The sequence below is a fragment of the Orlajensenia leifsoniae genome (genome assembly GCF_004570845.1).
In the GTDB taxonomy this organism is placed as follows: domain Bacteria; phylum Actinomycetota; class Actinomycetes; order Actinomycetales; family Microbacteriaceae; genus Orlajensenia; species Orlajensenia leifsoniae.
Genome location: NZ_SPQZ01000010.1, coordinates 1 through 90335, shown reverse-complemented (window position 1 = coordinate 90335; position 90335 = coordinate 1). Strand labels below are relative to the sequence as shown.

Annotated in this window: 89 protein-coding genes, 1 tRNA gene, 1 pseudogene and 1 riboswitch; of the genes and pseudogenes, 30 read left to right on the top strand and 61 right to left on the bottom strand. The window is 69.0% G+C overall.

Annotated features, from left to right (window positions below):
• Positions 1-24: 24 nt before the first annotated feature.
• The 5 genes from typA to E4M00_RS17605 form a co-directional block, all read right to left on the bottom strand.
• Positions 25-1935, bottom strand: coding sequence for a translational GTPase TypA (gene typA / locus E4M00_RS17625; protein WP_056167069.1), 1911 nt, complete (start codon positions 1933-1935; stop codon positions 25-27).
• Positions 1936-2146: 211 nt separating this feature from the next.
• Positions 2147-3904 carry a dipeptide ABC transporter ATP-binding protein gene (locus E4M00_RS17620; protein WP_135121780.1) on the bottom strand — a complete coding sequence of 586 codons (1758 nt, stop codon included), beginning with the start codon at positions 3902-3904 and terminating at the stop codon, positions 2147-2149.
• A complete protein-coding gene (locus E4M00_RS17615) occupies positions 3901-4848 on the bottom strand; it encodes an ABC transporter permease (protein WP_135121779.1) in 948 nt (315 codons plus the stop codon). Before E4M00_RS17615 ends, E4M00_RS17620 begins: the two co-directional genes overlap by 4 nt.
• Positions 4838-5767 (bottom strand): ABC transporter permease, encoded by a 930-nt coding sequence (locus E4M00_RS17610; RefSeq protein ID WP_056167061.1) that lies wholly within the window; start codon positions 5765-5767, stop codon positions 4838-4840. Before E4M00_RS17610 ends, E4M00_RS17615 begins: the two co-directional genes overlap by 11 nt.
• A gap of 184 nt (positions 5768-5951) precedes the next feature.
• A complete protein-coding gene (locus E4M00_RS17605) occupies positions 5952-7580 on the bottom strand; it encodes a peptide ABC transporter substrate-binding protein (protein ID WP_135121778.1) in 1629 nt (542 codons plus the stop codon).
• Between the two features lie 251 nt (positions 7581-7831).
• Here E4M00_RS17605 and E4M00_RS17600 point away from each other — a divergent pair, with 251 nt between their 5' ends.
• Positions 7832-8641 carry a CPBP family intramembrane glutamic endopeptidase gene (locus E4M00_RS17600; protein WP_135121786.1) on the top strand — a complete coding sequence of 270 codons (810 nt, stop codon included), beginning with the start codon at positions 7832-7834 and terminating at the stop codon, positions 8639-8641.
• On the opposite strand, the gene E4M00_RS17595 is transcribed toward E4M00_RS17600, so the two are convergent.
• From E4M00_RS17595 to gcvT, 4 genes are all read right to left on the bottom strand, one after another.
• Entirely contained in the window at positions 8562-8978 is a 417-nt protein-coding gene (locus E4M00_RS17595; RefSeq protein WP_135121777.1) for a hypothetical protein, read from the bottom strand. The genes E4M00_RS17600 and E4M00_RS17595 overlap by 80 nt on opposite strands.
• A 119-nt stretch (positions 8979-9097) precedes the next feature.
• Complete coding sequence (gcvP, locus tag E4M00_RS17590) at positions 9098-12004, bottom strand: aminomethyl-transferring glycine dehydrogenase (RefSeq protein ID WP_135121776.1); 2907 nt, start codon at positions 12002-12004, stop codon at positions 9098-9100.
• A 49-nt stretch (positions 12005-12053) separates the two neighbouring features.
• The gene (gene gcvH, locus E4M00_RS17585) at positions 12054-12425 is read right to left on the bottom strand and encodes a glycine cleavage system protein GcvH (RefSeq protein ID WP_056167056.1); all 372 of its coding nucleotides are present in this window, start codon (positions 12423-12425) and stop codon (positions 12054-12056) included.
• A gap of 40 nt (positions 12426-12465) precedes the next feature.
• A complete protein-coding gene (gene gcvT, locus E4M00_RS17580) occupies positions 12466-13566 on the bottom strand; it encodes a glycine cleavage system aminomethyltransferase GcvT (RefSeq protein ID WP_135121775.1) in 1101 nt (366 codons plus the stop codon).
• Positions 13567-13739: 173 nt separating this feature from the next.
• A riboswitch (glycine riboswitch) is annotated at positions 13740-13827 on the bottom strand.
• Positions 13828-13972: 145 nt separating this feature from the next.
• Between gcvT and E4M00_RS17575 the strand changes: the two genes are divergently transcribed.
• Genes E4M00_RS17575 through E4M00_RS17555 form a run of 5 tightly spaced genes read left to right on the top strand, consistent with a single transcriptional unit; the run spans position 13973 to position 19797 of the window.
• Complete coding sequence (locus E4M00_RS17575) at positions 13973-14782, top strand: NUDIX hydrolase (protein WP_135121774.1); 810 nt, start codon at positions 13973-13975, stop codon at positions 14780-14782.
• Positions 14779-16176 (top strand): quinolinate synthase NadA, encoded by a 1398-nt coding sequence (nadA, locus tag E4M00_RS17570; RefSeq protein ID WP_135121773.1) that lies wholly within the window; start codon positions 14779-14781, stop codon positions 16174-16176. The genes E4M00_RS17575 and nadA overlap by 4 nt, the downstream gene beginning before the upstream one ends.
• Positions 16177-16178: 2 nt before the next feature.
• A complete protein-coding gene (gene nadB / locus E4M00_RS17565; protein ID WP_135121772.1) occupies positions 16179-17756 on the top strand; it encodes an L-aspartate oxidase in 1578 nt (525 codons plus the stop codon).
• Positions 17750-18658, top strand: coding sequence for a carboxylating nicotinate-nucleotide diphosphorylase (nadC, locus tag E4M00_RS17560; RefSeq protein WP_135121771.1), 909 nt, complete (start codon positions 17750-17752; stop codon positions 18656-18658). Before nadB ends, nadC begins: the two co-directional genes overlap by 7 nt.
• On the top strand, positions 18655-19797 hold the full coding sequence (locus E4M00_RS17555) for a cysteine desulfurase family protein (RefSeq protein ID WP_135121770.1): 1143 nt from the start codon (positions 18655-18657) through the stop codon (positions 19795-19797). The genes nadC and E4M00_RS17555 overlap by 4 nt, the downstream gene beginning before the upstream one ends.
• Positions 19798-19800: 3 nt before the next feature.
• Here the strand turns inward: E4M00_RS17555 and corA are convergent, their stop codons facing one another.
• Positions 19801-20817, bottom strand: coding sequence for a magnesium/cobalt transporter CorA (corA, locus tag E4M00_RS17550; protein ID WP_135121769.1), 1017 nt, complete (start codon positions 20815-20817; stop codon positions 19801-19803).
• Positions 20818-21040: 223 nt separating this feature from the next.
• On the opposite strand from corA, the gene E4M00_RS17545 reads away from it, so the two are divergent.
• On the top strand, positions 21041-22582 hold the full coding sequence (locus E4M00_RS17545; protein ID WP_275668236.1) for a DHA2 family efflux MFS transporter permease subunit: 1542 nt from the start codon (positions 21041-21043) through the stop codon (positions 22580-22582).
• Positions 22583-22648: 66 nt separating this feature from the next.
• Positions 22649-22780 (top strand): hypothetical protein, encoded by a 132-nt coding sequence (locus E4M00_RS18210; protein WP_268765601.1) that lies wholly within the window; start codon positions 22649-22651, stop codon positions 22778-22780.
• Here E4M00_RS18210 and E4M00_RS17540 read toward each other — a convergent pair.
• From E4M00_RS17540 to E4M00_RS17525, 4 genes are all read right to left on the bottom strand, one after another.
• A complete protein-coding gene (locus E4M00_RS17540; RefSeq protein WP_135121767.1) occupies positions 22725-23324 on the bottom strand; it encodes an RBBP9/YdeN family alpha/beta hydrolase in 600 nt (199 codons plus the stop codon). The genes E4M00_RS18210 and E4M00_RS17540 overlap by 56 nt on opposite strands.
• Before the next feature lie 115 nt (positions 23325-23439).
• Positions 23440-23835, bottom strand: coding sequence for a ribonuclease E inhibitor RraB (locus E4M00_RS17535; protein ID WP_135121766.1), 396 nt, complete (start codon positions 23833-23835; stop codon positions 23440-23442).
• A 140-nt stretch (positions 23836-23975) separates the two neighbouring features.
• Positions 23976-25640 (bottom strand): VWA domain-containing protein, encoded by a 1665-nt coding sequence (locus E4M00_RS17530; protein WP_135121765.1) that lies wholly within the window; start codon positions 25638-25640, stop codon positions 23976-23978.
• A gap of 116 nt (positions 25641-25756) precedes the next feature.
• The gene (locus tag E4M00_RS17525) at positions 25757-26437 is read right to left on the bottom strand and encodes a TetR/AcrR family transcriptional regulator (protein ID WP_135121764.1); all 681 of its coding nucleotides are present in this window, start codon (positions 26435-26437) and stop codon (positions 25757-25759) included.
• A 98-nt stretch (positions 26438-26535) separates the two neighbouring features.
• On the opposite strand from E4M00_RS17525, the gene E4M00_RS17520 reads away from it, so the two are divergent.
• Complete coding sequence (locus E4M00_RS17520; protein ID WP_135121763.1) at positions 26536-27471, top strand: SDR family oxidoreductase; 936 nt, start codon at positions 26536-26538, stop codon at positions 27469-27471.
• A gap of 55 nt (positions 27472-27526) precedes the next feature.
• Here the strand turns inward: E4M00_RS17520 and E4M00_RS17515 are convergent, their stop codons facing one another.
• The 3 genes and pseudogenes from E4M00_RS17515 to E4M00_RS18125 all read right to left on the bottom strand — a co-directional run.
• Positions 27527-27985, bottom strand: a complete 459-nt coding sequence (locus tag E4M00_RS17515) for a DUF4279 domain-containing protein (protein ID WP_167756955.1) — start codon at positions 27983-27985, stop codon at positions 27527-27529.
• A gap of 1 nt (position 27986) precedes the next feature.
• Entirely contained in the window at positions 27987-28358 is a 372-nt protein-coding gene (locus E4M00_RS18130; protein ID WP_240037273.1) for a hypothetical protein, read from the bottom strand.
• A gap of 107 nt (positions 28359-28465) precedes the next feature.
• A pseudogene (locus tag E4M00_RS18125) lies at positions 28466-28687 on the bottom strand (LON peptidase substrate-binding domain-containing protein); the annotation flags it as partial.
• 227 nt (positions 28688-28914) lie between these two features.
• Here E4M00_RS18125 and E4M00_RS17505 point away from each other — a divergent pair.
• The 3 genes from E4M00_RS17505 (at position 28915) to E4M00_RS17495 (ending at position 30443) form a co-directional block, all read left to right on the top strand.
• On the top strand, positions 28915-29247 hold the full coding sequence (locus tag E4M00_RS17505; RefSeq protein WP_167756954.1) for a VOC family protein: 333 nt from the start codon (positions 28915-28917) through the stop codon (positions 29245-29247).
• A gap of 43 nt (positions 29248-29290) precedes the next feature.
• On the top strand, positions 29291-29791 hold the full coding sequence (locus E4M00_RS17500; protein ID WP_135121760.1) for a tetratricopeptide repeat protein: 501 nt from the start codon (positions 29291-29293) through the stop codon (positions 29789-29791).
• 76 nt (positions 29792-29867) lie between these two features.
• On the top strand, positions 29868-30443 hold the full coding sequence (locus E4M00_RS17495) for a carboxymuconolactone decarboxylase family protein (RefSeq protein WP_135121759.1): 576 nt from the start codon (positions 29868-29870) through the stop codon (positions 30441-30443).
• A 48-nt stretch (positions 30444-30491) separates the two neighbouring features.
• Here E4M00_RS17495 and E4M00_RS17490 read toward each other — a convergent pair whose 3' ends face one another.
• The 9 genes from E4M00_RS17490 to E4M00_RS17450 all read right to left on the bottom strand — a co-directional run bounded on the left by E4M00_RS17490 (position 30492) and on the right by E4M00_RS17450 (position 38321).
• Positions 30492-31352, bottom strand: a complete 861-nt coding sequence (locus tag E4M00_RS17490) for an Fpg/Nei family DNA glycosylase (protein WP_135121758.1) — start codon at positions 31350-31352, stop codon at positions 30492-30494.
• Positions 31353-31472: 120 nt separating this feature from the next.
• Positions 31473-31952, bottom strand: coding sequence for a nucleoside deaminase (locus tag E4M00_RS17485; protein ID WP_135121757.1), 480 nt, complete (start codon positions 31950-31952; stop codon positions 31473-31475).
• 6 nt (positions 31953-31958) lie between these two features.
• On the bottom strand, positions 31959-32168 hold the full coding sequence (locus tag E4M00_RS17480) for a dodecin (protein WP_056167001.1): 210 nt from the start codon (positions 32166-32168) through the stop codon (positions 31959-31961).
• Positions 32165-32464: a hypothetical protein gene (locus E4M00_RS17475; protein ID WP_135121756.1), complete on the bottom strand. Its 300-nt coding sequence runs from the start codon at positions 32462-32464 to the stop codon at positions 32165-32167. Before E4M00_RS17475 ends, E4M00_RS17480 begins: the two co-directional genes overlap by 4 nt.
• 7 nt (positions 32465-32471) lie before the next feature.
• On the bottom strand, positions 32472-34259 hold the full coding sequence (locus E4M00_RS17470; RefSeq protein ID WP_135121755.1) for a cell wall-binding repeat-containing protein: 1788 nt from the start codon (positions 34257-34259) through the stop codon (positions 32472-32474).
• 237 nt (positions 34260-34496) lie between these two features.
• Entirely contained in the window at positions 34497-35390 is an 894-nt protein-coding gene (locus E4M00_RS17465) for a DNA-formamidopyrimidine glycosylase family protein (RefSeq protein WP_135121754.1), read from the bottom strand.
• 150 nt (positions 35391-35540) lie between these two features.
• Entirely contained in the window at positions 35541-36968 is a 1428-nt protein-coding gene (locus tag E4M00_RS17460) for a hypothetical protein (RefSeq protein ID WP_135121753.1), read from the bottom strand.
• 71 nt (positions 36969-37039) lie between these two features.
• Complete coding sequence (locus E4M00_RS17455) at positions 37040-37624, bottom strand: RNA polymerase sigma factor (RefSeq protein WP_240037268.1); 585 nt, start codon at positions 37622-37624, stop codon at positions 37040-37042.
• Between the two features lie 232 nt (positions 37625-37856).
• The gene (locus tag E4M00_RS17450) at positions 37857-38321 is read right to left on the bottom strand and encodes a DUF8821 family protein (protein WP_135121752.1); all 465 of its coding nucleotides are present in this window, start codon (positions 38319-38321) and stop codon (positions 37857-37859) included.
• Between the two features lie 117 nt (positions 38322-38438).
• Here E4M00_RS17450 and E4M00_RS17445 point away from each other — a divergent pair, with 117 nt between their 5' ends.
• Positions 38439-38660, top strand: a complete 222-nt coding sequence (locus tag E4M00_RS17445; protein ID WP_135121751.1) for a hypothetical protein — start codon at positions 38439-38441, stop codon at positions 38658-38660.
• Positions 38661-38700: 40 nt separating this feature from the next.
• Here the strand turns inward: E4M00_RS17445 and ychF are convergent, their stop codons facing one another.
• The 3 genes from ychF to E4M00_RS17430 form a co-directional block, all read right to left on the bottom strand.
• The gene (ychF, locus tag E4M00_RS17440; protein WP_135121750.1) at positions 38701-39774 is read right to left on the bottom strand and encodes a redox-regulated ATPase YchF; all 1074 of its coding nucleotides are present in this window, start codon (positions 39772-39774) and stop codon (positions 38701-38703) included.
• Positions 39775-39839: 65 nt separating this feature from the next.
• On the bottom strand, positions 39840-40166 hold the full coding sequence (locus E4M00_RS17435; RefSeq protein ID WP_135121749.1) for a nuclear transport factor 2 family protein: 327 nt from the start codon (positions 40164-40166) through the stop codon (positions 39840-39842).
• On the bottom strand, positions 40163-40924 hold the full coding sequence (locus E4M00_RS17430) for an HAD family hydrolase (RefSeq protein ID WP_135121748.1): 762 nt from the start codon (positions 40922-40924) through the stop codon (positions 40163-40165). Before E4M00_RS17430 ends, E4M00_RS17435 begins: the two co-directional genes overlap by 4 nt.
• 218 nt (positions 40925-41142) lie before the next feature.
• On the opposite strand from E4M00_RS17430, the gene E4M00_RS17425 reads away from it, so the two are divergent.
• Positions 41143-41760: a 3'-5' exonuclease gene (locus E4M00_RS17425; RefSeq protein ID WP_135121747.1), complete on the top strand. Its 618-nt coding sequence runs from the start codon at positions 41143-41145 to the stop codon at positions 41758-41760.
• Positions 41761-41954: 194 nt separating this feature from the next.
• On the top strand, positions 41955-43358 hold the full coding sequence (locus E4M00_RS17420) for a DNA recombination protein RmuC (protein WP_135121746.1): 1404 nt from the start codon (positions 41955-41957) through the stop codon (positions 43356-43358).
• A 78-nt stretch (positions 43359-43436) separates the two neighbouring features.
• On the opposite strand, the gene E4M00_RS17415 is transcribed toward E4M00_RS17420, so the two are convergent.
• The 4 genes from E4M00_RS17415 to E4M00_RS17400 all read right to left on the bottom strand — a co-directional run bounded on the left by E4M00_RS17415 (position 43437) and on the right by E4M00_RS17400 (position 47583).
• Positions 43437-43937 carry a Clp protease N-terminal domain-containing protein gene (locus tag E4M00_RS17415; RefSeq protein WP_167756953.1) on the bottom strand — a complete coding sequence of 167 codons (501 nt, stop codon included), beginning with the start codon at positions 43935-43937 and terminating at the stop codon, positions 43437-43439.
• Positions 43915-45315, bottom strand: coding sequence for an MFS transporter (locus E4M00_RS17410; protein ID WP_135121744.1), 1401 nt, complete (start codon positions 45313-45315; stop codon positions 43915-43917). The genes E4M00_RS17415 and E4M00_RS17410 overlap by 23 nt, the downstream gene beginning before the upstream one ends.
• A gap of 107 nt (positions 45316-45422) precedes the next feature.
• On the bottom strand, positions 45423-46409 hold the full coding sequence (glpX, locus tag E4M00_RS17405) for a class II fructose-bisphosphatase (RefSeq protein WP_055901320.1): 987 nt from the start codon (positions 46407-46409) through the stop codon (positions 45423-45425).
• Between the two features lie 214 nt (positions 46410-46623).
• Complete coding sequence (locus tag E4M00_RS17400) at positions 46624-47583, bottom strand: fructose-bisphosphatase class II (RefSeq protein WP_167756952.1); 960 nt, start codon at positions 47581-47583, stop codon at positions 46624-46626.
• A gap of 182 nt (positions 47584-47765) precedes the next feature.
• Between E4M00_RS17400 and fbaA the strand changes: the two genes are divergently transcribed.
• Both fbaA and E4M00_RS17390 read left to right on the top strand, forming a co-directional pair.
• Positions 47766-48791 (top strand): class II fructose-bisphosphate aldolase, encoded by a 1026-nt coding sequence (gene fbaA, locus E4M00_RS17395; protein ID WP_135121742.1) that lies wholly within the window; start codon positions 47766-47768, stop codon positions 48789-48791.
• Between the two features lie 7 nt (positions 48792-48798).
• Complete coding sequence (locus E4M00_RS17390) at positions 48799-49554, top strand: DUF6264 family protein (RefSeq protein ID WP_135121741.1); 756 nt, start codon at positions 48799-48801, stop codon at positions 49552-49554.
• A 70-nt stretch (positions 49555-49624) separates the two neighbouring features.
• Here E4M00_RS17390 and E4M00_RS17385 read toward each other — a convergent pair whose 3' ends face one another.
• A complete protein-coding gene (locus tag E4M00_RS17385; protein WP_135121784.1) occupies positions 49625-50659 on the bottom strand; it encodes a 4-hydroxy-3-methylbut-2-enyl diphosphate reductase in 1035 nt (344 codons plus the stop codon).
• Between the two features lie 88 nt (positions 50660-50747).
• On the opposite strand from E4M00_RS17385, the gene xseA reads away from it, so the two are divergent.
• From xseA to E4M00_RS17360, 5 genes are read left to right on the top strand one after another with little or no spacing between them, the layout of a single operon-like run.
• Entirely contained in the window at positions 50748-52052 is a 1305-nt protein-coding gene (gene xseA / locus E4M00_RS17380) for an exodeoxyribonuclease VII large subunit (RefSeq protein ID WP_135121740.1), read from the top strand.
• A gap of 1 nt (position 52053) precedes the next feature.
• The gene (locus tag E4M00_RS17375; protein WP_135121739.1) at positions 52054-52317 is read left to right on the top strand and encodes an exodeoxyribonuclease VII small subunit; all 264 of its coding nucleotides are present in this window, start codon (positions 52054-52056) and stop codon (positions 52315-52317) included.
• Complete coding sequence (locus E4M00_RS17370) at positions 52317-52958, top strand: DUF4245 domain-containing protein (protein ID WP_135121738.1); 642 nt, start codon at positions 52317-52319, stop codon at positions 52956-52958. Before E4M00_RS17375 ends, E4M00_RS17370 begins: the two co-directional genes overlap by 1 nt.
• Positions 52959-52964: 6 nt before the next feature.
• Entirely contained in the window at positions 52965-53621 is a 657-nt protein-coding gene (locus E4M00_RS17365) for a carbonic anhydrase (RefSeq protein ID WP_135121737.1), read from the top strand.
• A gap of 25 nt (positions 53622-53646) precedes the next feature.
• Positions 53647-55071, top strand: a complete 1425-nt coding sequence (locus E4M00_RS17360; RefSeq protein ID WP_135121736.1) for a class II fumarate hydratase — start codon at positions 53647-53649, stop codon at positions 55069-55071.
• A gap of 10 nt (positions 55072-55081) precedes the next feature.
• Here E4M00_RS17360 and E4M00_RS17355 read toward each other — a convergent pair whose 3' ends face one another.
• The 4 genes from E4M00_RS17355 to E4M00_RS17340 all read right to left on the bottom strand — a co-directional run bounded on the left by E4M00_RS17355 (position 55082) and on the right by E4M00_RS17340 (position 59714).
• Positions 55082-56056 (bottom strand): hypothetical protein, encoded by a 975-nt coding sequence (locus E4M00_RS17355; protein ID WP_135121735.1) that lies wholly within the window; start codon positions 56054-56056, stop codon positions 55082-55084.
• A gap of 157 nt (positions 56057-56213) precedes the next feature.
• Complete coding sequence (phoH2, locus tag E4M00_RS17350) at positions 56214-57614, bottom strand: RNA 5'-3' helicase PhoH2 (protein WP_135121734.1); 1401 nt, start codon at positions 57612-57614, stop codon at positions 56214-56216.
• A gap of 138 nt (positions 57615-57752) precedes the next feature.
• A complete protein-coding gene (locus tag E4M00_RS17345) occupies positions 57753-58874 on the bottom strand; it encodes an aminotransferase class V-fold PLP-dependent enzyme (RefSeq protein WP_135121733.1) in 1122 nt (373 codons plus the stop codon).
• 54 nt (positions 58875-58928) lie between these two features.
• Positions 58929-59714, bottom strand: a complete 786-nt coding sequence (locus E4M00_RS17340; RefSeq protein WP_135121732.1) for an isoprenyl transferase — start codon at positions 59712-59714, stop codon at positions 58929-58931.
• Between the two features lie 190 nt (positions 59715-59904).
• Here E4M00_RS17340 and trhA point away from each other — a divergent pair, with 190 nt between their 5' ends.
• Complete coding sequence (gene trhA, locus E4M00_RS17335) at positions 59905-60600, top strand: PAQR family membrane homeostasis protein TrhA (protein WP_135121783.1); 696 nt, start codon at positions 59905-59907, stop codon at positions 60598-60600.
• A gap of 3 nt (positions 60601-60603) precedes the next feature.
• On the opposite strand, the gene E4M00_RS17330 is transcribed toward trhA, so the two are convergent.
• On the bottom strand, positions 60604-60969 hold the full coding sequence (locus E4M00_RS17330) for a hypothetical protein (RefSeq protein ID WP_193555610.1): 366 nt from the start codon (positions 60967-60969) through the stop codon (positions 60604-60606).
• Between the two features lie 87 nt (positions 60970-61056).
• On the opposite strand from E4M00_RS17330, the gene E4M00_RS17325 reads away from it, so the two are divergent.
• Both E4M00_RS17325 and greA read left to right on the top strand, forming a co-directional pair.
• Entirely contained in the window at positions 61057-61452 is a 396-nt protein-coding gene (locus E4M00_RS17325) for a DUF4307 domain-containing protein (RefSeq protein WP_135121731.1), read from the top strand.
• A gap of 86 nt (positions 61453-61538) precedes the next feature.
• Positions 61539-62030 (top strand): transcription elongation factor GreA, encoded by a 492-nt coding sequence (gene greA / locus E4M00_RS17320; protein WP_135121730.1) that lies wholly within the window; start codon positions 61539-61541, stop codon positions 62028-62030.
• Positions 62031-62174: 144 nt separating this feature from the next.
• Here the strand turns inward: greA and ilvA are convergent, their stop codons facing one another.
• Together ilvA and E4M00_RS17310 are read right to left on the bottom strand one after the other, a co-directional pair.
• The gene (gene ilvA, locus E4M00_RS17315; protein ID WP_135121729.1) at positions 62175-63446 is read right to left on the bottom strand and encodes a threonine ammonia-lyase; all 1272 of its coding nucleotides are present in this window, start codon (positions 63444-63446) and stop codon (positions 62175-62177) included.
• Entirely contained in the window at positions 63439-64674 is a 1236-nt protein-coding gene (locus E4M00_RS17310) for an AI-2E family transporter (protein ID WP_135121728.1), read from the bottom strand. Before E4M00_RS17310 ends, ilvA begins: the two co-directional genes overlap by 8 nt.
• A gap of 100 nt (positions 64675-64774) precedes the next feature.
• On the opposite strand from E4M00_RS17310, the gene E4M00_RS17305 reads away from it, so the two are divergent.
• The gene (locus E4M00_RS17305) at positions 64775-65980 is read left to right on the top strand and encodes a winged helix-turn-helix domain-containing protein (RefSeq protein ID WP_135121727.1); all 1206 of its coding nucleotides are present in this window, start codon (positions 64775-64777) and stop codon (positions 65978-65980) included.
• 46 nt (positions 65981-66026) lie between these two features.
• Here the strand turns inward: E4M00_RS17305 and E4M00_RS17300 are convergent, their stop codons facing one another.
• Positions 66027-66899: a M48 family metalloprotease gene (locus tag E4M00_RS17300; RefSeq protein ID WP_135121726.1), complete on the bottom strand. Its 873-nt coding sequence runs from the start codon at positions 66897-66899 to the stop codon at positions 66027-66029.
• Positions 66900-66921: 22 nt separating this feature from the next.
• Positions 66922-67488: a LemA family protein gene (locus E4M00_RS17295; RefSeq protein ID WP_135121725.1), complete on the bottom strand. Its 567-nt coding sequence runs from the start codon at positions 67486-67488 to the stop codon at positions 66922-66924.
• Between the two features lie 125 nt (positions 67489-67613).
• On the opposite strand from E4M00_RS17295, the gene E4M00_RS17290 reads away from it, so the two are divergent.
• Genes E4M00_RS17290 through E4M00_RS17280 form a run of 3 tightly spaced genes read left to right on the top strand, consistent with a single transcriptional unit; the run spans position 67614 to position 69825 of the window.
• Positions 67614-68267 (top strand): TetR/AcrR family transcriptional regulator, encoded by a 654-nt coding sequence (locus E4M00_RS17290; protein WP_135121724.1) that lies wholly within the window; start codon positions 67614-67616, stop codon positions 68265-68267.
• A gap of 11 nt (positions 68268-68278) precedes the next feature.
• On the top strand, positions 68279-69094 hold the full coding sequence (locus E4M00_RS17285; protein ID WP_135121782.1) for an ABC transporter ATP-binding protein: 816 nt from the start codon (positions 68279-68281) through the stop codon (positions 69092-69094).
• Complete coding sequence (locus tag E4M00_RS17280) at positions 69091-69825, top strand: ABC transporter permease (RefSeq protein ID WP_135121723.1); 735 nt, start codon at positions 69091-69093, stop codon at positions 69823-69825. The genes E4M00_RS17285 and E4M00_RS17280 overlap by 4 nt, the downstream gene beginning before the upstream one ends.
• Positions 69826-69834: 9 nt before the next feature.
• On the opposite strand, the gene E4M00_RS17275 is transcribed toward E4M00_RS17280, so the two are convergent.
• The 15 genes from E4M00_RS17275 to E4M00_RS17205 all read right to left on the bottom strand — a co-directional run bounded on the left by E4M00_RS17275 (position 69835) and on the right by E4M00_RS17205 (position 84001).
• Positions 69835-70596, bottom strand: coding sequence for a hypothetical protein (locus E4M00_RS17275; RefSeq protein WP_135121722.1), 762 nt, complete (start codon positions 70594-70596; stop codon positions 69835-69837).
• 216 nt (positions 70597-70812) lie between these two features.
• Positions 70813-72177 (bottom strand): D-arabinono-1,4-lactone oxidase, encoded by a 1365-nt coding sequence (locus E4M00_RS17270; RefSeq protein WP_135121721.1) that lies wholly within the window; start codon positions 72175-72177, stop codon positions 70813-70815.
• Positions 72174-73451: an amino acid deaminase/aldolase gene (locus E4M00_RS17265; protein ID WP_135121720.1), complete on the bottom strand. Its 1278-nt coding sequence runs from the start codon at positions 73449-73451 to the stop codon at positions 72174-72176. Before E4M00_RS17265 ends, E4M00_RS17270 begins: the two co-directional genes overlap by 4 nt.
• Positions 73451-74713 carry an MFS transporter gene (locus E4M00_RS17260; protein WP_135121719.1) on the bottom strand — a complete coding sequence of 421 codons (1263 nt, stop codon included), beginning with the start codon at positions 74711-74713 and terminating at the stop codon, positions 73451-73453. The genes E4M00_RS17265 and E4M00_RS17260 overlap by 1 nt, the downstream gene beginning before the upstream one ends.
• Positions 74710-75306 (bottom strand): TetR/AcrR family transcriptional regulator, encoded by a 597-nt coding sequence (locus E4M00_RS17255; RefSeq protein ID WP_135121718.1) that lies wholly within the window; start codon positions 75304-75306, stop codon positions 74710-74712. The genes E4M00_RS17260 and E4M00_RS17255 overlap by 4 nt, the downstream gene beginning before the upstream one ends.
• A 144-nt stretch (positions 75307-75450) precedes the next feature.
• The gene (locus E4M00_RS17250) at positions 75451-75846 is read right to left on the bottom strand and encodes a type II toxin-antitoxin system VapC family toxin (RefSeq protein WP_135121717.1); all 396 of its coding nucleotides are present in this window, start codon (positions 75844-75846) and stop codon (positions 75451-75453) included.
• A gap of 59 nt (positions 75847-75905) precedes the next feature.
• Positions 75906-75979: transfer RNA gene (locus tag E4M00_RS17245), tRNA-Leu, on the bottom strand.
• Positions 75980-76068: 89 nt separating this feature from the next.
• Positions 76069-77562 carry an NAD(P)/FAD-dependent oxidoreductase gene (locus E4M00_RS17240; RefSeq protein ID WP_135121716.1) on the bottom strand — a complete coding sequence of 498 codons (1494 nt, stop codon included), beginning with the start codon at positions 77560-77562 and terminating at the stop codon, positions 76069-76071.
• 40 nt (positions 77563-77602) lie between these two features.
• Entirely contained in the window at positions 77603-78877 is a 1275-nt protein-coding gene (locus E4M00_RS17235; RefSeq protein ID WP_240037266.1) for a S8 family peptidase, read from the bottom strand.
• Positions 78874-79407 carry a DUF501 domain-containing protein gene (locus tag E4M00_RS17230; protein ID WP_135121715.1) on the bottom strand — a complete coding sequence of 178 codons (534 nt, stop codon included), beginning with the start codon at positions 79405-79407 and terminating at the stop codon, positions 78874-78876. Before E4M00_RS17230 ends, E4M00_RS17235 begins: the two co-directional genes overlap by 4 nt.
• Entirely contained in the window at positions 79404-79907 is a 504-nt protein-coding gene (locus tag E4M00_RS17225) for an FtsB family cell division protein (RefSeq protein WP_135121714.1), read from the bottom strand. Before E4M00_RS17225 ends, E4M00_RS17230 begins: the two co-directional genes overlap by 4 nt.
• 23 nt (positions 79908-79930) lie before the next feature.
• Positions 79931-81211: a phosphopyruvate hydratase gene (gene eno, locus E4M00_RS17220; protein WP_135121713.1), complete on the bottom strand. Its 1281-nt coding sequence runs from the start codon at positions 81209-81211 to the stop codon at positions 79931-79933.
• A gap of 123 nt (positions 81212-81334) precedes the next feature.
• Positions 81335-82597 (bottom strand): histidine--tRNA ligase, encoded by a 1263-nt coding sequence (hisS, locus tag E4M00_RS17215; RefSeq protein ID WP_135121712.1) that lies wholly within the window; start codon positions 82595-82597, stop codon positions 81335-81337.
• A 117-nt stretch (positions 82598-82714) separates the two neighbouring features.
• Positions 82715-83248 carry a ferritin gene (locus tag E4M00_RS17210; protein ID WP_135121711.1) on the bottom strand — a complete coding sequence of 178 codons (534 nt, stop codon included), beginning with the start codon at positions 83246-83248 and terminating at the stop codon, positions 82715-82717.
• Between the two features lie 78 nt (positions 83249-83326).
• The gene (locus E4M00_RS17205; protein WP_135121710.1) at positions 83327-84001 is read right to left on the bottom strand and encodes a nucleoside triphosphate pyrophosphohydrolase; all 675 of its coding nucleotides are present in this window, start codon (positions 83999-84001) and stop codon (positions 83327-83329) included.
• 135 nt (positions 84002-84136) lie between these two features.
• On the opposite strand from E4M00_RS17205, the gene E4M00_RS17200 reads away from it, so the two are divergent.
• Positions 84137-85399 (top strand): Na+/H+ antiporter NhaA, encoded by a 1263-nt coding sequence (locus E4M00_RS17200; RefSeq protein WP_135121709.1) that lies wholly within the window; start codon positions 84137-84139, stop codon positions 85397-85399.
• Here E4M00_RS17200 and mfd read toward each other — a convergent pair.
• The 3 genes from mfd to E4M00_RS17185 form a co-directional block, all read right to left on the bottom strand.
• The gene (mfd, locus tag E4M00_RS17195; protein ID WP_135121708.1) at positions 85323-88973 is read right to left on the bottom strand and encodes a transcription-repair coupling factor; all 3651 of its coding nucleotides are present in this window, start codon (positions 88971-88973) and stop codon (positions 85323-85325) included. The genes E4M00_RS17200 and mfd overlap by 77 nt on opposite strands.
• 288 nt (positions 88974-89261) lie before the next feature.
• Positions 89262-89846, bottom strand: a complete 585-nt coding sequence (gene pth, locus E4M00_RS17190) for an aminoacyl-tRNA hydrolase (protein WP_135121707.1) — start codon at positions 89844-89846, stop codon at positions 89262-89264.
• Positions 89847-89887: 41 nt separating this feature from the next.
• A partial coding sequence (locus tag E4M00_RS17185; protein WP_135121706.1) for a 50S ribosomal protein L25 occupies positions 89888-90335 on the bottom strand: 448 nt, incomplete at its 5' end.

Sequence of the window (90335 nt, the reverse complement as noted above, 5' to 3'; positions counted from 1 at the left end):
CGGCACCCGAGGTGACGCGAACGACTAGTTCTGGTTCTGCTTCTTCAGACGCGAGGTCGAGCGGGCGCGCGACTGGGCGTCGAGCTCCACCTTGCGGATGCGCACGTTGGCCGGGGTGACCTCGACGCACTCGTCCTCGCGGGCGAACTCGAGGCACTCCTCGAGCGAGAGCTGACGCGACGGAGTCATCGACTCGAAGGTGTCGGAGGTGGACTGACGCATGTTGGTCAGCTTCTTCTCCTTGGTGATGTTCACGTCCATGTCGTCGGAGCGCGAGTTCTCGCCGATGACCATGCCCTCGTAGACCTCTTCGGTGGGGTTCACGAAGAAGCTCATGCGCTCCTGGAGCGCGATGATGGCGAACGGGGTGACGACACCGGAACGGTCGGCGACGATCGAGCCGTTGTTGCGGGTGACGATCTCACCGGCCCACTCCTCGTAACCGTGCGAGATGGCGTTGGCGATGCCGGTGCCGCGCGTGGTCGTGAGGAACTCGGTGCGGAAGCCGATGAGGCCGCGCGAGGGAACGATGAACTCCATGCGAACCCAGCCGGTGCCGTGGTTGGCCATGTTGTCCATGCGGCCCTTGCGCGATGCCATGAGCTGCGTGATCGCGCCGAGGTACTCCTCGGGAGCATCGATGGTCAGGTGCTCGTACGGCTCGTGGAGCTTGCCGTCGACGCGCTTGGTGACCACCTGCGGCTTGCCGACGGTGAGCTCGAAGCCCTCACGACGCATCTGCTCGACGAGGATGGCGAGAGCGAGCTCTCCACGACCCTGGACCTCCCAGGCGTCGGGGCGTCCGATGTCGACGATCTTGAGCGAGACGTTTCCGACGAGTTCGCGGTCGAGGCGGTCCTTGACCATGCGGGCCGTGAGCTTGTGGCCCTTGACCTTGCCGACGAGCGGCGAGGTGTTGGTTCCGATGGTCATCGAGATGGCGGGCTCGTCGACGTGGATCTGCGGGAGGGGACGCACGTCGTCGGGGTCGGCGAGGGTCTCACCGATGGTGATGTCCTCGAAGCCGGCGACGGCGACGATGTCACCGGGGCCCGCGCTCTCGGCGGGGTAACGGTCGAGCGCGCGAGTCTTCAGCAGCTCGGTGATGCGCACGTTCTTGACCTGGCCGTCGTGACGCACCCAGGCGACGGTCTCGCCCTTCTTGAGCGTGCCGTTGAAGACGCGGAGCAGGGCGAGGCGGCCGAGGAACGGCGAGGCGTCGAGGTTGGTGACCCAGGCCTGAAGGGGCGCCTCGTCGTCGTACTTCGGAGCGGGGATGTGCTCGAGGATCGCGCCGAACAGCGGCTCGAGGTCGTCGTTGTCGGGCAGGGTGCCGTTCTCGGGCTTGGTGAGGCTCGCGGCGCCGTTACGGCCGGACGCGTACACGACGGGGACGTCGAGGATGGCGTCGAGGTCGAGGTCGGGAACGTCGTCGGCCATGTCGGAGGCGAGGCCGAGCAGGAGGTCCTGGCTCTCGGCGACGACCTCGTCGATGCGCGCGTCGGGGCGGTCGGTCTTGTTGACCAGCAGGATGACGGGGAGCTTGGCCTCGAGGGCCTTGCGCAGCACGAAGCGCGTCTGGGGCAACGGACCCTCCGACGCGTCGACGAGCAGCACGACGCCGTCGACCATGGACAGGCCGCGCTCGACCTCGCCACCGAAGTCGGCGTGGCCGGGGGTGTCGATCACGTTGATGGTGATGGGACCCTCGGTGGCGTGAACGCCGTTGTACGTGATCGCCGTGTTCTTGGCGAGGATCGTGATGCCCTTCTCACGCTCGAGCTCGTTGGAGTCCATCGCACGCTCTTCGACGTGGGCGTGGTCGGAGAAGGAGTGGGTCTGACCGAGCATGGCATCGACGAGAGTCGTCTTGCCGTGGTCGACGTGGGCCACGATGGCCACATTCCGGATGTCTGAGCGCAGGGCGATTGCCATAAGTCTTGTCCTTGGGTTTCTTCGGTTCGCGCTCTTTCACAACATCGGGCTGAAGCTCGGTGTCGGGCGCGCAGGCGTCGCGGATGCGGCGCTCAGTGGGGTCTGCGGGTCGGCGCGCTGAAGTGCGCACAGCCCAATCCCTCGAGTTTAGCCTGTAATGCTGAACGGCGGGTCCATGCGGACCCGCCGTTCACCAACCAGACGCCTGAACCTAGGAGGCGAGCTCGATGCTCGCTCCGGGGATCGCCGCCAGGAGATCCTGCGTGTACTGCTGCTGAGGGTTGTCGAACACCTCGTCGGTGCTCGAGTACTCGACGATCTTGCCCTTCTGCATGACCGCCACGTGGTCGGCGATCACACGCACGACGGCGAGGTCGTGCGTGATGAAGAGATAGGTCAGGTCGAGCTCGGCCTGCAGGTCGGCGAGCAGTCTCAGGATCTGAGCCTGCACCAGCACGTCGAGCGCCGACACGGCCTCGTCGAGGATGACGATCTCGGGCTTGAGCGCGAGGGCGCGCGCGATGGCGATGCGCTGACGCTGTCCGCCCGACAGCTCGTTCGGGTAGCGGCTGACGAGCATCTTCGGCAGCGACACCTGGTCGAGCAGCTCGAACACCCGCGCCTGGCGCGACTTGCGCGTTCCGACCCCGTGCACCGACATCGGCTCGCTGATCGTGTTGCCGATGTTGCGCAGCGGGTTCAACGAACCGTACGGGTCCTGGAACACCGGCTGCATGCGGCTGCGCAGGTTGAACAGCTCCTTGCCACCGAGTGCGTTGAGGTCCTGGCCGCCGACGATGATCTTGCCGCTGGTCGCGTCCTCGAGCTTCAGCAGCATCTTCGCGACGGTCGACTTGCCTGAACCGGACTCGCCGACGAGCGCCATCGTGGTGCCCTTGGCGATCTGGAACGAGACGTTGTCGACGGCCTTGAACTCTCCCGATCCGCGGATCTTGTAGACCTTGGTCAGGTCCTCGACCACGATCGCCGGCGGAAGGTCGGCCGCGTGCTCGCGGGCCTCGGCACGCGCCTCGGCCGTCGCGATGAGGTCGACGACCTCGGCTTCGGCTGGCGCGTGGATGTCGAGCTCGGCGAGAGGCGTGTCGCTCGCCTGGATGCGGCGCGAGGCGAGGCTCGGGGCTGCGGCGACCAGTCGCTGGGTGTACGGGTGCTGCGGATCCTTCAGGATCTTCACCGAGGGACCGGACTCGACGACCTTGCCCTTGTACATGACCACCAGCTGCTCGGCGCGCTCGGCGGCGAGGCCGAGGTCGTGCGTGATGAACAGGAGGGTGGTGCCGAGGTCTCGCGTCAGGGTCTCGAGGTGGTCGAGGATGACACGCTGCACCGTGACGTCGAGCGCCGAGGTCGGCTCGTCGGCGATGAGCAGCTGCGGGTTCGCGGCCAGGCCCATGCCGATGAGCACGCGCTGGCGCATACCGCCCGAGAACTGGTGCGGGTACTGCTTCAGACGGCGGTCGGCGTCGCCGAGGCCGGCCTGCTTCAGCACCTCGATGGCGCGTGCACGCACGTCCTTCTTCCCGCTGGCGATGCCGTTGGAGCGGATGGCCTCCTCCACCTGGAAGCCGATGCTCCAGACGGGGTTGAGGTTGGACATCGGGTCCTGCGGCACGAAGCCGATGCGGCGACCGCGGATGTCCTCCATCTCCTTGGGCGTGGCCGTGGAGAGTTCCTGACCGTCGAGCTTGATCGAGCCGCCGGTGATCTTGCCCGTGCCGGGCAGCAGGTTGATGATGGCGTGCGCCGTCGTCGACTTGCCCGAGCCGGACTCCCCCACGATCGCGAGCGACTGCCCGCGGTACAGGGTGATGTTCACACCGTCGACGGCCTTCACGAGGCCGTTCTGGGTGTTGAAGCCCACCTCGAGATCCTTGATCTCGAGGATGGGTCGTTCGTCGTTCTGTGAGTTCACGGTGTTCCCGTCGGTCTCTCTCGTCACTGAGCTCATCGTGCAGCCCTCGCCTTCGGGTCGAGCGCGTCACGCACGACCTCGCCGAGCATGATGAAGCTCAGCACGGTGAGCGAGAGGGCGATCGACGGGTAGATCAGCGTCTGCGGAGCGACCCGGAGGTCGTTCTGCGCCTGGCTGATGTCGTTGCCCCACGACATGGTCGTGCTCGGAAGTCCGACACCGAGGAACGACAGCGTCGCCTCGGCGACGATGGCGGCGGCGAGCGAGATCGTCGTGACGACGATGACCGGCGCGATCGAGTTCGGCAGGACGTGACGCAGCAGGATGCGGAAGCGCGAGACTCCGATGGCCGTCGCGGCCATGACGTAGTCGGCGTTCTTCACCCTGAAGATCTCGGCTCGCAGGACGCGGGCCGTTGACGGCCACGCGAAGATACCGATCGCGAGGGAGATGATCCACACGCTGCGGTACGCCGAGAAGACGCTCATGATGACCACGGCGGCGAGGATGTAGGGGATCGAGAAGAAGATGTCTCCGACGCGGGACAGCACGCCATCGACCCAGCCGCCGTAGAACCCGGCGAACGCCCCGAAGACGATGCCGAGCACGAAGACCAGCACGGTGACGATGATTCCCACCGACAACGAGGTGCCGGTGCCGTAGATGATGCGGGAGTAGATGTCGCAGCCCTGCTTGGTGTAGCCGAGCACGCTGTCGCCGCCGGGGCCGTCGAGGCTCTTGGAGAGCTCGCAGAACGTCGGGTCGACGGAGGTGAACAGCGACGGGAAGAGCGCAACGGTCACGATCACGAAGATCATCACCGAGGAGATCCAGAACATCGGACGCTTGCGAACATCGTGCCAGGCGTCGATCCAGAGGTTCGAGGGCTTGCCCTCGGTCTTGACCTGGTCGATCGCGACGAGCGGCGTCTCCTCGAGAGGCGCGACGAAGTGATTCTGTTGGGAGTTTCTACTTGGCATAACGGATCCTCGGGTCGAGAACGGCGTACAGCAGATCCACCAGCAGGTTCACCACGAGGTAGATCAGCACCATGACCGTGACGAACGCGACGACTGTGGGGCGCTCTCCTCGGATGATGGCCTGGTACAGGGTGCGCCCGACTCCGGGCACGTTGAAGATTCCCTCGGTCACCGTCGCGCCGACCATGAGCGTGCCGAAGTCGACGGCCAGGTAGGTGACGACGGGAATGAGGGAGTTGCGCAGGATGTGCACGGGGACGATGCGACGGCGGCTGAGGCCCTTGCTCGCCGCAGTGCGAACGAAGTCCTGTCCGCTGGTCTCGATGACTGACGACCGTGTCAGTCGTTGGATCTGCGCGAAGCTGATCGTCGCGAGCACGAGGGCCGGCAGGATCAGGTCCTGCAGGGGCGCACCGGGGCCCACGGTCGCCCGGAACCAACCGAGGTTGATCGCGAAGACGAGCTGGGCGACGAACGCGATGACGAAGACCGGAACCGAGATCAGGATGAGGCTGACGGCGAGAGCGCTCGAGTCGAAGAACTTGCCCTTGCGCAGACCCGCGATGAGGCCGACGCCGATGCCGGCGATCATCTCGAAGAAGATCGCGAGGGCTGCGAGACGCAACGTCACCGGGAAGGTCTTCGCGAGGATCTCGGTGACGGGCTGACCGGAGAACGAGATTCCGAAGTCGCCGACGAAGATTCCCTTGAGGAACAAGAGGTACTGCACGATGAACGGCTGGTCGAAGTGGTAGCGCTCACGCAGCTGCTCGATGACCGCCGGGTTCGGGGTCTTGTCTCCGAACAGGGCGACGATCGGGTCGCCCGGCATGGCGAAGACCATGAAGTAGATGAGGAACGTCGTGCCGAGGAGGACAGGCACAGCCTGGAGCACTCGACGGAGGATGTAGCCGGCCATGGATCAGGCCCCGCAATCCGGGGTTTTTGGCAGGAGAGAACCAATCTGTCTTTCAAGCTCGATCATCTCAGAGTAGCGCTGTGACGCCATTCGGAGGTCGAGCGTGGGAGTGGGGCGGCAGCTGATAGCTACCGCCCCACGAGTGCTTCAGGAATACTAACCCCTCAGCGGTGTGCCACGAGAATTACTCTGCGGCGGTCTTCGTCACCTCGTTGTACAGAGGCACCGAGTTCCAGCCGAACTCGACGTTCTCGACGGTCTCGCTCCATGCGCCGTTGACGGTCGCGTACCAGAGCGGGATTGCCGGGAGATCCTTGAAGAGGATGACCTGAGCGTCCTGGAAGTTCTTGTTCGCAGCGTCGAGGTCGGTCTCAGCGAGGCCGTCCGAGAGGAGCTGGTCGAACTCAGGGTTGCTGTAGTCGCCGTCGTTCGAGCCTGCACCCGTGCCGTAGAGCGGTCCGAGGAAGTTGTACAGAGCCGGGTAGTCGGCCTGCCATCCGGTACGGAACGCCGTCTGGATCGAGCGGTCGGTGATCTTCGTGCGAGCCTCGGCGAACGTCGGGTACGGGTCGCCGGAGGCGTCGATACCGAGAACGTTCTTGATGCTGTTCGACACTGCGTCGACCCAGCCCTGGTGGCCGCCGTCGGCGTTGTAGGCGATCTTGAAGGTGCCGTCCCACGGAGCGATGGCGTCAGCCTCGGCCCAGAGCTTCTTGGCCTCGTCGGGGTTGTAGTCCAACACCTCGGAGCCTTCAAGGTCCTCGGAGTAGCCGTCGATGACCGGCGACGTGAAGTCGTGGGCCGGCGTACGGGTGCCCGAGAAGATCACGTCGGTGATCTCGTCGCGGTTGATGGCCATCGAGATGGCCTGACGACGGAGGTTGCCCTCTTCGCCCGAGAAGTGCGGCAGTCGTGCCGGGATGGTGAACGACTGGAAGACAGCAGCAGCCTGGTTGACGCTGCGGTCGCCGAACTCGTCCTCGTAGGTGCCGAGCGCGCCCGAGGGGATCGCGGTCAGGACGTCGAGGTTGCCACCCTGGAGGTCGGCGTAAGCCGCTTCCTGCGTGGCGTAGAAGATGATGTCGAGTCCGCCGTTGGCAGGCTTGCGGCCACCGGTGTAGTCATCGTTCTTGACGAGCGAGATCTTCTCGTTGTGCTCCCACGCGCCCTCTTCAGCGAGCTTGTAGGGGCCGTTTCCGATCGGGTTCTCACCGAATGCGGCGATGTCTTCCCATGCTGCCTCGGGCAGCGGGTAGAACGCCGAGTAGCCGAGGCGCAGCGGGAAGTCGGACTCCGGCTGGTTCAGCTCGACCGTGAAGGTGAGGTCGTCGACGACCTTCAGGCCCTCGAGCTCGGGAACGTTGACGTCGTAGCTGAAGCCCTTGATCGACTCGAAGAAGTAGCTCGAGAGCTGAGCGTTGTCGAGAGCGGCACCGTAGTTCCATGCCTTCACGAAGGACTCGGCCGTGACGGGCTCACCGTTGGTGAACTTCTGGTCGGCCTTGACCTTGATCGTGTAGGTGGTCGCGTCGTCGGACTCGATGGACTCGGCCATGTCGTTCACCGGGGCGCCCTTGGCGTCGTAGTAGACGAGGCCCGCGAAGATCTCATCGAGGATCTTTCCGCCGCCGACCTCGTTGGTGTTGGTCGGGATCAGCGGGTTCTGGGGTTCAGTGCCGTCCGTGGTGATGATCGCGGTCGCGTCGCCCTTGGGCGCCTCGTCTCCGCCGCCGCCGGTGCTGCAGCCGGACAGGATGAGTGCTCCCGCCGCGGCAAGAGCGATGGCTGCAACGCCAAATCTCTTGGTTCTCAATGTTCCTCCTGGTGAAAAGGGCTTCGCCGCCTCGTTATTCGAGCGCGCACGATGGCCTGAGTACCTACAAAATATGGAGCGGGGAGGCAGAAACCAAACTGTGCCGGGAAACGTTACAGATCAGAAACCTGGCCGACCGTGAATCTGCAGCAGGTGACGGTTCCTCGCAAGATCATTGCGCCCCACGCGCGTTTGCCGAACGGTGTCGGTGGTTTCGCGCTCGAGAATGACAGGATGGCCACATGAGCGACATGCAGGACGCCTATTCAGGCCGATCAGAGGCCGGAAATGGTGATCGGGGTACAGCGTCTCGCAGCACCCGTCGTCGCCTCTGGATCGAGATCGCGATAGTTCTGGGGCTCTCGCTGGGAGCCAGCGCGGTGTACTCCATCGTGGCGATCATCGCTCGGGTGACAGCCGAGACCGCTCTCGGCGATCAGTCGACCGCACTCAATCCGTCGCAGTCGCCTCGCGAGTGGCTCGACTTCACGTACCAGTTCCTCGGCATCTTCTTCGACCTGCTGCCCGTGGCGCTCGTGTTCTACCTGCTGTGGCAGCCGGGCATCAACCCGTTCCGTCGCATCGGCTTCGACCTGACGCGTCCGGGTCGCGATGCCCTCGGCGGTCTCGGCCTGGCGGCGGCCATCGGCATCCCGGGGCTCGCGCTCTACGCGGGCGGTCGCCTGATCGGCATCACCGTCGACGTGCAGGCGTCACCGCTCGACGCGGCGTGGTGGACGATCCCGATCCTCGTCTTCGCGGCGCTGCGCTCGGCCCTGTCCGAGGAGATCATCATGGTGGGCTACCTGTTCACGCGCCTGCGCGAGATCGGCTGGGGCAAGTGGCAGATCATCCTGGCGAGCGCAGTGCTGCGGGGCAGCTATCACCTCTACCAGGGCTTCGGCCCGTTCATCGGAAATGCCGCGATGGGCGTGGTCTTCGGCTGGTGCTACTGGCGCTGGGGGCGCACGATGCCTCTCGTCATCGCTCACACGATTCTGGATGTGGTGTCCTTCGTCGGGTATCCACTGGCCGTCGTGTGGTGGCCTGGACTGTTCTGACCCTGCCCGTTGCGACATGCTCCTCGGCCGCGACGTGCAGCGGCAGCACGGGCAGCGGAGGTGCCACCGGTCGTTCGGCCTCGTCGTCGTGTGCCAGGGCTGCTCGCCGCGACGGCGTGCACACCACCATGACCTCCGGCATCCACGCGGCCAGACCGTAAGCGTGGTCGCTCACGGCCTGCGCCTGCAGCAGGGCGGATGCCCGCCCCGGGTCGGTTCGCTGCAGCGCCGCAGCCCGCGACTCGAGGCTCATCCGGTTGCCGATCACGGACAACACGCCGATGAGGCCGACGAAACCGAACGAGGCCGTCGTCCAGAGCAGATCGAAGACGTTCATGGCATCCTCCCGACGTAGACGTCGCTAGATTCGCAACGGTACGCCGGGAGGGGCCGGAAGGCCAGAGCTCTTTCTGCGCTTCGGTCGCGGCCTTCGGCCGGACCTCGACGAGCGAGGGACTACTCCGCGAACGCCTCGATCGGGGGGCAGGCGCACACGAGGTTGCGGTCGCCGTAGGCCTGGTCGATGCGGCGCACCGGAGCCCAGTACTTCGTGCGGATGAGCGAGTGCACGGGGTAGACGGCCTGCTCGCGGGTGTACGGGTGCGTCCACTCCCCCTCGATCACCGATCGGGCCGTGTGCGGGGCGTTGCGCAGCGGGTTGTCGTCGGCCGGCCAGTCGCCTCGAGCGACGGCATCCGCCTCGCTCTTGATCGCGATCATGGCCTCGATGAAGCGCTCGATCTCGGCGAGGTCCTCGCTCTCGGTCGGCTCCACCATGAGCGTGCCCGCGACGGGGAACGACATGGTGGGCGCGTGGAAGCCGTAGTCGACGAGGCGCTTGGCCACGTCGTCGACGCTCACGCCCGTGGCCGCCGTGAGCGGGCGCAGGTCGAGGATGCACTCGTGGGCGACGAGGCCGTTGTCGCCCGTGTAGAGCACCGGGTAGTGCTCGCGCAGGCGGGCGGCGATGTAGTTGGCGCTCAGCACGGCGGCTCCGGTGGCCTGCTTGAGGCCCTCGGCTCCCATCATGCGCACGTAGGCCCAGGAGATGGGCAGGATGCTCGGGCTGCCGTAGGGAGCCGCGGAGATGGGTCCGCCGTCGTGGTTGTAGATTCCGTGGTCGCGGCGCTGGGCCATCGGGTGGCCGGGCAGGAACGGCGCGAGGTGCGCCTTCGCTGCAACCGGGCCCACTCCGGGCCCGCCGCCGCCGTGCGGGATGCAGAAGGTCTTGTGCAGGTTCAGGTGCGAGACGTCGCCGCCGAAGTCGCCGAAGCGTGCGAAGCCGAGCAGCGCGTTGAGGTTGGCGCCGTCGACGTAGACCTGTCCGCCGGCGTCGTGAACGGCCTGCGTGATGGCCGTGACCTCGTGCTCGTAGACGCCGTGCGTCGACGGGTAGGTGATCATGAGCGCGGCGAGGGTGTCGGCGTTGGCCGCGATCTTGGCGCGCAGGTCGTCGAGGTCGACGTTGCCGAGCTCGTCGCAGGCGACGACGACGACCTTCATGCCGGCCAGCACCGCCGACGCCGCATTGGTGCCGTGAGCGCTCGACGGGATGAGGCAGACCGTGCGCTGCTCGTCACCGTTCGCACGGTGGTAGCCGCGGATGGCGAGTAGGCCGGCGAGCTCGCCCTGGCTGCCCGCGTTGGGCTGCAACGACACCGAGTCGTAGCCCGTGACCTCGGCCAGCCAGTTCTCGAGCTGCTCGATGAGGGCGAGCGACCCGACGACGTCGGCTTCGGGGGCGAACGGATGCAGCGAGCCGAACTCCGGCCAGGTGACGGCCTCCATCTCGGTGGCCGCATTGAGCTTCATGGTGCAGGAGCCGAGCGGGATCATGCCGCGGTCGAGGGCGTAGTCGCGATCGGCCAGCTGCTTGAGGTAGCGCATCATCGCCGTCTCGGAGTGATGCGTGTTGAACACGGGGTGCTCGAGGTACCCGCCGTCACGGGCGAGGTCGGCCGGAACTGCGGCCTTCACGGCGTCGACGGAGTAGTCGAGGGAGATCTCGAGCCGCTCGGGCAGGCCGAAGGCGTGCGCGATGGCTGCGAGGTCGTCCGTAGTCGTGGTCTCGTCGACGGACACTCCGACCGTGGCGTCGCCGGCGAGGTGCACGTTGTAGCCGAGTTCGCGGGCGCGCTCGACCACGGTCGAGGCCAGGCCGGGCACGTTCACGCGGATCGTGTCGAAGAAGTCGTCGCTCGCCAGCGTGAGGCCGTACTCGGTGAGGGTGGCAGCGAGGGCGCGAGCCGACAGGGCCGTCTTCGTCGCGATGTAACGGATGCCGCGAGGGCCGTGATAGACCGCGTACATCGACGCCATGACCGCCAGGAGCACCTGCGCCGTGCAGATGTTCGACGTGGCCTTCTCGCGGCGGATGTGCTGCTCGCGTGCCTGCAGGCTGAGCCTGTAGGCGGGGTGCCCATCGGCATCCTGCGACACTCCGACCAGGCGGCCGGGAAGCTGGCGCTCGAGGCCTGCGCGCACGGCCATGTACCCGGCGTGCGGTCCGCCGAAGCCCATGGGAACTCCGAAGCGCTGGCTGGTGCCGACGGCGACGTCGGCGCCGAGCTCGCCCGGGCTGGTCACCAGCGCGAGCGCCAGCAGGTCGGCGGCGACGACGGTGAGGCCACCCTGCGCCTTCGACGCCGCGAGGATCGCGGCGGGGTTCCAGAGGTTGCCCGAGGCTCCCGGGTACTGCACGAAGACGCCGAAGTGCTCTCCGAGCTCGGCGAAACCGGCCTCGTCGAGGCGCGCCAGCGGAGCACGGACGAGCTCGATGCCCACGGCCTCGGCGCGTGAGGCGAGAAGGGCATCCGTCTGCGGGAAGGCGTCTTCGTCGACGATGAAGCGCGGACTCTTCGACTTCGATCCCCGGCGGGCCAGAAGCATGCCCTCGACCACGGCGGTGCCCTCGTCGAGCATGGACGCGTTGGCGGTGTCGAGGCCGGTGAGGTCGGTGACCATGGTCTGGAAGTTGATGAGCGCCTCGAGGCGGCCCTGCGAGATCTCGGGCTGGTAGGGCGTGTACGCCGTGTACCAGCTCGGGTTCTCGAGCACGTTGCGCTTGATGACCGCCGGCGTGATGGTGCCGTAGTAGCCGAGGCCGATGAGCGAGGTGCGCACGGTGTTCTGGTCGGCCAGGGACCGCAGCTCGGCCAGGGCCTCCCGCTCGGTCGCCGCCTCGGGGATGACCGAGGTCAGGTGCTCGCCGATCGCGATCGACGCCGGAACCGCGGCCGACATCAGCGATTCGAGGGAGTCGTAGCCGAGCTCGGTGAGCATCTCGGCCTGGGCGTCGAGGCCGACGCCGATGTGGCGACGCCCGAAGGCGTCCATGTCGAAGGCCGAGGAGGCTGAAGTCATTGCGCGCGTGATCCGATCAGGTTCGAGGATGCGGGATGAGGAGGCTCGGCTACTCGCCGACGATCGCCGAGTACTCGTCGTACGAGAGCAGCGCGGGGAGCTCGGTGAAGGTCACCTTGATGAGCCATCCGTCGCCGAAGGGGTCGGAGTTCACCAGCTCGGGGGTGTCGACGACAGCGTCGTTGATCTCGGCGACCGTTCCGTCGATGGGGGCGAACAGCTCGCCGACCGACTTGGTCGACTCGATCTCGCCGACGACGACACCGCCCTCGACCTCGGTGCCGACCGCGGGCAGGTCGACGAACACGACGTCGCCGAGCTTGTCTGCGGCGTAGGCGGTGATGCCGACGGTGGCGGTGTCGCCATCGACGAGCACCCACTCGTGCTCGGCGGTGTACTGGAGCGTGGTCTTGTCAGCCATGATGGCGTCCTCTCAGGGGTTGGAGCTCTGGGGGTGGGAGTTACTTCTGGCGCTTGTAGAACGGAAGGGCGACGACGGATGCCGGGATCCGCGTACCGCGCACGTCGATGAACACCGCGCTGCCGACCTCGGACACCGCAGCGTCGACGTAGGCCATCGCGATCGGGTGGCCGAGCGTCGGAGAGAGGGCGCCGCTCGTGATGACGCCGACGGGAGCGGCATCCGACTCGGTCGATGCGTAGACCTCGTAGTCCGCGCGCCCGGCACGCCTGCCCTCGGCGACCAGGCCGACGAGAACGCGGGCGTCGGCGTCGGGACCGGCCTCGATGGCGGCGCGGCCGACGAAGTCGCCGTCCTTGGAGAGCGCGACGACCCGGCCGAGACCGGCCTGCACCGGGAAGGTGTCGAGTCCGAGTTCGTGGCCGTAGAGCGGCATGCCCGCCTCGAGGCGCAGGGTGTCGCGGCTGGCGAGGCCGGCAGGCACGAGGCCGTGGTCGGCGCCGGCCTGCGTGAGGGCGACCCAGAGTCGGGCGGCGGCATCGCTCTTGATGTAGAGCTCGAAGCCGTCTTCGCCCGTGTAGCCGGTGCGGCCGACGAAGAGCGGCACGCCCTCGAAGTAGCCGTCGCTCGACCAGTAGTACTTGAGGTCGGACAGCGGAGTGCCGAGCTCGGTGATGGCCGTCGTGGCCTCGAGGATGGCACGGGCGTTCGGCCCCTGAACGGCGATGAGGGCGATGTCATCGCTCTGGTCCTCGACGCGCACGTCGAAGTCGGCGGCGCGCTCGGTGAGGGCGGCGACGGCTGCGGCGCGGTTGCCGGCGTTGGCGACCACGAGGAACTTCTCCTCGCCCAGGCGGTAGACCACGAGGTCGTCGATGATCCCGCCAGACTCGGCCAGCAGCAGGCTGTACTTCGCCTGGCCGAGCGCGATGACGCTCAGCTTGCCGGCGAGGGCGTAGTCGAGGTAGGCGGCGGCATCCGTGCCCTCGACCAGGATCTCGGCCATGTGGGAGATGTCGAAGATGCCGGCGGTCGTGCGCACGGCGTGGTGCTCGGCGAGATCACTGGAGTAGCGAACCGGCATCTGCCAGCCACCGAAGTCGGTGAAGCCGGCGCCGGCCGTGACGTGCAGGTCGTGCATGGGGCTGAGACGATCGGACACGAGTTCTCCAGAGTGTGCGCAGAAGGCGCGACCGTAGTCGCTGGGAACTCCCCCTCTGTCATTGGCCTGAGAGTTTCACCCGGCGCACGAGGCGCACGGACTTTCACCGTCGGCGGGATGCCGGTGACCCGGCATCCGCTTTTCAGAGCGGCCTCGTTCTTGCGGTGTAGTGACCTGAGAGATTGGCGGGGAGGCTTGCTCCGTCGGTGCCGGTTGATCCGGCTCTCCCGCAAGGCGTCGATGGCCCGATATGCGATTGTGCGGACAGTCTACCGGGTCGGTGGGCGTGCTCGGTTTGGAGTTCGGGTCGAGATGACTGTAAGGTGGTCCCAATGAGTTACGGTCACTCTGACCTTTACTCGATCCGAGTGGACGGATGCCGGAGATGACCGGAACGGATACGACCCCCGAGCGGGCCCCCGGCGGCGCGAGCGACGCCGCCCTGGCCGTCTCGACGGTCATCTTCGCCCTGCGTCCGCACGAGACGACGGGCCGCATGACGCTGTGGATCCCGTTGGTGCGCCGCACCCGCGATCCGCAGAAGGACCTCTGGGCACTGCCCGGCGGCTGGCTCCCGGTCGACGAGGAGCTCGTGAGCGCCGCGGCCCGCACTCTCGGCGAGACGACGGGGCTCGCCCCGACATACCTCGAGCAGCTGTACACCTTCGGCGAGCTGGAGCGCTCGCCCGGCCGTCGCGTCGTCTCGGTGGTCTACTGGGCGATGGTGCAGTCGGCCGAGGCCGAGCGCGCCGCCGAGAACGAGAACGTGCGCTGGTTCGTGGCCGACGAACTGCCGCTGCTCGCCTTCGATCACAACCGCATCATCGATTACGCGCTCTGGCGCCTGCGCACCAAGGTGGAGTACGCCGCCATCGCGCACGCCTTCCTCGGTGCGACCTTCACGCTCGCCGAGTTGCGCGAGGTGCACGAGGCGGTGCTGCAGCGGCACATCGACCCCGCGAACTTCCGACGCACCGTCGAGGCCTCGGGAACCGTCGTGGCGACGGGCGAGGTCGTGGCCGGCACCCGGCATCGCCCTCCGCGGCTCTACCGCTACGACGCGTCCATCGACCTCGCCGACCGCGGACCGCTCGGTCCCGAGTCGGTGCCCGGCACGGCTGCATCCGGTGCTGCCGCCGCTGTGTCCGCCCCTTCTTCCCCTCCGTCCGTTCCACACACAGGAGAACAGCGATGACAATCTCGCGCATCGAGCTCGGCGGAGCATCCGTCGATGCATCCGTCGACCGCACCATCCAGCTGGTCCAGGCGGGTCAGGCCGAGGGCAGCACCTGCTCCCCCGACCTCGCTGCCGGCCCGTGGGAGTTCGACGCCGGCCCCCTGGGCTACGGCCCCGGATCGTCGATGGGCGACGTGATCCCCGTCGGCTCGCCGCGGCAGGGCGAGCTGCCCGCCGCGTACCGCACGGCATCCGCCGACGAACTCGACGCCCGCATCCGCGCCGCGAAGGAGACCCTCGGCGAGCGCGTCGTGATCCTGGGGCACTTCTACCAGCGCGACGAGGTCATCGCCTACGCCAACTTCGTGGGCGACTCGTTCCAGCTCGCGAACGCCGCCAAGGCCAAGCCCGACGCCGAGGCCATCATCTTCTGCGGCGTGCACTTCATGGCCGAGACCGCCGATCTGCTGTCGCGTCCGGAGCAGGCGGTCATCCTGCCGAACCTCGCCGCCGGATGCTCGATGGCCGACATGGCCGACATCGACTCGGTGCAGGAGTGCTGGGAGCAGCTCGAGGCCCTCTACGGCACGGAGCCGGATGCCGACGGCCGCGTTCCCGTCATCCCCGTGACGTACATGAACTCGTCGGCAGCCCTCAAGGGCTTCTGCGGGGAGCACGGCGGCATCGTCTGCACCTCCTCGAACGCCGAGACCGTGCTGGCGTGGGCGTTCGAGCGCGGCCAGCGGGTGCTGTTCTTCCCCGACCAGCACCTCGGCCGCAACACCGCGAAGGCCATGGGGGTCCCGCTCGAGCAGATGCCGATGTGGAACCCGCGCAAGGCCCTCGGCGGATCGAGCGCGGCGGACCTGCTCGATGCCCGGGTCATCCTGTGGCACGGATTCTGCAGCGTGCACCGTCGCTTCACCGTCGACCAGATCGCCCAGGCCCGCGTCGAGCACCCCGGCGTGCGGGTGATCGTGCACCCCGAGTGCCCGATGGCCGTGGTCGACGCAGCCGACGAGTACGGATCGACCGACTACATCACCAAGGCCATCGCGGCGGCTCCGGCCGGCTCGACCTTCGCCATCGGCACCGAGATCAACCTGGTGCAGCGCCTCGCGGCCGAGTACCCGCAGCACACCATCTTCTGCCTCGATCCGGTGATCTGCCCGTGCTCGACGATGTACCGCATCCACCCCGGCTACCTCGCCTGGGTGCTCGAGGCCCTCGTCGGCTCGGCCGAGCGCCCGGCCGAGGTGCTCAACCGCATCACCGTGAGCGACGACGTCGCGGCGCCTGCCCGCGTCGCCCTCGAACGGATGCTGGCGGCCAGGCCCCCGGCATCCGGCGGCGGATCCGCATCCGTCACCGCCCCTGCTCCCGTCCCTGTCGCCTCGTTCGTCGGAGCCTGACCATGCACGTTCTGGTGATCGGCAGCGGCCTCGCCGGCCTGTTCGCGGCCGTGCGCGCCACGGATGCCGGTCACAGCGTCACCCTCGTGACGAAGAGGGCGCTCGCCGAGAGCAACACCGCCTACGCCCAGGGCGGCATCGCGGCAGCACTGTTCCCCGACGACTCGGCCGACGCCCACCTGCTCGACACCCTGAGCGCTGGCGACGGTCTCTGCGACGTCGATGCCGCTCGCGTGCTCGTCGACGAGGGGCCGGCCCGGGTGCGCGACCTCATCCGCTTCGGCGTCGCCTTCGACGGCGATGGGTCGGGATCCGGCCTGGCTCGCGGCCTCGAGGCGGCCCACCGGCGGGCCCGAGTGCTGCACGCGGGCGGCGACGCCACGGGCTTCGCGATCGAGCACGCGCTGATCGCGACGGTGCGCCACCGTACGGCCGTCGTGCACGAGCACACGATGCTCGTGGAGCTGCTGACGGATGCCGACGGCGTCGTGGGCGCGATCGTGCAGGGGCCCTCCCGGACGCGCTCGGAGCTCCGCGCCGACGCCGTCATCCTCGCGACCGGCGGCGCCGGCCAGCTGTACCGTCACACGACCAACCCTGCGGTCGCGACCGGCGACGGAGCAGCGGCGGCCTGGCGAGCCGGAGCGCGCATGGCCGACCTGGAGTTCCTGCAGTTCCATCCGACGGCGCTGGCCGTGCCCGGCACGCCGCTGGTCTCGGAGGCCGTGCGCGGCGAGGGCGCCGTGCTGCTCAACGCCCACGGCGAGCGCTTCATGCTCGACGTGCATCCGCTCGCCGAACTCGCTCCCCGCGACGTCGTGGCCCGGGCGATCGCCGTCGAGATGGCGGCCCAGGGCGGTGAGCCCGTCCTGCTCGACGCCACGGCGCTCGGACGCGATGCGCTCGAGACGAGATTCCCGACCATCACCGCCGCCTGCCGGTCGGCCGGCTACGACTGGGCCGTGCAACCCGTTCCCGTCTCCCCTGCCGCGCACTACTTGATGGGCGGCGTCGCGACCGACACCTGGGGACGAACCTCGCTCGCCGGCCTCTACGCGATCGGCGAGGTGGCCTGCACGGGAGTCCACGGCGCCAACAGGTTGGCGTCGAACTCGCTGCTCGAGGCGGCGGTCTTCGCCGATCGGGCGGTGCGCGACCTGGGAGCTGTCCCGCTCGTCGCCGGCGATGCTGGAAAGCGAGGAACTTCGGGTTCCGACGCCCCCATATCCGCCGCCCTCGACGGCGTGTCGGACCGAGACTCCTCGCTTTCCAGCACGGACAGCGCACTCCGCGGCACGATCCAGGCGATCCTGTGGGAGCACGCCGGCGTGCTGCGATCCGGTGACGGCCTGCGGCACGCCCGCGAGGCCCTCGCCGCGGTGCCCAGGCCCGACACCGACGCCGCGTGCGACGCATCGGTCCTCGAGGACGCCAACCTGCTCGACCTCGCCCGCCTCATAGTCGGAGCAGCCCTCGCCCGCGAGGAATCGCGCGGCGCCCACTTCCGCTCCGACTTCCCCGTCGCGAATCCGCAGCTCGCCGTTCGCACACCCCTCCGAGAGGACTCCCTCGCATGCTGACCCCCGCCGCCATCGACCGCATCGTGTCCGCGGCGCTCGAAGAGGACGCCCCTTGGGGCGACATCACCTCGGCGACCCTCATCCCCGAGGGCGCCACCGCCACCGCCCAGCTCGTGGCGCGCGAGCCCGGCGTCTTCAGCGGAGCACACGTCTTCGCGGCTGCGTTCCGCCTCACCGATCCGCGCGTCGTCGTGACGCTGAAGACCTCCGACGGCGACGTGTTCGAGACCGGCACCGTGCTGGCGGAGGTGACCGGGCCCGCCCGCGGCATCCTGCAGGCCGAGCGCATCGGTCTCAACTTCGTGCAGCGCATGGCCGGCATCGCCACGCTCACGGCCCGCTACGTCGCGGAGACCGAGGGCACCAGCGCGCGCATCGTCGACACCCGTAAGACCACCCCGGGCCTGCGCGTGCTCGAGCGCCAGGCCGTGCGCGACGGCGGCGGGCACAACCACCGGCACTCGCTCTCCGACGCCGTGATGGCCAAGGACAACCATCTCGCCGTGCTCACCGCCGGTGGCCTGTCGGTGACGGATGCGCTGCTCTCCGTTCGCGCCCGGTTGTCGCACACGACGCACCTCGAGGTGGAGGTCGATCGCATCGACCAGATCGAGCCGGTGCTCGCGGCCGGGATCGACACGATCATGCTCGACAACTTCAGCCCCGACCAGCTGCGCGAGGGGGTCGCACTCGTGGCCGGCCGCGCCATCGTCGAGGCCAGCGGGGGTGTCACCCTCGACACCGTCGCGGCCATCGCCGCCACCGGCGTCGACGTCATCTCGGTCGGCGCCCTCACGCACTCGGTGCGCTCGCTCGACCTCGGGCTCGATGTCGTGATCGAGGCATCCGTCGCGGAATCGGCCCCGGCCACGACTGCCGCCACCACTCCGGCCACACCGTGATCTATCTCGACAACGCCGCGACGACTCCCGTGCGCCGGGAGGCGATCGAGGCGATGTGGCCCTACCTCACCGGGAGCTTCGGCAACCCGTCGAGCGTGCACGGCGTGGGCGAGAGCGCCGCACGCGGGCTGCGCGAGGCCCGCGCCGAGGTGGCCCGCATCGTCGGCGCACGTGCAGGTGACGTCGTCTTCACCTCGGGCGGGACCGAGGCCGACAACCTGGCGATCAAGGGCATCGCCCTGGCAACGCCCCGCGGTCGGCACATCATCACGACGCCGCTCGAGCACGAGGCCGTGCTCGAGTCCGTGGCATTCCTCGAGCGCGTGCACGGCTTCGAGGTGACCCTGCTGCCCGTCGACTCCGCAGGCATCGTCTCGGTCGACGACCTCGCCCGGGCCATCCGCGACGACACGACGCTGGTCAGCATCCAGTACGCGAACAACGAGATCGGCACCGTTCAGCCGCTTCCCGAGCTGGCCGCCATCGCTGGCGCCCGGGGAGTCCCCATCCACTCCGACGCCGTCCAGGCCGCCGGATGGCTCCCCCTGGGCATCGACGACCTCGGCGTCGACGCCCTCTCCCTCGCGGGCCACAAGGTCGGCGCCCCCAAGGGCATCGGGGCTCTCGTGGTGCGCGGGCGCATCCCGCTCGAGCCCGTGCTGCACGGCGGCGGACAGGAGCGCGAACGCCGCAGCGGAACCGAGAACGTCGCCGGAGCGGTGGCGTTCGCGACGGCCCTGCGTCTCGCCGAGTCCGAGCGAGCGGATGCCGCGGCCCGGGTGAGCGCACTCCGAGACGACTTCATCGCGGCCGTGCTCGCATCGGTTCCCACGGCTCGGCTCACCGGCGACGCGACGCACCGCCTCCCGGGCACGGCATCGTTCGTGTTCCCGGGCACGAGCGGCGAGGCCGTCCTCCTGGAGCTCGAACAGCGCGACGTCGTGTGCTCGAGCGGATCGGCGTGCGCCGCCGGCAGCGACGAGGCCTCGCACGTCCTGCTGGCGCTCGGACTCGACGCCGAGGTCGCCCAGACCGCCGTGCGCTTCACCCTGGCGAGCACGACGACGCCCGACGAGCTCGCGACGGCGGCCACGTCGACAGCGCAGGCCGTCGACGCCGTCAGCGGCATCCGGAACTGAGCCTCAGAGCCACCCGCGCTTCTTGAACACCTTGTAGAGGCCGAACCCCATCGCCACCATGAGCGCCAGGGCGAACGGGTAACCCCACCTCCAGTGCAGTTCGGGCATGTAGTCGAAGTTCATGCCGTACACGGTTCCGACCAGCGTCGGGGCGAACAGGATCGCCGCCCAGCTCGAGATCTTCTTGACCTCCTCGCTCTGCGCGATGTTGGTCTCCGAGAGGTTGCGCATCTCGTCGTTCTGGCGCTGTCCCACGAGGGTGAGCTGCACGGTGAGGGCGCTCTGCAGCAGCTGCCGGTAGCTGTCGCCCCGGTCGATGATGCGCAGCACGTGGTCGTTCACGTCGCGCAGGTGGCGCTGCAGCTCGAGGTCGACTCCGTACTTCTCAGACCCCGCCTGGAGGCCGGCGAGCATGCCGACGAGGGGCTGCGTCGCGCGTTGGAACTTGATGACCTCGCCCGAGAGGTCGTAGATGCGGCGTGACACGGCGCTGTCGCCGTCGAAGATCTGGTCCTCGATCTCGTCGATGTCGTTCTCGAGCCCGGCCATGACCGGTGTGTACTCGTCGACCACCTCGTCGAGGATGGCGTACAGCACGGCCTCCGGGCCCTGCGCCAGCAGCTCGGGCGCCGCCTCGAGACGGTGCCGGACGGCGGCCAGGTTCGGTGCTTCAGCATGCCGGATGCTGACCACGAAGTCGGGTCCGATGAAGATGTGCACCTCGCCGAACTCCACCTCCTCCACATCGTCGAGATAGCGTGCGGGCCTCAGCACCACGAACAGGGTGTCGCCGTAGCGTTCGAGCTTCGCCCGCTGATGGCCGTTCCTGGCGTCCTCGACGGCCAGGTGGTGCAGCCCGAACTCCTCCGCGACGGCGTTCAGCTCGGTCTCGCTCGGTCGGTACAGGCCGATCCAGGCGAATCCGCCGAGCTCGGCCTTCGCCTCGAGGGTGAGGTCGAGGGTCTCGGGCGTCGCCACCCGCTTCCCGTCGACGTAGACGGCGTTGTCGATGACGGCCATGGGTTCCTTCGGTGCAGCGGACGGACGGCCTCAGAGTACGCCGCAGTGTCTGCGGCTCGCGGTACCCTCGCGGAACACTCACGGTCGACATCCGGAATTCTTGCGGGTTCCGGGAATGTCGTCGGTCTCGTTCCGGTTCGCACTCAGTACACGCGACAGCGGTTCGGGGCCGACGCCGCCCTCGTTCTCCCAGCCCACGCCTCCCATCCTTAAGGGGATCCCTGTGACCGACAAGACCACCTCCGACGCCGTCGCGCCGAGTGATCTGGCCTCCGGCCCCACCGACCGCACGTCGGCGGATCAGGCCCAGACGGATGCCGCCCGCGCATCTCGTGCCGGCCGCGAACGCAGCGTGCTCTGGGTGCTGCTCGTCGCCACCTTCGTCGTCATCCTGAACGAGACGATCATGAGCGTCGCGATCAAGACGCTGCAGGTCGACCTCGGCATCGACGCCCGCGCAGCCCAGTGGCTGTCGACGTCGTTCATGCTGACGATGGCGATCATCATCCCCGTCACCGGATTCCTGCTGCAGCGCTTCACGACGCGCTCGATGTTCATCACCGCGATGACGCTGTTCTCCCTCGGCACCCTCCTCGCCGCCCTCGCACCGGGATTCGAGGTGCTCCTCGCGGCCCGCATCATCCAGGCCTCCGGAACCGCCATCATGATGCCGCTGCTGATGACGACGATCATGACCGTCGTGCCCAGTTCGGAACGCGGCAAGACGATGGGCAACGTCTCCATCGTCATCTCGGTGGCTCCGGCCATCGGCCCGATCATCTCGGGCGTCGTGCTCTCCCTGCTGAGCTGGCGCTGGATGTTCTGGATCGTGCTGCCCATCGCACTCGCGATGCTGATTCTCGGCTACCGTCGCCTGCAGAACGTCGGCGAGACGCGCAAGGCGCCCATCGACTCCCTCTCCGTCGTGCTCTCGGCCTTCGGCTTCGGCGGCCTCGTCTACGGCCTGAGCCGCATCGGAGAGACTCCGGCCGCGGGTGAGGACGCCGCCATGGCCGCGATGCCCATGTGGATCTCGCTCGGTGTCGGGGCCGTCTCGCTGGCCGCGTTCATCATCCGCCAGCTTCTCCTGCAGCGACGCGACCGCGCCCTGCTCGACCTGCGCGTGTTCCGCTCATCGACCTTCACCTTCTCGGTGATCATGATGGCCGTCAGCATGATGGCGCTGTTCGGCACCATCATCGTGCTGCCCATCTACATGCAGCAGGTTCTGGGCCTCCCCACCTGGCAGATCGGCCTCATCCTGCTGCCCGGTGGTCTCGTCATGGGCCTGCTCGCGCCGCTCGTCGGCCGCCTCTACGACAGGGTCGGCCCGCGGGTGCTGCTCGTTCCCGGAGCCATCGTCGTCAGCGGAGTTCTCTGGGCCCTCACGACGGTGTCGGAGGACACCTCGCCGCTCTTCATGCTCGCCGCGCACGTCACGCTGAGCGTCGGGCTGGCCTTCCTGTTCACTCCGCTGTTCACCGCCGGCCTCGGGTCGGTGCAGCCGCACCTGTACTCGCACGGCAGTGCTGTGATCGGCACGGTGCAGCAGGTCGCCGGCGCCACGGGAACAGCCCTGTTCATCACCCTGATGGCCACGCAGACGGCAACCCTCACGGCGGCGGGCGATGCGCCGAACACCGCAGCGGCCGGCGGAGTTCAGGCGGCATTCCTGGCCGGCGCGATCATCTCGATGCTCGGCATCGTGGCGGCGCTCTTCATCCGCAAGCCCGTCGACGCCCCCGAGGGCGTCATCGCGCACTGACCGGTCGCCTCGAGCGAGACTGTCGGCACAGGTCGATCACCCCCGATGTCTGGCTAGGCTCAGGACATGAGCGACAACACAGCTGCAGACCGCGAGGAACTCGACCGCGAAGAGGACGAGGTCTCCCCCGAGCCCGAGATCCTCAAGGAATGGCTGCCGGACGCGGAGCCGTCGGACGGCCCGGCACCGGCTCCCTGAGAACCTGATCGGCGAAGGCATCCACCAGCGCGCGCCCGTCGGGCCAGGCGCCCAGACCGCTGTCGCTGTTGATGTGCCCGAGGGCGCCCGCGATGACGAGCTGGGCGTTCCAGCGTGTGGCCAGCTCCGCTGCGGCATCCGCGGAGCAGTAGGGGTCATCGCTGCTCGCGATCAGCAGCAGGGGAACGGATGCGGCCCGCCTGGCGATGCCGATGAAGCTGGGGCAGCGCTCCGGGAACACGTCGATCGCCTCATCGGGCGGCGCGACCAGCACGGCTCCGGCGATCCCGGCGGCACGTCCTCGGCCGAGCCACTCCACTGCGGCGATGCAGCCGAGGCTGTGGGCGACGATGAGCACCTCGTCTTCGCCGGACTCCCGCGCTCGCTCGACGGCGTTCTCGAGAGCGGCGATCCAGTCCTCGATCTCGGGATGCGTCCACGACGACGGGGCGATACTCCCGATACCGGCGTCGTCGTTCGCCCAGAGGGTCTGCCAATGCTGCGCGCCCGATCCGTCGATGCCCGGGACCATCACGATGCTCATGGTGATCAACTCTGCCAGCGCCGACGCGGTGAGGCTGCAGGACAAGAGTCATCCTTCGTCGAGAAGCCGCCACGATCCGTCGTGGCGGCTTCAGGACGTCAGGCCATGCGGCCCGTCAGGACCAGTGGATCTCCTCGGGCGAGTCGGGGATGTGCACGAGAGGGCGGCGCGCTGTGACGACGGGAGCACCCCATCCGTCGTAGTCGCCGGAGTGGGCGTCGACGACGGCGGTGACAGCGCGCACGAAGTACCGCGCGCTCTCCTCGTCGACGGCGTCCAGGCGCACGGCGCACATCACGTGGGAACTGTTCGTCGACATCGTCGAGCAGCGGAAGGAGAGCCGCTCCAGCTCGGCGACGGCGGCTTGAGCGTCGGCATCCGTGGGGAAAGAGGCGAAATGTTCGACCTCGCGAAGCCGGGACAGGTCGTCGCCGAGTATCCGGCGATTGTCGATCTGCGTGCGATCGACTGCGAACTGAGAGGCGAGACGTCGGGTGTACTCGTCGGTCATTCGTTGATCCCTTCTGTGACCATTTATGGTCACAGTACCGACTCCCCCGTTCGGGGCGCATCCCTTCTCAACAGCTCCCAGTGCTCTCGAAGGAAACTCCCTGATCCAACCGGAGAATCATTCTTCGAGAAAAGACGGCCTCAGCAGTCGGGGCGACAGGACCGCTGGGAGAGGGCGTCGACCAGCACGTCTCCGAGGTCCTCGGGCTTCGTGGCCGAATAGGCGGCTCCGCCGGTGACCTTGGCGATCCTGGACATGGCATCGAGGTCGGTGTCGGGGCCGAAGCCGATCATGATCACGGGCACGGGCTTGTCCGGATCGGCCTGCTTCTCGAGCTGCGCGAGCAGCTCGTCGAGGGAAATGCCGTTCTCGTCCTCGTTCTTGCCATCGGTGATCACCAGCAGCGAGTTCACCTTCGAGGCGTCGTAACCGTCGCGCACGTTCTTCACGCCGGCGAGGGTGGTGTCGTACAGGCCGGTCGCGCCTCCCAGGCGATCGGGCAGCGAGGCGACGATGCCGGCGATCTGCTGGCTGTGCGCGGCGTCCCCGAGCGGGGCGATGGGAGCGAGGTCCTCCCAGTCCTTGTCGCCGTCGCGCTGGGTCGAGAACACCCACACGCCGAGTTCCACCTCGCCCGAGAACTTCTGCAGTGCGCCGGATGCCGCCTGCTGGAAGATGTCGATGCGCCGGAGCCCGCTCTCGGACGGCTCTTCCATCGAGCCCGAGACGTCGATCGCGGCGAGCATCCGCGACCGCAGGTTGAGCACACCCCACGTACGCAGGATGCTGAGCTGCGACGCGCCGTCGGCTCCGGCCATCAGCACCACGGGCTGCGCGACGACACCCGGTGCGTCGAGCACGCCGGTACCGTCGCCCTCCCGGAATCCGGCCGCCACGATCGCGTCGGACGAGGCATGGACCGCCTCCTCGAAGTCGGCGATGAGCGCGTCGAGCTCGGCGTCGCCCGTCGACTCCCCTCCGACGCGCACGAACGGGAAGTCGACCCCCGCCGTGCCGTCGGCCGGGTAGAGGGCGAGGAATTGGTCGCTGTCCGGTGCGGAATTCGTCGACGCCACGGCCTGCTCTGTCGTCACGACGACGGTCGGAACCGACGCGGACTCCGCCGAGACGAGCGCGGCGTCCAGCGAGCGCGGAATCGTCTTGCCGAGAGCGATCATCGCCCCGGCGAACGGGCGGATGTCGTCCCCGGGCGCGTGTGCACCGAGTGCCCCGAGTGCGGCGAGGCTCGCCCCACTGCCCTCGGGGTCTGGCAGCAATGCCGACAGCGAGCCGTCGAGGATCGATGACCAGCCCACGGGATCCTCGGCGAACGCGGCCGATTGCGCAGCAGGGGCCGCGAAGACGACGGGCGTGGTCGCGACGGCATCACCGAACTGCGCCGTGGGCGCCGGCCGCCCCAGAGAGGCCGCCGTCGCGTCCGTGCGCGTTCGCCACGCTGCGGAGTCCGGAACCCAGACGTCGGCGTGCACGTCGTTTCCCGCGGCGAGGACTGATGCCGTGTCGGCGGAGTCCTGGGCCTTCACGGTGGTCTCAGTGCAGGAGTGGGACGCGTCGAAGTCGGTCGCGATGCTCGCCATGACCGGGGCGATGGCCGGATCGGCGACGACGGCCAGCGGGCTGACGGAGTCGCAGGATGCGGTCGGTGTCCCTGTGGGCAGGAGATCGTCGAGCGAGCCGCTGGCCCACGCGATGCCGCCACCGGCGACGAGGCAGACGGCGACGAGGGCGGCGACGGAGCCCCAGATCAGGCCCGGACGGCGTCGCGCGATTGTGTGACGTCCCACGATGACTCCATTGTCGATACGAGGCCGTCACCAGCCAGGATTCGTCTAGTTGTGGTCACCCCCATGAGGGGGCCGACGTCAGTGTATCCGACGGGCGCCGGAGCGCAAGAGGTCGTTCAGTCGAGCGTGGGGGTCCGTTCACGCAGACCCGCGATGAGGGTCGCCACGAGCTCCCGGATGCCGACACGCAGGTCGATGCGCATGGCTGCGAGTGCCGGATCGCCGGCGTAGGCCTCGGCCATGGCCGGCGAAGGCTGCGATGCCGCCCAGAGGCCGCCGATGACGATGACTGTTCCGCCTGAGAACGCCAGCGCGGCCGCATCGCCCTTCTCCCCCAGCAGCGGTCGGGCGAACCCGGCCAGGTCGTGCGCCGTCTCGAGCGACGATCGCTTGTACGCCGCGGCTGCCGGAACGGAGACGTTCCGTTCGAGCACGACGGCGGCGCTGGCGCACAGGTCGCAGAACACGGGTCGGGCGACGGCCGCGGCGGCGATCATGGACGCGAGGCCGTCCACCGTGGCCGCCGCCCGAGGGTCGGCATCCGTCAGCGCACGCAGGTCCCTCAGCCAGGCCCGGAACTCGCGGTCGTACAGCTCGAGCAGCACGGCCTCGCGCGAGTCGAAGTAGCGCAGCACGTTCGACTTCGCGAGGCCGACGCGGTGCGCGAGCGCTGTGAGACTCAGCTCGGAGACGCGCGACTCGGAGAGGATGCCGGCCGCGGCGTCGAGGATGGCCTGACGGCGTTCGGCGCGCTGCTCGTCGCTGCGGGCCCGGTGGAACGGTGCTGCGAACGTCATCCTGAGTCTTTCCTCACCATCCCGATATAACAGAACCACGGTCTGTTATCTTGGCCCCATAAGAGACCACCGGTCTATTATTCCGCGAAGGAGTCTCCATGTACACCGTGCCCGATCAGTCCGGACGCCTCATCGTCGTCACCGGCGCGAACAGCGGAACCGGCAAGGAGGCCACGAGGCGCCTGGCCTCGGCCGGCGCCCACGTCGTCATGGCCGTGCGCACCATCGAGAAGGGCGAGGCGGCGCGAGCCGAGATCCTCGACCAGTCCCCCGGATCCAGTCTCGAGGTCCGCCACATCGACCTGTCCGAACTGGCGACGGTGCATGCCTTCGCCGACTCGCTCCTCGCCGACGGCCGACCCGTCGACACCCTCGTCAACAACGCCGGCGTGATGGCCCCACCGAAGCGGATGGAGACCCGCGACGGCTTCGAGCTGCAGTTCGGATCGAACTTCCTCGGCCCGTTCGCATTGACGAACCTGCTGCTGCCGCTCGTGCTCGAGTCGGAGCATCCGCGGGTCACCACCATGACGAGTGGCGTGGCCAACGCTGGGAGGATCCACTTCGACGATCTGCAGTACGTCGACCGCCGCTACGTGCCGATGCTCGCCTACGCGCAGTCGAAGCTGGCGAACATGCTCGCCGCCCAGCACCTCGCGCGCGTCTCGGACGAGCGCGGCTGGAACCTGATCAGCACCTTCGCCCATCCGGGCTTCACCCGCACCAATCTGCAGAGCGCCGGCGCCAACCTCGGGAGAGAGACGCCCCGCCGTTCCCTCCTCGCCGGTGACCGCACCATCGTGCCGTCGCAGGGTGTCGAGCAGGGCACCGAACCGCTGCTGTTCGCTGCGACCTATCCCCACGCGCCGCAAGGCGCCTACTACGGCCCCAACCGCCTCGGCCTGGTGGGACCGACCAAGCGCATCGACCTGCCGCGCTCGGCGAGGGGCGTCGACCTGGCGGCCTCGCTCTGGACCGTCGCCGAGTCGCTCACGGGCACGCGGCTGCCGGATGCCGCCCCTCGGGCGGCCTGACGCGGGCCGAGCGCCAGCGGGTCTCCTGACCGCCCGCAGGCCGGCGCCGGCGGCGCTAGAGCACGGCGTCGATCCCGTCGGCCTCCAGGTACGCGGTGCCGTAGAGGTCGCAGCCGATGATCGCGAGGCCGCGGATGAGCTCGGCGTCGAAGACGAACGGCGCCTGCGTGCTCGATGAGATCGCCGACCACCAGAGACGCAGCTCGTAGTCCGCGCGCAGCGTCTCCAGCTGTTCCCGCTTCTCGCGGAAGACGTCGACGAGGAGACGGATGCTGGTGGAGCCGGCGGCATCCGCCACTCCGGCCCCGGTGGTATCACCCCGCACCGTGTGCTCCCAGAGCGAGTGGGTGTACTGCGTCGGCGAGTGGCTGCCCGCCCGCCGCGAACGCGAGCGTCGGCGCGCATCGCCGATCTCATGGATCGACGTGGGCTCGACCCCGAGCGCAGCGGTCACCGCCGCCGCGCTCAGATGGTCGGAGTAGATCGCGAGCGTCGCGATGTCGTCTGTCGGCATGTCATCCCCCCAGTCCGTAGCGGCCCTCGCCACCCCGGTCGTCATCCTCATCGTCGTCGTCATCGGGCTCGCCGAGCGGATCGTCGTCTCCGTCGTCTCCGTCGTCGATGTCGCCGGCCGCTCCGGCATCCGTCACCGGATCGAGCCAGGCCGGTGCGACGATCTCCCCCGCCGCCGCGGTGAGCTCGGAGACAGAGGCCAGCAGGGAGCCGAAGCTCGTCGATCGCAGCAGGGCGACCTGGTCGAGTTCGCCGAGCGGGGCAATGCCCGCCAGCTGCCACGATGCCTCGGCCGGATCATCGGAGAGCGCCACATCGGCAGACCAGGACCCCTCGACGAACTCGCTCGCCCGGGCGAGGGATCGGCGCACCACCCGTTCCGCGTTCTCGAGGCGCCGCGGTCGTCCTCCGACCAGATCAACTCCGGCAGCACGCGCACCTCGGCCACGGGGTGCGGATCCTCCGGCAGCCAGTCGACCACCTCGATGCGGCGCCCGCCCTGGGCGACCAGCGCGAGGGTGCCGTCCGCCGTGCCCATCTCGGTGACCGTCGCCACAGTGCCCACCGAGAACCTGTGCTCTCCTCCGCCGACCTCTTGGCCGCGTTCGATGAGCACGACACCGAACTCCGCCGTGTCGCTCTCCAGCAGACGCGAGAGCATCACGAGGTAGCGCGGCTCGAAGACGCGCAGGAGCAGAGGCATGTGCGGGAACAGCACGGAACCCAGGGGGAACATCGCCAGCTCGGCCATGAGGCCAGCGAACCACGTCGCGGCACCGAAGGCCATGGATCACCGGCAGGTACACAGGATCGGGTCCGCCTGCGGATGCCGGGCTGGACGGTGCTGACCCACACCGGCCTACCCGATGGCGCTCGACCCGAGTAGGGTCTGGGGCGACGCAGACCCTCATCCCGACGACCGGAGGCGCCGTGAAGCTCCGATTCCTGCACAACCCCGTCACCGATCTGGCCGAGGCCGATGCCTTCTACCGCGACGTTCTCGGCTGGGAGGAGGCTTGGCGCGAGGGCGACGACACCGTCGCGTTCCAGATCCCCGACAGTGACATCCAAGTCATGCTCTCGGTCGACCCCGACCCAGCAGGCCCCATGTACGAGGTCGACGACCTCGAGAGGTACCTCGCCGAGACGCCGGAGCTGACGGTGACGACTCCCCCGCGACCGATCCCCGACGGCGCCGTCGCGGGCCTCGTCGATCCGGCCGGGAATGCGTGGTTCGTGTTCGACCAGCACCCCGAGGAGTAGCGGCTGCACCTGCGCCATGCCGGCGGCTCGCTAGCGTTGGGGCATGACGATCGACGAGTGGGAACAGCAGGTCGCGGACTTCTGGGAGGCGTTCGACTCCGCCCCGCCCGAGAGCGACGCGCAGGCGCATCCGTTCGTCGCACGCCTCGACGCCCTCGCCGACGACTGCCCGGCCGACGACGGTCGCGCCGAGTTCGAGCGCGGCTGCATCCGTGACTCCACAGGCCGCACCGGCGAGGCCGTCGGTCACTACGAGGCCGGGCTGGCTGCCGGTCTCGACGACGTGCGCCGAGCCCGCACCCTGGTGCAGATGGCGAGTTCCCGGCGGGTTCTCGGCGAACCGGATGCCGCCCTCGCGATCATCGCGAACGCCGACCCGCACGCCCTCGGCGGCGCTCCCAGCGCCGTGCGGGCGTTGATCCTCCACGACCTGGGCTCCCACGATGAGGCGCTGCGCGTCGCCATCGAAGCGCTCGTGCCGCACTTGCCGCGCTACAGGCGCTCGATGGCGAACTACGCGAGGCTGCTCACCGAGCCGGAGTGACCGGGGACCGCCGGGCTCTTCCGCCGAGCGGTCCTCGGTGCGACGATGGACGGCATCCGTTCGAGGAGGCACGAGCATGTCGATCATCCGCACAGTTCCCGATGACGAGGCCACGGGGCGTCTCGCCGAGCTCTACGCCGACGACATCGCCGACCAGGGCTTCGTGGCCGCTCACACCCGGGTGATGGGGCTGCATCCCGAGGCCTACGACGCGTGGGAGGCGCTCATCACCGCCATCGGTCGGCCGATGGGCAAGCGCCGGTACGAGCTGGTGACGCTCGCGGCGGCTCGCGGGTCGCACTCCCGACACTGCCGGCTGGCCCACGGACGCCGCACCCTCACCCTCGCGCTGTTCGACGTGGACCAGCTGATCCGGATCGCGCGCGACTACGGCGACGCCGACCTCACCGAGGCCGAGGTGGCCATGATGGCCTTCGCCGAGCAGGTGAGCGTCGACGCGTCGGTGATGACGGATGCCGACAGCCAGCGCCTGCGCGACGTCGGGTTCAGCGACCGCGAGATCCTCGACATCACCCTGGCCGCTGCGGCACGCAACTACTACAGCCGTGCCGTGCAGGCTCTCGCGGTCGACGTGGACGAGACGCCCGGCATCAGCGAGGAGTTGAAGGTTGCGCTGGTCGCCGGGATCTGACCGGTCGATTGTGCGCCCGGTTGCCTAGCTGCCGAGCTGCCGAGCTGCCTACTTGAGCAGCCGCGACAGGATGCGGTCGGCGAGCACCTTGCCTCCGGTCTGGCACGTCGGGCAGTACTGCAGGCTCGAGTCGTGGAAGTTGACGTCGCGCACGGTGTCGCCGCACACCGGGCACGGCTGACCCGAGCGCGCGTGCACCCGCAGGTTGGCGCGCTTGGCGTCTTTGAGCTCGGCGGGCGGCTTGCCTGAGGCGATGGCAGCGGCATCCGTCAGCGTCGTGCGCATGGCGTCATAGAGGTGCGCGACGGTCTCGGGCGGCATCGTCGCCGCGATGGCGAAGGGCGAGAGCTTCGCGACGTGCAGGATCTCGTCGGAGTAGGCGTTTCCGATGCCGGCGATGATCGACTGGTCTCGCAGCAGCCCCTTGATCTGGGTGCGTCGCCCTCTGAGCACCTCGGCGAACTCGGCCTCGGTGAAGTCGTCGGCGAGGGCGTCGGGGCCGAGGCGGGCGATGCCCGGGACCTCGTGCGGGTCGCGCACGACGTAGACGGCGAGGGACTTCTTGCTGCCGGCCTCGGTGAGGTCGAAGCCGGAGCCGTCGTCGAGTCGCACTCGCAGGGCTATGGGCGAGCGCCCGGGCTTGATCGCGGTCGCGGGCACGGCGTCGAACCAGCGCAGCCAGCCGGCGCGGGCCAGGTGGAAGACGAGGTGAGCGGCATCGGTCTCGATGTCGATGAACTTGCCGTGGCGCGTGACGCCGGTGATCGTCGCCCCGTCGAGGGCGTCGATGGGCGGGTCGAACGTCTTCAGCGCCGAGAAGGAGGTGATGGTCGCCCGGCTGATGGCGTGGCCGACCGTGCGCTCCGCCAGGAAGGCGACGAGCGCGTGGACCTCGGGCATCTCGGGCACGCATTCAGTCTGCCGTGACGGTGCGACATCCGGGAGGGGGTTGCGCTCACCAGAGATCAGCCGGGATCAGCTGACGTCAGCTGACGTCAGCCGACGTCAGCCGACAGCCGGCAGCCGGCGTCAACCGAGCGCCGCCCGCCGCAGGAGCTCCCTCACCTCGGAGGCGAACGGCTCGACCGGGCCGTCGACCGGGAGACCCGGCGCGACGGTCGTGATGGGCAGCACCGCCACGGCGCTCGGCGCGAGACCCCACTCGGAGCGCCATCCGCTGATCTGGCCGGCGGATGCCGCATACACGATGCGACCGAGCCCGACCCAGGCATGCGCCGCCGAGCACATCGGGCAGTGCTCGCCCGAGGTGTAGACGACGGCCAGCGCCCGCTCGTCGGGGGCGAGGTTGTTCGCGGCCCATCGAGCGATCTCGAACTCCGGATGCAGGGTCTCGTCGCCACCCGAGGTGCGGTTCCGATCCTCGAACAGGGTCCTGCCGGAGGCATCCGTCAGCACCGAGCCGAAGGGCTCGTCACCGGCGTCGATCGCCTCGCGTGCCAGCTCGACCGCGCGGGCCAGCACCCGGCGGTCGGCATCCGTCACCGGCACGGCCGGTCAGTCCTCGAGCCTGAAGCCGACCTTGAGGGTGACCTGGAAGTGCGCGACGGCACCGTCTGCGACCTCGCCCCGCGTCGAGACGACCTCGAACCAGTCGATGTTGCGCAGGGTCTGGGCGGCACGGGCGATGCCATTGCGGATGGCGGTGTCGGTGCTCTCCGGGGAGGTTCCGACGATCTCGGTGACGCGATAGGTGTGGTTGCTCATGATGCTCCCGTCGGCCCGCGACCGCGGCGGTGCGGGGTGATTCCGAGGCTACTCCGGCGCAGGTGCGTCGCGCCGGAACATGTCACCGCGGCGTCACGGAACCCGTCAGCCGAGGTCGCGACGGATGCCGAGGGCGGCGTCGACGGCCTCGCTGATGTCGTCGTAGCGGCATCCGCCCGGCAGTCGTAGTCGACCACGGCGAGACCGGAGTCCCCCATGGTCGGCACGACGGCGACGCCGACGTTCGCCGTCGACGCGCAGCGTGGACAGGCGAGCGTGAGGCGGCGTTCCGTCATGACGACCTCAGCCGATCTTGATGCCCTGGAGCGCCATGAACGGAACGGCGTCGATCTGGGTGCCGTTCTTGTACACCTCGAAGTGCAGGTGGCAGCCCGTGGCTGCTCCCGTCGCACCCGACCAGGCGATCTGCTGGCCGGCGACCACGTACTGCCCCACACGGACAAGGGTTCCGCCCGTGACGATATGCGCATAGCCGGTGTCGATACCGTCGCCGTGGGCGATCTTCACGAAGTTGCCGTAGGTGCCGAGCGGCTCCGCGTAGCTGACCCGACCACCGGACGCCGCGTAGATCGGCGCCCAGCAACCGGTGCCGATGTCGGTGCCGCGGTGGACGGACTGCGAGCATCCGCCCGGCGTGCAGATGGGCTCGCGGGGACCGAACGATCCGGTGATCCGACCGGAGGCGGGCTTCGCCCACACCTGAGCGCAGGCCGTGTTCTGCAACACGGCGTTGCCGACGACGGCTTCTCCGCCGAGGATCACGCGAGAGACCGGCTGCAACTCGTTGATGGCGATGGCTGCCGGCTGCGGGATGCACTCGGCGCGCGTGATGTACAACGGGGACCGGAGGCCGCCGGCGAGGGCCGCTCCGGGGAGAGCGTCGGCGAAGTCGGCGCCCGTGGCGATGAAGGCGTTCGCCAGGGGCTGTGCCGGGCTCGTCCGGAAGACGGCATCGTTGATGGCCGCGGCCGTGAGGTACCTGTCCTGTCCCTGGTGTCGCTTGATCGCGTACCCGCGAGAGCTCACCTGGCTCTCAATCGAGTCGCTTACGGCAGCGCTGCCGCCTGCGATGCGCACGGTCTTCACTCCGAGACGCTCGAGGAGGGTGTAGGTGCTCTGACCCATCCCGGGCAGGACGCCGTCGATGAGGAAGACGGGTGCGCCGAGCTTTCCCGCAGCGGCGGACGCGGCCAAGGCATCGGGGAAGTCGCGTCCAGTGGCGATGAACGCCTCCCGCGATGACCTGAACGCACCGCCGACGAGCAGTTCACTGGTCTCGTAACGGCTGGCACCGCCGAGGCGTTCGATGCTGGGCGTCAGGGTGCTCAGCGTCGTGTAGACGTCGGCGCTGACGGCGGCCTCTCCACCCGCCACGACGATGCGAGCAGGGGCGAGACGTACGATCTCGGCCCGCACGACCTCGGGCAGGACAGCGGTCTGGGTGAGGAGGAGTGGTCCACCCTGCGCCGCAGCCGTAGCGGCCGCGGACAGGGCGTCGGGGAACGTCGCTCCGGTCGCGATGTAGACCACGGGCACGTTCGGGGAGAAGCGCCGCGAGATGGAGACGGCGGTCTCGTAGCGGTCGGCTCCCGAGAGACGCTGAGCTCCGGGCGCGAACGGCTTGATGACGGTCTGCACCTTCGGCGCTGCCCGGCCGAGGAGTCCGTTGGTCTTCTCGTCGGAGAGGACGGGAGCTGTCGGCTCGGGCGTCGGCTCGGCGGACGGCTCCGTCGTCGGCTCGGCGGACGGAGCCGGGGCGGGCTCGACTGTCGGCTCGGTCGTGGGCTCGGTCGTGGGCTCGGGCTCGGCGGTCGGCTCGGTGCTCGGCTCGGCGGACGGATCAGCCGACGGCTCGGGCGGCGGCGGCGGGCTCGTCGAGGCGTCGGGCGCCGGATCCGCAGCGGGCGCCTCGGTCGGCGGCGCCGTCGCATCGCCGGTGGACTCGGTCGTGGTGGCGGCATCCGTCGTCGCCGCACTCTGCGACGAGCCGGGCGCGAGCTCCGCACCGACTGCCGGACCGACCGCACCGAACCCGATGATGACCGCCGCCGCGATTGCGACGGCGTTCATCCGCATGAGTGAACGCATGATGATGAAACCTCCCCAAGCGGCCGGCGACGTAGGGGAACACCGGGCGCTCCTCGCAGTGTACGACCCGCACTTCGCCACCGCGAAGCCCCTTTTCGAGCCGATCTGCCACGCGCGGGCGTGTCGCGACGTCGTCGCGCCGCCCATTCCGGCCCGTCACAGTGGTTTTCATCTGTAACACGGGCATCGGATCGCGATGCTTCGGGCGACGGATGCCGGTCACTTCAGCGGCAGCAGTTCGCCCCAGGTCTGGCAGTTCGGACAGTACTGCGCCGTCGTGCTGGCGAAGCTGAAGTCATGGATGGTGCCGCCGCACACCGGGCAGGTCTCCTCCGCTCGCCCGTGCACGCTCATGGCCGCGACCTTGGTCTCTTTCAGCTTCGCGATCGGCACGCCCCGGCGGTCGGAGATCGCGCCGGTGATGGTCGCGACGGTCGCGTCGAAGAGGCGGTCGAGTGCGTCGGCGTCGAGGCTGGCCGCGTGCACGACGGGAGACACCTTCGCGGCGTGCAGGATCTCGTCGGAGTAGGCGTTGCCGATGCCGGCCAACGACTCCTGCTCCTGCAGCACCGCCTTCACCTGCTTGCGGCGGCCGACCACGGCGCCGTCGAAGTCCTCGCGAGTGAACGTCGGATCGGCCGGATCGGGTCCGAGCTTCGCCACGGCCGGCACCTCGGCCGGGTCGTCGACGACCCAGAGACCGAGCGAGACCCAGTCACCGGCGTCGGTGAACTCGAGCACCGGCGTGTCGTCGAAGGCGAGAGTCACCAGGGCGGGAGGCGGCGCGGGTGCGTCCGTCGGCACGGCTGCCGCTCCCGGCGCGGATCCGCTCGGTGGCGCTGCAGCGTCGTCGATGGCGGCATCCGCCCCACCCCAACGGGCCCAGCCGTGTCTGCCGAGCGACACGACGAGATGGTGCGCCCCGAAGGCCAGATCGAGGAGCTTGCCGTGGCGGGTCACCGCGGTGACACGTTCGCCGACGAGCGACTCCGGCGCACGGGAACGGGTCTTCGTGGTGCGGAACTCGAGCACGTCGACCCCGGTCAACGCGTGGCCGGTCAACCGCGCGCCGAGTTCTTCGGCGAGCGCCTGCACCTCCGGTGACTCGGGCATGACGCCAGCCTCCCATATGCCGCCGACATGCGGCCAGCGGGATGCCGGACAGCGGGCGCATCCGCCTGAGGGATGCCGGACAGCGGGCGCATCCATCTGCGGGATGCCGAACGGGCGGCATCCGCCTACCGGATGCCACCCTCCGGCGCCCTACTCCGTGGCGAAGTCGAGCATCGAGTCGGCGACGGCGATGACCGACCAGGTGCCGCCCTCGGCATCCGTGAGCTCGTAGGCGGGCACGACGACCACGCTTCCGTCGGGCTGCCACTGGCTCGCGAGCCCGAGCCTGGCACTCACGATGTCGACCTGGTTCACCGGCCACGACAGCGCGGCTCCGGCCGTGGGTGTCGCCGGCGGCTCAGTGGGCGGCACCCACTCGGCCGGGGCGTCGCCTGCGGCGGCGTCGGCGGTCGTGCGCAACGCGATCGGGAGGTTCGTCATCTGGGCGCCGAAGCGCGGGTCGGAGAGCCGCTCGAACGCCTCCTGCTCACTGACGACCTCGTAGTCGCCCAGGGGAACGATCGGCGCCAGCCCACCGTAGGAGTTGACGATGCCCTCGGTCGCCAGCTCCAGGGTCCACGGCTGGTCGACGCGCTGACCATCGATGACGGGCCAGGCCTGGGCGGTACGGGTGAGAGCGCCCTCCCAGGTCTCCGAGCTGTACTGGTACGCCTCCGGGTCTCGCCCGGTCGCCGCGATCACGGAGCGCATGGATTCGATGGCGGCTTCCTCCCCCGGGACGGTGCCGTCGCCCGACGGAACGCAGGCCCCGGTCTCGTCTGTGTCCTTGCAGTTCCAGGGGTTGATGACCGGGTTCGAGTACGAGAACGAGAGCGTGCCGTCGAGCGACACCGTGAGTTGCGGGGCGGTCCCGTCCTGACTGCCGACGAACCAGATGCCGTCCTTCAGCTCCGGCACGCCCTCGAGACCGAACGCTGCGGCCAGAGCCGACACGGTCTCGACATTCGACGCCGCGCGAGCATCGAAGGTGTAGCCCGGCGCCGATCCACCCGAGGTCGACAGGCCCGACGACGTGAAGTCGTTGCGCCCGAACCCCGACGGATACATCATGTCGGCGGCCGAGCCGGCGGCCATCTTGCGACTGTCGGCTCCAGCCCCCGCAGACGGGACGCTCGGCGCCGCGCCGGAATCTGCAGCGGCACCCTCCGGCACTCCCTGCGACATCCCCTGCAGGGAGATGGGGGGTGCAGCGCCGTCCGCGAGAGTCGACGTTCCCCCAGTCGAGGCACCGACGGCGTACCCGGCGGCACCGAAGATCGCGATCGATGCGGCGACCGCCGCGATCGGAATCCACCGCGGGCGACGCCGCCTCCGCTCGGTGCCGAGGTCGGTCACGGGCGCCGGCTCCCCCGCCGGAACGTCCGTGGCCGCCTCGAAGTCGGGTGCGATCCCAGTCGACGCCGCGATGACCTCGTCCGCGAATCCCGGGCGAGGTTCTACCTCTGCAGCGGGATCGGCGGCGCGCAGTCGCGCCTCGGGGTCGAGTCCGCTGTCTCCGCCGGTTCCGTTGTCCCGGTCGAGATCCTTGTCCCGGTCGAGCCCGTTGTCATCGCTCATGTCGCTTCAGCCTTTCGTGCGTGCGCCTACTGATACCTATGTGCAGAGGGCGCCGAACCTTGCACGGACGTCTAGAACGACATCCGCTCGCCCCACGCCTCACGCAGGCGCTTGCGGGCACGGGAGAGAGCGGCATCCGCCCCCGACCGCGAGATGCCGAGAACCGCGGCGAGCTCCTCGCCGTCGAGGCCCTCCCAGGCGTGCAGCAACAGGATGTGGCGATCGCGCTCCCCCACCGTCGCCAGCGCTCCCCGCAGCTCGGCGTCGAACAGGGCACTCAGCTCCGGGTCCTCGCTCACGCGAACTGTGCCGGTCTCGGGCACCTCGTCGACCGGGAGGTCGATCGTCTTGCGGCGGTGATTGGCGAGGGTGAATCCGGCGGTGCGGTACAGCCACGGCAGCACGGCGTCGACGGGCACGTCGCCGCGGCGGCGCCAGGCCGTGGCGAACACCTCGGCGGCGAGGTCCTCGGCGTCCTGTCGTGGCCCGCGGCGGGCGAAGTAGCGCACGAGGGCGGTGGAGTGCTCGCGCACGACCTCGGTGAACCACGCGACGTCGTGGCTCGCCGCAGCGCCCTCACGGGGCGGGTCGGCGCTCTCGGGCATTCCCACTCCCTCGGTCACGTCGGCGTCTGCTGCGGTGCTGGCGATCCTCACACCCTGAATATGTCGCGTCTGCCGCGAGTCTTGCACGGGCGCGCGACGAACTTCGGGAGCTGCGATCGACGAAGACGTTGAACGCCGGTCGTCCGTCCTGATCTCCGACGGCGGCCGGCGCAATTCAGGCTCGATCGCCTTCAGCAGGGCGAGTCGTGTGCAGACACGCCTACCGAACGCAATCGAGCCTGAATTGTGCGCAGATCGAGCCTGAATTGTGCGCAGGTCGAGTTCAGTACTCGCCCTTGATCACGAAGAAGGAGCCGCGGATGGTGCCGGCCAGTTTCGACTTCTGGCGGGCGAACTTGAATCGCTCGGCCAGCTCCTCCGGGATCTCCATCCCATCCGACAGCTTGAACCCGACGGCGCGCTTCCCGCCCTCCTCCAAGCCGTACATGACGTTGATCGAGAGGCCGGACTCGTAGAAGACGTAGGTCATCCGAGTGCCGTCGACCTCGAAATCGGTGACCTCCAGCGGACGGGAGGCGATGACGATATCGCGCTCCTCCTTCAGGATGCGTGTCACGCGCTCGAGTGCGGCCGGGTTCTCCTCGGCGGTCTCGACGGTGAACGTGTGGTCGAACTTGTTCTTGTAGTACCGCGCCTCGTTGGCACGGAGGCCGGCGAGGGCATCCGTGACCGGAGAGGACTCGAGGCCCTCCGTGGAGACGTTCACGAAGTCGACGGCGTACGGCATGGGTCCTCCTGGTGTGCGAATGACCCCACGGTACTGCGATGGTCGGGTGCGGGCTTCTCCGATCCTGCTCGGTGACTTTCGGATGCCGACCCTCAGGTGCCCCTCGGTCGGAATACCATGGCGACAGAGCCCATCACCGGGCGCGCCTCAGCATCGGGGCGCACCGTACGAGAGTGGGAGGGCACCATGGCGTCGACGAAGGCTCTCCGCTGCAGGTTCGGCCTGCACAAGTGGGTCCTGCGGCACCAGGAGGAGACGGGTCTGGCGTACCACGAATGCGCTCTCTGCGGCGTGGAACGCAGCGACGACGGCCCTCCGGCGACCTTCCACTTCTCCTGACGGATGCCGTGCATCGCCGACACCGCCGATGCAGTGCCTGCTACACGTTGAAGCGGAACTCCACCACGTCGCCGTCCTGCATGACGTAGTCCTTGCCCTCGATGCGGGCCTTGCCGTGCGAACGGGCCTCCGCGATGGAACCCGTCGCCACGAGGTCGTCGAAGGAGATGACCTCGGCCTTGATGAAGCCGCGCTCGAAGTCCGTGTGGATGACGCCCGCAGCCTGGGGCGCCTTCGCACCGGTCGGGATCGTCCAGGCGCGGGTCTCCTTGGGACCAGCCGTGAGGTAGGTCTGCAGGCCGAGCGTGGCGAATCCGATGCGGGCGAGCTGGTCGAGGCCCGACTCGTCCTGACCCGTCGACGCGAGGAGCTCTGCAGCGTCGGCCGGGTCGAGGTCGATCAACTCCGACTCGATCTTCGCGTCGAGGAGGACGGCCTGGGCAGGAGCGACGAGGGCCTCGAGCTCGGCGCGCTTGGCGGCATCCGTCAGCACGGCCTCGTCGACGTTGAAGACGTAGATGAAGGGCTTGGCTGTGAGCAGGCCGAGCTCCTTGATGGGAGTGATGTCGACCTTCGAGGCCGAGAGCGGCGTGCCCTTCTGCAGCTCGGCGAGTGCCTCCTGCGCTGCAGCGAGAACGTCGGAGCCGATCTTCTTGGTCTTCAGCTCCTTCTCGAACCGCGGGATGGCCTTCTCGAGGGTCTCCATGTCGGCGAGGATGAGCTCGGTGTTGATGGTCTCCATGTCGGACTTGGGGTCGACCTTGCCCTCGACGTGCACCACGTCGTCATCGGTGAAGCCACGCACGACCTGGGCGATGGCGTCGGCCTCGCGGATGTTCGCGAGGAACTTGTTGCCGAGGCCCTCACCCTCCGATGCACCGCGCACGATGCCGGCGATGTCGACGAAGGAGACCGGGGCGGGCAGGATGCGCTCGCTGCTGAAGATGCCGGCGAGGGTCTCGAGGCGCGGATCGGGCAGGTTCACGACCCCGACGTTCGGCTCGATCGTGGCGAACGGGTAGTTCGCCGCGAGCACCTGATTCTTGGTCAGTGCGTTGAAGAGGGTTGACTTGCCGACGTTGGGCAGGCCGACGATGCCGATTGTAAGAGCCACGGGGGTCAATCGTACCGGTCGCGGGTGCACGCGGGTTCCGGGAGCGGATGCGCCCGCCAGGGCCGCTACGCCGTGATGACCATCCGCTCGATGGCGGAGCCGTCATCGGTGAGGTCGAACGTGAACGTCGATGGGCCGGTGAAGCCGTTGCCGCCGACGTCGGCCATCACCACCACCGTGCGTCCCTCGATGCGGAAGCTCGTGACCTCGAAGGTCTGCTCGACGCCGATGGACTCGCCCTGGGTCCACTGGCGAACGCCGTCGTGGCCTGCGAAGGTGCGCCCCCAGTCGTCGATCACACCGTCGGCCGCGAAGGCTTCGACGAAACGATCGACGTCGCCGGCGTTCGTCGCTTCGAAGAACGCATCGACCGGGCCGGGCAGCGCGTTCACGAGCGTGCTCCGCTGCGGGCAGGCAGCTGCAGGGCGGGCAGCAGTTCGCGCAACGAGGTGATCTCGAGGTCGGGAACGGCATCCGTCGCACCCGCCGTCTCGTCGAGCCGGTTGAGCCAGATGCCCCGGATGCCGGCGGCCTGAGCCCCGGCCACGTCTTTGTCGAGCAGGTCGCCCACGTGCCAGGCGGTGGCTGGGTCTGCGTCGAGCTCGGCCAGCGCGTGGTCGAAGATGGCGCGGTCGGGCTTGGCCGCTCCGACTTCGCCCGAGACGAAGACGGCGTCGAAGCTGTTCTCGATGCCGAGGGCCTCGAGCTTCGCGCGCTGCGCCCCGGTGGGTCCGTTGGTCACGACGGCGAGCGTGATGCCGGCCGCGCGCGCCTCGGCGAGGGTGTCGACGACGTCGTCGAACAGGGTGTGCCCGCCGCGCTCGGCCCGGTGATAGGCATCCGTCGTCGCCTGCAACAGCTCGGCGTCGTGCAGCCCGAACTGCTCGAAGGTGCGCCGCCAGGCCTCGAGTCCGAGCTCGTCGTTGTCGAGATCGCCGCGATACCAGTCGAGCTCGATCTCGGGCCAGTACGTGTCCCAGACGGAATCGTTGACCTTCTCGATCTCGAGTGCGTCGAGCCGGGGGTGCGCCGCGGACAGCCCCTCGCAGGTGGACCTGATGGCCTCGCGCAGCCGACTCCAGTCGAGCATCGTTCCGTCGAGGTCGAGGAACAGGGTCTCGATGAGGCGATCACCGTGGTCTGGATGCACTGCAGCTCCTGTCTCTCCCCTTCTTCCGGCGGGGCCGGGAGACCGGGTGCGATCACCCTACGACCGCCCGCTGACATCAGTCTGAACGACGGGTGACGGATGCCGCAGCCGGCCATTCCCTCGGCGGCATCCGTCTGCGGCATCAGTCTCGGGCAGGCTCCTGCCGACAGGCCGCCGCCGGTGCTGGCCGTGTCGGCGGAGCGTGTAACGATGGCAGGGTGCCAGTGAACTTCACCGCGATCGACTTCGAGACCGCCAACGGATCGAACGTCTCGGCGTGCTCCGTCGGCATGACCAAGGTGCGCGACGGCAAGGTCGTCGAACGCGTGGGCTGGTTCATCCGCCCGCCGTTCCCCCACGACGAGTTCAACGAGTGGAACATCCGCATCCACGGCATCCAGCCCGAGCAGTGCGCCGACGCGTTCGAGTGGGGCGACCAGCTCCCCGACCTGCTCGCCTTCGCCGAGGGCGACGTGCTCGTGGCGCACAACGCCGGCTTCGACATGGGCGTCATCAAGGCCGCGTCCACGTTCGTTGGTTCCGCTGTGCCCGACTTCCGCTACCTCTGCAGCCTGCAGGTGGCACGCAAGACCTACTCGCTCGACTCGTACCGCCTGCCTGTGGCCGCGATGGCCGCGGGCTTCGAGGGCTTCACGCACCACGACGCCCTGGCCGACGCCGAGGCGTGCGCGCACATCATGATCGACGCGGCCGCACGCCACGGAGTCGACGACATGGACGCCCTCGCGAAGGTGGTCGGCGTCAGGTTCGGCGCCATCGGCCCCGTCGCCACGGCCGCGAAGGCAGCGACGCACGGCCCGATGGCGCTGGCGTAGCTCGACGCTCGTTTCAGCCGCACGCGACGTGCGCGCGCCTGGAAACAGGCCCGATCGCACGACCCGCTCCGGAACAGGCCGATTCGACCTGTTTTCACCGCTTCGGCCTGTTCTCGCAGGCTTCGCGGCAGCGGATGCCGCGGCTCGCGGGCCGGCGAACGCAGAGTGTCGGCGGGGCAGGCGACACTGGAGCCATGGACATCCTCGGACTGATCATCGGCCTCGTCGTCGGCATCGCGCTCGGCGCCCTCGCGACGGCGTTCCTGCTGCAGCGCCGCGCTGCGGCGGCCCGTGAGGCTGCCGCGCAGTCCGGCGTGATCGTCGAGGACCCCGCCGTCGTCGAGATGCGTCACCAGGCGCAGCTGGCCGAGGTGCGCGCGGCCGAGTTGGCCGTGCAGGCCGAGATCCGTTCCTCCGAGCACGCCGTGCAGTCAGAGTTGCGCGCCCAGCTCGCCGCCATGGACGCGACGGTGATGGGTCTGCGCGAGCAGATCGGCGCAGCGCAGTCGCAGTACCGCGAGGTCGTCGAGCAGCACCGCACAGAGCAGCAGGCCCGCGAAGACCGCGAGAAGGCCGAGAGCAAGGTCCTCCAGGCCCTCGCCCCGGTCAAGCAGACGTTGTCCGAGATGCAGCTCAAGGTCACCGAGCTCGAGACCCAGCGCAGCCTGCAGCACGGCGAGCTGTCGCAGCAGCTGCGCCAGGCGAGCGAGTCCGAGGAGCGCCTCCGCTCCACCGCCGAGACCCTCGCATCCGCGCTGCGGTCCAACAGCACGCGCGGCGTCTGGGGCGAGACCCAACTGCGCAGCGTCGTCGAGGCGGCCGGCCTCATCGAGCGGGTCGACTTCGACACCCAGGCGAGCATCTCGACGGATGCCGGCGCCGGCCGGCCCGACATGGTCATCCACCTGCCCGGCGGCAAGAACATCGCCGTCGACGCCAAGGTGCCGTTCAACGCTTACCTCGAGGCCAGCCAGATCCCCGCGACAGCGACCGGCGCCGAGGGAGCGCAGCGCGAGGCCAAGCTCAAAGACCACGTCAAGGCCGTGCGCGACCACATCACCACACTCGGCAGCAAGACCTACTGGAACGGCCTCGAGTCCTCGCCCGAACTGGTGATCGCGTTCATCCCCAGTGAATCGCTGGTCTCGAGCGCCCTCGAAGCAGACCCGTCGATCATGGAGTTCGCCTTCAGCAAGCGCGTCGCGCTGGCCTCCCCGGTCACGCTCTGGTCCGTGCTCAAGACCGTCGCGTTCAGCTGGCAGCAGGACGTGCTGACGAACGAGGCGAAGACCCTCTTCGACCTCAGCCGCGAGCTGTACTCCAGGCTCTCGACCACGGCCACCCAGATCGAGAAGCTGGGCCGCACCATCGAGCGCACGGTCAAGGACTACAACACCTTCGTCGGTTCGCTCGAGAGCCGCGTGCTTCCGACGGCCCGCAAGCTCGGTGCGCTCGACGAGACGAAGGTCTTCGCACCTCTCACCCCCATCGAGGAAAGCCCCCGCGAACTGACGGCGTTCGAGCTCGTCGGCGAACTCGAGGCAGCCCGCGTCACCGAGCAGCTCGCCGAGATCGACGAGGAGATCCGCTCGATCTGACGGGCAGCACGAGGCCGGCGTCCTGCGCTCCGGCGCCGGCCTCGACTCCGGCCTCGACCCCAGCTCCAGCGTCGGCGGTCAGCGCCCGGCGGCCCAGTCGCGGAAGTCGAACAGCCGCTGCCGATCGACGCTCAGTTCGTCGAGCACAGCACGAGCGGTGCCGTCCTCCAGCTCCGCTACAGCCACGAGCACGTCGGCTGACTGGAGGCCGCGCGGTCGGTGCATCCGAGACAGCACGCGCGCTCGACGCAGTACCTCGGAGCCGTCTTCCGCGAGCGGCGGACTTCCCGCGAGGAGTACGTCGGGATCAGCGGCATCGTTCGAGGCAGAGGTCGCAGCCGGAGCCGCGCCCGTCAACACGGCTCGATCCAGAACGCGCGCCAACGCTGCACGCACCGCCCGGTCGTCGATCCCGTCGGCGGCGACCGCGGCCCTGGCAGACGGATCCGCCGTGGTGAGGCACCCGATCAGCAGGTGTTCCGGCCCGATGCGAGGGGAACCCGTGCTGAGCGCGGCGCCCTCGGCTGCGCTGAGGATCTCAGCGACCAGGTGTGCGTCAGCCGCCAGCCCGCCGTTCACGTCCGGCCTCCTCATCGGAGGGTGCGTCGAATCCGGCCGCAGCACCGGCACCCGTCACGGCTTCATCTCCGCCGTCGGCGTCCGGGGGCAGGTCGTCCAACGGATGCGCCAACTCGTCGGGCCCGAGCCGCGCGATGAGCAGCGTGGCCAACGCCAGACCGACCGGCACGAGGCCTGCGAACAGGAAGGCCGGGGCGATGCCGATGGCCTCGCCGATGGGTCCGGCGATCGCCATCGAGATGGGCATGAAGGCGAGCGAGACGAAGAAGTCGAGGCTGGAGACACGGCCGAGCATCGACGGCGGAACCCGCCGCTGCAGCAGGGTGCCCCAGACCACGCTGGCGCCGGAGAACAGGAAGCCCGTGATGAGCAGGGCGATCACCATGACCCAGAGCTGGCTGGTGTAGCCGATGACGGCGAGTGGGGCGCACCCGACTCCCCAGCCGAGGATCATCAGTGTGAGGTAGCGGCGCGGAAGCTTCAGGGAGGCGACGGTCAGCGAACCGATGGCACCGCCGACGCCGAAGGCCGCGAGAGCCAGTGCGAACGCACCCGCGCCCCCGCCGGTCTGGTCTTTCACGGCGAACGGCAGCAGCACCTCGATCGGTCCCATGATCACCAGGATCAGCAGAATGGAGAACATGAGGGTGGCGAACAGCCAGCGCGTCTTCACCATGTAGCTGAAGCCGGACCGCAGGTCGAGGAAGGTCTCGACGAGAAGGTGCCTGCGTTCGCCGCCTCCTTCACCGTCGAGGTCGCGCCGCACGGCAGTCGTGCGCATGAGGTACAACGAGATGGCCGCGCCGACCTGCAGCACGGCGATCACGAGGAAGGCCAGGCCCGGGGCGAAGATGGCGATGAGCCCACTGGCCACGGCGGGCCCTGCTGCATTCATCACGGCCGGCCGCAGCACGCCCTCGATGCCGTTGGCAGCGAGCAGCTGGTCGGCCGGGATGATCGCGGGCAGCCAGGCGGAGTAGGCCGGGTAGAAGAACCCGTCGGCCACTCCCAGCACGAAGGCGATGACGGCGAGATGCCAGACCTCGATGGTGCCGGTGAGAGCGAGGACGGCGGCTGTCGCGAAGGCCAGTCCGCGCAGGCTCTCGCACGCGAGCAGGATGCGACGCTGCGGGATGCGGTCGGCTGCGACCCCGCCGAACAGGACGGCCAGCACCAGGCCCACGCTCGCGCCGACGGCGACGAGCGACAGGTCGACGGGGCTGCCGCCGAGCTGCACCACCTGCCAGACCGAGGCCACGAGCCAGCACCCGCCGCTGAACAGCGAGAAGGTGAGCGCGACGATGAGCAGTCTGTACTGGCCATCGGCGAAGGGCTTCAGCGCGCGCGGAAGACGCGTCGCGGCATCCGTCGTCGCCATGTCGGTTCCCCCGTCGAGCGTGGTGTGCGCTGAGTGCGAGCGCTACGCCTCCACGCTACACAGAGCCACCGACCTGCGGCAGTGATGAACGGACACCGATGCGCCCGCTAGTGCCACTTCGAGGCGAGGTGGTCGGCCACGATACGGCGGATCGTGCCGGAGTGCGACCGCAGCACGATCGATTCGGTGCGCAGGGTCGGTCCACGACGGCTGACGCCCGCGACGAGGCCGCCGTCGGTCACGCCCGTGGCCACGAAGATGGTGTTGTTGCCGGCGACCAGGTCGTCGGCCTCATAGGTGCGGTCCATGTCGAGACCGGCCGCGATGCCCTTCTCGCGCTCCTCGTCGTTGCGCGGGGCGAGCCTGGTCTGCATGAATCCGCCGAGCGCCTTGATGGCCGCGGCCGTCGTGATGCCCTCGGGGCTGCCGCCGATGCCCACGCACATGTCGATGCGCGACTCGTAGCGGGCGGCGTTGATGCCGCCGGCGACGTCGCCGTCGAGCATGAGGCGAGTGCCGGCTCCAGCGGCACGGATGTCGGCGATGAGCCCCTCGTGGCGCGGGCGATCGAGCACGGCGACGCGCAGTTCGCCGACGTCCTTGCCGATCGCCTTCGCGAACGCGCGGATGTTGTCGCCGATCGGGCGCTCGATGTCGATGACGCCGGCGCCGGCAGCGTTCGTGACGATCTTGTCCATGTAGAAGACGGATGACGCGTCGAGCATGGTCCCCCGGTCGGAGACGGCGATGACCGAGAGGGCGTTCTGCCGACCCGCGGCCGTGAGGCTGGTGCCGTCGATCGGGTCGACGGCGATGTCGCAGGCCGGGCCTCGGCCGTTGCCGACGTGCTCGCCGTTGAAGAGCATGGGCGCCTCGTCCTTCTCGCCCTCGCCGATCACGATGAGGCCGTCGAAGTTGACGGTGGCGAGGAAGGCGCGCATCGCGTCGACGGCGGCCTTGTCGGCGCTGTTCTTCTCGCCGCGGCCGATCCACGGCACGGCTCGGATCGATGCGGCCTCCGTGGCCCGCACGAGTTCGAGGGCGAGGTTGCGATCGGGGTGCTGATCGAGGCTGGCGGTTTCCGTGGTGCTCATGGGTCCTCCCGGACGCATCGAAGCTGAAGGCCCGTCATCGGACCGCGGTCGACCGGCAGGTCACCGCCTCTTCGAGCCTAGCCACCGGCCTCATCGGCCAGCGGGCGAAAACTCGAGCCGTCGCCGAAAGATCGCCCGATGTTAACGTTTGATCCCAAACTGAGCACGAAGACGGCACTACCAAGCGTGAATATCGACGCGGCCACGGATGCCGTCAGCCCAGCGACACCGTCGTACCGTCGGCGCCGAGCGTCCAGGTGTGCACGACGCCCGCGGACGACACCGGCACGAGTCGGGCACCCTCGCCCAGGTCGATGCCGGTGACCGAGCTGACGACCACGAATGCGTCGGCGGAGCACAGCTCATCGCGATCGTAGGTGCGACCGGAGTCGAGACCGGCCGCACTGAGACGCTCCGCCTCCGACGAGCTCTGCGGAGCGAAGCGGGCGAGCATCGTGCCGCCGAGCATGCGGGCGGCCGCGGCGGTGATGACGCCCTCGGGGGCACCGCCGATTCCGAGCAGCAGATCGATGTCGCCTCCGGGCAGCAGTCCTCGGAAGGCGCGCTCGACGTCTCCGTCGGCGAACAGCTCCACGCGGGCGCCGGCGGCTGCGGCATCCGCCGCGAACGCGGCGTTCCGCGGTCGCTCCTGCACGGCCACCGTCAGGCCGGAGATGGGGCGGCCCGTGCGTACTGAGAGGCGCTCGAGGGTGATGGCGACGGGCTCGTCGAGCGAGCGTGCGGCATCCGGAACCCACGACACCAGCTTCTGCAGGTAGTAGGCGGGGCCGAGGTCGAGCAGCGCGCCGCGTGGGGCGACGGCGAGCACGACGATGGCTCCGGGGACTCCAGCTGCGGCCGAGCGGGTTCCGTCGACGGGGTCGACCGCGATGTCTACGGCGGCAACGGATGCCGCGGACGCGTCTGCCACAGCCGCAGGTGCCGCACCGAACATCTCCCCCACGAAGAGCATCGGAGCCGCATCCTTCTCGCCCTCGCCCACCACGACGCGCCCATCGACGTCGACTCCGTCGAGGGCGCCGCGCAGCGCGACGACGGCCGCAGAGTCGACGGCGTCCTTGTCGCCGGATCCGACCAGCGGATGCACGGCGCGGGCGGCCACCCGGGTCGCATCGACGAAGGCCTGCTCGAGTGCCGGGGTGATGACGGTCATGGGTCCATACTCTCGGACTCCGGACTCACATCGGGCCGGCATCCGACCACGCATCGGGCCGGCATCCGGCCGCACACCGGGCGACGTCGCGGCGGCATCCGCCTGCCACAGCCCGACAGCCACCCTCGCGGCGACTGGATAGACTTCGAGAACACCCCGCAGACATTCCCGAAGGAGTCGCCATGCCCGTCGCAACACCCGAGCAGTACGCCGAGATGCTGAACAAGGCCAAGGCCGGCGGATTCGCCTACCCCGCCTTCAACGTCTCGTCGTCGCAGACCATCCACGCCGTGCTCCAGGGCCTCACCGAGGCTGGATCCGACGGAATCATCCAGGTCACCACGGGTGGAGCCGACTACTTCGCGGGCCACACCGTCAAGAACCGCGCTGCCGGAGCGCTCGCCTTCGCGAAGTTCGCCACCGAGGTCGCCAAGAACTACCCGATCACCGTCGCCCTGCACACGGACCACTGCCCCAAGAACGCTCTCGACGACTTCGTGCTGCCGCTCATCGCAGCCTCCGAGGAGGAGGTGAAGGCGGGCCGCAACCCCATCTTCCAGTCGCACATGTGGGACGGCTCGGCCGTTCCCCTCGATGAGAACATCGAGATCGCGCAGGACATGCTCAATCGCACCCAGGCCATCAACGCCATCCTCGAGGTCGAGATCGGCGTCGTCGGCGGCGAGGAGGACGGCGTGGAGCACGAGGGCAGCAACGAGGCTCTCTACACGACGGTCGGCGACGTCACGAAGGCCGTCGAGGCCCTCGGTCTCGGCGAGAACGGCCGGTACATCGCCGCCCTGACCTTCGGAAACGTGCACGGCGTCTACAAGCCCGGCGGAGTGAAGCTGCGTCCCGAGCTGCTCGGCGAGATCCAGGCCGGCATCGCCGAGAAGTTCGGCACAGGACCCAAGCCGCTCGACCTCGTCTTCCACGGCGGATCGGGCTCGACGGATGCCGAGATCGCCGCAGCCGTCGCCAACGGCGTCGTGAAGATGAACATCGACACCGACACCCAGTACGCGTTCACCCGTGCCATCGCCGACTACATGCTGAAGAACTACGACGGCGTGCTCAAGGTCGACGGCGAGGTCGGGAACAAGAAGCTCTACGACCCCCGCGCCTGGGGCAAGGTCGCCGAGTCCGCCATGGCTGCTCGCGTCGTCGAGTCCACCAAGCAGCTCGGCTCCGCCGGGCACTCGGCGTAGGTCGCTGATGGCTGAGAACCCGACTCCGGACCCTGTGGAAGGGTCGGGTTCGCAGCCCGCCGCCGCGCCCGAGAGCGCGGCATCCGCACCCCAGAAGACGCCGGCCCCGCCCGTCGACACGCGACCGAAGCCTCAGTTCGGCGAGCTCGCCCCTCCCGGCTGGGTGTGGACCCCTCCCGCCGACTCGAAGACCGGCCACCAGCAGGAGCCGATGGTCGTTCACAAGCCCGCGCACGGGCAGAACGCCCCGCAGACTCCGCCGAAGGACCCCAAGGCTCAGAAGGCCGCCAGGGCACCGAAGCAGAAAGCCCCGTCCGGCACCCTGTTCGGGGCCGAGACGCCGCCTGCTCCCGGAGCGGCATCGGCTCTTCCGGCCGATGCGCAGGCTGCCCCCGCCTGGGACCGCCCGGTGACGCTCGCGCTGCTCGTTCTCGGGATCTTCGGCGTCATCCTCTCGATCCAGCTGCAGTCGGGCATCACGCAGTCGATCGCGATCATCCACGAGCAGGAGGGCATCGGCGCCTACACGCCGGTCTCCGCTGTGTCGACGATCGTGATGATCGGCGGCGTCGTGCAGATCATCCTCTGGCTGCTCGCCGCCGGGCTCTCGCTGCTGCAGATCCGCCGCAGGCGCCGGGCCTTCTGGATTCCGATCGTGGTCGGCGTTCTCTCGGCGATCGCCGTCATCTTCGTGATGACGACGGTGCTGCTGACGGATGCCACCCTGCTCAACCACTTCGCCGAGCTGTCGAACACACAGTAAGCAGCGTCGACTGGCAGCGTCGACTGGCACGGCGGCGTCGCCTCCTCACCGAGGAGGCGGCGCGCCCCGGCTAGGAGGAAACGCGCCCGCCGAGCGCCCGCTCGTCCTGCTTGCCCTGGAGGTCCTTGCGGAGTTCCTTGGGCAGGGAGAACATGAGGTCCTCCTCGGCCGTCTTCACGACCTCGATGTCTCCGTAGCCGGCGTCGGCGAGATCGCGCAGCACCTCTTCGACGAGTTCCTCGGGAACCGATGCACCGCTGGTGACACCGACCGTCGCCACGCCATCGAGCCACTCCTGCTTGATCTCGCTGGAGTAGTCGACACGGTAGGCCGCGCTGGCGCCGTACTCGAGGGCGACCTCGACGAGGCGCACGCTGTTGGAGCTGTTCGCCGAGCCGACGACGATGACGAGTTCGGCGTCCGCGGCGACCTTCTTGATGGCCACCTGGCGGTTCTGCGTCGCGTAGCAGATGTCGTCCGACGGCGGATCCTGCAGGTTCGGGAACTTCTCCCGCAGTCGGCGCACGGTCTCCATCGTCTCGTCGACCGAGAGCGTGGTCTGCGAGAGCCACACCACCTTGTCGGGGTCCTGCACGACGAGGTCGTCGACGTCGGCCGGGCTGTTGACGATGGTGACGTGGTCCGGTGCCTCGCCGGCCGTGCCCTCGACCTCTTCATGACCCTCGTGGCCGATCAGCAGGATCTCGAAGTCGTCGCGGGCGAAGCGCACCGCCTCGCGGTGCACCTTGGTGACGAGCGGGCAGGTGGCATCGATGGCCAGGAGCCCGCGATCGGCTGCAGCGTTGACGACGGCCGGCGAGACGCCGTGAGCGCTGAAGACGACGTGCGCGCCCGAGGGCACCTCGTCGACCTCCTCCACGAAGATCGCGCCCTTCTTCTCGAGTTCGGTCACCACGTGGATGTTGTGCACGATCTGCTTGCGCACGTACACGGGGGCGCCGTAGTGCTCGAGCGCCTTCTCCACAGCGATGACGGCGCGGTCGACACCGGCGCAGTATCCGCGGGGTGCAGCGAGCAGCACCTTCTTCTGTCCGAGCACCGGGGTATTCTTGAGCCGCCCCCGCACGCCGGGAATTCGCGGCATTCCGAGGCCGATGGGCGGGGCTTCCGTACTGCTGGTCACGCATCCGATTCTACCGGGGTGTTTCGGCACGACTTGATGAGGGGCTTTCATGACGGATGCGACGACGGATGCGACGACTGCTCCGCCCGCTTCCACCGGTCCCAGCATGGAGACTCCCTGGTCCGTCTCGGTGCTCAGCACCAAGATCAGGGACTACATCGACCGCCTCGGCACGGTCTGGGTCGAGGGCGAGCTCACCCAGTGGAGCGTCTCGGGCGGCAACGTCTACGGCAAGCTCAAAGATCTGAACACCGACGTCACCGTGAGCATCCAGCTCTGGTCGTCGGTGCGCGCCCGCCTCAGCGAGGACTTCAAGCAGGGCGACAGGGTGGTCGCGCTCGTGAAGCCCAACTGGTGGACCAAGGGCGGCAGCCTCACCATGACGGTCGTGCAGCTCAAGCACGTCGGTCTCGGCGACCTGCTCGAGCGTCTCGAGCGGCTGCGCAAGCAGCTCGCCGGCGAGGGCCTGTTCGATGCTGCCCGCAAGAAGCAGTTGCCGTTCCTCCCGCACTGCATCGGACTCATCACAGGCAAGGACTCCGACGCTGAGAAGGACGTGCTGCGCAACGCCCAGCTGCGCTGGCCCGCCGTCGACTTCCGTGTCGTGCACGCTGCAGTGCAGGGAGATCGCTGCGCCCCCGAGGTGACGGCTGCAATCGCCCGGCTCGACGCCGATCCGAAGGTCGACGTCATCATCGTGGCCCGCGGCGGCGGCGACTTCCAGAACCTGCTCGGCTTCAGCGACGAACGCGTGCTCCGGGCTGCTGCATCCGCTGGCACCCCCATCGTCAGTGCGATCGGGCACGAGGCCGACCGCCCCCTGCTCGACGAGGTCGCCGATCTGCGGGCCTCGACGCCGACGGATGCCGCCAAGCGCGTCGTGCCCGACGTCGCCGACGAGCTCGCCAGGGTGCAGCAGGCACGCGCCCGTCTGGGCACCCGTCTCACCCACCTGCTCACGCACGAGGCCGACCGCATCGGCCAGCTGCGCAGTCGTCCAGTGCTGGCGAGCACGAGCTGGATCGTCGACCAGCGCGCCCAGGACCTCACGTACTACCTCGCCCGCGGCTCCGACCTGCTCGATCGCACCATCGAACGCGCGCAGGCCTCGACCACCGAGCTCGCCACGCGCCTCCGCGCCCTGTCACCGCAGGCCACGCTCGACCGCGGCTACGCCATCGCTCAGCTGCCCGACGGCCACGTGCTCCGCCGGGCCGACCAGGCTCCTGCGGGCACCCCCCTCGTGCTCACGCTCGCCGAGGGCGTCGTCGGAGCCGACTCCACGGGACCCGCGACGAGAGGGCAGGCGGCGGCGAGTGAGCCATCGGCGAGTGAGCCGTCGGCGACGAAATAGAATGGATGCCATGCCCACGAACGACGACACCGCGAACCTCAGCTACGAAGAGGCCCGCGACGAGCTCATCCGCGTCGTGAGCGCGCTCGAGCAGGGATCGTCGACGCTCGAGCAGTCGCTCGCGCTGTGGGAGCGCGGCGAACAGCTCGCCCGGCGCTGCGAGGAATGGCTGATCGGTGCGAAGGCGCGCCTCGAGGCTGCACGCGCAGGGGCATCCGCCTCAGCCGCGGCATCCGGAGCGCCCGTCGCATCGGACGCCCACTGATGGCCGCCAAGCCTCCCCGCGTCGTCGCGGAGCTCGGCCGCCCCGAGACTCCGGAGGAGACGGCAGCCCGCAAGGCCGAGAACTCGCGGCTCTACCGGGCCCGCAAGACTCCCAACAATCTCGTGCTCTCGCTCATCGTCTGCGTGGCCGTCGCCTTCGTGATCTTCCTCGCGGTCCCCCGCGGCGACATGAACTTCGACAACACCGTCGACTGGAAAGCCCTATCGGAGACGGCGCAGACCGGCGTTCCCGAGACCCTCGCCAGCCCCGACCTGCCAGACGGCTGGCGCTCCAACACCGCCGTCTACAGGTCGAACGCCGCCGACGACGTCGACGTCTGGTTCATCGGCTTCCTCACCCCGAGCGACGAGTTCATCGGCATGAGCCAGGCCTTCGATGCCAACGACACCTGGGTGGCCACCGAGCTGAAGAACACCATCGCGACGGGCTCGGTGACCATCGACGGTGTCGACTGGACCGTCTACGACAACAGGGCGTCGACCGACGACCTGGGCAACGCCCGTTACGCTCTCGTCACGACATCGGGCGAGAGCACCTGGGTGCTCGCCGGAACGGGCACGCCGTCGGAGTTCAAGACGCTGGCCGAATCTCTCACCCCCACGATCACCGCTGAGGAGTAATACCGGATGACGACTGTTCCCGAACACACGACGCACACCCCGTCGAGCGCGTGGCGGGAACTCCGCCGTGGCAACGAGAGGTTCGTCGCGGGCGAGCCGCAGCATCCGAACCAGGATGTCGGCCGACGCGGAGTCATCGCGGCGGGGCAGGCTCCCATCGCAGCCCTCTTCGGCTGCAGCGACTCCCGTCTGTCGGCCGAGATCATCTTCGACCTGGGCCTCGGCGACCTGTTCGTCGTGCGCAACGCCGGCCAGACCATCTCCGAGTCCGTGCTGGGCTCCCTGGAGTACGCGGTCGGCGTGCTGGGCGTCCCCCTCATCCTCGTGCTCGGCCATGACGAGTGCGGTGCTGTCAGCGCCGCCATCAACTCGGTGGCTCCGGATGCCGCTCCCCTGCCCGTGCACATCCAGGCGCTCGTCGACAAGATCATGCCGGCCGTCACCCGCGTCGCCGGTCCGACGGGCGACGAGCCGATCGACCCCTCCGACATCGACGCATCATTCGTCGGGCGCGAGCACCTGCGCGACACCGTCGCCGAGCTGCTGGAGTCCAGCGAGATGATCAGCGAGGCCATCGCAGAAGGTAGATTGGCTATCGTCGGCGCGAATTACAGGCTCGTCGAGGGCCGCGCCGAGACCGACATCGTCGTCGGCACGGTCTAGTGCCGAACCCCTCCTTTCGAAAGGCATGACACACAACGTGAGCACCGCGGCTGAGTCCGAATACCGCATCGAACACGACACGATGGGAGAGGTGCGCGTTCCCGTCAACGCCCTGTACAGCGCCCAGACCCAGCGTGCCGTCGAGAACTTCCCGATCTCCGGATCGACGCTGGAGCCGGCGCAGATCGCCGCGCTCGCGCGCATCAAGAAGTCGGCGGCCATCGCCAACGAGCGCCTCGGCGTGCTGAGCAGCGACGTCGCCAACGCGATCGCCTGGGCCGCCGACGAGGTCATCACGGGTCAGTACGACGCCGAGTTCCCCGTCGACGTGTACCAGACCGGTTCGGGCACCTCGTCGAACATGAACATGAACGAGGTCCTCGCGAACCTCGCCACGTCGCGCCTCGGCAGCCCGGTGCACCCGAACGACCACGTGAACGCCTCGCAGTCCTCGAACGACGTGTTCCCGACCTCCGTGCACATCGCCGTGACCAGTGCTCTCATCGACGACCTCATCCCCGCCCTCGACCACCTCGCCGTGGCCTTCGAGGCCAAGGCCGAGCTGTGGTCCGGAGTCGTGAAGGCCGGCCGCACCCACCTCATGGATGCCACGCCCGTCACCCTCGGCCAGGAGTTCGGCGGCTACGCCCGCCAGATGCGCCTGGGCATCGAGCGCGTCCAGTCCGCGCTCCCCCGCGTCGCCGAGGTCCCGCTCGGCGGCACCGCCGTCGGCACCGGCATCAACACCCCGGCCGGCTTCCCGCAGCTCGTCATCGAGCTGCTGCAGCAGGAGACCGAGCTTCCCATCACCGAGGCGGCCGACCACTTCGAGGCCCAGGCCAACCGCGACGGCCTCGTCGACGCATCCGGCGCCCTCCGCACCATCGCCGTGAGCCTCACGAAGATCTCGAACGACATCCGGTGGATGGGCTCCGGCCCCAACACCGGTCTCGGCGAGCTCAGCATCCCCGACCTGCAGCCCGGGTCGTCGATCATGCCGGGCAAGGTCAACCCCGTCATCCCCGAGGCCGTGCTCATGGTGGCCGCCCGTGTGATCGGCAACGACGCCACCATCGCCTGGAGCGGTGCCTCCGGCGCGTTCGAGCTCAACGTGCAGATCCCGGTCATGGGAACGGCGCTGCTGGAGTCGATCCGCCTGCTGACCAACGCTGCCCGCGTGCTCGCCGACAAGACCGTCGACGGGCTCGAGGCCAACGTGGAGCGCGCCGCCGCCCTCGCCGGGATGTCGCCGTCGATCGTCACCCCGCTCAACAAGGTGATCGGCTACGAGGCCGCGGCCAAGGTGGCCAAGCACTCCGTCGCGCAGGGCATCACCGTGCGCGAGGCCGTCATCGACCTCGGCTTCGTCGACAGCGGCGAGGTCTCGCTCGAGCAGCTCGACACCGCTCTCGACGTGCTGTCGATGACGCGTCCGCCGGTCCGGAAGTAGAACTCCGGCCTCAGCGAGCGGCGCTGGCCTCGAGCTTGCGCCGCTCGTTCCGCGGCCACGGGCCCGCCGAGACGAGCAACGCGCCGATGAGGCCGAGCGGCGTGAGAAGGCCGTAGAGCACGCCCTCGGCCGATGAACGCCCGACCATGGGCGGCACGGTGTCGGAGATCGTATTGCCCAGGCCGAAGGCGAAGAAGAACAGCAGGAACACCGCGATGCTCCCGGTGAGCAGCGCGATGACGACCTGGTGCCGTCGGGGAACGGATGCCCCACCTCGCCGCGCGGCGAGCACGACCGAGATCAGCTGCCCTGCAGCCACGACGACGACGATCCCCGCCCAGGTGAGCACGCTCGCGATGCCGAAGGCCCCCTCGCCCGCAGGAAGCATCCCGTAGATCTCGGAGAGCGTGTAGCCCGGCCCCATCGCGAGCGGGTTCCACACCAGTTCGACCACGATGCCGACGGCGACGACGAGCAGCAGGGCTCCGAAGATCACGGAGGCGGTGATCAGCCTGGAGCGACGGCTCGACGGGGCGGCATCCGTCGATCGGGGACTCGCGACGAGCATGTCGTGCGCGCCGGCTCGCGCCCAGGCGACGAGCAGCAGCAGGGCGGCGACCACGAGGAGCGCGAAGCCGCCGGCCATCGTGACGCTCGCGGCAGCGGCCGCCGCAGACGAGACCGCGGGAATGCCCGAGGCCGTGAGCATCGGAGAGGCCAGCAGGCAGACGAGGGCCAGCACGAGCACGATGACAGCGACCTGCGCCATTCGACCGATCACGCGGGCGACCAGCCAGAGCTGAGTCAGCCCGACGCCGAAGACGAGCAGCGCGGCGACCGCGATGCCGCCGCCGACCAACTCCGAGAAGCTGGGTCCGAGCACGGCGACAGCACCGGCCACGATCAGCCCCGACGCGAGGAGGGCGAACCCCCAGCGCGACCGCCTGTTCGCGAGATCGGTCTGCTCTGTTCCCCTGCTCCCCATGGCGTCATCCTGACACAACGACGTCTCGGCGAAGGTCACCCGCTCAGCACAGGTCTGGAAAGCGAGGAACCTCGGGTAGAAACGCCCCCGTCCGAGACTCGACGGGGGCGTTTCGGGCGGAAAGTCCTCGCTTTCCAGATGCGATGGATGCGTCGGGTCAGGCCAGCTCGTTGCCCTCCAGCATCTGCGTGACGAGAGCCGCGATCGCACTGCGCTCCGAGCGGGTGAGAGTGACGTGGCCGAACAGCGGGTGGCCCTTCAGGGTCTCGATGACCGAGGCGACTCCGTCGTGGCGGCCGACGCGCAGGTTGTCGCGCTGGGCGACGTCGTGGGTGAGCACGACCCGTGAGTTCTGGCCGATGCGGGAGAGCACGGTGAGCAGCACGTTGCGCTCCAGCGACTGCGCCTCGTCGACGATCACGAAGGCGTCGTGCAGGCTGCGCCCGCGGATGTGCGTGAGCGGCAGCACCTCGAGGATGCCCCGCTCGACGACCTCGTTGAGCACGTTGTCCGAGACGACGGAGCCGAGGGTGTCGAAGACCGCCTGGCCCCACGGATTCATCTTCTCGCCGGCGTCGCCCGGCAGGTAGCCGAGCTCCTGGCCTCCGACGGCGTAGAGCGGTCGGAACACCATGATCTTCTTGTGCTGTTGGCGCTCGAGCACGGCCTCCAGGCCGGCGCAGAGGGCAAGGGCCGACTTTCCGGTTCCCGCGCTTCCGCCGAGCGACAGGATGCCGATCTCGGGATCGAGCAGCATGTCGATGGCGAGGCGCTGCTCCGCCGATCGACCGTGCAGCCCGAACAGCTCGCGGTCTCCGCGCACGACCCGCAACTCGCCCTTGCGGATCACCCTGGCCAGAGCGCTGCCACGGTCGGAGTGCACAACCACGCCGGTGTTGATCGGCAGGTCGGCCACCATCCGCGTCTCGAGGTAGTCCTGCTCGTAGAGGTCGTCGATCTCGCGGGCACTCAGGGTGACGTCGGCCATGCCGGTCCAGCCGGAGTCGACGGCGAGCTCGGCACGGTACTCCTCGGCGGCGAGGCCGATCGAGGCGGCCTTGACGCGCAGCGGGAGGTCCTTCGAGACGACGGTCACATCGAGGCCCTCGTTGGCGAGGTTGAGCGCCACGGCGAGGATCCGGGTGTCGTTGTCGTTCAGCTGGAGGCCGTTCGGCAGCACGGAGGTGTTGGAGTGGTTCAGTTCGACTCGGAGCGAGCCGCCGTCGTCGCCGACGGGGATCGGGAAGTCGAGTCGCTCGTGCTCGACGCGCAGGTCGTCGAGGGTACGGAGCGCCTTGCGGGCGAAGAAGCCGATCTCCGGGTCGTGGCGCTTGGATTCAAGCTCTGCGATCACGATGACCGGCAGCACGACGGCGTGTTCGGCGAAGCGGAACAGGGCACCCGGATCGCTGAGGAGCACCGACGTGTCGAGCACATACGTGCGCTCGAGCGTTCGGGTCCCGGCATCCGTGCCATGCTGAACCGACTTCTGGATATCCAGTGAGGTCACAACCGCTCCCACCCCGAGCTTCGCACTCGGAATTGCGAGCGGCCACATGGCGGGTTTCGAGCCGTCTTATGTGGCCGACTCGATCAGATGCCTTATCTGATGAGGGCAACGTACGTCCGGTGGGGACGGATGCCGGTCACGACACGCGGGAAGACTTCGGCCTGTCACATGACACGCCGAACAACGTCAGTAGATGGCAGCCGAGGAGTACGAGGTGAAGGCTCCGCGCAGCATCTCGACGGTGTCTTCGTGCAGCGCCGCGTGCACGCTGAGTCGCACCGAGTTGGCCCTCGTGGTGGCTGTGACGCCGTGGTTGAACAACGACGCCGTGAGCAGCGTGAGCTGGTCGATCGGCGGCTCGAGCACGACCAGCCCCGACCTCTCGTCCTCGTTGCGTGATGAGGCGACGGGGACGGCGAACTCGTCGGCGAGGTCGATGACGCGGGTGACGTTCTCGGCGATCGCCGCCTGGATCTCCCCGGCACCCACCTCGTTCATCTCCTCGAGGGCTGCGGCGAAGCGCCCCTGCGCGATCCTGTCGGGGTTCGTGACCCTGAAGGCGCGGGCGCCCGGAGCCGGCGGAGGCACCTCGTCCCAGGTCTCCGCGGTGCCGGTTCCGCTGTAGCCGCTGATCACGGGGGTCAACCGCTCGATCGCGCGATCGCTGAGCGCCATGAATCCGGTGCCCCATCCCGCTCGGCACCACTTCTGGCCGCCGGACACCACGACATCCGCAGCCTCGTAGGCCGCGTCAACAACCCCGAAGCCCTGGATCGCGTCGACGATGAGGAGGCGATCGCCGATCACCTGGCGGATGCCGTCGAGGTCGGCGAGGTAGCCGGTGCGGGAGTCGACGAGGGTCACGGCGACGGCCTCGATCGACGAGGTGAGCTGGTCGCGCACCTGGCCCGGCGTGACGCGGCCATGATCGGTCTCGAGCCAGACCGGCCTCACCACGTGCAGGGCCTCGGCCGCCCGCACGGCGGAGATCGGGAGCGTGGGGAACTCCCCCGCCGAGAGCAGCACGTCGCCGGTGAGGCCGAACATGGCGTGCGTGACGCCCATCGAGGTGTTGGGCTGGGTGACGACCTGCTCGGCCGGGAAACCGGTCGCTGCGGCGACGGCGGCGTGCGCCCTGTCCTCCTGCGCCGCGAAGTCGTCCAGGGAGCCGAAGCGCGCCTTGGCGAGGATGTCGTGCATCCCCTGCGATTCGGCGATCACGCGGGCCGAGAGCGGGCCCACCCGACCGAAGTCGAGATACCCGGGTTCCTCGAGGAAGCCGTCGCGGTAGTCGTCGAGCGCTGTCATCGCGCCTGCCTTTCGTGGGGGTCGGTGAAGTCGGGCGCGGCGTCGCGCTCCGGCTCAGGCGCCGAAGCGCCGGTGCCGTGTGGCGTAGTCGCGGAGCGCACGCAGGAAGTCGACCTCGCGCAGGTCGGGGCCGAGCGCCTCGACGAAGTAGAACTCGCTGTGCGCTGCCTGCCAGAGCATGAAGTCGCTGAGACGCTGCTCGCCCGAGGTGCGGATGACCAGGTCGGGGTCGGGCTGGCCCACCGTGTAGAGGTGCTCGCCGATGAGCTCGGGAGTCAGCCTCTCGGCGAGGTCCTCGAGGCTGCGGCCCTCGGCGTGGTGGCTCGCGACGATCGATCGCATGGCGTCGGTGATCTCGGTGCGTCCGCCGTAGCCGACGGCGAGGTTGATGTGCAGCCCGGCGTGGTCGGCGGTGCGTGCCTCGGCCGCGGTGAGGGCGTCGATCAGATTCTGCGGGAGGCCGTTGGTCGAGCCGACGTGCTTCACCCGCCAGTCGCCATGGCGGGAGAGGTCGTCGGCGAGTTCGGCGATGATCTCGACGAGCGCGTCGAGTTCCTCGCCGGCGCGGTTCGAGAGGTTGTCGCTCGAGAGCAGGTACAGGGTGACGACGCTGATGCCGAGCTCATCGCACCACTGCAGGAACTCGCTCATCTTCGCAGCCCCGGCGCGGTGGCCGTGCGCCGCCGTGGCGAGTCCGAGCTGACGGGCCCAGCGACGGTTGCCGTCGATGATCATGGCCACGTGACGCGGCATGGTCTCGGGGGTCAGGCCTCGCCGCAGACGCCGCTGGTACAGGTCGTAGAGGAGACCTCTCCCCAACGGTTCTTCCCTCTTCTGCACGGAGTCAACGGTAGTGCACGACCCGCACCGGCCTCACAGCGGGGGCCCACAGGTGCTGTCGTAGGCTGGGCTCATGAGCCCCGTCGACCCCCGAGAACCGCAGGATGTGCGGGAGCACCTCGATGAGCCCACCGCCATGCTCGACGCCTCGGATGCCGCCGTCGCACTCGACGAGAGCCGCGGCACGGAGATGCCGAACATCCCCCTGCTCGACGCCTCTCCCGCTGCTCCCGACGACGTCAAGCCGACTTGGCGTGGCTGGATCCACGCCGGAACCTTCCCGCTGGCGCTCGTCTCGGGCATCGTGCTCATCGCCGTGGCGAACGGCGCGGCAGCCAAGTGGTCGGCGGCCGTGTTCGTGCTCACCTCACTGCTGCTGTTCGGCAACTCCGCGCTCTACCACCGCTTCGACTGGAACCCGCGCACCAAGGTCATCCTCAAGCGCATCGACCACGCGAACATCTTCCTGCTCATCGCGGGCACCTACACGCCCTTGGCGATCCTCGCCCTGCCGGCAGACAAGGGCGTGCTCCTGATCACCCTGGTCTGGGCCGGAGCCCTGCTCGGCATCGGCTTCAGGGTGTTCTGGATCGGAGCGCCGCGCTGGCTCTACGTGCTCATCTACATCGCGCTCGGCTGGGCGGCGATGATGTACATCGTCGACCTGCTGAACGCGAACGTCGCCATGATGGTGCTGGTGGTCATCGGCGGGCTGCTCTACACCGGCGGCGCCATCGTCTACGCGCTGAAGAAGCCGAACCCCTGGCCCGGCCGGTTCGGGTTCCACGAGATCTTCCACACCTGCACGCTCTTCGCGTTCGTCTGCCACTGGACGGCCGTGCTGCTGATCGTCCTCGACCCGCTGCCCGGCTCCGTCGGGGGCTAGGCGCTACTTCTGGTCGTCGACGCTCGTCGCCGGATCGGCGGTCGGGGCTGACGCTGCCGGAGCGGCATCGGGACCGGCAGCCGGAGTCGCGGCATCCGGAGTCGCGGCATCCGTCGCCGACCCCTCGGCAGCCATCTGGGCCTCGGCCTGTTCGATCAGCAGCTTCTCGCGGATCTGGTCGCGGTAGTTCACGCGACGCACGCGGCGCACCATGTCGATGACGAGCAGGACCGTGGCGACGGCCACGAGGAATGTGACGAGGAAGCCGACGACGCCCGGAGTGATGAGGTCGTCGTCGGGAGGAGTCGGCGCTGTCGTCGACGTGACGACGGATGCCCGTACCAGCAGGTCGGTGATGCTCACGAGCACGGGGGACAACTCCTTGATTCACTCTTGTTAGCCTTGAGTCACCAGCTTAACCTTTGCGGGGCACCTGCCCCGACAGCCAGGAGCTCCATGACCACGCAACTCGACGCACGCTACGGCCGCACGCACTCGCGCAAGCGCCGCGACGGCTGGATCATCGGCATCGTGGCCGCCGCCTTCGTCGTGGTCTTCGGCGCATGGGTGATCTGGGCCGGCCTCGACGGCGCCAAGCCCACCATCGAGGCGCAGGACACCAAGCACTCCATCATCGACTCCCGCACCGTGAGCGTGACCTTCGAGGTCTCCATGCCGGCCGGCACCAAGGCGAGCTGCGCGGTGCAGGCGCTCAACGAGGACTTCTCCATCGTCGGCTGGAAGGTCGTCGACATCCCGGCCGCCTCCGTCTACACCCGCTCGTTCACCGAAGAGGTGCGCACGTCGCGCCAGAGCAACACCGGTTTGATTTCGAGCTGCTGGGCGACCTAACATGGCTCATTCGCCCCGACGGCATCGTTGGGGCGTCGTCTTATCCACAGCAGCACCATGAAGCACGCATCTTCTCGAGGAGAAACATGTCCCAGGACGCAACCGTCACGTGGCTCACACAGGAGGTCTACGACCGCCTGAACCTCGAGCTGCAGACCCTCAGCACCACGGGTCGCCAGGAGATCACCGACCGCATCCAGTCGGCGCGCGAGGAGGGCGACCTCAAGGAGAACAGCGGCTACCACGCGGCCAAGGAGGAGCAGGGCAAGCAGGAGGCCCGCATCCGCCAGCTCGCCGAGCTGCTGCGCACGGCCGAGGTCGGCGAGGCGCCCGAAAGCCACGGCGTCGTCGAGATCGGCACCATCATCACGGCCACCATCGCGGGCGACGAGACGACCTTCCTCATCGGCAGCCGCGAGATCGCCGAGGGCAGCGAACTCGACGCCTACAGCGAGCAGAGCCCGCTCGGTGCCGCCATCATCGGCCTCGCCGTCGGCGACTCCACCAGCTACACCGCCCCGAACGGCCGCGAGATCGCCGTGACCATCACCGCCGTCGAGACCTGGACCGGCCAGTAGCGCCCACCCCGGTCACGGAGCGCGTGCCCGCGCTCACACCATCCCCCTCGAACTGCCCACTTCCGCTCGTGGCGAGAGCCTCGCACCAGCAGAAGTGGGCGGTTCGGCGTTCCAGGGGGGTGAGACCGAGCGGCGAACGAGGCGTCAGACTATGCGCGGGTCGTAGCCGGCAGCGCGCAGAGTCTCGACGACGAAGTCCTTGTGCGCCGGTCCTCTGGTCTCGATCGAGAGCTGCAGCTCGACGTCGCTGATCTCGCGTCCGGCGCCGTGCCTGGTGTGCAGCACCTCGACGACGTTGGCGTTCGCGGCCGCCACGAGCTCCGCCGTGCGGGCGAGCTGGCCGGGGCGGTCGGGCAGCATGATCGAGATGGTGAGATAGCGGTCGGATGCCGCAAGGCCGTGGCTGATCACCCGCTGCATCAGCAGCGGGTCGATGTTGCCGCCCGAGAGGATCGCCACGGTGGGTCCGTCGGCCTTCACGGCGCCCGAGAGGATCGCGGCCACCGACACGGCTCCTGCCGGCTCGACGACCAGCTTCGCGCGCTCCATGAGCACGATGATGGCGCGGGCCACGTCGTCCTCGGTGACGGTGACGATCTCGTCGACGGTGTCGCGGATGATCTCGAAGTTGAGGTTGCCCGGCCGGTACACGGCGATGCCGTCGGCGATCGTGGGAACGACCGGAATGCTTACGGGCTCCCCCGCGGCGAGCGAGACGGGGTAGGGCGCGGCGTTGGCCGCCTGGACGCCGACGATGCGCACCGTGCGCCCGGTCGCCAGCGACTGCTGACGAATGGCGCTCGCGACGCCGGAGGCGAGTCCGCCGCCGCCGATCGGCACGATAACGGTGTCGACATCCGGAACCTGCTCGAGGATCTCGAGTCCGAGGGTGCCCTGGCCCGCCACGACGTCGGGGTGGTCGAAGGGCGGGATGAGCACGGCACCCGACTCGGCGGCGAAGGCCGCAGCCGCCTCGAGGGTCTCGCCGATCACGTTGCCGCGCAGCACGACGTCTGCGCCGTAGTCCCGGGTGGCCTCGAGCTTGGGCAGGGCGACGCCGACGGGCATGAAGATGGTGGCCCGGATTCCGAGCTCCCGCGCCGCGAGGGCCACGCCCTGAGCGTGGTTGCCGGCGGATGCAGCCACGACGCCGCGCGCCCGCTCGTCGTCGCTGAGCGACGAGAGCCTGTTGAACGCTCCGCGCAGCTTGTAGGAGCCGGTGCGCTGGAGGTTCTCGCACTTGAGGTACACCGGTGCGCCGAGCACCTCTGCGATGTGCCGAGAGCTCTCGACGGGGGTGACCCGCACGACCTGCCCCACGGTGATGCGGGCGGCCTCGAAGTCGGCGAGCTGCGGTCCCGCGATGATGCCGGCTGCCCCGGTCGATGCAGGCAGGGTGTTCGCGGTGTCAGGCATCCGTCGTGTCGTCCTTTCGATAGCCCGGGCGGGGCTGGGGAACCGTCTGCCACAGCATCGACTGCGGCAGTGGTGGTTCGACCGGGGGTCTCGTCTTCCAGACCCCGCTCGAAATGTACCGCACCATGACGTTCATGACGGCCGCCACCGGCACCGCGAACAGTGCTCCGGGGATGCCGGCGAGCAGCGATCCCGTCGCCACGACGAGCACGACGGCGAGCGGATGCACCTTCACGACACTGCCCACGATGAGGGGCTGCAGCACGTGGCCCTCGAGCTGCTGCACTGCGAGCACGACCACGATCATCCAGAGCGCGATCCACGGGCCGTTGTAGACGAGGGCGATGACGGCGGCGAGGGTTCCCGTCACGACGGCGCCGACGATCGGCACGAAGGAGCCCAGGAAGACGAGCACCGCGATGGGGATGGCCAGCGGCACCCCCAGCAGGAACGCACCGAGGCCGATGCCGACGGCGTCGATGGCGGCCACGAGCACCTGCACGCGAGCGAAGTTCGTGAGGGTCGTCCAGCCCGCGATGGCAGCGCCGTCGACGGCGGCGCGGGCGCGCTTCGGGAACAGGCTGACGATCCAGCGCCAGATGCCGCCACCGTCGATGAGGATGAACAGCAGGCTGAACAGCGTGAGGAAGACCCCGGCGACGAGGTGGCCGAGGGAGGAGCCGAGCGAGAGGGCGCCGGTGACGTAGACCTGGCTGTCCTGCTGGATGCTCTCCCAGGCCTGGGTGAGGAAGCCGTTCAGGTCGGTCTCGGAGATCTCGAACGGCGACGCCAGCAGCCAGGCCTTGAGCTCGTCGAAGGAGTCGAGGGCGTGGGAGGCGATGTCGCTGGCTCCGCGCTGGATCTGGGTGACCACGAGCACGAGGAGGCCGGCCACGAGCACGAGGGTCCCGAGCATCGCCACGGTGATCGCCAGCCAGGCCGGCCAGCGGTGGCGCTTGAGGAAGCCCACGAACGGCACCAGGAGGGCAGCGAGCAGCACGGCCACGAAGAGCGGGATGACGATCAGGCGCAGCTGGATGACGAGGAAGATGACGACCGCGATGACGGCACCGATGAGCAGCAGACGCCACGACCAGCCGCCGGCCAGTCGCACGCCGTTCGGGATGGACTCCTCGACGCTGAAGGGGGGCTCGCCCTCGACCTTGCCCTCGGGCTTGCGACGTCCGAACGGACGCCATCCGCGCTGGTCACCCGAAGATTCGCTCATCGTTTCAGTCTACGGTCGCCGATGCCGCCGGACCCGGGGTTGACGACGCCGACGGATGCTCCCCGCCGGTGTCGGCACCGGCTGTTATCGTCTCAGCATCATGCCTGAGTCCGTCTCCCCCGCCCTCGCCCGTCGTGTCGCGCTGGCCGCCCAGGGATTCGGCCGGCCACGGCCGGCATCCGTGGGCACCCGTCAGTTGAACGGCCTGATCGACAGGCTCGGGCTGCTCCAGCTCGACTCGGTGAACGTCTACGAGCGCTCGCACTACCAGCCCGTGTTCGCCAGGCTCGGCGGCTACGACAAGGCGCTGCTCGACAAGCTCACGTTCCCTCGTCGTGGCGGCTACATCGAGTACTGGGCGCACGAGGCGTCCGTCATCCCCGTCGACACCTGGTCGTCGTGGCGCTGGCGCATGGAGGAGTACCGGGACTACTTCTCGGGACGCGACTCCTGGGCTGCGGCGAACCCGCAGATGCTCGCCTGGCTCATCAGCGAGCTGGCCGCCAACGGACCGATGGCCGCGAGTGCCATGGAGCACGACTCCAACGTGCGGCGTGGACCGTGGTGGGGCTGGTCCGACGTGAAACGCGGACTCGAGGTGCTGTTCCGGCAGGGCGATGTGGTGTCAGCCGGACGCACGCGGTTCGAGCGCACCTACGCCCTCCCCGCGCAGGTGCTGCCCGCCGCCGTCATCGAGCGCGTCGTCCCCCGGCACGACGCCCACGTGCAGCTGGTGGAGCGTGCGGCGGCCGCTCACGGCATCGGAACCGAGAAGGACCTCGCCGACTACTACCGCCTCAAGCGGGTCGACACCCGCGCGGCCATCGCCGAACTCGAGGAGGCCGGGACACTGCTCCCCGTCACGGTCGACGGATGGCGCTCGCCCGCCTGGCTGCACCGCGATGCCCGGCTCCCCCGCCGGATCGAGGCCACGGCGCTGCTCTCGCCGTTCGACCCCGTGGTGTGGGAGCGTGCCCGCACCGAGCGCATGTTCGACTTCCACTACCGCATCGAGATCTACACCCCGGCCGAGAAGCGCGTCTTCGGCTACTACAGCCTGCCGATCCTCGTCGACGACGCCCTCGTCGGCCGCGTCGACCTGAAGAACGACAGGCAGGCGAGGGTGCTGCGGGTGCAGTCGGCCTGGCTCGAGGAGGGCGTGCCCGCGGCATCCGTCCCCGAGATCGCCGCTCGGGTTGCGGGGGTGCTGCACGAGATCACGGCGTGGCAGGGCCTCGACGAGATCGCCCTCGTGGGGCGCGGAACCTTGAGTGCTGCGCTGCAGGCAGAGCTACGCGCTCCGTGAGCGCTTCGAACGCGGGCTGCGCCCGGTTCTCAGCGAGCGGGCGCTGCTAGAACGTGCCGCCGATGGTGTGCAGGCGCTCGATGCGCTCCTCGAGCGGCGGGTGGGTGCTGAACAGCTTGGCGATGCCGCCGCCGGTGAGCGGGTTCGAGATCCAGAGGTGGGCCATCGAGCTGTTCTGCTTCTGCATCGGCCTGCCGTAGGCCCCGAGCTTGGCCAGGGCGCTGGCGAGGGCCTCGGGGTGGCGTGTGATGAGCGCGCCGGTGGCGTCGGCGAGGTACTCGCGCTGGCGCGACACCGCAGCCTGCACGAGCCCGGCGACGAGCGGTGCGACCAGCATCGCGACGAGGCCGAAGACCAGCACGAGCGGGTTGTTGTTGTCTCGCCCCCGGCCGAAGAAGGCCATGCGCAGGAACATGTCGGCGATGAAGCCGACGGCCACGACCAGCCCGAAGACGATCATGCTGACGCGGATGTCGTAGTTCTTCACGTGGCCCATCTCGTGGGCCATGACGCCCTCGAGCTCTGGATCGTCCATCAGGTCGAGCAGGCCCGTGGTGGCTGCGACGACGGCGTGCTGCGGGTCGCGCCCGGTGGCGAAGGCGTTCGGGGCCGGGTCGTTGACGATGTAGACCTTCGGCATCGGCAGGCCCTGGGAGATGGCGATGTTCTCGACGATGCGCCAGAGGCGCGGGTTGTCGGACTTCTCGATCTGCACGCCGCCCGAGATGGCGACGGCCTGCGAGGCCGCGAAGAAGTACTGGAAGATCGCGTAGGCGATCGATCCGAGGATCGTGACGACCACGATCGTCGGGCTGTTGTAGACGTATCCCGCCAGCAGTCCGAGTCCGGCGATGATCGCGATGAACAGGATGACGATGAAGACGGTGTTGCGCTTGTTCTTGGCTATAGCGCTGTACAAGGGGCCTCAGGGCTCCTGACGACTAGAACTGCACGCGCGGGGGCTCTGCGATGGCCGCGGCATCCGCGACCTCGAAGAAGTCCCGCTCGGAGAAGCCGAGTCGCTTCGCGAAGACGTTGTTCGGGAACACCTTGATCTTGGTGTTCAGCTCGCGGACTCCGCCGTTGTAGAACCGGCGCGCGGCCTGGATCTTGTCTTCGGTGTCGACGAGCTCGGCCTGCAGCTGCAGGAAGTTCTGGCTGGCCTGGAGCTGCGGGTACGCCTCGGCCACGGCGAAGATCGACTTGAGCGCCTGCTGCATGTGGTTCTCGGCGACGGATGCCTCGACCGGCCCCTGCGCCGACAGCGTCTCGGCGCGCGCCTGCGTGACCGATTCGAACACGCCGCGCTCGTGCGCCGCGTAGCCCTTCACCGACTCGATGAGGTTCGGGATCAGGTCGGCACGCCTCTTCAGCTGCACCGTGATGTCGCTCCAGGCCTCATCCACCCGCACGTTCAGCGTGACGAGGGAGTTGTACGTCGCCCAGAGGTAGATGCCGACGATGGCGATCAGGACGACGACGATGATGAGGGGAATGAGCCATTCCATGGCGAGGACTCCTTGGGCGTGAATGGCGCGAGGACGCGACTCCTTCATCCTAAACGGGGCATACTCGGCTCGCAGCGCGTTCCCATCACACTCCAAGGAACACTGCAGGCGTAGGCTCTGCACTCGTGAGCGAGAGTGCTGCCGAACCCCCGGCCGAGGCCGGTGCGCGCCGTCGCGGACGCCCTCGGCTGAGTGCAGCCGGCGACTCCCGGGGACGCATCGTCGCGGCGGCCGAGAAGGAGTTCGCCGCCCGCGGCTACGACGCCACCTCGATGCGAGCCGTGGCACGCCGGGCCGGCGTCGACGCCGCCCTCGTGCACCACTACTTCGACGCCAAGGCCGACCTCTTCGCCGAGGTGATCGCCGCACCGCTGCGCCCCGATCGTGCCATCAAGGCCGTGCTGGCCGGGCCTCGCGAGGACATCGGCGTGAACATCGTGAGGTTCCTGCTCGAGGAGTTCGAGAAGCCGGGAGTGCGGGCTCGCGGGACAGCCCTCATCCGCTCGGTCGTCGGATCCGACGGCACCAGCCTGCTGCGCGACTTCCTCGTCCGCGAGGTGTTCCGGCGCATCGCCGCCGCCCTCGACGCCCCCGACGCCGACCTGCGGGCGAACCTGGCGGCGTCGCAGATCGTGGGCATCATGCTCACGCGCTACGTGCTGCGTCTGGAGCCCCTGGCCAGTGCCCCGATCGACGATCTCGTCGCCAGGGTCGGTCCGGCAGTGCAGTGGCATCTCACCGGGTATCCCCTTGACGGAGCGGTGTCGGCGGGCGAATAATTCATCACATGATGAATAGCGCGGCCCCGGCCGTCGACATCCGGAATCTGCAGGTTCGACGGGGAACCACCGACGTCCTGCACGGCCTCGACCTGAGCATCGCCCGCGGTGGCGTCGTCGGCCTGCTGGGCCCGAGCGGCAGCGGCAAGACCACCCTCATGCGCGCCATCGTGGGCGTGCAGGTGGTGGCCTCCGGCACCGTCACCGTGCTGGGCGAGCCGGCAGGCAGCGTGCCGCTCCGTCATCGCGTCGGCTACGTGACCCAGTCGGCGAGCGTCTACGACGACCTCACCGTCGCGCAGAACATCGCCTACTTCAGCTCGGTGCTGGGGGCTCCACGCTCCGACATCGCCCGCGTGATCGACGAGACCGATCTCACTCCCTTCGCCGACAGGGTGGTCGCGACGCTCTCGGGAGGCCAGCGCTCCCGCGTCTCCCTCGCCGCCGCCCTGCTCGGAGCCCCGGAACTGCTCGTCCTCGACGAGCCCACAGTGGGCCTCGACCCCGTGCTGCGGGTGCAGCTGTGGGAGCTGTTCCACCGGCTGGCGGATGCCGGCACCACCCTGCTCGTCTCGAGCCACGTGATGGACGAGGCCACCCGCTGCGACCGCCTGCTCCTCATGCGCGACGGCGCGATGCTCGCCGACGACACTCCCCAGGCACTCCTCGGAGCGACCGGCGCCTCCGACGTCGAGGGCGCCTTCCTCGCCATCATCGCCTCACGCGGCGACGTCGACGCGGATGCCGCTCCTCCCCCTGCCCGCCATGGGCCGGGGCGGCGCCGGCACCGGCACCGGCGGCACGCCAGGTCGGTGGGCGAGCGATGAACGCGCGGCGCACCCTCGCCACGGCAGGACGCGTGCTGCAGCAGATTCGTCACGACCCCCGCACGATCGCCCTGCTGCTGGTGGTGCCGACGCTCCTGATCGGCCTGTTGGCTTGGATCTTCGTCGACACCGACGTCTTCCAGACGATCGGGCCGGCGATGATCGCCCTGTTCCCGTTCATCGTGATGTTCCTGGTGACGAGCATCGCCACCCTGCGGGAGCGCCGCTCGGGAACGCTGGAGCGGCTTCTCGCCATGCCTCTCGGCAGGGGCGACTTCATCCTCGGGTACACCCTGGCCTTCAGCCTCCTCGCCGTCGCGCAGGCCTCGATCGCGGTCACCTTCGCCGTCTGGGTGTGCGGGCTCACGATCGAGGGCAGCATCTGGCTGCTCCTGGCGGTCGCGCTGGCCGATGCGATCCTGGGCACGGCCCTGGGCCTGCTGGCGAGCGCGTTCGCCCGCACCGAGTTCCAGGTGGTGCAGTTCATGCCGGTGCTGGTGTTCCCGCAGATCCTCCTGGGCGGCATCTTCCTGCCCCGCGATCAACTGCCCCCGGTGCTCGAGGCCATCAGCGACTGGCTTCCCCTGTCGCACGCGATCGACGCCCTCAACGCCGTCGCGGCAGACAGCGAGAGTGCCGCGTGGATCTGGGGTCAGATCGCGATCCTCGGCGCCTTCATCGTGGGGGCGATCGTGCTGGGCTCGATCACCCTGCGGCGCCGCACGCCGTAGGGCAGGTGCCTACGGGCAGCCCCAGTAGGTCACACCGTCGTAGACGACGGGCACCAGGGTGGCGCCGGGGCAGGGGCCGCAGTCGTCGTTCGCCGGGGCATCGCCAGCGGGTGCCGGGGTGCTGGCAGCGGGCTCAGCGGCAGCGGGGTCCGCGGTAGCAGCCGGCTCAGCCCAACTGTCGGAGGAGGACTCGTCGCTCCACGACACCGAAGCCTCGGCCTCTGCTGCAGCGGCCGCGTCGGCGGCCGCCTGAGCCGCGGCAGCGGCGGCAGCCGCGGCCTCTGCGGCGATGCGGGCGTCCTCGGCCTTCTGCCAGGCAGCGACCTCCCCGGTCGTCTTCTTCTCGAGTTCGCGCAGGCTGTACACCGCGGCGAGCACGGCGTCGACGTCGGTCGTCGCGGCCGTCAGCTCGGTGGCGGCATCCGTCGACGTCTGAAGGGCGGCGCGGGTGGCATCCGTTGCCTTGCCGGCACTGATCGAGAGGGCCGTGTCGGCGAGTCCGAGCTCGTACGTCGCCAGCTCGAGCGCCGACGACAGGCGGGAGGCCGAGACATCGACGCTGCCGGCTCCGACGCCCACCCGGTGGGAGACCTCGCCGATCGCGGCGGTCCTGGCCTCGGCCACGCGCTCGGTGCGCTCGGCGGCCTGCGCAGCGGCGGCGGCTGTCGTGCCGGCCGTGAGCACGGCCGTGGCGAGGAGGATCGCCACGACCGTGAACAACGGGCTTCTGGTGCGCTCGGTCGATGAGTCGTCGGAGCGGTTCGGGAACATCAGGTCTCCATTCGGGCGACCCGCGGTCGCCACGCAACTGTAGGGAGTCGGGAGGCAGTGCCACCGGCGCTGTAGGGGGTGCCGGTGGCCTCAGGGTGCCAGCGCGGAGAAAACACTGTCAACGCCCCCATGCGCGCAGCGCGCACACCCATCACCCGAAGAGGGGGTTAATCGAGATCTGCTCAGTTTGCACGGAAAGCCCGGTCACGACTCGTTTCAGCCCGAGTGGTGAGCGAACTCCGCACCCCCCGGACTGGGACGTCCCGGCGCAACTCCCAGAACACGGTCGAGATAGGGGTTGGCGAACATCCTTGCGGGATCGAGCCTGTCGCGGAGCGCCACGAAGTCGTCGAAACGCGGATACATCGTCGCGAGTTCCGCGGCCTCCAGATCGTGCATCTTGCCCCAGTGCGGGCGGCCGTCGTGCGCGCGCATGATCGCCTCGACCGCGCTGAAGTAGGGGCGCTGGTCCTCTCGGTAGTAGCGGTGCACGGCGATGTAGCCCGTGTCGCGACCGGATGCCGTCGAGAGCCAGAGGTCGTCGGCTGCGGCGGAGCGCACCTCGAGGGGGAACGACACCCGCCAGTCATTGCGGTCGATGAGCTGTCGGACCTCGCGCATGGCCGAGGGCACTGCTTCCCTCGGCAGGGCGTACTCCATCTCCCGGAAGCGCACGGTGCGATTCGTGACGAACACCGAGGGGGCGGCATCCGTGAAGTCCCGATTGCCCGAGAACCTCTCCGCCAGGCGCGCGGTGGCGGGCACTGTGCCCGGGAACGAGGTGCCGAGGGCGCAGAGCATCCTGTAGGCGCCGTTCGCGACGAGCTCGTCGTCGACGAAGCGTGAGAACCTGCCGAGCGGCTTCAGCGGCGCGTCGGCCGGCAGCCGGGTGTTCGTCTTGGTGAGGGCGGTGGCCGTGTGCGGGAACCAGTAGAACTCGAAGTGATCGGCGGACTCGCTGCGCTCGAGGTAGTCCTCGAGCACGCCCTCGAGCGGCTCGGGACGCTCGACGGCATGAAGCGCGAAGGCCGGGACGAGCTGCAGGGTCACATCGACGACGACGCCCAGGGCGCCGAGTCCGAGAGCGGCGGCGCCGAGCAGTTCCGGGTTCTCCGTCTCGCTGACGCGGAGGAGTTCGCCGGATGCCGTCACGAGGGTGAGCGCGCGGATCTGCGTGGCGATGCCGCCGAAGCGCCCGCCCGTCCCGTGCGTGCCCGTCGATGTCGCGCCCAGGATGGACTGCCGATCGATGTCGCCCATGTTCGTCATGCCCAGGCCATGGGGCGCGAGCAGCCGCGGCAGCTGGTGCAACCGGGTGCCTGCAGCGAAGGTCACACGCTGTCGCTCGGCATCGACGTCGATGATGCCGCTGAGATCGGTGAGGTCGAGCTGCACCCCGGGTGCGACGGCGATGCCGGTGAAGGAGTGGCCCGCTCCGACGGGCTTGAGGCGCATGCCCGTCCGCGCCGCAGCCTCGACCGCGCGCTGCACGGCTCCCGTCGTCGCGGGTCGCTCGACCCGTGCCGGACGCACGGACTCCGTCCGGGCCCAGTTGCGCCACACGGCGCCGGTCGCACTCACAGGAAGGCCTTCCCTTCTCCACGGTAGGTGGGGGTGGTGCCCACGACGGTGTCGCCGTCGACGAGGGCGTAGTCGTTCAGGTGCTCGGCGAGCTCCCCCGACTTGGTGTGCCGCATCCAGACCCTGTCGCCTGGCCGGAGGGTACGGGCTGCGCGTCCGGTGACCGGGGTCTGCACCTCGCCGGCCGACTCCCGCGGCGCCAGCGAGAGCCCGGCAGGCCAGACGATCTTCGGCAGGCGATCGGGTGCCGGAGGGCCTGAGGCGATCCAGCCGCCGCCCAGGATCGTCGCGGTGTCCGGTGCCGGGCGCCGCACGATCGACATCGCGAACGACGCCGCCGGCGCCGGCGTGAACCGGCTGTAGTTGTCGAACAGGTGGCCGCCGAAGATGCCGCTGCCCGCTCCGATCTCGGTGACCGAGCCGTCCTCGTGCGTCGACTCGAGCGAGCCCGTGCCGCCGCCGTTGACGAACTCGAGGTCGGCGATGCGTCGCACCGCTGCGACCGCCGCGGCCCGTCGGGCGTGCAGCTCCTCGATGGACTGCGACTGCATCCAGCGCTTCACGGCTCCGTCGAGAGGCTTGCCGACGGGCCGGTCGCCGACGCCGGCGATCTGCGCCTCGTAGGCCATCATGCCGACGAGGGTGAAGCCGGGGCGGCCCTCGATGTACTGCGCGAGCGAGGCGGCGGCATCCGCGTCGTGCACGGGCGAGCGCAGCACGCCGATGTGCCCGAGCACTGCGGAGTTCCACGATGCGTCGAGTTCGAGGCAGACGCGGATGTTCTCACGCAGTGCCGGGGGAAGCACGGCGTCGACCACGTCGAGCTGTGCCGGCGAATCGACCATGATCGTCACGCGGGCGGCCAGCTCGGGTGAGGTGGCGAGGTGACGGATCGCTGCGCGATCGACCGTGGGGTAGCCGACGACGACGTCGTCGACGGTCTCGGCGAGCCAGAGGGCCTCGGCGAGCGTGTAGCCGAGCACTCCCCTGTATCCGGGGAGCTGCAGCAGTTCCTCGATGACGCTGCGCACCCGGATGGACTTGCTCGCCACGCGGATGGGCGTGCCGCCGGCCCGGCGAAGCATGTCGTGCGCGTTGTGCCGCAGGGCGTCGAGGCTCAGCACGCCGAACGGCGGGTCGAGTTCGGCGGTGGCACGGTCGAGGCTCGACCAGAACGGCCCGGTCTCCAGCCACGGCTGAGCCTCGGGGATGCGGTCGAGTCCGAGGAGCGTTGCGCCTTGGGCCGCGTCGGCGGCGTTCTGCACGGCGGGCATCAGCGCACGCTCTTCACGCGCGTGACCGCGACGGCGCCGAGGGCCGCGCAGACGGCGGCCACGAGGAACAGTCCCGTGAAGCCGCCCATCATGGCGACGAGGCCGGCTCCGATCAGCGGGGCGATGGCCTGGGGGACGGCCGAGGCGATGTTCATGATTCCGAGGTCCTTTCCGCGGTGCTCGGGGTCGGGGAGCACCTGGGTGGCGAGAGCCTGGTCGACCGAGAGGAAGCATCCGTAGCCCAGGCCCAGAAGGCCGGCCGCGACCATGGCGACGGTGAAGTCGGGGAAGAAGGCGAGCAGTACTGCGGCGACGGCCTGCAGGGCCGAGGCGACGATGACGAAGAGCTTGCGGCGGGCGAGCTTGTCGGAGAGCCGGCCGAGCACGAGCGCGGCCAGGATGACGAACACCATGTACACCGCGGTGAGCATGAGCAGGTCATCCTCGGCGTCCTCTCGCTTCAGGCCGAACATGAGGAAGTAGAGCAGCAGGGTGGTGCCGAAGGCGTTGCCGAAGTTGACCAGGATGCGTCCGAGCAGGGTCCAGCCGAAGTCGGGGTGCTCGCGCGGGCTGATCCAGAGGCTTCCGACGACCCCGCGGGCGCTGACGCGTTCACGCTGCTCCACGGCGAGGACGGCATCCGGTCGCATCAGGAAGGGGATGGTGAAGACGAGAAGCAGCACGGCGACGAGGGTGTAGCCGGCGAACACGCCGAGGGCGAGCAGGGTGACGAGCAGGATTCCGAGGATGGTACCGACGGCCTGAGGGGCCGAGAGCCAGCCCGACACGTAGCCGCGCTGGTCGACGGGAACGCGGTCGGAGATGGTGGCGGTGAGCGCTGCCGTCATCACGCAGAAGCCCGACAGCGCCAGCACCCAGAAGATGCCGATGCCCACCATGCTGTGCTGCAGGCCGAGCAGCACCAGCGAGACGGCGAAGCCCAGCGCTCCGCCGGCGATCCAGGGGCGGCGGCGGCCGAAGCGCGAGGTGGTGCGGTCGGAAAGGGCACCGGTGAGCGGGTACACGATCACGGCGAAGAGGCCGGCGATGCCGGAGATGATGCCGAACGCGACGACGCTGTCGATCCAGTTCTGCGGATGCAGCTCCTCATCGATCTGTTGCGGGAGGAGCAGCTGAATCGGCGTGAGCTGCGCCATCCAGATGCCGAGCCAGGCCGCGCCGAACGCCGCGATCCAGGCGCCCGTCACCCGCTGGGTCGGTTCACTGAAGACGGCCGGTTGCGCTGTCGAGGTCGTGGTCATCGTGTGTGCGCCATTCCTGCGACCAGTGCGGCCGCATTGTCGATGAGGTGACCGGCGGCCGTGTCGTCACGGTCCACGAGCCACGCCAGGGTGAGACCGTCGGTGAGCGCGACCAGCAGGCGCGCGACCTCGTCGACGGGGCGTGTCCATTCGCTGCCGGTGTGCTCGGCGGCGAAAGTCAGTGCTGCAGCGGCGAGGGCGTGGTAGCCCTCGTACTGCTGGCGTGCAAGGTGCTGCATGTCGGGGGTTCGGAGGGCGTACAGGGCGAGCTCGTTGACGGCCTGCTCGCGTTCCGGGTCGGCGCGCAGCAGGTCGAAGTACCGCTGCAGGCCGGCGCGGGCGACATCCTCGAGCGAGCCGATCTCGATCCCATCGGGCAGGATGGCTCCGCGTTCCTCGGCGATGACCCAGCGCACGACCTCGGCCATGAGCTCGTCATGGGAGGTGAAGGCGTAGTGGAAGCTCGCGAGCGACATCCCGGCCTCCGCGACGATCGCCCGGGTGGTCGCGGCGGAGACTCCCCCACGCCCGATGACCTGCACTGCAGCCAGCACGAGCGCGACGCGGCGCTCTGATGCGGGGATGCGGGGCATGGCGACTCCTCACACGACAACGGGCAACAAGTGGGACGATCGACCCACTCGGAGGCGATGACTCAGTATGCACCATGACGGCGGATGCGCACGCACGTGTCGCGTGCGTCGTGATCGGGTCGTGATCGGGTCGTGATGCCGGGCTCAGAGCAGTTCGTCGACCGGCGCCACCCGCACGATGCCGGCCACGGCCTCCGCCAGCGCCGCATCGAGCGTCACGAAGGCGTCGGCCTGCAGCTGCGTGACGGCGATGTACTCGGCCGTGTAGGTGTCGGCCCACCTCAGCTCTTCCGCGATGCGCCACGCGTTGGCCTGGAGCACGCGGTCGCCGAGCAGCCGCATCCGCAGCCCTCGCAGGTGGTCGAGGCTGGCTGAGGCGTCCTTCCGGCTGAGTTCCCCGCGTGCGACGGCCTCGTACAGGAGGGTGAGCACCTGGGAGCGCAGCAGCGCCGGCGCGACGAGCTGGTGGTCGGCCGAGACGACGGCACGCTCGGCCGCGAGATGGAGGGCGACATCCGGTCCGATCGCGAAACGTGTCATGGGTGGCATCCTGACACGCACGCTCAAGGCTCGCATCCGGCGCTCAGGAGGACGACCGGTGCTCCCGCAGGGACTCGAACCCTGACTGAAGCGATTTTAAGTCGCCTGCCTCTGCCGATTGGGCTACGGGAGCTGGTGGTGTTCCGTGGCCAACCTACAAGAAACGCCCCGCCCGTCCTTCGATGCGACGAAGAACGGGCGGGGCGACTCGTGTGGTGACTGCTACTTCGCGGGTGCTGGCTCGACGGATGCCGTCGGCTCGGCGGCGGGCTCGGCGGCCTCGCCGGCAGGTGCCGCCGGAGCGGCCTTCGCGGCAGCAGGCTTGCGCTTGACCGGAGCCTTCTTGGCGGGAGCGGCGGCGGGGGCCGGAGCCTCGATCGGAGCAGCTGCTGCCGGGGGCTTCGGACGAGCGGCGAACTCCTCGAAGACGGCGCGCGGGTGCTGCAGGGCCTCGATGGCGGCGATGTCGCGGCCGAGGAAGAAGTTGGCGACCCAGCCACCGACGACGCGGAGCTTGCGCTCCCAGCTCGGCATGGCGAGTCCGTGGTAGCCGCGGTGGGCGATCCAGGCCGGGAAGCCCTTGATCGCGAGCTTGCCCGACTGGAACACGCCGATGCCGATGCCGAGGCCGGCGACAGCTCCGAGGTTCTTGTGCTTGTACTCCTTGGGACCCTCGCCTCGCAGAACTGCGACGAGGTTCTTCGCGAGCAGCTTGCCCTGGCGAACGGCGTGCTGGGCGTTCGGCACGCAGTAGCCGCCGACGCCGCCGCCGGAGAGGTCGGGGACCGCCGAGACGTCGCCGGCGCCCCAGGCACCTTCGATCCACTCGTCCTCGGTTCCGACGCGGAGGTCGGCACGCACCTTGAGGCGGCCGCGCTCCTCGATCGGGAGGTCGGTGTTGCGCACGATGGTGGGGTTGGCCATGACGCCGGCGGTCCAGACGATGAGGTCGGACTCGAACGACTCACCCGTGGAAAGCTCGATCTTCCCGTCGACGGCGCTGGCGAGCTGCGTGTCGAGGTGGATCTGCGCACCGCGCTGGTCGAGGTTCTTGATGACCCAGTAGCTGGTCTCGAGCGACACCTCGGGCATGATGCGTCCCATGGCCTCGATGAGGTGGAAGTGCGTGTCCTCGAAGGAGATCGTGGGGTACTTCGGGATGAGGGCGCTCGCGAGCGAACGCAGCTCGGCGAAGATCTCGATGCCGGCGAAGCCGCCGCCGACCACCGTGAAGGTGAGCAGGCGGTCGCGCTCGGGACCGGCCGGGAGCATCGATGCCTTGTCGAAGTTGGTCAGCACGCGCTGGTGGATCGCTGCCGCCTCCTCGATCGTCTTCAGGCCGATGGCGTTGTCTGCGATGCCCGGGATCGGGAAGGTGCGCGAGACGGCGCCGGCGGTGACCACGATGATGTCGTAGTCGAGCTGGTACGGCTCGCCCGCGATGGGCTCGATCGTGACCTGCTTGTCGGCGTGGTTGATGTTGGTGACCTTGGCCGCGAGGATCGTCGTCTTCTTGAGGTGACGACGGTGGGAGACCACGGCGTGACGGGGCTCGATGGACCCTGCAGCCACCTCGGGGAGGAACGGCTGGTACGTCATGTAGGGCAGCGGGTCGACGATCGTGACCTCGGCTTCGCCCTTGCGCAGCTGCTTCTCGAGTTTCCAGGCGGTGTAGAACCCGGCGTAGCCTCCGCCGACGATCAGAATTCTGGGCACAGTGGAACGGTCTCCTACATGATCACGTTGGTGCGGACCGTCACTGTTTTCGCAACGACCGCTTGATATGCCGTGTGGCGCCGATGCCCAGCAGCACAGCAAGACTACCAAACCCTGCGAGCACGGCGAACGGCACGGTCAGATAGCGCAGAGTCCACGCGCTGGTCATGAACGACTGCTCGTCGGCCTCGACCTCGGGCGCCGGGTCGGGCACCGGGGTCGTCGGCGTGAGGGTGGGCGCCGTGGTCTCCGCAGCAGGTGGCTGCGCCCGACGGTGGATGCGGATCCAGTCGGTGAGCTGCGCCTCGGGGGTCGTGGTCGCCGGTTCGACGATGGCCGTGAGAGCTGCGGATGCGTCGATGAGCCCGTTGCCGTAGATGGGGCTCGGCACCTCATGACCGTTCGGGTTCGCCGTGGCGATCACGCGGTTGATCGCATCCGCCGCATTCAGGTCGGGGTACGCGCTGCGCACGAGGGCGAGCAGGCCGGAGACCAGCGGAGTGGCCCCGCTCGTGCCGTTCCACGACACATAGCCGCCGCCCGGAACCACGCCGACGAGCTGCTCGCTGGGGGCTGCGACAGAGATGGTGATGCCCTGCGAGGAGGCGTCGAAGCTGGCCTCCTTGTTGCGGTCGACGCCGGCGACCACCACGACGCCGGGGATGGTGGCCGGGGCGCCGACCTGTGACGTGCCTCCGCCACGGTTGCCGGCGGCCGCCACGACGATGACGTCGTGCTGGAACGCGTAGAGGAACGCGTCGTCCCAGCTCTGCGGCCAGTCCAAGGTGTTGCGGGTGAGCGACATGTTGATGATCGAGGCGCCGTTGTCGACCGCCCACCGCACCGCCTCCGCGATCTGGTCGTCCGTCGAGATCTTCGACTTGCTGTCGCTGCCGAAGGCGACGGAGACGCTCAACAGTTGCGCCTCGGGGGCGACTCCGAGAACGCCGTTGCCCTCCCCCGTACCGCGACCCGCGAGGAGCGACGCCACCTGGGTGCCGTGCGAGTCGTCGTCGCCGACGGGCTTCTGCCCGTTCGCCGACCCGATGCCCGAGACATCCGCTCCCCCGACGACGACGCCCTTCAGCTCGGCGACGGAGCCGTCGATGCCGGTGTCGATGACGGCGACCTTCACCCCGGCGCCCTTGCTGGTCGTCCACGCCTGCGTGAAGCCGTAGTCGTTGAGCCAGTACTCGAGGTCGCGCACGGGGTCGGCGTGGGCCGCCGTCGCGTCGAGCGCGATGGGGCTCGCACCGAGGAGGGCCACTGCGACGATCAGCGCCCCCGCCGCCGTGCGCCTCAGTCGTCGTCTCACTCGTCGCCGATCTCGTCGATTCCGGGGTAGTCGACGCACGCGCACACCGACGGGCTCCACACCGACTGGGCGAGGGCGAGATCGCCGATCGGATTCACGCCCGGGCCCGCCGCGAGAGCGTGTCCGGCCAGGGCGTGCAGGCACTTGACCCGCTCGGGCATGCCGCCGGCCGAGAAGTTCGCGATCTCGGGAACGACGAGGATCGACTCCCGGTCGGACAGGTACGAGGCGTGTGCCTTCTCATAGGCGGCCTTCACCTCGGCATCCTCGGCCAGGAGGTCCTGGAACTCGGCCATGACGTGCGCCGCCTCGAGGTAGGACATGGCGGCAGTGGCCGCAGGATGCGACAGGTAGTACAGCGTGGGGAACGGCGTGCCGTCATCCAGCCGCGGCGCTGTGGCGACCACTGTCGGCGCACCGCAGACGCAGCGTGCGGCAACCCCGATGACGCTACGAACGGGACGGCCGAGCTGGGCCGAGAGGATGGCGATGTCGCGCTTCGACGGCAGGTCGAACGGCGGCGTGGTCATTTCGTGGATCCTTCCGGGGCGACGGGCGCGAGGCCCGCGGCCATCGTCGACGCGAACAGCGACTGCATCCAGTCGGACTTCGTGGCCTGCACCTCGGTGGACACCGGGGCCGGCTCGGCCGCTGCGGCGGCAGCAGGCAGGTCGTTGATGACGAGGAAGCTGACCTCCCCCGGCATGACGTAGGCGAGGCGCTCCCGTGCCTGGGTGGTGATGAACGTCTTGTCGTTCCAGCGCTCCCGCTCGGCCGTCAGGGATTCGACCTCGCTCTTCTCGGCCGCGACGGCCTGCTGCAGTGCTGCGATCTGTTGGCGTTGCGCCACCCACGACTGCGCCGCTGGAGCGAGCACGATGACGGCGAGCACGGCGAGGCCCATCATGATGAGCGAGAAGCCCGAGAAACGCAGACCGCGCATCCAGCCGCCCGCCGCCGATTCACGGCGGAGGGCGACGGGGATGCGCGTCGACTGCTGGTTCAGAGTTCCATCAGGAGAGGTCGGCATGTGCCCCTCCTCCGTTCGTCGACTCAGACCGTGAAGCGGGGGAACGCGCTGCGTCCGGCGTAGACGGCGGCGTCGCCCAGCTCCTCTTCGATCCTCAGAAGCTGATTGTACTTAGCGACGCGCTCGCTTCGGGCAGGCGCTCCGGTCTTGATCTGGCCGCAGTCGGTCGCGACGGCGAGGTCGGCGATCGTGGTGTCCTCGGTCTCGCCCGAGCGGTGCGACAGGATGGCCGTGTAGCCGGCGCGCTGCGCGAGGGCGACGGCGTCGAGGGTCTCGGTGAGGGTACCGATCTGGTTCACCTTGACGAGGATCGAGTTGGCCGTCTTCAGCTTCAGGCCCTTGGCGAGACGCTCCGGGTTGGTCACGAACAGGTCGTCTCCGACGATCTGCACCTTGTGTCCGAGCTGCTCGGTGAGGAGGGTGTAGCCATCCCAGTCCTCCTCCTCCAGCGGGTCCTCGATGGAGACGAGCGGGTACGCATCGACGAGCTCGGCGTAGTAGGCGACGATCTCGGTCGACGAGAGCTGCTTGCCCTCGAAGTGGTAGGCGCCGTCCTTGTAGAACTCGGTGGCCGCGCAGTCGAGGGCGAGGGCGATGTCCTTGCCGGGAACGTAGCCCGCGATCTGGATGGCTTCGACGATGAGGTCGAGCGCGGCGCGGTTGCTGGGCAGGTTGGGAGCGAACCCGCCCTCGTCGCCGAGGCCCGTGGCCAGGCCCTTCGACTTCAGCAGGCCCTTGAGGGCGTGGTAGGTCTCGACGCCCCAGCGCAGGCCCTCGCTGAAGGACTCGGCACCGAGCGGGACGATCATGAACTCCTGGATGTCCACGTCGTTGTCGGCGTGCGATCCGCCGTTGATGATGTTCATGAGCGGAACGGGCAGGGTGTGCGCGTTCGGGCCGCCGAGGTAGCGAAACAGCGGAAGGTCGAGCGAGTCGGCCGAGGCCTTCGCCACGGCGAGGCTCGCGCCGAGGAGCGCGTTGGCGCCCAGGCGGCTCTTGTTCTCGGTGCCGTCGAGGGCGATGAGGGCGCCGTCGATGAGGCGCTGCTCGGTGGACTCCATGTCCTCGATCTCGTCGGAGATCTCGCCGATCACGGCGTCGACGGCCTTGAGCACGCCCTTGCCGCCGTAGCGGGCCTTGTCGCCGTCGCGCAGTTCGTACGCCTCGAAGGCGCCCGTGGAGGCACCGGACGGAACGCCGGCGCGAGCCACCGTGCCATCGTCCAGCAGAACCTCGACCTCAACGGTCGGGTTGCCACGGGAATCAAGAATTTCGCGAGCGCCTACAGCCTCGATGAGAGCCACAACTATCTCCTTTGGAACCGGGTGTGTTTTGAACGAGAACGTCGTTGTTCCTCGCTGGTCAGTCTAGGGCGCGGCCCAGGGGCGCGCATTCCGAGCGGCGGGGGCGCACCCGTCGAGCTGCCGTCAGGCCCCGATCGTCTTGAACTCGAGAGCGGCGGCATCCGTGTCGCCTGAAGCGACGAAGGCGTACCGGGTGAAGCCGTCGGCTTCGGCGCGCTCGAGCAGGGCGCGCACGTTCTTGCTGCGCTTGGCCAGTCGCACGCGGGCGCCGGATGCCACGAGCGAGCCCTTGAGCCCCACCAGGGCGGCGGGCTCGGCATCCTTGTCGTGCACGAGCAGCACGGCGTCGGCACGGCCCGCCACATCGGTGTCGAGCAGGTCGACGATGCGCTCGAAGCCGATCGAGAAGCCGCAGGCGGGAACGTCGGTTCCGAGGAAGCGGCCGATCATCCCGTCGTAGCGCCCTCCCCCGCCGAGCGAGTAGGTGAGCTCGGGGTGCGAGATCTCGAAGATGGTGCCGGTGTAGTAACCCATACCGCGCACGAGGGTCGGATCGAAGTCGAGCTCGATGCCCGTGACGGCCGCGCGAATGGCCTGGAGCTCGGCGTAGACGTCGAGGTCGAGCCACGCAGGAGGCGGCAGCGTTCCATCGTGCAGGTGCCAGCCGGCGTTCTCGATCGAGGAGAGGGTGTCTGCGACCCCTTCGGTGTCGATGCCGAGCGATCCGAGCTCGTCCACGACGCCGGAGACGCCGATCTTGTCGAGCTTGTCGATCGTGATGAGGGCGCGCTCGTGCTGCTCGGCCGGAACGCTCCAGGTCTCGAGCAGGCGGGTCAGGATGCGTCGGTCGTTGATGCGGATGCGGCATCCGTCGAGACCGAGGGCTCCGATCGCGGCAGCCGTGGCCGTGATCAGCTCGATCTCGGCGAGCGCGCCGGCCTCGCCGATGATGTCGATGTCGCACTGGAGGAACTGGCGGAAGCGGCCCTTCTGCGGGCGCTCGGCTCGCCAGACCGGAGCGATCTGGATGGCACGGAAGACGGCGGGGAGCTCGGACCGGTGGCTGGCGTAGAAGCGTGCCAGCGGCACCGTGAGGTCGAAGCGCAGCCCGAGGTCGGCAAGGCCGAGCGCATCGTCGGCCTCTGCCGCCGCCGCGAGCATCTCGGTGGTGATCCCCCGGCGCATCACGGCGAAGGCGAGCTTCTCGTTGTCTCCGCCGAGGCCGGAGTGCAGGTAGGCGGCGTCCTCCATGACCGGCGTCTCGATCTCGTCGAAGCCGTGCTGGGCGTAGGCGCCGCGGATGACTCCGAGGGCGTGCTCGCGGCGGGCCTTGTCGGCCGGGAGGAAGTCGCGCATGCCGCGGGGCGGGGTCACAGTCTGAGCCATGCGTCCATTCTTCCAGTTCCGGGGGTGCTCGCTGGAAAGCGAGGAACGTCGCGCCGAGACGCCCTGAAAAGACGCCCGGAAGGTGGGATTCGACGGAAGGTTCCTCGCTTTCCGGTCTTAGAGCGCTCCGCCCGCAGCCGCCGGCGCGTCGGCCTCGAGGCCCCCGTCGCCGATGGCCTCGCGGGCGACGAAGTTCTCCAGGTCGAACAGATTGTCTCCGGCGCGCTGGGCGACGGTGAGCAGGGTCGACATGGAGGCGACCTCCTCGACCTGCTCCTTGAGGAACCAGAGCATCGCCTGCTCGCCGATGGCATCGCCGTCGGCCCGCGCCGCCCGGAACAGCGCCTCGATCTGGGTGGTGACCTGCTTCTCCTGGGCGAGCGCCAAGGCGATCGGCTCGACGACCGAGGCGAAGGCGGTCTGCGGTGCATCGACGCCCGGGATCGTCACGCCGAGGTCACGGTCGAGCCGGTACTGCACCAGCATCATGGCGTGGTTGCGCTCCTCGAGCGACTGTCGGTAGAAGTGGCGCGCAAGCTGCGGGAGGTCGTGGTCGTCGAACCAGACGGCGATCGCGATGTACTGCTGCGACGCCGAGAACTCGTTCCCGATCTGGGCCGTCAGGAGGTCGTTGAAGCTCTGCTCAGTCATGGCTCCGACGTTAGCGGCGGCATCCGGGCCGCCGCTAGGCAGGACAGGCTGCCCTGAGCCCCTGGTGCGCCGGTGCGGCTAGAGCGCCTCGGCCGCCACGCCCGCAGCCGCGGCCTCGGCGGCACGCACGTCGTCTCCGAGCGAACGGATGGCGGCCCGCAGCGCGCGTTCGGGGTCGAGGTCCTTCGCGCGGGCGTTGGCGACGAGAGCGAGCAGGTGGGCGCCGAGGGCTGCTTCGTCGTCGAGGTCGACAGCCGCCGCCAGAGCGGCATCGGTGCGCTCGACACCGACCTTCGCGGCCTTGCCGAGGGTCTTGTCGGCGAGTGCCAGCGCGGGCATCCCCTGCGGTACCCCGTCGAGCACGCTGGTGCGGTGCGGCTTCTCCTCGGCCTTGAGGTCGTCCCAGAAGGCGACGACGTCGTCGGCCGTCGACGCCTCGCGATCGCCGAAGACATGCGGATGCCGCCCGATCATCTTCGCGTTCATGTGGGCGGCGACATCCTGGATGTCGAAGTCCTCCCCTGCCGTGTGCGCGGCGATGTCGGCGTGGAACAGCACCTGGTAGAGCACGTCGCCGAGTTCCTCGATCATCTCGGAGCGGTCGCCGGCCTCGATCGCGTCGATGAGCTCATGGCTCTCCTCGACGAGGTAGCGCACGAGGGACTCGTGGGTCTGGTCGGCATCCCAGGGGCAGCCGCCGGGGGCGCGCAACAGGGCGACTGTGGCGATGAGGCCGTCGAGTTCGCTGGTCATGCCTTCATGCTAGGCGGCTCTCTCGCCGTCGGCGGAAGCCCGTCGCTAGACTGGCCGCGGTGCGCCGGGAAGTCTGGTCGGCGGGCGGCGGTGCCGCTCTGAGCGCAGCAGAACGACCCTCGAGGAGCCCAGCCGATGACCATCCAGCACACCGACGACCACCGCACGTCGCCCTTCAGGTCCGAGCGGGTGGCGGCCGGTCTCCTGCTCCTCGCCGCCGTGCTGGGCCTGGTCGTGGCGAACGTGGTCATCGGGCCCGCAGTCCTCGATTTCATGGGCGCGCACATCATGATCGAGGCCATCGCCTTCGACATCTCCGTGAGCCACTTCGCGAGCGACGGCCTCCTCGCCGTCTTCTTCTTCATCGTCGCCGTCGAGCTCCGTCGCGAGCTGGTGATCGGCGAGCTGAACTCGCTATCCAAGGCCGCGCTGCCCGCCATCGCCGCCATCGGCGGGGTCGTGGTTCCGGCGCTCGTCTACCTGCTGTTCACGGCCGGGACGAATGTGGTCGACGGATGGCCCATCCCGACGGCGACCGACATCGCCTTCGCGCTCGGGGTGCTCGCCATCTTCGGATCGGCACTGCCGACGCGGGTCAGGGTCTTCCTGATGGCACTGGCGGTGCTCGACGACCTGGTGGCCATCCTCATCATCGCCTTCTTCTTCACGACAGGCGTGCAGTTCGCCTCCATCGGCTTCGCCGCCATCGCCATCACGGCATTCGGCGCGCTGAGTCGCCTGCTCCGCCCGCGCTCCCCGTGGCTGCTCTCACGGCGTGCGCAATGGCCGATCATCGTCACGATGATCGTGCTCGCCGTCGCGGCGTGGTTCTTCACCTACCAGTCGGGGGTCCATGCCACCATCGCCGGCGTGGCGCTCGGGTTCGTGATCAGCCGTCGCCCGGGCGGCCGCGCCGTGCACGCGATAGAACCGTGGTCGAACGGAATCATCCTGCCCGTCTTCGCCTTCTCGGCGGCCCTCGTGGTGATCCCGTCTGTCGCCCCGAGCGAGCTGAGCCCGGCGTTCTGGGGCATCCTCGTGGCGCTGCCCGTCGGCAAGCTCATCGGAATCACCGTGGCCGGCGTGCTGGGCGGCGTGATCTTCCGGCGGCGCTCGGGGGGCCTCGCGATCGCCGATCTGATCCCGGTGGCGGCCCTGGGCGGCATCGGATTCACGGTCTCGCTGCTCATGAACGAGCTGGCCTTCAGGGGCGACAGGGGGATCGCCGACGAGGGCGTGCTCGCCGTGCTGCTCGGCTCGGCCATCGCTATCGTGATCGCAGCGGTCCTGGTGAGCCTGCGTGCCAGGCACTACAAGCGCATCAGCCCGCCGGCGTCTCGGCGGCCTCAGGCTTCTCCGCGACCGGAGCCGGGAAGATCGCCGTCAGCAACTGCGTGACCCACGCGATGAGTTCGGCGTCCTCCAGCGGCTGGCCGTGCTTGTCGGGAAGCGGCACCGACAGCACGCCGGTCTGGGTGAAGTAGCGCGAGCCCGGATACATGCGCTGCAGGCGCACCTGGATCGAGTCGGGCAGGGTTCCCGGCCCCACGCGGAGGTTCGACCCCATGGCGACGACCTCGCCGAGGCTCGCCCGCTGGGCCTGCCGACGGAGTCGTGACACGGCGATGAGCGTGAGCACGGCCTGTGGCGGCTCGCCGTAGCGGTCGGTGAGCTCCTCGAGCACGCTGTCGATCTGCCCGTCCTTCGCGGCTGGGGAACTCGCCGTCGAGAGCTTCTGGTACGCCTCGAGGCGCAGGCGCTCGCTGTCGACGTAGTCCTCGGGGATGTGCGCGTCGACGGGGAGCTCCAGCCGAAGCTCGGTCTGGCCCTCGGCGACGTCGCCGCGGAAGGTCGAGACCGCCTCGCCGATCATGCGCAGGTAGAGGTCGAAGCCGACCCCGGCGATGTGGCCGGCCTGCTCGCCGCCGAGCAGGTTGCCGGCTCCGCGGATCTCGAGGTCTTTCAACGCCACCTGCATGCCCGAGCCGAGCTCGTTGTTGGCCGCGATGGTCGACAGCCTGTCGTGGGCGGTCTCGCTGAGCGGCGTGTTCTCGTCGTAGAGGAAGTAGGCGTACGCGCGCTCCCGGCCACGGCCGACGCGACCGCGCAGCTGGTGGAGCTGGCTGAGGCCGTACTTGTCGGCCCTGTCGATGATGATCGTGTTCGCGTTGGCGATGTCGAGACCGGTCTCGATGATCGTGGTCGAGACGAGCACGTCGAACTTGCGCTCCCAGAAGTCCACGACGATCTGCTCGAGCACGCTCTCGGGGAGCTTGCCATGGGCCACGGCGATGCGTGCCTCGGGCACGAGCTCGGCCAGCTGGGCCGCCACGCGGTTGATGCTCGACACCCTGTTGTGCACGAAGAACACCTGGCCCTCGCGCAGCATCTCGCGGCGGATGGCCGCGGTCACCTGCTTCTCGGAGTAGGGACCGACGAAGGTGAGGATCGGATGCCGGTCCTCGGGCGCCGTGGCCAGCGTCGACATCTCCCTGATGCCCGTGACGGCCATCTCCAGCGTGCGCGGGATCGGGGTGGCACTCATGGCGAGGAAGTCGACGTTGGTGCGCAGCTTCTTGAGCTTGTCCTTGTGCTCGACGCCGAAGCGCTGCTCCTCGTCGATGATCACGAGCCCGAGGTCCTTGAAGATGACGCCGTCGGCGAGCAGGCGGTGGGTTCCGATCACGACGTCGACGGTGCCATCCGTCAGTCCGGCGAGGGTCTCGCGCGCCTCCTTGTCGGTCTGGAAGCGGCTGAGGGCCTTGAGGTGCACGGGGAAGCCGGCGAAGCGCTCCTGGAAGGTCTCGACGTGCTGCTTCACGAGCAGGGTCGTCGGCACCAGCATGGCGACCTGCTTGCCGTCCTGGACGGCCTTGAACGCCGCGCGCACGGCCACCTCGGTCTTGCCGAAGCCCACGTCGCCCGAGAGCAGGCGGTCCATCGGGATGGGCCGCTCCATGTCGGCCTTCACCTCGTCGATGGTCTGCAGCTGGTCGGGCGTCTCGGCGTAGGGGAAGGCCTCCTCGAGCTCGCGCTGCCACGGGGTGTCGGGACCGAAGGCGTGCCCACGCGACGCCATGCGCGCCGAGTAGAGCTTTACCAGTTCGACGGCGATGTCGCGGACGGCCTTGCGGGCCTTGCTCTTGGCGTTCGACCAGTCGCTGCCGCCCATCTTCGACAGGGCGGGCGCCTCTCCCCCGACGTAGCGGGTGAGCAGGTCGAGCTGGTCTGTGGGAACGAAGAGCTTGTCGGCGGGCTGACCGCGCTTCGACGACGCGTACTCGAGCACGAGGTACTCGCGCACGATCGTGGGCTGCTGGGCGATGCCTGCTGTACGGCTGGGTCCCGTCGGGCGGGCTCCGGATGCCACCGTGCGCTGTGTCATGTCGACGAAGCGGCCGATGCCGTGGGTCTGGTGCACGACGTAGTCGCCCGGCTTCAGCTGCAGCGGGTCGACGACGTTCTTGCGCCGGCTCGCGAGCTTCTTGATCTGGCGCGAGTCGTAGCCGGCGGTGCGGCCGTAGAACTCGCCCTCGCTGAGCACGCCGATCTTCGCCGACGGCACCTCGAAGCCGCGGGAGACGCCGGCCTGCAGCAGATAGGCGACGCCGGGCTCGGGGTTCTCGGGGAACTCCTCGGCGACCCTGCCTGCGAAGCCGCGGTCGGCCAGCACGTCGCGGGCGCGCTCGACCAGGCCGTGTCCGGCGGCGACGATGGCCATCGACCAGCCGTCGGTGAGTCGCGCACCGACATGCTCCAGCGCACCCTCGACGTTCCCGGCGAAGCTGGGCACGGCGTCTGCAGCCACGCGGATGTAGTCGAACAGCTCGGCGTCGCCTGCATCGAAAGCCGAGAAGGTCCACCACGGGTGATCGGGCGCCTTCTCACCGGGCGCGGCGAACCGCACGGAGTCGCGCAGCTCGGCCAGCGACAGGAAGTCGCCGGAGTCGAGGTCGATCGGGGCCTCGGCGCCGGCGGTCGCGGCACTCCAGGCCGCCGCGAGGAACTCGCGGTTCGTCTCGGCGAGGCTCTGGGCTCGACCGCTCACGCGTTCCGGCCCGACGACGGCGACGACGGCGTCGGCCGGCAGGTAGTGGGTCACCGGCACCAGGCGGTCGACGAGAGCGGGGGCCAGTGACTCCATGCCCTCGACGGGAATGCCCTCGGCGATCTTCTCCAGCATCTGCGAGAGGCTCGGGAACTCGTGCCTCATCTCGCGGGCACGCTGGCGCACCGAATCGCTGAGGAGCATCTCGCGACTGGGCATGAGGCTGACGGATGCCACGGGCTCGGGAAGCGAGCGCTGGTCGGCCACCGAGAAGGCCCGGAGCTGATCGATCTCGTCGCCGAAGAAGTCGACGCGATAGGCGTGGTCGGCCACGGGAGGGAAGACATCGAGGATGCCGCCGCGCACGGCGAACTCGCCTCGACGGGTCACCATGTCGACGCGCGTGTAGGCGAGGTCGACGAGCTCGCCGGCGAGGGCGGAGAGGTCGTAGCCCCTTCCACCCTGGGCGAGCACGACGGCGGGCCGGTCGGCCAGGTTGTCGGCGATGGGCTGGAGCGCCGCACGCACGGAGGCGACGACGATGAGGGGCGCGCGCGTTGCGGCATCCGCCTCGCTCCACTCCCTCAGTGTGCGCAGGGCCTCGATGCGGCGGCCGACGATCTCGGCGCTGGGGCTGAGGCGCTCGTGCGGGAGCGTCTCCCACGCGGGGAAGTCGAGCACGGTGGCACCGGGGGCATAGGCGGCGATGCTCGCCTCGAGCGCCTCGGCCTCACGGCTCGTCGCCGTGATCACGAAGGCGGCCTGGGCGCCGCGCTCGGTGGCGCGACGATCGAGGAGGCCGGCGAGCAGCGGTGCGTTCAGCCCCTCGGGGAGCGAGAAGTCGGCGTCGCGGTTCGCCTGCGCGAGGGCCGATTCGATGGTGGAGGCGCGCTCGAGCGCGGTCAACAAGCCCTGGAGCATCACCGTACGAGTCTACGGCCGCCCGCCGACACACCTGTCGCGCCCACCCCCCGGACGGGCATCACCCGGATGGGCATCACCCGATCTGGGAGGCGCAGAGCTGCGATGCCCTTCCCTAGGGTCGAAGACGCCGGAGTCCCCTACGACTCGGGCGGGCCGGAGTCCCCTACGACGAAGGCGCAATGTCAGTCGTCGAAGTACACGCAGTGCCCTCGCAGAGTCCCGGCTCCCTGGAGCCGGGACTCACTGCGTCCGGCGGTACCTGCGGCGCAAGGTTCAGGCCGGGGCGGCTCAGGCCGGTGAGTGGAAGCGCATCTGGGCCGAGGCGAGGCCGTCGGTGACGATGTGCTCTGCGGCGTCGGCGGCATCCGTCAGAAGATTCGGCAGCACCTTCTTCTCGGTCGAGGAGAAGTCGTGCAGCACGAAGTCGGCGGCGTCCTGCCGGCCGGGAGGGCGCCCGACACCCACGCGCACGCGGGTGAAGTCGGGGGTGCCGATGGCGGCGATGATGTCGCGCAGGCCGTTGTGGCCGCCGTGGCCGCCGCCCTGCTTGAGCTTGACGGTGTCGAACGGGACGTCGAGTTCATCGTGGATCACGATGAGCCGCGAGGCGTCGAGCGAGTAGAACTTCAGCAGGGCGGCCACGGGCTTGCCCGAGAGGTTCATGAAGGTTCCAGGCTTCGCCAGGATGAGCTTCGGACCGCCGGGCCGCAGGCGCCCCTCGGCGACGAGGGCATTGGCCTTGTGCGTCTTGAACGACGCCGAGATGCGGCCGGCGAGCTCGTCGAGCACCATCTGCCCCACATTGTGCCTGTTGCCGGAGTAGCCGGGCCCGGGATTGCCGAGCCCGGCTACCAGCCAGGTGTTCTCGTCCACGTCGTGAACGTTCTGTCGTGAACGGAAGAGACCGAGAATGACTACTCGGCAGCCTCGGCTGCGGCAGCGGCCTCGGCGTCAGCCTCTTCCTCTTCCACACCCTCGCCGCGACCGGCGGCGGGCACGTGCACGTTGATGACGAGCGTCTCGGGGTCACTGATGAGCGAGGCGCCCTTGGGCAGCTCGACGTCCTTCGCGAAGATCTGAGCGCCCTCTTCGAGGCCCTCGATGTCGACGACGACGTTCTCGGGGATGTGGGTCGCCTCGGCCTCGAGCAGGAGGGTCTTGGCGTCGAGGTCGGCGATGGTGCCGGAGAAGCTCTCACCGGTCACGTGCACGGGAACCTCGATCTGGACCTTCTCGCCCTTGCGGATGACGATGAGGTCGAGGTGCTCGATGATCTGGCGGACCGGGTCCTTCTGCACGTCCTTGACGAGCACGAGCTCGGTCTTGCCGTCGATGTCGAGCTCGAGCAGGGCGTTGGCCTTG

Excerpts from the sequence above, each read along its gene's own strand:
- E4M00_RS17535 (WP_135121766.1), bottom strand. The coding sequence starts at position 23,835 with ATGACCGACGAGTACACCCGACGTCTCGCCTCTCAGTTCGCAGTCGAT.
- nadC (WP_135121771.1), top strand. The coding sequence starts at position 17,750 with ATGCTGACCCCCGCCGCCATCGACCGCATCGTGTCCGCGGCGCTCGAA.
- E4M00_RS17450 (WP_135121752.1), bottom strand. The coding sequence starts at position 38,321 with ATGCCGTACGCCGTCGACTTCGTGAACGTCTCCACGGAGGGCCTCGAG.
- greA (WP_135121730.1), top strand. The coding sequence starts at position 61,539 with ATGTCCCAGGACGCAACCGTCACGTGGCTCACACAGGAGGTCTACGAC.
- E4M00_RS17410 (WP_135121744.1), bottom strand. The coding sequence starts at position 45,315 with ATGGCGACGACGGATGCCGCGACGCGTCTTCCGCGCGCGCTGAAGCCC.
- E4M00_RS17285 (WP_135121782.1), top strand. The coding sequence starts at position 68,279 with ATGAATAGCGCGGCCCCGGCCGTCGACATCCGGAATCTGCAGGTTCGA.
- E4M00_RS17575 (WP_135121774.1), top strand. The coding sequence starts at position 13,973 with ATGACCGGAACGGATACGACCCCCGAGCGGGCCCCCGGCGGCGCGAGC.
- E4M00_RS17370 (WP_135121738.1), top strand. The coding sequence starts at position 52,317 with ATGGCCGCCAAGCCTCCCCGCGTCGTCGCGGAGCTCGGCCGCCCCGAG.
- E4M00_RS17495 (WP_135121759.1), top strand. The coding sequence starts at position 29,868 with ATGTCGATCATCCGCACAGTTCCCGATGACGAGGCCACGGGGCGTCTC.
- E4M00_RS17310 (WP_135121728.1), bottom strand. The coding sequence starts at position 64,674 with ATGAGCGAATCTTCGGGTGACCAGCGCGGATGGCGTCCGTTCGGACGT.
- xseA (WP_135121740.1), top strand. The coding sequence starts at position 50,748 with ATGACGGATGCGACGACGGATGCGACGACTGCTCCGCCCGCTTCCACC.
- E4M00_RS17400 (WP_167756952.1), bottom strand. The coding sequence starts at position 47,583 with ATGACCGTCATCACCCCGGCACTCGAGCAGGCCTTCGTCGATGCGACC.
- E4M00_RS17615 (WP_135121779.1), bottom strand. The coding sequence starts at position 4,848 with ATGCCAAGTAGAAACTCCCAACAGAATCACTTCGTCGCGCCTCTCGAG.
- E4M00_RS17475 (WP_135121756.1), bottom strand. The coding sequence starts at position 32,464 with ATGACGGAACGCCGCCTCACGCTCGCCTGTCCACGCTGCGCGTCGACG.
- E4M00_RS17205 (WP_135121710.1), bottom strand. The coding sequence starts at position 84,001 with ATGACCAGCGAACTCGACGGCCTCATCGCCACAGTCGCCCTGTTGCGC.
- E4M00_RS17200 (WP_135121709.1), top strand. The coding sequence starts at position 84,137 with ATGACCATCCAGCACACCGACGACCACCGCACGTCGCCCTTCAGGTCC.
- E4M00_RS17295 (WP_135121725.1), bottom strand. The coding sequence starts at position 67,488 with ATGGAATGGCTCATTCCCCTCATCATCGTCGTCGTCCTGATCGCCATC.
- E4M00_RS17620 (WP_135121780.1), bottom strand. The coding sequence starts at position 3,904 with ATGAGCTCAGTGACGAGAGAGACCGACGGGAACACCGTGAACTCACAG.
- ilvA (WP_135121729.1), bottom strand. The coding sequence starts at position 63,446 with ATGCCTGACACCGCGAACACCCTGCCTGCATCGACCGGGGCAGCCGGC.
- E4M00_RS17540 (WP_135121767.1), bottom strand. The coding sequence starts at position 23,324 with ATGAGCATCGTGATGGTCCCGGGCATCGACGGATCGGGCGCGCAGCAT.
- E4M00_RS17500 (WP_135121760.1), top strand. The coding sequence starts at position 29,291 with ATGACGATCGACGAGTGGGAACAGCAGGTCGCGGACTTCTGGGAGGCG.
- E4M00_RS17595 (WP_135121777.1), bottom strand. The coding sequence starts at position 8,978 with ATGAACGTCTTCGATCTGCTCTGGACGACGGCCTCGTTCGGTTTCGTC.
- E4M00_RS18210 (WP_268765601.1), top strand. The coding sequence starts at position 22,649 with ATGAGCGACAACACAGCTGCAGACCGCGAGGAACTCGACCGCGAAGAG.
- E4M00_RS17210 (WP_135121711.1), bottom strand. The coding sequence starts at position 83,248 with ATGACTGAGCAGAGCTTCAACGACCTCCTGACGGCCCAGATCGGGAAC.
- nadB (WP_135121772.1), top strand. The coding sequence starts at position 16,179 with ATGCACGTTCTGGTGATCGGCAGCGGCCTCGCCGGCCTGTTCGCGGCC.
- E4M00_RS17355 (WP_135121735.1), bottom strand. The coding sequence starts at position 56,056 with ATGGGGAGCAGGGGAACAGAGCAGACCGATCTCGCGAACAGGCGGTCG.
- typA (WP_056167069.1), bottom strand. The coding sequence starts at position 1,935 with ATGGCAATCGCCCTGCGCTCAGACATCCGGAATGTGGCCATCGTGGCC.
- E4M00_RS17260 (WP_135121719.1), bottom strand. The coding sequence starts at position 74,713 with ATGACCACGACCTCGACAGCGCAACCGGCCGTCTTCAGTGAACCGACC.
- phoH2 (WP_135121734.1), bottom strand. The coding sequence starts at position 57,614 with ATGTGGCCGCTCGCAATTCCGAGTGCGAAGCTCGGGGTGGGAGCGGTT.
- E4M00_RS17360 (WP_135121736.1), top strand. The coding sequence starts at position 53,647 with ATGACACACAACGTGAGCACCGCGGCTGAGTCCGAATACCGCATCGAA.
- E4M00_RS17465 (WP_135121754.1), bottom strand. The coding sequence starts at position 35,390 with ATGCCCGAGTCACCGGAGGTGCAGGCGCTCGCCGAAGAACTCGGCGCG.
- trhA (WP_135121783.1), top strand. The coding sequence starts at position 59,905 with ATGCCGAACATCCCCCTGCTCGACGCCTCTCCCGCTGCTCCCGACGAC.
- E4M00_RS17375 (WP_135121739.1), top strand. The coding sequence starts at position 52,054 with ATGGATGCCATGCCCACGAACGACGACACCGCGAACCTCAGCTACGAA.
- E4M00_RS17385 (WP_135121784.1), bottom strand. The coding sequence starts at position 50,659 with ATGCCGCGAATTCCCGGCGTGCGGGGGCGGCTCAAGAATACCCCGGTG.
- E4M00_RS17280 (WP_135121723.1), top strand. The coding sequence starts at position 69,091 with ATGAACGCGCGGCGCACCCTCGCCACGGCAGGACGCGTGCTGCAGCAG.
- E4M00_RS17520 (WP_135121763.1), top strand. The coding sequence starts at position 26,536 with ATGTACACCGTGCCCGATCAGTCCGGACGCCTCATCGTCGTCACCGGC.
- E4M00_RS17610 (WP_056167061.1), bottom strand. The coding sequence starts at position 5,767 with ATGGCCGGCTACATCCTCCGTCGAGTGCTCCAGGCTGTGCCTGTCCTC.
- E4M00_RS17525 (WP_135121764.1), bottom strand. The coding sequence starts at position 26,437 with ATGACGTTCGCAGCACCGTTCCACCGGGCCCGCAGCGACGAGCAGCGC.
- E4M00_RS17445 (WP_135121751.1), top strand. The coding sequence starts at position 38,439 with ATGGCGACAGAGCCCATCACCGGGCGCGCCTCAGCATCGGGGCGCACC.
- E4M00_RS17225 (WP_135121714.1), bottom strand. The coding sequence starts at position 79,907 with ATGCCGACCTCTCCTGATGGAACTCTGAACCAGCAGTCGACGCGCATC.
- E4M00_RS17460 (WP_135121753.1), bottom strand. The coding sequence starts at position 36,968 with ATGAGCGATGACAACGGGCTCGACCGGGACAAGGATCTCGACCGGGAC.
- E4M00_RS17230 (WP_135121715.1), bottom strand. The coding sequence starts at position 79,407 with ATGACCACGCCGCCGTTCGACCTGCCGTCGAAGCGCGACATCGCCATC.
- corA (WP_135121769.1), bottom strand. The coding sequence starts at position 20,817 with ATGGCCGTCATCGACAACGCCGTCTACGTCGACGGGAAGCGGGTGGCG.
- E4M00_RS17345 (WP_135121733.1), bottom strand. The coding sequence starts at position 58,874 with ATGACAGCGCTCGACGACTACCGCGACGGCTTCCTCGAGGAACCCGGG.
- E4M00_RS17480 (WP_056167001.1), bottom strand. The coding sequence starts at position 32,168 with ATGAGCAACCACACCTATCGCGTCACCGAGATCGTCGGAACCTCCCCG.
- fbaA (WP_135121742.1), top strand. The coding sequence starts at position 47,766 with ATGCCCGTCGCAACACCCGAGCAGTACGCCGAGATGCTGAACAAGGCC.
- E4M00_RS17250 (WP_135121717.1), bottom strand. The coding sequence starts at position 75,846 with ATGACACGTTTCGCGATCGGACCGGATGTCGCCCTCCATCTCGCGGCC.
- E4M00_RS17390 (WP_135121741.1), top strand. The coding sequence starts at position 48,799 with ATGGCTGAGAACCCGACTCCGGACCCTGTGGAAGGGTCGGGTTCGCAG.
- E4M00_RS17420 (WP_135121746.1), top strand. The coding sequence starts at position 41,955 with ATGGACATCCTCGGACTGATCATCGGCCTCGTCGTCGGCATCGCGCTC.
- E4M00_RS17265 (WP_135121720.1), bottom strand. The coding sequence starts at position 73,451 with ATGCCCGCCGTGCAGAACGCCGCCGACGCGGCCCAAGGCGCAACGCTC.
- gcvP (WP_135121776.1), bottom strand. The coding sequence starts at position 12,004 with ATGACTTCAGCCTCCTCGGCCTTCGACATGGACGCCTTCGGGCGTCGC.
- E4M00_RS17470 (WP_135121755.1), bottom strand. The coding sequence starts at position 34,259 with ATGAACGCCGTCGCAATCGCGGCGGCGGTCATCATCGGGTTCGGTGCG.
- hisS (WP_135121712.1), bottom strand. The coding sequence starts at position 82,597 with ATGGCTCAGACTGTGACCCCGCCCCGCGGCATGCGCGACTTCCTCCCG.
- E4M00_RS17600 (WP_135121786.1), top strand. The coding sequence starts at position 7,832 with ATGCAGGACGCCTATTCAGGCCGATCAGAGGCCGGAAATGGTGATCGG.
- E4M00_RS17365 (WP_135121737.1), top strand. The coding sequence starts at position 52,965 with ATGACGACTGTTCCCGAACACACGACGCACACCCCGTCGAGCGCGTGG.
- glpX (WP_055901320.1), bottom strand. The coding sequence starts at position 46,409 with ATGAGCACCACGGAAACCGCCAGCCTCGATCAGCACCCCGATCGCAAC.
- nadA (WP_135121773.1), top strand. The coding sequence starts at position 14,779 with ATGACAATCTCGCGCATCGAGCTCGGCGGAGCATCCGTCGATGCATCC.
- E4M00_RS17305 (WP_135121727.1), top strand. The coding sequence starts at position 64,775 with ATGCCTGAGTCCGTCTCCCCCGCCCTCGCCCGTCGTGTCGCGCTGGCC.
- E4M00_RS17275 (WP_135121722.1), bottom strand. The coding sequence starts at position 70,596 with ATGTTCCCGAACCGCTCCGACGACTCATCGACCGAGCGCACCAGAAGC.
- gcvH (WP_056167056.1), bottom strand. The coding sequence starts at position 12,425 with ATGGCTGACAAGACCACGCTCCAGTACACCGCCGAGCACGAGTGGGTG.
- E4M00_RS17325 (WP_135121731.1), top strand. The coding sequence starts at position 61,057 with ATGACCACGCAACTCGACGCACGCTACGGCCGCACGCACTCGCGCAAG.
- E4M00_RS17255 (WP_135121718.1), bottom strand. The coding sequence starts at position 75,306 with ATGCCCCGCATCCCCGCATCAGAGCGCCGCGTCGCGCTCGTGCTGGCT.
- E4M00_RS17515 (WP_167756955.1), bottom strand. The coding sequence starts at position 27,985 with ATGCCGACAGACGACATCGCGACGCTCGCGATCTACTCCGACCATCTG.
- gcvT (WP_135121775.1), bottom strand. The coding sequence starts at position 13,566 with ATGCACGACCTGCACGTCACGGCCGGCGCCGGCTTCACCGACTTCGGT.